Annotated in this window: 105 protein-coding genes, 2 tRNA genes, 3 rRNA genes and 1 pseudogene (1 of these 111 only partly in view); 76 read left to right on the top strand and 35 right to left on the bottom strand. The window is 33.2% G+C overall.

Going from position 1 to position 115343, the window contains the following annotated elements; genetic code table 11:
• From cshA to rrf, 19 genes are all read left to right on the top strand, one after another.
• On the top strand, positions 1-1382 hold the 3' portion of the coding sequence (cshA, locus tag MHI13_RS18040; RefSeq protein ID WP_002435499.1) for a degradosome RNA helicase CshA. 154 nt of this gene lie to the left of the window's left edge; 1382 of the gene's 1536 nt are visible here — the last part of the coding sequence; the start codon falls outside the window, past its left edge; it ends in the stop codon at positions 1380-1382.
• A gap of 122 nt (positions 1383-1504) precedes the next feature.
• Positions 1505-1984: a PH domain-containing protein gene (locus tag MHI13_RS18035; protein ID WP_064210641.1), complete on the top strand. Its 480-nt coding sequence runs from the start codon at positions 1505-1507 to the stop codon at positions 1982-1984.
• Positions 1977-3476 (top strand): PH domain-containing protein, encoded by a 1500-nt coding sequence (locus MHI13_RS18030; RefSeq protein WP_340761737.1) that lies wholly within the window; start codon positions 1977-1979, stop codon positions 3474-3476. Before MHI13_RS18035 ends, MHI13_RS18030 begins: the two co-directional genes overlap by 8 nt.
• Positions 3469-3969: a PH domain-containing protein gene (locus MHI13_RS18025; RefSeq protein ID WP_064210639.1), complete on the top strand. Its 501-nt coding sequence runs from the start codon at positions 3469-3471 to the stop codon at positions 3967-3969. The genes MHI13_RS18030 and MHI13_RS18025 overlap by 8 nt, the downstream gene beginning before the upstream one ends.
• 48 nt (positions 3970-4017) lie before the next feature.
• Positions 4018-4374: a holo-ACP synthase gene (gene acpS / locus MHI13_RS18020; RefSeq protein ID WP_002435510.1), complete on the top strand. Its 357-nt coding sequence runs from the start codon at positions 4018-4020 to the stop codon at positions 4372-4374.
• A 66-nt stretch (positions 4375-4440) separates the two neighbouring features.
• On the top strand, positions 4441-5589 hold the full coding sequence (gene alr / locus MHI13_RS18015; protein WP_340761735.1) for an alanine racemase: 1149 nt from the start codon (positions 4441-4443) through the stop codon (positions 5587-5589).
• 88 nt (positions 5590-5677) lie between these two features.
• On the top strand, positions 5678-5848 hold the full coding sequence (gene mazE / locus MHI13_RS18010; RefSeq protein WP_002435513.1) for a type II toxin-antitoxin system antitoxin MazE: 171 nt from the start codon (positions 5678-5680) through the stop codon (positions 5846-5848).
• Complete coding sequence (locus MHI13_RS18005; RefSeq protein ID WP_002435799.1) at positions 5845-6201, top strand: type II toxin-antitoxin system PemK/MazF family toxin; 357 nt, start codon at positions 5845-5847, stop codon at positions 6199-6201. Before mazE ends, MHI13_RS18005 begins: the two co-directional genes overlap by 4 nt.
• Positions 6202-6603: 402 nt before the next feature.
• Positions 6604-7581 carry a SpoIIE family protein phosphatase gene (locus MHI13_RS18000; protein ID WP_211181889.1) on the top strand — a complete coding sequence of 326 codons (978 nt, stop codon included), beginning with the start codon at positions 6604-6606 and terminating at the stop codon, positions 7579-7581.
• A gap of 101 nt (positions 7582-7682) precedes the next feature.
• Positions 7683-8009 carry an anti-sigma factor antagonist gene (locus MHI13_RS17995; RefSeq protein ID WP_002435753.1) on the top strand — a complete coding sequence of 109 codons (327 nt, stop codon included), beginning with the start codon at positions 7683-7685 and terminating at the stop codon, positions 8007-8009.
• Position 8010: 1 nt separating this feature from the next.
• Entirely contained in the window at positions 8011-8490 is a 480-nt protein-coding gene (gene rsbW / locus MHI13_RS17990; protein ID WP_002435518.1) for an anti-sigma B factor RsbW, read from the top strand.
• Positions 8465-9235 (top strand): RNA polymerase sigma factor SigB, encoded by a 771-nt coding sequence (sigB, locus tag MHI13_RS17985; protein WP_064210637.1) that lies wholly within the window; start codon positions 8465-8467, stop codon positions 9233-9235. Before rsbW ends, sigB begins: the two co-directional genes overlap by 26 nt.
• A gap of 165 nt (positions 9236-9400) precedes the next feature.
• Positions 9401-11551 (top strand): Tex family protein, encoded by a 2151-nt coding sequence (locus tag MHI13_RS17980; protein WP_064210636.1) that lies wholly within the window; start codon positions 9401-9403, stop codon positions 11549-11551.
• Positions 11544-12002, top strand: coding sequence for a SprT family protein (locus tag MHI13_RS17975; RefSeq protein ID WP_037551231.1), 459 nt, complete (start codon positions 11544-11546; stop codon positions 12000-12002). The genes MHI13_RS17980 and MHI13_RS17975 overlap by 8 nt, the downstream gene beginning before the upstream one ends.
• A 275-nt stretch (positions 12003-12277) precedes the next feature.
• A tRNA-Leu gene (locus tag MHI13_RS17970) sits at positions 12278-12364 on the top strand.
• 22 nt (positions 12365-12386) lie between these two features.
• Positions 12387-12460 (top strand) — tRNA-Gly (locus tag MHI13_RS17965).
• 116 nt (positions 12461-12576) lie between these two features.
• Positions 12577-14127: ribosomal RNA gene (locus MHI13_RS17960) — 16S ribosomal RNA — on the top strand.
• A 243-nt stretch (positions 14128-14370) separates the two neighbouring features.
• A 23S ribosomal RNA gene (locus MHI13_RS17955) occupies positions 14371-17292 on the top strand.
• 69 nt (positions 17293-17361) lie between these two features.
• Positions 17362-17476, top strand: a 5S ribosomal RNA gene (rrf, locus tag MHI13_RS17950).
• Together the 16S, 23S and 5S rRNA genes with 2 tRNA genes alongside form the textbook arrangement of a ribosomal RNA operon.
• 450 nt (positions 17477-17926) lie before the next feature.
• On the opposite strand, the gene ilvA is transcribed toward rrf, so the two are convergent.
• The 9 genes from ilvA to ilvD form a co-directional block, all read right to left on the bottom strand.
• Complete coding sequence (gene ilvA / locus MHI13_RS17945) at positions 17927-19195, bottom strand: threonine ammonia-lyase IlvA (protein WP_064210764.1); 1269 nt, start codon at positions 19193-19195, stop codon at positions 17927-17929.
• A 14-nt stretch (positions 19196-19209) separates the two neighbouring features.
• Positions 19210-19779 carry a 3-isopropylmalate dehydratase small subunit gene (gene leuD, locus MHI13_RS17940; protein WP_002436916.1) on the bottom strand — a complete coding sequence of 190 codons (570 nt, stop codon included), beginning with the start codon at positions 19777-19779 and terminating at the stop codon, positions 19210-19212.
• Positions 19780-21150: a 3-isopropylmalate dehydratase large subunit gene (leuC, locus tag MHI13_RS17935; RefSeq protein ID WP_002436896.1), complete on the bottom strand. Its 1371-nt coding sequence runs from the start codon at positions 21148-21150 to the stop codon at positions 19780-19782.
• Positions 21151-21167: 17 nt separating this feature from the next.
• Complete coding sequence (gene leuB / locus MHI13_RS17930; protein ID WP_064210765.1) at positions 21168-22211, bottom strand: 3-isopropylmalate dehydrogenase; 1044 nt, start codon at positions 22209-22211, stop codon at positions 21168-21170.
• The gene (locus tag MHI13_RS17925) at positions 22208-23743 is read right to left on the bottom strand and encodes a 2-isopropylmalate synthase (protein ID WP_064210766.1); all 1536 of its coding nucleotides are present in this window, start codon (positions 23741-23743) and stop codon (positions 22208-22210) included. The genes leuB and MHI13_RS17925 overlap by 4 nt, the downstream gene beginning before the upstream one ends.
• A gap of 16 nt (positions 23744-23759) precedes the next feature.
• The gene (gene ilvC / locus MHI13_RS17920; RefSeq protein WP_064210767.1) at positions 23760-24764 is read right to left on the bottom strand and encodes a ketol-acid reductoisomerase; all 1005 of its coding nucleotides are present in this window, start codon (positions 24762-24764) and stop codon (positions 23760-23762) included.
• Positions 24765-24893: 129 nt separating this feature from the next.
• Positions 24894-25127 carry an ACT domain-containing protein gene (locus MHI13_RS17915; protein ID WP_002436904.1) on the bottom strand — a complete coding sequence of 78 codons (234 nt, stop codon included), beginning with the start codon at positions 25125-25127 and terminating at the stop codon, positions 24894-24896.
• A complete protein-coding gene (gene ilvB / locus MHI13_RS17910; protein ID WP_422785088.1) occupies positions 25127-26800 on the bottom strand; it encodes a biosynthetic-type acetolactate synthase large subunit in 1674 nt (557 codons plus the stop codon). Before ilvB ends, MHI13_RS17915 begins: the two co-directional genes overlap by 1 nt.
• 142 nt (positions 26801-26942) lie before the next feature.
• Positions 26943-28631, bottom strand: a complete 1689-nt coding sequence (gene ilvD, locus MHI13_RS17905) for a dihydroxy-acid dehydratase (RefSeq protein ID WP_064210769.1) — start codon at positions 28629-28631, stop codon at positions 26943-26945.
• Between the two features lie 443 nt (positions 28632-29074).
• On the opposite strand from ilvD, the gene tsaE reads away from it, so the two are divergent.
• The 4 genes from tsaE to tsaD are packed head-to-tail and all read left to right on the top strand — an operon-like array spanning position 29075 to position 31638.
• Complete coding sequence (gene tsaE / locus MHI13_RS17900) at positions 29075-29536, top strand: tRNA (adenosine(37)-N6)-threonylcarbamoyltransferase complex ATPase subunit type 1 TsaE (RefSeq protein ID WP_168992761.1); 462 nt, start codon at positions 29075-29077, stop codon at positions 29534-29536.
• A complete protein-coding gene (tsaB, locus tag MHI13_RS17895) occupies positions 29517-30179 on the top strand; it encodes a tRNA (adenosine(37)-N6)-threonylcarbamoyltransferase complex dimerization subunit type 1 TsaB (protein ID WP_002436924.1) in 663 nt (220 codons plus the stop codon). Before tsaE ends, tsaB begins: the two co-directional genes overlap by 20 nt.
• Complete coding sequence (rimI, locus tag MHI13_RS17890) at positions 30152-30613, top strand: ribosomal protein S18-alanine N-acetyltransferase (RefSeq protein WP_002436921.1); 462 nt, start codon at positions 30152-30154, stop codon at positions 30611-30613. Before tsaB ends, rimI begins: the two co-directional genes overlap by 28 nt.
• Positions 30610-31638, top strand: coding sequence for a tRNA (adenosine(37)-N6)-threonylcarbamoyltransferase complex transferase subunit TsaD (tsaD, locus tag MHI13_RS17885; RefSeq protein ID WP_064210783.1), 1029 nt, complete (start codon positions 30610-30612; stop codon positions 31636-31638). Before rimI ends, tsaD begins: the two co-directional genes overlap by 4 nt.
• Before the next feature lie 106 nt (positions 31639-31744).
• On the opposite strand, the gene MHI13_RS17880 is transcribed toward tsaD, so the two are convergent.
• Both MHI13_RS17880 and MHI13_RS17875 read right to left on the bottom strand, forming a co-directional pair.
• Complete coding sequence (locus tag MHI13_RS17880; RefSeq protein ID WP_064210770.1) at positions 31745-33361, bottom strand: MutS-related protein; 1617 nt, start codon at positions 33359-33361, stop codon at positions 31745-31747.
• A 341-nt stretch (positions 33362-33702) separates the two neighbouring features.
• Positions 33703-35640: an ABC-F family ATP-binding cassette domain-containing protein gene (locus MHI13_RS17875; RefSeq protein ID WP_064210771.1), complete on the bottom strand. Its 1938-nt coding sequence runs from the start codon at positions 35638-35640 to the stop codon at positions 33703-33705.
• 356 nt (positions 35641-35996) lie between these two features.
• On the opposite strand from MHI13_RS17875, the gene MHI13_RS17870 reads away from it, so the two are divergent.
• The 8 genes from MHI13_RS17870 to MHI13_RS17835 all read left to right on the top strand — a co-directional run bounded on the left by MHI13_RS17870 (position 35997) and on the right by MHI13_RS17835 (position 43632).
• Positions 35997-36638, top strand: a complete 642-nt coding sequence (locus MHI13_RS17870) for a redox-sensing transcriptional repressor Rex (protein ID WP_064210772.1) — start codon at positions 35997-35999, stop codon at positions 36636-36638.
• Positions 36639-36726: 88 nt separating this feature from the next.
• Complete coding sequence (locus MHI13_RS17865) at positions 36727-37014, top strand: hypothetical protein (RefSeq protein ID WP_002436909.1); 288 nt, start codon at positions 36727-36729, stop codon at positions 37012-37014.
• A gap of 81 nt (positions 37015-37095) precedes the next feature.
• Entirely contained in the window at positions 37096-38190 is a 1095-nt protein-coding gene (locus MHI13_RS17860; RefSeq protein ID WP_064210773.1) for a YeeE/YedE family protein, read from the top strand.
• A gap of 18 nt (positions 38191-38208) precedes the next feature.
• On the top strand, positions 38209-38433 hold the full coding sequence (locus tag MHI13_RS17855; protein WP_002469616.1) for a sulfurtransferase TusA family protein: 225 nt from the start codon (positions 38209-38211) through the stop codon (positions 38431-38433).
• Between the two features lie 177 nt (positions 38434-38610).
• Entirely contained in the window at positions 38611-39861 is a 1251-nt protein-coding gene (locus MHI13_RS17850) for an ammonium transporter (protein WP_064210774.1), read from the top strand.
• Between the two features lie 144 nt (positions 39862-40005).
• The gene (locus MHI13_RS17845) at positions 40006-40956 is read left to right on the top strand and encodes a LacI family DNA-binding transcriptional regulator (RefSeq protein WP_064210775.1); all 951 of its coding nucleotides are present in this window, start codon (positions 40006-40008) and stop codon (positions 40954-40956) included.
• 234 nt (positions 40957-41190) lie between these two features.
• Positions 41191-42666, top strand: a complete 1476-nt coding sequence (locus MHI13_RS17840) for a sucrose-6-phosphate hydrolase (protein WP_064210776.1) — start codon at positions 41191-41193, stop codon at positions 42664-42666.
• 6 nt (positions 42667-42672) lie between these two features.
• Complete coding sequence (locus MHI13_RS17835) at positions 42673-43632, top strand: carbohydrate kinase family protein (protein WP_064210777.1); 960 nt, start codon at positions 42673-42675, stop codon at positions 43630-43632.
• Between the two features lie 64 nt (positions 43633-43696).
• On the opposite strand, the gene agrA is transcribed toward MHI13_RS17835, so the two are convergent.
• Genes agrA through MHI13_RS17815 form a run of 4 tightly spaced genes read right to left on the bottom strand, consistent with a single transcriptional unit; the run spans position 43697 to position 46470 of the window.
• The gene (agrA, locus tag MHI13_RS17830) at positions 43697-44413 is read right to left on the bottom strand and encodes a quorum-sensing response regulator AgrA (protein ID WP_002436958.1); all 717 of its coding nucleotides are present in this window, start codon (positions 44411-44413) and stop codon (positions 43697-43699) included.
• Between the two features lie 15 nt (positions 44414-44428).
• Entirely contained in the window at positions 44429-45718 is a 1290-nt protein-coding gene (agrC, locus tag MHI13_RS17825; protein WP_064210778.1) for a quorum-sensing sensor histidine kinase AgrC, read from the bottom strand.
• 40 nt (positions 45719-45758) lie between these two features.
• Positions 45759-45902, bottom strand: a complete 144-nt coding sequence (gene agrD, locus MHI13_RS17820) for a cyclic lactone autoinducer peptide AgrD (protein ID WP_064210779.1) — start codon at positions 45900-45902, stop codon at positions 45759-45761.
• A 1-nt stretch (position 45903) separates the two neighbouring features.
• The gene (locus MHI13_RS17815) at positions 45904-46470 is read right to left on the bottom strand and encodes an accessory gene regulator AgrB (protein WP_064210780.1); all 567 of its coding nucleotides are present in this window, start codon (positions 46468-46470) and stop codon (positions 45904-45906) included.
• A gap of 316 nt (positions 46471-46786) precedes the next feature.
• Between MHI13_RS17815 and MHI13_RS23505 the strand changes: the two genes are divergently transcribed.
• Positions 46787-46864 (top strand): delta-lysin family phenol-soluble modulin, encoded by a 78-nt coding sequence (locus MHI13_RS23505; protein ID WP_049307263.1) that lies wholly within the window; start codon positions 46787-46789, stop codon positions 46862-46864.
• Positions 46865-47231: 367 nt separating this feature from the next.
• Here MHI13_RS23505 and MHI13_RS17810 read toward each other — a convergent pair whose 3' ends face one another.
• Together MHI13_RS17810 and MHI13_RS17805 are read right to left on the bottom strand one after the other, a co-directional pair.
• Positions 47232-48017, bottom strand: a complete 786-nt coding sequence (locus MHI13_RS17810; RefSeq protein ID WP_064210781.1) for a carbon-nitrogen family hydrolase — start codon at positions 48015-48017, stop codon at positions 47232-47234.
• Positions 48018-48118: 101 nt separating this feature from the next.
• A complete protein-coding gene (locus MHI13_RS17805) occupies positions 48119-48745 on the bottom strand; it encodes a nitroreductase family protein (RefSeq protein ID WP_064210782.1) in 627 nt (208 codons plus the stop codon).
• Between the two features lie 457 nt (positions 48746-49202).
• Here MHI13_RS17805 and MHI13_RS17800 point away from each other — a divergent pair, with 457 nt between their 5' ends.
• Positions 49203-50864, top strand: coding sequence for an SdrH family protein (locus tag MHI13_RS17800; protein WP_445684214.1), 1662 nt, complete (start codon positions 49203-49205; stop codon positions 50862-50864).
• Between the two features lie 57 nt (positions 50865-50921).
• On the opposite strand, the gene mroQ is transcribed toward MHI13_RS17800, so the two are convergent.
• Positions 50922-51665: an intramembrane glutamic endopeptidase MroQ gene (gene mroQ / locus MHI13_RS17795; RefSeq protein ID WP_064210806.1), complete on the bottom strand. Its 744-nt coding sequence runs from the start codon at positions 51663-51665 to the stop codon at positions 50922-50924.
• 177 nt (positions 51666-51842) lie between these two features.
• Between mroQ and groES the strand changes: the two genes are divergently transcribed.
• From groES to MHI13_RS17775, 4 genes are all read left to right on the top strand, one after another.
• Positions 51843-52127, top strand: coding sequence for a co-chaperone GroES (gene groES / locus MHI13_RS17790; RefSeq protein WP_002435917.1), 285 nt, complete (start codon positions 51843-51845; stop codon positions 52125-52127).
• A gap of 69 nt (positions 52128-52196) precedes the next feature.
• Positions 52197-53816, top strand: a complete 1620-nt coding sequence (groL, locus tag MHI13_RS17785) for a chaperonin GroEL (RefSeq protein ID WP_002435951.1) — start codon at positions 52197-52199, stop codon at positions 53814-53816.
• 253 nt (positions 53817-54069) lie between these two features.
• Positions 54070-55515 carry a cell wall anchor protein gene (locus MHI13_RS17780; protein ID WP_340761709.1) on the top strand — a complete coding sequence of 482 codons (1446 nt, stop codon included), beginning with the start codon at positions 54070-54072 and terminating at the stop codon, positions 55513-55515.
• A gap of 194 nt (positions 55516-55709) precedes the next feature.
• Positions 55710-61919: a SasC/FmtB family protein gene (locus tag MHI13_RS17775; protein ID WP_422785086.1), complete on the top strand. Its 6210-nt coding sequence runs from the start codon at positions 55710-55712 to the stop codon at positions 61917-61919.
• Positions 61920-61966: 47 nt separating this feature from the next.
• Here the strand turns inward: MHI13_RS17775 and MHI13_RS17770 are convergent, their stop codons facing one another.
• Positions 61967-63256 (bottom strand): aminotransferase class I/II-fold pyridoxal phosphate-dependent enzyme, encoded by a 1290-nt coding sequence (locus tag MHI13_RS17770; protein WP_064210709.1) that lies wholly within the window; start codon positions 63254-63256, stop codon positions 61967-61969.
• Positions 63257-63449: 193 nt separating this feature from the next.
• On the opposite strand from MHI13_RS17770, the gene MHI13_RS17765 reads away from it, so the two are divergent.
• The 7 genes from MHI13_RS17765 to pmtD all read left to right on the top strand — a co-directional run bounded on the left by MHI13_RS17765 (position 63450) and on the right by pmtD (position 67682).
• Positions 63450-63545, top strand: a complete 96-nt coding sequence (locus tag MHI13_RS17765) for a Trp-rich small protein (protein ID WP_016898690.1) — start codon at positions 63450-63452, stop codon at positions 63543-63545.
• A gap of 233 nt (positions 63546-63778) precedes the next feature.
• Positions 63779-63949, top strand: a complete 171-nt coding sequence (locus tag MHI13_RS17760) for an SE1626 family protein (RefSeq protein ID WP_023350009.1) — start codon at positions 63779-63781, stop codon at positions 63947-63949.
• A 177-nt stretch (positions 63950-64126) separates the two neighbouring features.
• Positions 64127-64504: a PSM export ABC transporter transcriptional regulator PmtR gene (pmtR, locus tag MHI13_RS17755; protein ID WP_002453644.1), complete on the top strand. Its 378-nt coding sequence runs from the start codon at positions 64127-64129 to the stop codon at positions 64502-64504.
• Positions 64504-65403: a phenol-soluble modulin export ABC transporter ATP-binding protein PmtA gene (gene pmtA / locus MHI13_RS17750; RefSeq protein ID WP_064210708.1), complete on the top strand. Its 900-nt coding sequence runs from the start codon at positions 64504-64506 to the stop codon at positions 65401-65403. Before pmtR ends, pmtA begins: the two co-directional genes overlap by 1 nt.
• Positions 65400-66059, top strand: coding sequence for a phenol-soluble modulin export ABC transporter permease subunit PmtB (gene pmtB, locus MHI13_RS17745; protein WP_047796476.1), 660 nt, complete (start codon positions 65400-65402; stop codon positions 66057-66059). Before pmtA ends, pmtB begins: the two co-directional genes overlap by 4 nt.
• A gap of 19 nt (positions 66060-66078) precedes the next feature.
• Positions 66079-66951 (top strand): phenol-soluble modulin export ABC transporter ATP-binding protein PmtC, encoded by an 873-nt coding sequence (gene pmtC, locus MHI13_RS17740; protein ID WP_002435900.1) that lies wholly within the window; start codon positions 66079-66081, stop codon positions 66949-66951.
• Complete coding sequence (gene pmtD / locus MHI13_RS17735) at positions 66951-67682, top strand: phenol-soluble modulin export ABC transporter permease subunit PmtD (protein ID WP_002435946.1); 732 nt, start codon at positions 66951-66953, stop codon at positions 67680-67682. The genes pmtC and pmtD overlap by 1 nt, the downstream gene beginning before the upstream one ends.
• 32 nt (positions 67683-67714) lie before the next feature.
• On the opposite strand, the pseudogene MHI13_RS17730 reads toward pmtD, so the two are convergent.
• A pseudogene (locus MHI13_RS17730) lies at positions 67715-68277 on the bottom strand (thioredoxin family protein).
• A gap of 166 nt (positions 68278-68443) precedes the next feature.
• On the opposite strand from MHI13_RS17730, the gene MHI13_RS17725 reads away from it, so the two are divergent.
• The 3 genes from MHI13_RS17725 to MHI13_RS17715 are packed head-to-tail and all read left to right on the top strand — an operon-like array spanning position 68444 to position 70370.
• Positions 68444-68929: a hypothetical protein gene (locus MHI13_RS17725; protein WP_064210711.1), complete on the top strand. Its 486-nt coding sequence runs from the start codon at positions 68444-68446 to the stop codon at positions 68927-68929.
• A gap of 50 nt (positions 68930-68979) precedes the next feature.
• Positions 68980-69537, top strand: coding sequence for an HAAS signaling domain-containing protein (locus MHI13_RS17720; RefSeq protein ID WP_064210706.1), 558 nt, complete (start codon positions 68980-68982; stop codon positions 69535-69537).
• On the top strand, positions 69534-70370 hold the full coding sequence (locus tag MHI13_RS17715; protein ID WP_064210705.1) for a DUF4097 family beta strand repeat-containing protein: 837 nt from the start codon (positions 69534-69536) through the stop codon (positions 70368-70370). Before MHI13_RS17720 ends, MHI13_RS17715 begins: the two co-directional genes overlap by 4 nt.
• 98 nt (positions 70371-70468) lie before the next feature.
• On the opposite strand, the gene MHI13_RS17710 is transcribed toward MHI13_RS17715, so the two are convergent.
• A complete protein-coding gene (locus tag MHI13_RS17710; RefSeq protein WP_047796473.1) occupies positions 70469-71509 on the bottom strand; it encodes a C45 family autoproteolytic acyltransferase/hydolase in 1041 nt (346 codons plus the stop codon).
• A 410-nt stretch (positions 71510-71919) separates the two neighbouring features.
• Here MHI13_RS17710 and MHI13_RS17705 point away from each other — a divergent pair, with 410 nt between their 5' ends.
• Entirely contained in the window at positions 71920-72090 is a 171-nt protein-coding gene (locus MHI13_RS17705; protein WP_002435939.1) for a hypothetical protein, read from the top strand.
• Between the two features lie 73 nt (positions 72091-72163).
• Here MHI13_RS17705 and MHI13_RS17700 read toward each other — a convergent pair whose 3' ends face one another.
• The gene (locus MHI13_RS17700; protein ID WP_002435923.1) at positions 72164-72562 is read right to left on the bottom strand and encodes a YolD-like family protein; all 399 of its coding nucleotides are present in this window, start codon (positions 72560-72562) and stop codon (positions 72164-72166) included.
• 117 nt (positions 72563-72679) lie between these two features.
• Positions 72680-73969, bottom strand: coding sequence for an arsenite efflux transporter membrane subunit ArsB (gene arsB / locus MHI13_RS17695; protein WP_064210704.1), 1290 nt, complete (start codon positions 73967-73969; stop codon positions 72680-72682).
• Between the two features lie 183 nt (positions 73970-74152).
• Between arsB and pglS the strand changes: the two genes are divergently transcribed.
• On the top strand, positions 74153-75181 hold the full coding sequence (pglS, locus tag MHI13_RS17690; protein WP_064210703.1) for a 6-phosphogluconolactonase: 1029 nt from the start codon (positions 74153-74155) through the stop codon (positions 75179-75181).
• Between the two features lie 119 nt (positions 75182-75300).
• Here pglS and MHI13_RS17685 read toward each other — a convergent pair whose 3' ends face one another.
• The 3 genes from MHI13_RS17685 to MHI13_RS17675 all read right to left on the bottom strand — a co-directional run bounded on the left by MHI13_RS17685 (position 75301) and on the right by MHI13_RS17675 (position 78410).
• Positions 75301-76680 carry an aldehyde dehydrogenase gene (locus MHI13_RS17685; RefSeq protein ID WP_002435896.1) on the bottom strand — a complete coding sequence of 460 codons (1380 nt, stop codon included), beginning with the start codon at positions 76678-76680 and terminating at the stop codon, positions 75301-75303.
• A gap of 194 nt (positions 76681-76874) precedes the next feature.
• Entirely contained in the window at positions 76875-77801 is a 927-nt protein-coding gene (locus MHI13_RS17680) for a manganese-dependent inorganic pyrophosphatase (RefSeq protein ID WP_064210702.1), read from the bottom strand.
• A 54-nt stretch (positions 77802-77855) separates the two neighbouring features.
• A complete protein-coding gene (locus MHI13_RS17675) occupies positions 77856-78410 on the bottom strand; it encodes a cysteine hydrolase family protein (RefSeq protein WP_047796469.1) in 555 nt (184 codons plus the stop codon).
• Between the two features lie 196 nt (positions 78411-78606).
• On the opposite strand from MHI13_RS17675, the gene MHI13_RS17670 reads away from it, so the two are divergent.
• Positions 78607-79692 (top strand): glycosyl hydrolase family 28-related protein, encoded by a 1086-nt coding sequence (locus tag MHI13_RS17670; protein ID WP_064210701.1) that lies wholly within the window; start codon positions 78607-78609, stop codon positions 79690-79692.
• Positions 79693-79800: 108 nt separating this feature from the next.
• Here MHI13_RS17670 and MHI13_RS17665 read toward each other — a convergent pair whose 3' ends face one another.
• Complete coding sequence (locus MHI13_RS17665; protein WP_064210700.1) at positions 79801-80604, bottom strand: prephenate dehydratase; 804 nt, start codon at positions 80602-80604, stop codon at positions 79801-79803.
• A gap of 17 nt (positions 80605-80621) precedes the next feature.
• Positions 80622-81689, bottom strand: coding sequence for a nitric oxide synthase oxygenase (locus MHI13_RS17660; protein WP_064210699.1), 1068 nt, complete (start codon positions 81687-81689; stop codon positions 80622-80624).
• Positions 81690-81896: 207 nt separating this feature from the next.
• On the opposite strand from MHI13_RS17660, the gene MHI13_RS17655 reads away from it, so the two are divergent.
• The 10 genes from MHI13_RS17655 (at position 81897) to MHI13_RS17610 (ending at position 93480) form a co-directional block, all read left to right on the top strand.
• The gene (locus tag MHI13_RS17655) at positions 81897-83366 is read left to right on the top strand and encodes a nicotinate phosphoribosyltransferase (RefSeq protein ID WP_064210698.1); all 1470 of its coding nucleotides are present in this window, start codon (positions 81897-81899) and stop codon (positions 83364-83366) included.
• Positions 83359-84180 carry an ammonia-dependent NAD(+) synthetase gene (gene nadE, locus MHI13_RS17650; RefSeq protein ID WP_064210697.1) on the top strand — a complete coding sequence of 274 codons (822 nt, stop codon included), beginning with the start codon at positions 83359-83361 and terminating at the stop codon, positions 84178-84180. The genes MHI13_RS17655 and nadE overlap by 8 nt, the downstream gene beginning before the upstream one ends.
• A gap of 85 nt (positions 84181-84265) precedes the next feature.
• Positions 84266-84892 carry a DUF2179 domain-containing protein gene (locus MHI13_RS17645; RefSeq protein ID WP_002453623.1) on the top strand — a complete coding sequence of 209 codons (627 nt, stop codon included), beginning with the start codon at positions 84266-84268 and terminating at the stop codon, positions 84890-84892.
• A complete protein-coding gene (locus MHI13_RS17640) occupies positions 84876-85055 on the top strand; it encodes an NETI motif-containing protein (protein WP_002469715.1) in 180 nt (59 codons plus the stop codon). The genes MHI13_RS17645 and MHI13_RS17640 overlap by 17 nt, the downstream gene beginning before the upstream one ends.
• Positions 85056-85336: 281 nt before the next feature.
• A complete protein-coding gene (gene purB, locus MHI13_RS17635; protein WP_002435899.1) occupies positions 85337-86632 on the top strand; it encodes an adenylosuccinate lyase in 1296 nt (431 codons plus the stop codon).
• Positions 86633-86755: 123 nt separating this feature from the next.
• Positions 86756-87058, top strand: a complete 303-nt coding sequence (locus tag MHI13_RS17630) for a YerC/YecD family TrpR-related protein (protein WP_002435940.1) — start codon at positions 86756-86758, stop codon at positions 87056-87058.
• Between the two features lie 305 nt (positions 87059-87363).
• Entirely contained in the window at positions 87364-88053 is a 690-nt protein-coding gene (locus MHI13_RS17625) for a heptaprenylglyceryl phosphate synthase (protein ID WP_002435967.1), read from the top strand.
• Positions 88053-90248 (top strand): DNA helicase PcrA, encoded by a 2196-nt coding sequence (gene pcrA, locus MHI13_RS17620; protein ID WP_064210696.1) that lies wholly within the window; start codon positions 88053-88055, stop codon positions 90246-90248. Before MHI13_RS17625 ends, pcrA begins: the two co-directional genes overlap by 1 nt.
• Positions 90249-90255: 7 nt before the next feature.
• Positions 90256-92259, top strand: a complete 2004-nt coding sequence (gene ligA, locus MHI13_RS17615) for an NAD-dependent DNA ligase LigA (RefSeq protein ID WP_064210695.1) — start codon at positions 90256-90258, stop codon at positions 92257-92259.
• Between the two features lie 12 nt (positions 92260-92271).
• Entirely contained in the window at positions 92272-93480 is a 1209-nt protein-coding gene (locus MHI13_RS17610; RefSeq protein ID WP_064210694.1) for a CamS family sex pheromone protein, read from the top strand.
• Between the two features lie 73 nt (positions 93481-93553).
• On the opposite strand, the gene putP is transcribed toward MHI13_RS17610, so the two are convergent.
• Positions 93554-95089 carry a sodium/proline symporter PutP gene (gene putP / locus MHI13_RS17605; protein WP_064210693.1) on the bottom strand — a complete coding sequence of 512 codons (1536 nt, stop codon included), beginning with the start codon at positions 95087-95089 and terminating at the stop codon, positions 93554-93556.
• 379 nt (positions 95090-95468) lie between these two features.
• Between putP and gatC the strand changes: the two genes are divergently transcribed.
• From gatC to dinB, 7 genes are all read left to right on the top strand, one after another.
• A complete protein-coding gene (gene gatC, locus MHI13_RS17600) occupies positions 95469-95771 on the top strand; it encodes an Asp-tRNA(Asn)/Glu-tRNA(Gln) amidotransferase subunit GatC (protein WP_002435888.1) in 303 nt (100 codons plus the stop codon).
• Between the two features lies 1 nt (position 95772).
• Entirely contained in the window at positions 95773-97230 is a 1458-nt protein-coding gene (gene gatA, locus MHI13_RS17595) for an Asp-tRNA(Asn)/Glu-tRNA(Gln) amidotransferase subunit GatA (protein WP_064210692.1), read from the top strand.
• 12 nt (positions 97231-97242) lie between these two features.
• Positions 97243-98670, top strand: a complete 1428-nt coding sequence (gene gatB / locus MHI13_RS17590) for an Asp-tRNA(Asn)/Glu-tRNA(Gln) amidotransferase subunit GatB (RefSeq protein WP_002435944.1) — start codon at positions 97243-97245, stop codon at positions 98668-98670.
• A gap of 240 nt (positions 98671-98910) precedes the next feature.
• Complete coding sequence (locus tag MHI13_RS17585; protein WP_002435922.1) at positions 98911-99861, top strand: diacylglycerol kinase; 951 nt, start codon at positions 98911-98913, stop codon at positions 99859-99861.
• A gap of 87 nt (positions 99862-99948) precedes the next feature.
• Positions 99949-101316: a 23S rRNA (uracil(1939)-C(5))-methyltransferase RlmD gene (gene rlmD, locus MHI13_RS17580; protein ID WP_064210691.1), complete on the top strand. Its 1368-nt coding sequence runs from the start codon at positions 99949-99951 to the stop codon at positions 101314-101316.
• A gap of 151 nt (positions 101317-101467) precedes the next feature.
• On the top strand, positions 101468-102010 hold the full coding sequence (locus tag MHI13_RS17575) for a DUF3267 domain-containing protein (protein ID WP_064210690.1): 543 nt from the start codon (positions 101468-101470) through the stop codon (positions 102008-102010).
• Between the two features lie 158 nt (positions 102011-102168).
• Positions 102169-103239 (top strand): DNA polymerase IV, encoded by a 1071-nt coding sequence (dinB, locus tag MHI13_RS17570; RefSeq protein WP_047796455.1) that lies wholly within the window; start codon positions 102169-102171, stop codon positions 103237-103239.
• Positions 103240-103274: 35 nt separating this feature from the next.
• Here the strand turns inward: dinB and MHI13_RS17565 are convergent, their stop codons facing one another.
• Positions 103275-103829, bottom strand: coding sequence for a 3'-5' exonuclease (locus tag MHI13_RS17565; RefSeq protein ID WP_002453608.1), 555 nt, complete (start codon positions 103827-103829; stop codon positions 103275-103277).
• 309 nt (positions 103830-104138) lie between these two features.
• On the bottom strand, positions 104139-104639 hold the full coding sequence (ftnA, locus tag MHI13_RS17560) for an H-type ferritin FtnA (protein ID WP_023350029.1): 501 nt from the start codon (positions 104637-104639) through the stop codon (positions 104139-104141).
• Between the two features lie 227 nt (positions 104640-104866).
• On the opposite strand from ftnA, the gene MHI13_RS17555 reads away from it, so the two are divergent.
• The 3 genes from MHI13_RS17555 (at position 104867) to isaB (ending at position 107677) form a co-directional block, all read left to right on the top strand.
• A complete protein-coding gene (locus MHI13_RS17555; RefSeq protein ID WP_064210689.1) occupies positions 104867-106180 on the top strand; it encodes a Mur ligase family protein in 1314 nt (437 codons plus the stop codon).
• A complete protein-coding gene (locus tag MHI13_RS17550; RefSeq protein ID WP_002469718.1) occupies positions 106181-106906 on the top strand; it encodes a type 1 glutamine amidotransferase in 726 nt (241 codons plus the stop codon).
• Between the two features lie 228 nt (positions 106907-107134).
• A complete protein-coding gene (gene isaB / locus MHI13_RS17545; protein ID WP_064210688.1) occupies positions 107135-107677 on the top strand; it encodes an immunodominant staphylococcal antigen IsaB family protein in 543 nt (180 codons plus the stop codon).
• Between the two features lie 77 nt (positions 107678-107754).
• Here the strand turns inward: isaB and MHI13_RS17540 are convergent, their stop codons facing one another.
• Entirely contained in the window at positions 107755-108744 is a 990-nt protein-coding gene (locus tag MHI13_RS17540; RefSeq protein WP_002435886.1) for an FUSC family protein, read from the bottom strand.
• Positions 108745-108917: 173 nt separating this feature from the next.
• Here MHI13_RS17540 and map point away from each other — a divergent pair, with 173 nt between their 5' ends.
• From map to vraR, 5 genes are all read left to right on the top strand, one after another.
• Positions 108918-109673 carry a type I methionyl aminopeptidase gene (gene map / locus MHI13_RS17535; RefSeq protein WP_002435911.1) on the top strand — a complete coding sequence of 252 codons (756 nt, stop codon included), beginning with the start codon at positions 108918-108920 and terminating at the stop codon, positions 109671-109673.
• 144 nt (positions 109674-109817) lie between these two features.
• Positions 109818-110204, top strand: coding sequence for a hypothetical protein (locus tag MHI13_RS17530; RefSeq protein WP_064210687.1), 387 nt, complete (start codon positions 109818-109820; stop codon positions 110202-110204).
• Between the two features lie 14 nt (positions 110205-110218).
• Positions 110219-110920 (top strand): cell wall-active antibiotics response protein VraT, encoded by a 702-nt coding sequence (vraT, locus tag MHI13_RS17525; RefSeq protein WP_047796452.1) that lies wholly within the window; start codon positions 110219-110221, stop codon positions 110918-110920.
• A complete protein-coding gene (vraS, locus tag MHI13_RS17520) occupies positions 110917-111963 on the top strand; it encodes a sensor histidine kinase VraS (RefSeq protein ID WP_064210686.1) in 1047 nt (348 codons plus the stop codon). The genes vraT and vraS overlap by 4 nt, the downstream gene beginning before the upstream one ends.
• Positions 111953-112582, top strand: coding sequence for a response regulator transcription factor VraR (gene vraR / locus MHI13_RS17515; protein WP_002469716.1), 630 nt, complete (start codon positions 111953-111955; stop codon positions 112580-112582). The genes vraS and vraR overlap by 11 nt, the downstream gene beginning before the upstream one ends.
• Before the next feature lie 64 nt (positions 112583-112646).
• Here vraR and MHI13_RS17510 read toward each other — a convergent pair whose 3' ends face one another.
• The 3 genes from MHI13_RS17510 to MHI13_RS17500 all read right to left on the bottom strand — a co-directional run bounded on the left by MHI13_RS17510 (position 112647) and on the right by MHI13_RS17500 (position 114991).
• Positions 112647-113900 (bottom strand): YihY/virulence factor BrkB family protein, encoded by a 1254-nt coding sequence (locus MHI13_RS17510; protein ID WP_002435884.1) that lies wholly within the window; start codon positions 113898-113900, stop codon positions 112647-112649.
• Between the two features lie 335 nt (positions 113901-114235).
• Positions 114236-114520, bottom strand: coding sequence for a hypothetical protein (locus tag MHI13_RS17505; protein ID WP_002435890.1), 285 nt, complete (start codon positions 114518-114520; stop codon positions 114236-114238).
• Positions 114521-114526: 6 nt separating this feature from the next.
• On the bottom strand, positions 114527-114991 hold the full coding sequence (locus MHI13_RS17500; protein WP_002435947.1) for a low molecular weight protein-tyrosine-phosphatase: 465 nt from the start codon (positions 114989-114991) through the stop codon (positions 114527-114529).
• Between the two features lie 140 nt (positions 114992-115131).
• On the opposite strand from MHI13_RS17500, the gene MHI13_RS17495 reads away from it, so the two are divergent.
• A complete protein-coding gene (locus MHI13_RS17495) occupies positions 115132-115338 on the top strand; it encodes a DUF1128 domain-containing protein (RefSeq protein ID WP_002435959.1) in 207 nt (68 codons plus the stop codon).
• Positions 115339-115343 lie beyond the last annotated feature (5 nt).

Raw genomic sequence — 115343 nt, 5'->3', positions numbered from 1 at the left:
AAACAGGGGCTTTTGGTATTCCTTTAATTGAAAAAGTTGTAGGCCAACAAGGCGTACAATCACTCATTTTAGCGCCAACAAGAGAACTGGCTATGCAAGTTGCGGAACAATTAAGAGAGTTCAGTAAAGGCCAAAATGTTCAAGTCGTTACGGTCTTCGGTGGAATGCCGATTGAACGACAAATAAAAGCACTTAAAAGAGGACCACAAATCGTAGTAGGAACTCCAGGACGTGTAATTGATCACCTAAATCGTCGTACTTTAAAAACTAATGGTATTCATACATTAATTTTAGATGAAGCTGACGAAATGATGAATATGGGATTCATCGACGATATGAGATTTATTATGGACAAAATTCCATCTGACCAGCGTCAAACAATGTTATTCTCAGCGACTATGCCTAAAGCAATTCAAGACTTAGTTCAACAATTTATGAAGACGCCTAAAATCATTAAAACAATGAATAATGAAATGTCAGATCCACAAATAGATGAATACTATACTATTGTTAAAGAATTAGAGAAATTTGATACATTTACAAATTTCCTTGATGTGCATCAACCAGATTTAGCGATTGTATTTGGACGTACGAAACGTCGTGTTGATGAATTAACTAGTGCGCTATTATCTAAAGGCTATAAAGCAGAAGGCTTGCATGGTGATATTACTCAAGCTAAACGTTTAGAAGTCTTGAAGAAATTCAAAAATGACCAAATTGACATTTTAGTTGCCACTGACGTAGCAGCTAGAGGTTTGGATATTTCAGGTGTAAGTCACGTTTATAACTTTGATATCCCTCAAGATACAGAAAGCTATACTCATCGTATAGGTCGAACAGGACGTGCAGGTAAAGAAGGTATCGCGGTAACATTTGTAAATCCAATTGAAATGGATTATATACGTCAAATTGAAGATGTCAATGGACGTCGCATGAACGCTTTAAGACCACCACATCGTAAAGAAGTACTCAAAGCTCGTGAAGACGATATTAAAGAAAAAGTTCAAAACTGGATGTCTAAAGACAGTGAACCTCGTTTACAACGCATTTCAAGTGAATTACTTGAAGAATATGACAGCACTGAGTTAGTTGCATCATTGCTACAAGAATTAGTAGAAGCAAACGATGAAGTTGAAGTACAGTTAACGTTCGAGAAACCATTAGCACGTAAGAATCGCAATAGTAGAGGTGGCGGTTCAAGAAGAGGTAACAATAACAAACGTGGCAATGGCAAATTTGATAATAAAAATAGACGTTCAAAAGGGTCTAAAGGTCATTCAAATAAAAAGAAAAATAATAAAAAATTCGAACGTCGTGATAAACAAAATAAAGGTTCAAACCAATCAATGAGAGGCCGTACATTTGCCGATCATCAAAAATAATCGATGATGTTATTAACCAGTTAAGTCTATTGACTTAGCTGGTTTTTTTAGATTTAAAGCTTTATTTAGACCTATCACACTCTATGCTATAATGTGAGTAAATTAATTAAAGGAGCTTTAATATGAATCTTGATAGTACGTTTCATCGCAGTCCTAAAAATGCATTAAAGTACTATTACATCACTAGTTTTATTGGTTTAATTGTAGTACTAGTGATTTTGAGCATATTATATTATTGTTGGTTTACTTATAATTGGTGGAACTTTATTCTATACATACTTATTACAGTTGCGGTGATTTCAGTTATAAACTTTATTGTTGGGCCATTTCTGAGATATAAATACCATTTTTATAAATTTGAAGGCGATTCAATTATTTTGAAGCAAGCTTTTTTCTTTAAAAAGGAAGAACTAAGTAAGATAGAGAGGTTGCAATATATTACAGTCAGTACAAATCCGCTAGCAAAAATATTTAAAATAAATACAATTGAATTGGTTACAGCAGGTCATGAAATTTCACTGCCGATGGTTTCAGAAAAAGAGGCAGACGTAATAGAGCATCAAGCATTAAATAGATTGAGAGGTGTAGATGACGATGTATAATCCACAAAAGCTACATCCGGTCTCATATGTAACAAGTCTAATTAATGTTATTAAAAATAATTTTATTGTAATTATTATTTTCCTGTTTAATATTAAAGATTTTAAATATGATGATTTCTATTCATACTTATGGCCAGGTATCATGACATTAATATTTTTAATAACTTTCTTTTATAATATTTTCAAAGTTTATAATACTAGATATTGGATTGAAAATAATCATTTCATTCTTACAACAGGTGTATTAAATAAAGAGCGAAAAGAACTCAATATTAGTAGAATTCAATCAGTTGATTCCACTGAAGGTTTTGTGAATCAAATAGTAGGTGGCGTAGAACTTATTATTAAAACTCCAAGTGACGGTATTGAACTAAGTACAATATCAAAAAAGCAAAGTAAATTGATTGAAAGTGAGATTAAAAACATACAACAACAATTGAATGCAACGCATCAAGCTGAAGTGAATGTTGATTCTGAAAAGGATGAAGACGAGGATAATGAATCCTTGAAAAATGCACCTACTAAATCAATTTTTAAAATGTCATTTAAACAATTATTATTTATGGCAATGACTAGTGGTGCGATTGGTATTACATTAATAACATTGTCTCCAATTGTGGGAAGTTTCTCGGACATTATACCTTGGGAAAAATTAGGTGGGGAACTCTCATATGTCTTAAAATCTACTTTCTTCATAATTATTGCTATAGTGGTTGTCGTTTTAATAATGAGTTATATCATCGGTACGTGTCTCGCATTCATAAGATACTATGGATATAAAGTAACGCAACAAGGTCATCAACTTAAAATTCAATATGGCTTATTTACAAAAAAGAATGTCACTGTACCAACAAATCGACTTCAAGGTGTACTTGAACATCAATCATATCTAAGAAGATTATTTGGTTATACTTCTATTCATTTTTATATTACTAGTGACATTGTTACTTCTGCTGAGACGAGTGATGTTAATGGACGTATAATGATTTTACCTTTTATTAAACGGCAACAAGCTTATGAAGTGATTCAATCTCTGGTACCAGAAATGCGTTTTAATACAGCTCATACTGGCATGCCACTTAGAGGTTTTCATCGACATTTTCTTATACCATCACTTATCCTTATTATTGCTAGTTTTATTGGATGGTATTTCTGGTCTACGTGGTCGTTTGCTATTGCGGGGTTATTAATCATTTTATTAATAATGAGGGCCGTATTATATGTGCGATATAGTGGTTATTACCTTGAAAATGAAGAAATTGTTATCCAAAAAGCATCATTACTTAATATGAAAAGATTCTACTTCAAACTCAATAAAGTCATAGGTATGGAAATTAGACAGCATCCTTTATTAGAAAGAAAGCATTTGGCCAATTTTAAATTTATAATCGCCAAAGGTTTTGAAAATAAAAAAATAGGTCTTAAATACACAGATGTTTCTAAAGTTAATGAATTTAAAGAGTGGTACATGAGAGGTGATACTCATGAGTAATTATAACTATATGAATAAAAAGGGTTTAAAAGCAATGCGAATGAATGCTTTGCTATGGATAACAATCTTTACTATTGCATTAATCGTATTTACCATCTTTAATGTGTTGAAATTTCATTGGATAGATAATCGTACACTCATCATTGCTGAAATAGTTGGAGTCGTTATTTTAGGAGTCTTTTTTATATTTGTAATGCCCATATTTCGATATAAAAATTTTAGATACGCAATTGAAGAAGATGAAGTACATGTTAGAAGAGGCATTATTTTCATAAAGACAAATATCATTCCCTACTTTAGAATTCAGAACATCGATATTAATGAGGGCTTTATAATGAGAAAATATCAACTAGCTACTCTCACGCTATCAACAGCTGGTGGTAATAGTGAAATTGAATTGATAGATAAAAATGAAGCTCAAAAATTAAAGTTATTAATTAAACAAAATAAAACTAGAGATGCGCATGATATGTTAAACGGCGATGATGCATAAGATACTATGAATAGAAACTATAATGAAAGTGATTAAAGAGGCGAAGTTATGATACATGGAATAGGTATAGATTTGATAGAAATTGAGCGTATTAGAAAGGTGTTATATAAACAACCTAAATTAGTTGACCGAGTATTAACTGAAAATGAAAAGCTAAAGTTTGAAAAATTCACTCATGAAAAGCGTAAGATTGAATTTTTAGCAGGTCGTTTTGCTGTTAAAGAAGCTTTTAGTAAAGCATTGGGTACAGGGTTAGGTCAGACGATATCTTTTAAAGATATCAATTGCTATAACGATGAATTAGGTAAGCCATGTATCGACTATGATGGATTTAGAGCTCATGTAAGCATTACTCATACAGATAATTATGCAATGAGTCAAGTTACCTTAGAAAAATTAGAATAAAGGCGTTATATAATAAATGTATTAATATTTTAGTATTAAGCGAGTAGTTTCAAGGAGGACCTTTTCATGTCGGAAAAATTCTATAGATCAACCTATTTAAATGTTAATTTAGATGCAATATTAAACAATTATCAAACATTCAATCAGTTACATCATAACAAGACTGTTATATCAGTCATTAAAGCTAATAGTTATGGATTAGGTAGTGTAAAAGTAGCACATCACCTAATGGAACACGGGGCTTCGTTTTTCGCAGTTGCAACACTTGATGAAGCAATTGAATTAAGAATGCATGGAATTGATGCAAAACTACTAGTCTTAGGTGTCATTCCAACTAAAGACATAAGTAAAGCTATTCAACATCGCGTAGCTCTTACTGTACCTTCAAAAGCTTGGCTTAAAGAAGCTATTAGAAATATACCTGAAAAAAATGAGAAAAAACTTTGGTTACATGTCAAAATAGATTCTGGTATGGGTCGATTAGGTATGAAAGATGTTGAAGAGTATAAAGATGTTGTTGATTTAATTAATAAAAAAGATGATCTTGTTTTTGAAGGCGTGTTTACACATTTCGCTAGCGCAGATGAACCAGGTGATTCTATGAATGAACAGTATGAATTTTTTAAAGATATTGTTAATCAAGTTGAAAAACCAAATTACATTCATTCACAAAACTCTGCAGCTTCTTTATTAATGGATGGACAATTTTGTAATGCGATAAGATTAGGTATCTCATTATATGGGTATTATCCTTCACAATATGTTAGGGATAATGTCAAAGTACTTCTTCGACCAAGTGCTCAACTCGTTACTGAAATAGTACAAGTGAAATCTCTTAAAGTTGGCGAAACTGTGAGCTATGGACGAACTTTTACAGCTGAAAAAGAAATGAAAATTGCTATACTACCAGTTGGATATGCCGATGGTTATTTAAGAGCTATGCAAGGTGCTTATGTGAATGTTAATGGCCATCAATGTGAAGTGGTAGGTCGGGTTTGTATGGATCAGACTATAGTGAGCGTGCCTGATGATGTGAAGATGGGAGACAAAGTGATATTGGTGGATAATCATATAGATTCACCACAGTCCGTTGAGTCTCTAGCTGAAAAGCAACATACAATCAATTATGAAGTATTGTGTAACTTATCAAAACGTTTACCAAGAATCTATCACCATAATGAAGAACAAGTGGTTACGAACGATTTGTTAAAATAGTATAGTCACTGCGTTAAAAATTTGTTATTATAAACATAAATTAAAGGTTAAATAACAACTTTTTTGGAATCAGATGGAGGTTCTTCATATGTTATCTTTTAATCAATCTAGGAGTCACAGTCTTGAACAATCATTAAAAGAAGGCTATGCACAAATGGCCGATTTAAACCTCTCCCTAGCAACGGAAGCTTTTCCCATCGAATGTGAAGCTTGCGATTGTAATGAAACATATCTTACTTCTAACTCTAAGAATGAATGATTAGAAGAGGCGATGTTTACTTAGCTGATTTATCACCAGTTCAAGGGTCTGAACAAGGGGGAGTAAGACCTGTTGTAATTATACAAAATGATACTGGTAATAAATATAGTCCAACTGTCATAGTTGCTGCTATTACAGGTAGGATTAATAAAGCGAAGATACCAACCCATGTAGAAATTGAAAAGAAAAAATATAAGTTAGATAAAGACTCTGTTATCTTACTTGAACAAATTAGAACACTAGATAAAAAACGTTTAAAAGAGAAGTTGACCTATTTGTCTGAAAGTAAGATGAAGGAAGTTGACAACGCCCTAGATATCAGTCTAGGATTACATAATTTTGACCATCAATGATTATAGCGTTTTATATGTAGTTAACATAAATAAAATAATGAATTTAAAGACAATAACTTTATAATAATTATAACTCTTAATTAACTAGGTAACTTTAGACCGATTGCTTACATCAAGAATTTTTGCAAATCAAGACTAGTGCTACCTCTCATTAGTTAAATAGCATATAATTATAGTTATTATGTAAATACATTTATTATAAAAGAATGTCTTGAGTTTTTCGGCTTTAGGTATTCCAATCCTAAAGTCTTTTTTAGATATTAAGAAACTGTGGCTTTTTAGTTATTTGCTATTCATTTTATAAAGAAAAAAGAATTCCAAAAAGTACCAGATTAAAAGCATATGGAATTGTGAATTGGAAGTAAGGAGGCACATCTTGTGGAAGAATTTAAGAAAGATTATATGGAACTTGTAAAAGAAAGTTTAACTACTGAAAACCGAACGCAACTTATAAAAAAGTGCGAAGAATTTACAAATGAAGTAATTAAAAAGGATTTACTGCCAGAAGATATTGTAGAAATTCACAAATCATATATTAACCAATTAGATTTAGAAGAAAAAGAAATACTCGGTACATTAGATGTCCTTCAAGAGGTAGTAAAAGGATTCGGTTATAGTTATAGAGATTATCAAAGATTAGTTAATAAATTACAAGTTCACGACAAAGAAATTGATTTGGCTTCTAGACTTCAGCAAACTATGCTTAAAACAGATATACCTCAATTCGATAGTATACAAATCGGTGTAATTTCCGTTGCGGCTCAAAAGGTAAGTGGCGATTATTTTAATTTAATTGATCATAAAGACGGGACTATGAGTTTCGCTGTTGCGGACGTTATCGGTAAAGGTATACCTGCTGCTTTAGCTATGAGTATGATTAAATTTGGAATGGATTCATATGGTCACTCTCAATTGCCTAGTGATGGTTTAAAGCGTCTTAACCGAGTTGTCGAAAAAAACGTCAATCAAAATATGTTTGTAACGATGTTTTATGGCTTGTATGAAGAAATGAATCATCTTTTATATTGTAGTTCTGCAGGGCATGAGCCTGGTTATATTTATCGAGCTGAAACAGAACAATTTGAAGAGATTGACGTTCGTGGGCGTGTGCTTGGAGTAAGTCAGAAGACTCGATATAATCAACAAGAGATACCTATTTATCTCGAAGATTTAATAATTATCTTTACTGATGGTGTAACTGAGGCACGAAATAGAGAAGGTGAATTTATCGATAAAGATAAATTGTTAAATTTAATACAAAAATATAAACATATGCATCCACAAGATATAGTTCAAATTATTTATGAAGGAATTTTAAAAGTTCAAAATCCTAGTAGAAAAGACGATATGACAATTTTAATTATAAAAAGAGTAAATTAATTTAACTAATTTAGATTAAAGTTTCAAGTCGTAGGGTATACATATTTTTGAACACAAATGTAGAAATGAAGCAGATTTGATAAAGACTAGGAGTGTATCGAATGAATCTTAATATAGAAACTGTAACTCATGACGATTATTATGAAGTTAAAGTTGGCGGAGAATTAGATGTATATACAGTGCCTGAATTAGAAGAGGTACTTGTACCAATGCGACAAGAAGGGACTCATGACATTCATGTTAATTTAGCTAACGTAAGTTACATGGACTCTACAGGATTAGGTTTATTTGTAGGAACGTTAAAAGCATTAAACCAAAATGATAAAGATTTATATATATTAGGTGTTTCTGATCGAATCAGTAGATTATTTGATATTACCGGTTTGAAAGATTTAATGCATGTTAATGAAGGAACGGAGGTTGAATAACATGCAATCAAGACAAGATTACATTGAAATGCGGTTACCAGCCTCTGCGGAATACGTCAGTTTAATACGTTTAACATTATCTGGTGTATTCTCAAGAGCTGGAGCATCTTATGACGATATTGAAGATTCTAAAATAGCTGTAAGTGAGGCAGTGACTAACGCTGTAAAACATGCTTATAAACAAAATACTGAAACCGGTATGATTAATTTATGTTTTGAGATATTTGATGATAAAATAAAAATAGTTATTTCAGATCAAGGTGAAAGCTTTGATTATGAAACAACAAAATCAAAATTAGGTCCTTACGACGATAACGAAAACATTGATTTTCTTCGCGAAGGCGGCTTAGGATTATTCCTTATTGAATCATTAATGGACGAAGTGAAGGTCTATAAAGAATCTGGTGTTACAATCAGTATGATTAAGTATATTAAAAAAGAGCAGGTGCGAAATAATGGCGAAAGAGTCGAAATCAGCTAATGATGTATCACCTGAACAAATTAACCAATGGATTAAAGAGCACCAAGAAAATGAAAATAGCCAAGCTCAAGGTAAATTAGTTACGCATTACCGCAAACTAATAGAATCTTTAGCATATAAATATTCAAAAGGGCAATCACATCATGAAGATTTAGTTCAAGTTGGTATGGTTGGTTTAATAGGGGCCATCAATAGATTTGATTTGTCATTTGATCGAAAATTTGAAGCATTCCTAGTTCCAACCGTAATTGGTGAAATAAAAAGGTATTTAAGAGATAAAACATGGAGTGTTCATGTACCAAGACGTATTAAAGAAATTGGTCCAAGAATTAAAAAGATAAGTGACGAACTTACAAATGAGCTTGAGCGTTCACCATCCATCAGTGAAATTGCTCAACGACTTGAAGTTTCGGATGAAGAAGTCTTGGAAGCGATGGAGATGGGTCAAAGTTATAATGCGCTCAGTGTTGATCATTCTATTGAAGCAGATAAAGACGGATCAACTGTCACTCTATTAGATATTATGGGTCAACAAGATGATAATTATGATTTAACTGAAAAGAGAATGATTCTAGAACGTATTTTACCTATATTATCTGATAGAGAAAGACAAATTATTCAATGTACATTTATAGAAGGTTTAAGCCAAAAGGAAACAGGCGAACGTATTGGCTTAAGTCAAATGCATGTCTCTCGCTTGCAACGTACTGCAATCAAAAAGTTGCAAGAAGCAGCTAAACAATAAATATAAAAAGAAGTTCATTGACTGAGTTAATGAACTTCTTTTTATATGTTAGAATTTTTAACTTTAAAAAAGATTAAAGCATTCTAAATTATATCTAGGAAGAATCTAGTTAAAAAATTATGTTAAACTAGTGAAGGAATTTTTAAAGAAAAGCGTGGTAGAAAAATGGACAAAAATTTAATTCAAACAATCGTTGAAAAGTATTCTTTTTCAGAGAAACAAATTAAATCAGTTCTTGAACTCTTAGAAGATAACAACACTGTGCCATTTATTGCAAGATATCGTAAAGAGGCAACTGGTGGTCTAGATGAAGTTGAAATTAAGCAAATTGATGATGAATATAGATATATGGAAAATCTTCAAAAAAGAAAAGATGAAGTGATACATAGTATTGAACAACAAGGCATGCTAACTGAAGACTTAAAAAAAGATATTATTAAACAGACAAAACTACAAAGAGTTGAAGATTTATACCGTCCTTATAAACAGAAAAAGAAAACACGTGCTACTGAAGCTAAAAGAAAAGGGTTGGAGCCTTTAGCAAAATGGTTACTTCAGAAGAATTTAGATAAGAATGTTGATGAAAAAGCACAAGAATTCATAAATGAAGAAGTTTCTACAGTAGAAGATGCTATTAAAGGGGCACAGGATATTATTGCTGAACAAGTTTCAGATGACCCTAAATATCGTTCGAGACTTTTAAAAGATGTATACCATCAAGGTCTAATCGTGTCTGCTAAGAAGAAAAAAGCAGAAGATGAAAAAGAAATCTTCTCAATGTATTATGATTATTCTGAACCAGTAAAGCGTGTTGCAAATCATAGAATTTTAGCTATGAATCGAGGGGAGAAAGAAAAAGTATTAAACGTTAAAATAGAATTTGACACATCAAAAATTAAAAAAGACATTGAACGACAATTAATTCAAGTAAATAATGAAGCAAGTCCTTATATTGCAGAGGCTATTGAAGATAGTCTTAAACGATTAATTATGCCTTCGATTGAAAGAGAAGTTCGAGGAGATTTAACTCAGAAAGCAGAAACACATGCCATCGATGTTTTTAGTGAGAACTTAAGAAACTTACTTTTACAACCACCAATGAAAGGAAAACAAATTCTCGGCGTGGACCCGGCATTTAGAACGGGATGTAAGTTAGCAGTTATTAATCCTTTTGGAACGTTTATTGCTAAAAGCGTCATTTATCCTCATCCTCCGAAGTCTAAAATTGAAGCTTCTGAAAAAGAACTGGTCAACATGATTAAAGATTATCAAATTGAATTACTAGCGATTGGAAATGGAACAGCTAGCCGTGAAACTGAACAATTTGTAGCAAATGTAATTAAAAAATATAAATTAGATGCTCAATTCATCATTGTCAATGAAGCGGGAGCCTCTGTGTATTCTGCTTCAGAAATTGCCAGACAAGAGTTTCCAGATTTTCAAGTTGAAGAACGAAGCGCTGTATCTATAGGTAGAAGAGTACAAGATCCATTAAGCGAATTAGTTAAAATAGATCCAAAATCTATTGGGGTAGGTCAATATCAACATGATGTAAATCAGAAAGAATTAAGCAATGCGCTTACTTTCGTAGTTGAAACTGCAGTTAACCAAGTAGGCGTAGATGTAAATACAGCTTCAAAATCTTTACTTCAATATGTTTCAGGACTATCTTCAACTATTGCGCAAAATATTATTGATTATAGAGAAGAAAATGGACCTATTAAACATAATAAAGAAATTAGTAAAATTAAACGGTTGGGTTCTAAAACTTTTGAACAAAGTATAGGCTTTTTACGTATCGTTGATGGCTCAGAACCATTAGATAATACTGCGATTCACCCTGAGAGTTATGAAGTGACTTATGAAATATTAGAGCAACTAGGTTTAGGCGCTGATGATATAGGTACGGATCAATTAAAATCAACATTAAGTGATGTGAATATTGAAGGGCTTGCGAAACAATTGAATATTGGTGAACCCACTCTAGAAGATATTATCAAATCACTTATTGCGCCTAATAGAGATCCAAGAGATGAATTTGAGACACCAATCCTTAAATCTGATGTATTATCCATTGAAGATTTAAATGAAGGCATGAAATTAAATGGTACTGTTAGAAATGTAGTAGATTTTGGTGCATTTATTGATATAGGTGTTAAACAAGATGGATTAGTCCATGTTTCTAAACTTTCTAAGAAATTTGTAAAGAATCCTATGGATATTGTAAGTGTGGGAGATATTGTGGATGTTTGGATTCTGAATATCGATGAAAATAAAGGTAAAGTATCTTTAACGATGATTGATCCAAATGAATAATATTGAACTTCAAAGATTAACTGAAAACTTGGCCATCAAATACTTTGGAGTACCTTTCAAACATAAGGCTTATTTTAATCAACGATTACGTACTACAGGTGGAAGATATTTGTTAAAAAGCCACAATATAGAAATAAACCCTAAACAATTAAAGCATTTTGGAGAAGATGCAATAGTTCAAATAGTTAAACATGAACTTTGTCATTATTTTCTTCATCTTGCTGGTAAAGGGTATCAACACAGAGATACAGATTTCAAAGCTTTAAGCGCTAAAGTAGGTGCACCAAGGTTTTGCAACCCGACTGAAACATATGAAAGTCGAGCTAATTACAAATATCAATGTGTTAGTTGTAAAGCTAATTATTTACGTATTAAAAGAGTGAACACTCAAATAATGAGATGCGGGCATTGCGGTGGCAAACTTAAATTAGTTAAAGTTTTTGAGAAATAGAAAAAATATAAATATATATTTAGTAAAAGGGTTGTTTAAAGCAGATGCTGTTTTCTAACAACCTTTTTTATAATTGATATAAATTTTGTTGTGAAAAACATTGACAATAATTATTACATGATATATTATAGATATCGTTGTCTTAACAAGGAAAGCAAAACAAACCTTAATTAACAATATTAATTTTAAGTTAATTTTGTGTTGACAAAATGTAACCGACAATTTACAATGGTTATTGTTCTCGATAATTAAAAGTTTAATTATGCGTTTTGCCAGCGGTCGTGGCGGAATGGCAGACGCGCTAGGTTGAGGGCCTAGTGGGAGTTAATCCCGTGGAGGTTCAAGTCCTCTCGGCCGCACCAAATCATATATTTAATACTACATGCGGGTGTAGTTTAATGGCAAAACCTCAGCCTTCCAAGCTGATGTTGTGGGTTCGATTCCCATCACCCGCTCCATTTAATATTTATGAACATTGAAAACTGAATGACAATATGTCAACGTTAATTCCAATAAACGTAACGAAACGTTACAAACTATTTAGTATTTATGAGCTAATCAAACATCATAATTTTTTATGGAGAGTTTGATCCTGGCTCAGGATGAACGCTGGCGGCGTGCCTAATACATGCAAGTCGAGCGAACAGACGAGGAGCTTGCTCCTCTGACGTTAGCGGCGGACGGGTGAGTAACACGTGGATAACCTACCTATAAGACTGGGATAACTTCGGGAAACCGGAGCTAATACCGGATAACATGTTGAACCGCATGGTTCAACAGTGAAAGACGGTCTTGCTGTCACTTATAGATGGATCCGCGCCGCATTAGCTAGTTGGTAAGGTAACGGCTTACCAAGGCAACGATGCGTAGCCGACCTGAGAGGGTGATCGGCCACACTGGAACTGAGACACGGTCCAGACTCCTACGGGAGGCAGCAGTAGGGAATCTTCCGCAATGGGCGAAAGCCTGACGGAGCAACGCCGCGTGAGTGATGAAGGTCTTCGGATCGTAAAACTCTGTTATTAGGGAAGAACAAACGTGTAAGTAACTGTGCACGTCTTGACGGTACCTAATCAGAAAGCCACGGCTAACTACGTGCCAGCAGCCGCGGTAATACGTAGGTGGCAAGCGTTATCCGGAATTATTGGGCGTAAAGCGCGCGTAGGCGGTTTTTTAAGTCTGATGTGAAAGCCCACGGCTCAACCGTGGAGGGTCATTGGAAACTGGAAAACTTGAGTGCAGAAGAGGAAAGTGGAATTCCATGTGTAGCGGTGAAATGCGCAGAGATATGGAGGAACACCAGTGGCGAAGGCGACTTTCTGGTCTGTAACTGACGCTGATGTGCGAAAGCGTGGGGATCAAACAGGATTAGATACCCTGGTAGTCCACGCCGTAAACGATGAGTGCTAAGTGTTAGGGGGTTTCCGCCCCTTAGTGCTGCAGCTAACGCATTAAGCACTCCGCCTGGGGAGTACGACCGCAAGGTTGAAACTCAAAGGAATTGACGGGGACCCGCACAAGCGGTGGAGCATGTGGTTTAATTCGAAGCAACGCGAAGAACCTTACCAAATCTTGACATCCTTTGACCCTTCTAGAGATAGAAGTTTCCCCTTCGGGGGACAAAGTGACAGGTGGTGCATGGTTGTCGTCAGCTCGTGTCGTGAGATGTTGGGTTAAGTCCCGCAACGAGCGCAACCCTTAAGCTTAGTTGCCATCATTAAGTTGGGCACTCTAAGTTGACTGCCGGTGACAAACCGGAGGAAGGTGGGGATGACGTCAAATCATCATGCCCCTTATGATTTGGGCTACACACGTGCTACAATGGACAATACAAAGGGCAGCGAAACCGCGAGGTCAAGCAAATCCCATAAAGTTGTTCTCAGTTCGGATTGTAGTCTGCAACTCGACTACATGAAGCTGGAATCGCTAGTAATCGTAGATCAGCATGCTACGGTGAATACGTTCCCGGGTCTTGTACACACCGCCCGTCACACCACGAGAGTTTGTAACACCCGAAGCCGGTGGAGTAACCATTTGGAGCTAGCCGTCGAAGGTGGGACAAATGATTGGGGTGAAGTCGTAACAAGGTAGCCGTATCGGAAGGTGCGGCTGGATCACCTCCTTTCTAAGGATATATTCGGAACATCTTCTTCGAAGATGAAAGGGATAACGTGACATATTGTATTCAGTTTTGAATGTTTATTAACATTCAAATTTGTACATTGAAAACTAGATAAGTAAGTAAATAGATTTTACCAAGCAAAACCGAGTGAATAGAGTTTTAAACAAGCTTGAATTCATAAAAATAATCGCTAGTGTTCGAAAGAACACTCACAAGATTAATAACGCGTTTCCTGGTGGAAACACAGATTAAGTTATTAAGGGCGCACGGTGGATGCCTTGGCACTAGAAGCCGAAGAAGGACGTTACTAACGACGATATGCTTTGGGTAGCTGTAAGTAAGCGTTGATCCAGAGATTTCCGAATGGGGGAACCCAACATGAGTTATGTCATGTTATCGACATGTGAATTCATAGCATGTCAGAAGGCAGACCCGGAGAACTGAAACATCTTAGTACCCGGAGGAAGAGAAAGAAAAATCGATTCCCTGAGTAGCGGCGAGCGAAACGGGAAGAGCCCAAACCAACAAGCTTGCTTGTTGGGGTTGTAGGACACTCTATACGGAGTTACAAAAGAACATGTTAGACGAATCATCTGGAAAGATGAATCAAAGAAGGTAATAATCCTGTAGTCGAAAACATATTCTCTCTTGAGTGGATCCTGAGTACGACGGAGCACGTGAAATTCCGTCGGAATCTAGGAGGACCATCTCCTAAGGCTAAATACTCTCTAGTGACCGATAGTGAACCAGTACCGTGAGGGAAAGGTGAAAAGTACCCCGGAAGGGGAGTGAAAGAGAACTTGAAACCGTGTGCTTACAAGTAGTCAGAGCCCGTTTATGGGTGATGGCGTGCCTTTTGTAGAATGAACCGGCGAGTTACGATCTGATGCAAGGTTAAGCAGCGAATGTGGAGCCGTAGCGAAAGCGAGTCTGAATAGGGCGTTGAGTATTTGGTCGTAGACCCGAAACCAGGTGATCTACCCTTGGTCAGGTTGAAGTTCAGGTAACACTGAATGGAGGACCGAACCGACTTACGTTGAAAAGTGAGCGGATGAACTGAGGGTAGCGGAGAAATTCCAATCGAACTTGGAGATAGCTGGTTCTCTCCGAAATAGCTTTAGGGCTAGCCTCAAGTGATGATTATTGGAGGTAGAGCACTGTTTGGACGAGGGGCCCCTCTCGGGTTACCGAATTCAGACAAACTCCGAATGCCAATTAATTTAACTTGGGAGTCAGAACATGGGTGATAAGGTCCGTGTTCGAAAGGGAAACAGCCCAGACCACCAGCTAAGGTCCCAAAATATATGTTAAGTGGAAAAGGATGTGGCGTTGCCCAGACAACTAGGATGTTGGCTTAGAAGCAGCCATCATTTAAAGAGTGCGTAATAGCTCACTAGTCGAGTGACACTGCGCCGAAAATGTACCGGGGCTAAACATATTACCGAAGCTGTGGATTGTCCTTTGGACAATGGTAGGAGAGCGTTCTAAGGGCGTTGAAGCATGATCGCAAGGACATGTGGAGCGCTTAGAAGTGAGAATGCCGGTGTGAGTAGCGAAAGACGGGTGAGAATCCCGTCCACCGATTGACTAAGGTTTCCAGAGGAAGGCTCGTCCGCTCTGGGTTAGTCGGGTCCTAAGCTGAGGCCGACAGGCGTAGGCGATGGATAACAGGTTGATATTCCTGTACCACCTAATATCGTTTTAATCGATGGGGGGACGCAGTAGGATAGGCGAAGCGTGCTGTTGGAGTGCACGTCCAAGCAGTAAGGCTGAGTGTTAGGCAAATCCGGCACTCGTTAGGCTGAGCTGTGATGGGGAGAGGAAATTGTTTCCTCGAGTCGTTGATTTCACACTGCCGAGAAAAGCCTCTAGATAGATAACAGGTGCCCGTACCGCAAACCGACACAGGTAGTCAAGATGAGAATTCTAAGGTGAGCGAGCGAACTCTCGTTAAGGAACTCGGCAAAATGACCCCGTAACTTCGGGAGAAGGGGTGCTCTTTAGGGTGCAAGCCCAGAAGAGCCGCAGTGAATAGGCCCAAGCGACTGTTTATCAAAAACACAGGTCTCTGCTAAACCGTAAGGTGATGTATAGGGGCTGACGCCTGCCCGGTGCTGGAAGGTTAAGAGGAGTGGTTAGCTTCTGCGAAGCTACGAATCGAAGCCCCAGTAAACGGCGGCCGTAACTATAACGGTCCTAAGGTAGCGAAATTCCTTGTCGGGTAAGTTCCGACCCGCACGAAAGGCGTAACGATTTGGGCACTGTCTCAACGAGAGACTCGGTGAAATCATAGTACCTGTGAAGATGCAGGTTACCCGCGACAGGACGGAAAGACCCCGTGGAGCTTTACTGTAGCCTGATATTGAAATTCGGCACAGCTTGTACAGGATAGGTAGGAGCCTTTGAAACGTGAGCGCTAGCTTACGTGGAGGCGTTGGTGGGATACTACCCTAGCTGTGTTGGCTTTCTAACCCGCACCACTTATCGTGGTGGGAGACAGTGTCAGGCGGGCAGTTTGACTGGGGCGGTCGCCTCCTAAAAGGTAACGGAGGCGCTCAAAGGTTCCCTCAGAATGGTTGGAAATCATTCATAGAGTGTAAAGGCATAAGGGAGCTTGACTGCGAGACCTACAAGTCGAGCAGGGTCGAAAGACGGACTTAGTGATCCGGTGGTTCCGCATGGAAGGGCCATCGCTCAACGGATAAAAGCTACCCCGGGGATAACAGGCTTATCTCCCCCAAGAGTTCACATCGACGGGGAGGTTTGGCACCTCGATGTCGGCTCATCGCATCCTGGGGCTGTAGTCGGTCCCAAGGGTTGGGCTGTTCGCCCATTAAAGCGGTACGCGAGCTGGGTTCAGAACGTCGTGAGACAGTTCGGTCCCTATCCGTCGTGGGCGTAGGAAATTTGAGAGGAGCTGTCCTTAGTACGAGAGGACCGGGATGGACATACCTCTGGTGTACCAGTTGTCGTGCCAACGGCATAGCTGGGTAGCTATGTATGGACGGGATAAGTGCTGAAAGCATCTAAGCATGAAGCCCCCCTCAAGATGAGATTTCCCAACTTCGGTTATAAGATCCCTCGAAGATGACGAGGTTAATAGGTTCGAGGTGGAAGCGTGGCGACACGTGGAGCTGACGAATACTAATCGATCGAAGACTTAATCAATATTAAAATGTTTTGCGACGCAAAATCATTACTTACTATCTAGTTTTGAATGTATAACACATTCATTTGTCTGGTGACAATGGCAAGGAGGTCACACCTGTTCCCATGCCGAACACAGAAGTTAAGCTCCTTAGCGCCGATGGTAGTCGGGCTTACGTCCCGCTAGAGTAGGACGTTGCCAGGCAAAACGAGAGACCGTAAGGTCTCTTTTTTTATGCGAAAAATAAAGATGAGAAATTACCAAGAGCCATAGCTATAGAGGAGAACTATTCTCTGCGAAGAGAAAGCGTTTGAAGCTGATGAATTAAGGAAAGAACGCCACGAGTTTAGTCGAGCTAAACGAGTCAGAGAGAGACGCAAATGAAGAAAGATGCGAGCGCTTGTCTCGAAGCAGAGGAAGGACCTTAGCGCCGAAGGTAGCCGACTTACGTTCTAAAGTAAAATAAGTATTTTTAATACTTAATTTTACTTACTTAATGGCCAAAGCCATTAAGAACCAATTGCCAGATAGTAATATACCGCAAGCTTTTTTTATTTAAGAACTAATAGAAAACAGATGAAATTGGGTCATACGAAAAAGCTTGAAAATAATACTTACAATAGTAAGATTATTTTCAAGCTTTCATTGTAGCTTTTAAATTAATAAAGAATATAACATTTTATTTTCATTAATATAGATATTTGATGGATCAAATTGATTTACACGTTCTTTTAATTGAATGAGATCATTGTGATGTTTAAGTTGAATACCAATGATAACAGTACCTGTTGTTTGAGAGGACTTTTTAAGATATTCAAATTTAGTAATATCATCTTGAGGACCTAGTACATCATTAACAAACTCTCTTAAAGCCCCTGGTCTTTGAGGAAAATTAAGGATGAAGTAATGTTTCATCTCTTCAAATAATAATGAACGCTCTTCAATTTCTTTCATTCTATTAATATCATTATTACCACCGCTTACAACACATACAACAGTTTTACCTTTAATTTTTGCTCTATAGTTTTCAAGAGCAGCTACACTTAAAGCGCCTGCGGGTTCAGCTACTATAGCTTGTTTAGAGTACATATCTAGTATAGTAGAACATACTGCTCCTTCATCTACTTGTACATAATCATCTACATTATGCTTAGCTATATCAAATGTAATATCTCCAACTCTGGCTACTGAAGCACCATCAACAAATTTATCAATGTGATCTAAAGTGATGACCCGTTTGTTTACGACTACAGATTCATACATACTGCAGGCGCCTGCAGGTTCAACACCAATAATTTGTGTGTTTGGGGAATAAGCCTTGAAATATGTGCTAATACCAGATATTAAACCTCCACCGCCTATAGCAGAAAATAAATAATCAAATTTTACTCCATCTGCTTCGGATTGTTCAATAATTTCTTTGGCAAGTGTTCCTTGGCCTGAAATTGTATATACATTATTAAATGGATCAATAAAATTCATTTCATTTTCTTTAGTATAAGCTAAAGCTTCTTCTAAGCAATGATCAAATGTATCACCAGTTAGCACGACTTCAACATTATCGCTACCAAAAAATTGAACTTGGTTTATTTTCTGAAGAGGTGTAGTAACTGGCATAAAAATTACAGCTCTAAGATTTAATTTCTTAGCAGTGTATGCCACGCCTTGAGCATGGTTACCAGCACTAGCACAAGTGATACCTCGATTTTTAGCTTCTTCAGATAATACTGAAATAGCATTATATGCGCCTCTTAATTTGAAAGAACGAACCCACTGTAAGTCTTCTCTTTTTAAATATACTTTACAATCATATTTTTGAGAAAGATAGTGGTCAAGCTGTAATGGCGTTTCTTTCACGATATCTTTGAGGCGTAAAAAAGCTTCATCTATATCTTGTGTCGAAACGGTTGTTTTAACTGTCATAATATTCCACACCCTTAAAATGTTTTTTCATATTTTTCTATTAGATCTTCATATTGTAAAGTAATGGCAATATCATCAAGTCCATTTACTAATTTATTCTTCCATGTTTCATCTATTTTAAATTCAAAAGTTTGTTCTGAAGATGATACGGTTTGCGAAGGTAGATCTACCGTAATTTCTTCAAATTGAGCCAGATGTTCTCGTGCTTCCTTATCAAGTGTAATAGGGAGCATTGCATTCTTCGTACAATTCATATAGAAGATATCACTAAAACTACCTGCGATAATAATATTAAAACCATAGTCTTTTAAAGCCCAAGCAGCATGTTCACGACTTGAACCACACCCAAAGTTGTCTCCCGTTATTAAAATAGAAGCATCTTTATATTCTGGCTTATTAGGGTTAAATTCTGGATTATCAGAACCATCAGGTAAATAACGCCATTCATCAAAGGCGAAGGGACCAAAGCCGGTTTTTGAAATACGTTTGAGATGAACTTTGGGTATAATTTGATCTGTATCTATATTGTCGTAGAAAAGGGGAACAACTTTACCTGTGTATGTTGTAATAGGTTGAATTTCCATCTATACGACCACCTTTCTTACGTCTACAAATTTACCGTTAATAGCAGCAGCTGCTGCCATAGCAGGAGATACAAGATGGGTTCGTGCACCTTTACCTTGACGTCCTTCGAAATTACGATTACTTGTGGAAGCACAGTGCACACCTTCAGGAACTTGATCGGGATTCATACCTAAACACATTGAACAACCTGGTTCTCTCCATTCAAAACCTGCTTCTTTAAAAATGACATCTAGACCTAGTGCTTCAGCTTCCTTCTTAACTGTTCTGGAGCCAGGCACTACAATAGCTGTGATATTAGGATGAACTTTATTACCTTTAACAATATGACTTGCTTCTACTAAATCAGAGAGTCTTGCATTCGTACATGAACCTAAGAATACATAGCCTAATTCAATATCTTCGGCTTTTTGACCTGGTTTGAGTCCCATGTAGTTATAGGCACGTTCATCATTAGAATCTTTAATTTCTGGGAAAGGAGAGCTAAAATTAACTCCCATTTCTGGATTTGTTCCCCATGTCACCTGAGGTTCTAAGTTTGAAACATCTAATTCAATAACTTTATCGAAGTACGCATCCTCATCGGAATATAAAGTTTGCCACCAATCAATAGATTGATCAAAATTAGTAGCGTAAGGACGACCTTTAACATATTCAAAAGTCGTCTTATCAGGTTGCATCATACCGTATTTTGCGCCTGCTTCAATTGCCATATTACAAATTGTCATTCGAGCTTCCATAGACAAACTCTTAATCGTTTCTCCTGTAAATTCAAGGGCATATCCTGTACCAAAATCAACGCCATATTGGTTAATTAAATAGAGTATTATATCCTTGGCATAAACGCCGGTAGGTAATTTACCATTTATATCAATTTTTAAATTCTTAGGTTTAGTTTGCCAAAGTGTTTGAGTAGCAAAGACATGTTCAACTTCACTTGTACCAATTCCAAATGCGATTGCACCAAAAGCACCATGTGTCGCGGTGTGAGAATCGCCACAAACAATTGTCTTTCCTGGTTGAGTTAAACCTGTTTCAGGTCCTACCATATGAACGATACCTTGTTCATCAGATCCCATATCAAAGATATGGACGCCAAAGTCTTTGGCATTCTTTTGTAGGGTAGTAATCTGTTTATTTGCTATTTCATCTTTTATGTTAAAAATGTCGATAGTCGGTACATTATGGTCTAAAGTAGCAAACGTGAGATCAGGTCTTCTTAATGAACGATTCTGAATTCTGAGTCCCTCAAAAGCTTGAGGAGAAGTAACTTCATGTATGAGATGTAGGTCTATATATAATAATTGTGGTTCACCTTCATTCCCATGTAGAACATGTTTATTCCATACTTTATCGAATAGTGTTCGTCCCATAATACTTCTCCTCCCTTTTATAAATAATTATTCTTTAGTAGTTTAAATATTTCAGAAGTTTTGTGACTTCCACCTAAATCTGCTGTAGTATGGCCAGACTTAATGAGTTTAAATACATGTTTTTCAAGTTCTATTGCGGCTTGTTCTTGATTTAGACTTTCTTTTAAACAAAGTGCCAAAGATAACACCATACCAAATGGATTAGCTTTATCTTGGTTAGCGATATCAGGTGCCGAGCCATGAATAGGCTCATATAATCGTGTCCCTTGTTCCCCAAAACTTGCGGAAGGGGATAAACCAAGTGAGCCTGGTATTACTGATGCTTCATCACTCAAAATGTCTCCAAATAAATTTTCGGTAACAATAACATCAAATTGAGTAGGGTGTGTGATTAAATGCATGCTACAGGCATCTACTAACAAGTGGTTGACTTCAACATCTGGATAATCCGCTTTAACTTCATTCACCACTTGACGCCAAAGTTTACTTGAAGATAATACATTTTCTTTATCAACGGATGTTAGTTTTTTTCTTCTATTTTGAGCTAAATTAAATGCAACTCTAACGATTCTCTCTATTTCTTCACGAGTATAAGTAAGTGAATCTAGAGCTGAATGATTATTATAGTGACTTGGTTCACCAAAATAAATACCGCTAGTTAGTTCTCTGACAATCACTAAATCAGTACCTTCAACTCGCTCTTGTCTTAACGGAGATAAATGACTGGTACCCTCACTTACAATGGTTGGACGTATATTTGCATATAAATTTAAAGCTTTTCTAAGTTTTAATAGCCCATGTTCTGGACGATTTTTAGGATTTGACCATTTGGGACCACCAATTGCACCAAGTAAAATGGCATTTGAAGATTTACATGCTTCTAATGTTTCATCAGTAAGAGGTGTACCATAGTTATCGATTGCCGCACCTCCAAAATGATGATGTTCTATTTGATACTGGAAGTCATATTTATGACTGATTAGTTCGAGAAGCTCTAATGTACCATTTATAATTTCTGGTCCTATACCATCGCCAGGTAAAGCTACGATTTTGTAACTCATGAATGAATACCTTCTTTCTTTTGTGTTTCAGAAATATATTTCGCATGAGCTTCTATATAGGCTTTACAAGAAGCCTGTAAAATATCATGATCAATTCCTATACCGTTGACTGGTGTACCTTCGATGATTAAACTAACGTGAACTTCTGCTTGCGCATCTGCACCTTCAGTGATTGAGTCAATCCTATAATCGATAAGTTCTGTCTTTCTTTGGAAAATACGATCAACAGCATTATATATAGATACGATTGAACCTGTTCCAATACTTGAATCTTGATAAGTTTTTCCATTTTTATCTTTAATCACGACCACAGCACTTTGTAGCCCTTTAGATACATATTGCAGTTGTAAATTTTCTAATTGATAAATCGCTCGTTGCTCATGCTCAGATCCTTGAATGATTGCATGGATGTCGCGATCAGAAACTGATTTTTTCTTATCAGCAACTTCTTTAAATTGTTTAAATAAGTTGATTTGATCCTCAGTGCTAATGTCATAGCCTAATGATTTTAGTTTCTCAGCAAAAGCATGCTTTCCAGACAATTTACCAAGAGGTAATTCAGTTGTACTTACTCCGACTAATTGAGGCGTCATAATTTCATATGTTTCACGATGTTTGAGTACACCATCTTGATGTATCCCCGATTCATGACTAAACGCATTTTGACCGACGATTGCTTTGTTTCTTGGAACTCGAATTCCTGCGTATCGTGATATGAGGTCTGATGTTTTCTTAGTTTCATCAAGTTTAATTTGGGATTCAATACCATAATGATCACGTCGAACATAAAGTGCTAATGCAACTTCTTCAAGCGCAGCATTACCCGCACGTTCACCAATTCCATTCACAGTACCTTCGATGCGTCGTGCACCACCTTCAATGGCTGCGAGACTATTAGATACAGCCATACCCAGGTCATCATGACAATGGGCACTGAAAACGATTGGTTGTTCAGAATGGATGGATTTGGTTAATGTTTTGAAAATTTGTTCATATTCTGTAGGATAACTGAATCCTACAGTATCTGGGATGTTAATAATGGTAGCGCCAGCATCAATAGCAGTTTGCACACAATCAATTAAGAACGGAATTTCGGTTCTAGTCGCATCTTCAGGGGAAAATTGTACTACTTCAAAAAATTGTTTAGCGTATGATACATGTTCTTTGATAGATGCTAATACTTCCTCTTGAGACATTTTTAATTTATGCTCTAAATGAATAGGGGATGTTGCAATAAACACATGTACTTGCGGTTTAGCAGCTAACTTAGTTGATTCATATACAGCGTCTATATCTGACTTTTTACATCTAGCTAAGCCACAAACTGCTGTAGTAGTTAATGCCTTTGCAATTGATTCAACTGATTTAAAACTTCCAGAGCTTGAAGCGGGGAAACCAGCTTCTATGACATCGACTCCCCATTTTTCTAATTGCTTAGCAATTTTCAATCTTTCGTCAAAGGTAAAGTTGACTCCCGGTGTTTGTTCTCCGTCTCTTAGTGTTGTATCAAAAAATTGAATATGGCTTTCCATTTTTAACATCTCCTTATTATTTTTGAATACTTTTAGCTTTAATAAATGGCATCATTTTTCTTAATTCACGACCAACCGCTTCGATTTCATGACCATGTTGTTGTTCACGTAATTGGTAAAATTCTTTAAAGCCATTTTCATTATCTTTAACAAAACGATTAGCAAAGTTACCGTTTTGAATATCTTCTAATACAGTTTTCATGTTGTTTTTAACTTCTGGAGTGATAACACGTGGTCCAGATACATAATCACCAAATTCAGCTGTATTTGAAATAGAGTAGCGAACGTTTTCCATACCGCCTTCGTACATTAAATCAACGATTAATTTCATTTCGTGTAATACTTCGAAGTATGCTAATTCTTTTTGATATCCAGCTTCTACTAGAGTTTCAAAACCACTTTGAATTAATTTATGGATACCCCCGCAAAGTACAGCTTGTTCACCGAATAAATCAGTTTCAGTTTCTTCTTTGAATGTAGTTTCAATAACACCAGCACGTGTTGCACCAATACCTTTGGCATAACTTAGTGCGATATCACGTGCGTGACCTGAAGCATCTTGTTGTACACCGAATAATGCTGGTACAGCAGTACCTTCTACAAAGGTACGTCTTACTAAATGACCAGGACCTTTAGGTGCTACTAAGAATACATCTACATCAGCAGGGGGTTGAATAACTCCAAAGTAAATGTTAAATCCGTGCGCAAAAGCTAATGCATTGCCTGCTTCTAAGTTAGGTTCAATTTCATTTTTATATACATTACCTTGGATTTCATCAGGTAATAAAATCATTACTACATCTGCTTGTTTAGTAGCCTCATTCACTGGATAAACATCAAATCCATCTTCTTTAGCTCTATCGAAAGAATGACCAGGTCGAATACCAACGACTACATCATAACCATTGTCTTTTAAATTTTGAGCGTGTGCATGTCCTTGTGAACCGTAACCAATTACTGCAATTTTTTTACCTTGTAAAGCATCTTTTTCAACTGATTGATCATAATAAACTTTTGTCATAGTGAATTCCTCCAATTACTTCCTAAAAATTCTTAATTTTCAAAATATTTATGTTATAAAAATATGTAAGATGATAGTTATGTCTCAATCATCAATTTTTTTTACATCGCTAGCGCATCAAACAATTTTTTAAACACTCGTAACACTTAATACATTGATTTGTTGTTCTAACTTTTTTAATACAATATTGAAAGCAGCTTCGTCTTCAATATGTACTTTCAGTTCTAGATTAGAAATACCTTCATTATCTGACCTCTTAACATGCAGCTCATCAATGTTACATTGTAATCGAACAAATGCACTTGTAATACGATGTAATGTACTCACTTGGTCGGCGACCACAAATTGAATTGTACGTTTCATTATAATCCCTCCATCTCGTGATTAGATTTACCACTAGGTACCATAGGATTGACAGGTTCTACAGGAGAGATGCGAACTTCAATTAATGCTGGACCATTATGATTGAAAGCTGCATCGATTTGTGATTCAAGTTTGTCCGGTGAATCAATTAGATATCCATTGATACCATATGCTTCAGCCATTTTAATAAAATCAGGTTGATCATTAAATACTGAATGAGAGAAGCGCTGGTTAAAGAATTTGTCTTGCCATTGTTTAACCATACCTAACGTACCATTATTGATTAACACTATTTTCACGTTCAGGTTGTATTCAGGCAATAGCGCCATTTCTTGATTAGTCATTTGGAAACCACCATCTCCGACGAAGCATACGACAGTTTTATCAAGGGAAGCGAGTTGTGCACCAATCGCAGAAGGAATACCAAATCCCATCGTACCTAATCCGCCACTAGTTACCCATTGACCATGGTCTTTGAAAGGGTAGAACTGAGCAGCCCACATTTGATGTTGACCTACATCAGTAGTGACGATTGCATCGCCATTTGTAATTTTTCCGATGTATTCAATTGCCTTTTGAGGTTTACTAAATGTATCATCTTCATTTTTATCGTATTTAAATGGATGTTTTTGCTTATTCTGTTTACAATAATGAATCCATTCTTCATGATGAGCTGTTGTGACATTTTCAGAAGATAAAGCTTCTAAAACGAGTTTACAATCGGCAACAATACCTAAATCTGTTTGAATGACTTTATTGATTTCTGAAGGATCGATGTCTACGTGAACTATCTTAGCGTTTGGTGCAAATGCATCAGGTTTGCTAGCTAGTCGGTCATCAAAACGACTACCTAAATTAATGAGTAAATCACATTCAGTGAGTGCCATATTACTTGCATATGAACCATGCATGCCTCCCATTCCTAAGAACAGGGGATGTTCGTAAGGTATTGCACCAAGACCTAATAGTGTGGTTACGGTAGGGATTTGATGTTTAGTGACAAATTCTGTTAATAATTGATTTGATTTAGAATGATTGATACCTGAACCTGCGAGAATAATAGGCTTTTTAGATTTACTAATATATGAAACTAATGTCTTAATGTCTATATCTTCTGGTTCACTTTTAACTTGATAATGAGGCAAATTGATTTCATTTGATAAACCAACGTTTGTTGATAAAATTCCCATGTCTTTCGGGAAATCAATGACGACAGGACCTTTTCTTCCTGAATTAGCTACATGAAATGCTTCATGAACTATTTTAGGAATATCTTCAACATTTTTAATTTGATAATTTTGTTTAGTAATTGGTGTTGTCATAGAAAGTAAATCTGCTTCTTGGAAGGCATCTTTTCCAATTCCTGGTGTTGCTACTTGACCTGTAAAAACGACTAAAGGTAAAGAATCACTATGTGCATCTGTGATACCAGTAATTGCATTTGTAGCTCCTGGGCCACTAGTGACAACAACTACACCAGTTTTACCTGAGACACGTGCATATCCTTCTGCGGCATGGGTTGCACCTTGTTCATGTCTTGCTAAGATATGCTTGATTTGTCCATCATAAAATGTGTCATAAAGTGGCAATACAGCACCGCCTGGGTAACCAAAAATAAAATCAACGTCCTCATGTTGTAAAGCTTCAACTAAAAGTTGAGAACCACTACGCATTTGATTAACAGTCTGTTGTTGAAGATATTCTGGTTCTTGTGATTCAGAAACATTTAATGTATCAGTATTTTCTTTACTAATCGCGGTTACCGTTGTAAAAGAGGGGCTTTCTTTTTGATTAGACATCGTAATCATCTCCTAATTAAATAAGGCTTTCTGGAACTTGCATAATACCACCTGTATTAGCACTTGTGACTAAAGAGGTGTATCTAGCCAGATATCCTGTTTTTACTTTTGCTTTAAATGGTTGTAGCTCTTCACGTCTGCGATAAAGTTCTTCTTGTGGCTGGTCAACATCTAACTTTCTATTTGTTAAATCAATTGTAATTTCATCTCCATCTCTAATTAATCCGATAGGGCCACCAGATGCTGCTTCTGGGGAAATGTGTCCCACAGCAATACCTCTTGTAGCACCTGAAAATCTACCGTCAGTAATTAAAGCCACATCTTTTCCTAATCCTCGGCCAACAATAGAGGAAGTAGGAGCTAACATTTCAGGCATTCCCGGACCGCCTTTAGGACCTTCATAGCGAATAACTACAACATGACCTTCACGTACAGTATGATTGTCAATTGCTTCAACAGCTTCATCATGAGAGTTAAAACAAATAGCTTTCCCTTTAAAGACTTTAATAGAGGGATCTACACCACCTACTTTAATCACTGCACCTTTGGGAGCTATATTACCGAAAAGTACTGAAAGTCCACCTTCGTGATCATAGGGACTATCGAGAGGATGTATAACATCAAAGTTTGAAATTTCCTTTCCTTTATTATTTTCTTTTAATGTTTTACCAGTAACTGTAATCCTTTCTGGGTGTAACGTACCATCTTTTTTCATTAACTCATTGATAATAGCGGGGACACCACCAGCTTCATGTACATCGTGCATAGAGTAAGAAGAGCTAGGTGCGATTTTTGAAAGATAGGGTGTTCTTTTCGCAATTTCATTAATACGTTCTAAGTCATAATCAATGCCTGCTTCATTTGCGATTGCTAATGTATGCAATACAGTATTAGTTGAGCCGCCCATTGCCATGTCTAATGCAAAAGCATCATCAATTGCCTCTCGTGTAACGATGTCTCTTGGTTTTATATCATTTTTAATATTATCTACTAATCGAAAAGCAGCTTGACGAATCATTTCACGACGTTGGTCACTAACTGCTAAAGCTGTTCCATTGTAAGGTAAGGCGAGTCCTAAAACCTCCATCAAACAGTTCATAGAATTTGCTGTGAACATACCAGCACATGAACCACAAGTAGGGCAGGCATTTTGCTCCATATCTAAAAATTCTTCTTTAGAAATAGACCCCTCTTTAAAAGCGCCGACTGCTTCAAACATTGAAGATAAAGTAAGTGCTTTACCGTGAGCAGATAGTCCAGCTTTCATTGGGCCACCTGAACAAAAAATTGCAGGGACATTTGTACGTACCGCAGCGAGTATCATGCCCGGAGTGATTTTATCGCAGTTAGGAATATAAAACACACCATCGAACCAATGTGCATTAATTACTGTTTCAGCTGCATCTGCAATAATTTCTCTCGAAGGTAATGAATATCTCATTCCAATGTGTCCCATTGCGATGCCATCATCTACACCAATCGTATTAAATTCGAAAGGGATTGCACCCGCTTCACGAATAGCTTCTTTCGCGATATCAGCAAGTTCTCTTAAGTGAACATGTCCTGGTACGATATCGATATAAGAATTACAAATTGCCACAAAAGGCTTATTCATATCTGTAGGTTTTTGAAGAGCGCCCGTCGCATGTAAAAGACTTCTTGCTGGAGCCTGTTGATCTCCTTTTTTAATCATGTCGCTTCGCATATTTGATCCCCCCGTATGAGTATTAAGAACAATAAAAAACGTCCCAATAATAATTGGGACGTTTGAAAGTCCCATTCAACTAGAAATAGGACTTAAACATTTAGTAGATCAACTAACTAAAGTTCGAGTCCTTACGAGTATAATAAAATGATAATAATGTTTTGAATTGTCGGTAGATAATGTGATGTATTATAAGTCATTTTATTATACTCCTTTCGGTGAATGGATAAGTATTCTTAATAATTTGAATTGTCTTAAAATTTGATAAACTTAATTTACTACATGTGAAATAGCGTGTCAATAAAAATATAGAATTTTCTAACAATTATTTTTAAGGATGTTTCTAGAATTTTCACAAAGAAATTTATAATAAAATTTGTTACAATGAATGAGTTAATAAAGGACGAAATAATAATGTATCTTCGTAAATAGGAGAATGAATGTTGATTACTATACACAATTTAGATGAGATGAAAGAATTTGCTGATGTTTTAGTGAAAAATTTAAAGTCAGGAGATTTAATTTTATTGAACGGCGATTTAGGTGCTGGTAAAACGACTTTAACACAGTTTATAGGAAAAGCTTTAGGTGTGAAACGAACTATTAATTCACCAACATTTAATATTATTAAATCTTATAAAGGGAATGAACTCAAACTTCATCATATGGATTGCTATCGTTTGGAAGACCATGAAGAAGATTTAGGATTTGAGGAATATTTCGAAGACCATGCTGTTACAGTCATTGAATGGAGTCAGTTTATTTCTGATTTATTACCTTATCAACATTTGACAATCAACATTAATGTTATAAATGAAAATGAACGTACAATAATGATTGAAGCACAAGGTGCACATTACGAAATGTTAAGGGAGGTTGTTATCAATGAATTATCTGCTCATTGATACATCTAATCAGCCGTTATCAGTTGCACTCATGCAGGATGAAAAAGTGTTAATTGAACAAACTACAAATATTAAACAAAATCATTCAGTTCAATTGATGCCTGAGATTCAAAAGTTATTTGAACAGTCTCAAGTTGATAAACAAGAAATCACTGACATAGTTGTTGCAGAAGGACCGGGTTCATACACAGGTTTAAGAATCGGTGTGACTGTGGCTAAAACGTTAGCTTACGCTTTACAAACTCGATTATATGGTGTGTCATCACTTAAAGCTCTTGCTGCAACTATTAAAGATGAGCATAGATTATTAGTACCTATCTTTGACGCAAGAAGAGAAGCGGTTTATACAGGTGTTTATCAATACGTTAATGGTGAATTAACTACAATCATTGAGGATGGATATTTATCAATTAATGATTTAAAAGATAAACTTCATGCGCTAAATCAAGAATATGTTTTTATTGGGTTTAATTTAGAAAATATAAAGCATTTATTAGATAGCGAAGTGATTGAAAGTTTACCTAAAGCTTCAGTTATGAAATCCTTAATTCAACAACCTGAAAATATCCATTCATTTACTCCGAAGTATCATAAATTATCAGAGGCGGAAAGAAATTGGTTAGACCAACAGAAGAACAATTAAATATTAGGAAAATGAGTGTTGAAGATGTTCCTCAAGTCTTTGATATAGAGCGCGAAAGCTTCAATGATAGTTCATGGACGATTGATGCCTTTTATCATGAAATAGAACAGAATCAATTTGCAACATATTTTGTAATTGAATATGATGATAAAATTATTGGATATTTAGGTATGTGGATTGTTATAGATCAAGCTCAAATTACAACAGTCGCCATTAAAAAACAGTATAGAGGGTACGGACTAGGTCAATTATTACTTAAATATGTTAAAAATTACGCAAGTCATACCTGTGAAGTAATGAGTTTAGAAGTTCGTTTAGATAATGTAGTGGCGCAACATGTATATCAGAATTTAGGATTTGAATATGGTGGAAAAAGAAAAAATTATTATGGTGAAGGTGAGGATGCACTAGTGATGTGGGTGAATTTAAAATGACACAACAAACTTTAATTCTAGGGATGGAAACCAGTTGTGATGAAACAAGTGTAAGTGTGATTAGAAATGGTCAAGAAATACTTTCTAATACAGTATTAAGTCAAATTGATAGTCATAAACGATTTGGTGGAGTTGTTCCTGAAGTCGCAAGTAGACATCATGTTGAAGGTGTGACAGCTACGATTGAAGAGGCACTTGACTCAGCAAACGTCACTATGCACGAGATTGATGCTATAGCAGTGACGCAAGGTCCAGGATTAATAGGTGCATTACTAATAGGAATAAATGCTGCAAAGGCGCTCGCTTTCGCTTATGATAAACCTATTATTCCTGTTCACCATATTGCTGGCCATATTTATGCAAATCATTTAGAGCAACCACTTACATTTCCATTAATGTCTTTAATCGTTTCCGGTGGTCATACAGAGTTAGTCTATATGAAAGATCACCTGAATTTTGAAGTTATTGGTGAGACGAGAGATGATGCTGTTGGAGAAGCTTATGATAAAGTGGCTCGTACGATTAACTTACCTTATCCTGGAGGACCACAAATCGATCAGCTAGCTACTCAAGGTCAAGATGTATATGATTTCCCAAGGGTTTGGCTTGAAAAGGATAGCTACGATTTTAGCTTCAGTGGATTAAAAAGTGCAGTCATTAATAAATTGCATAATCTAAGACAAAAGAATGAAGAAATTGTAGAAGAAAATGTTGCTACAAGTTTTCAAAACAGCGTTGTTGAAGTATTAACTTATAAAGCTATTCATGCTTGTAAATCTTATGACGTTAAACGACTTATTGTGGCAGGTGGTGTAGCAAGCAATAAAGGATTAAGAACATCACTCAAAGAAGCTTGTGATAATGAAGACATTACTTTAACGATACCAAGTCCATCCTTATGTACAGATAATGCTGCAATGATTGGAGCTGCGGGTCATTATCTTTATCAGGCTGGATTACGAGGTGATTTAGCTTTAAACGGTGAAAATAATATAGACATAGAAGATTTTACGATGAGTAAATAAACAAAAGAGCACTATATAACGTATGAACTTAACTGTTAATATTACGTTATATAGTGCTTTTATTATTGTATAAATATTTCAATAGTTATTACTGTCAAAAGTCAACTTATTCATCTACTTGTGTTTTAGCGCGGTGATAAATATCATCTGGAAAATGAGTAATTCTAAGCAATTCAATTGCATTGCGCGTATTTGCTTTGCCAGGTTTGATTTTATAGTCAAAATAAATTTCATTGTTTTGAATAGACTCATTAAAGTGATAATTATGGTAATCCTTTTCTAATAGGGTGGACAATTCAATATCATGCGTAGCTGCAACAACTTGATAATTTGGCAATTCATTTAAATAGCTGAGTACTGATTCAGAAGCAGCAATACGTTCAGTTGTATTAGTTCCTTTAAAAATCTCATCTATGAAACAGTAAATTTTAGCTTGTGTATGAATATTAAAAAGTCGTCTAATTGACTTTAATTCAGCCATAAAATAGCTGTCCCCTGAGAGTACATCATCTGCGTTAGCCATTGAAGTAAAAACGTAACCTGGTTGGTAGTTAAATGATTCAGCAGTAGCAATATTAAGGGATTGAGCCATAATAACATTCAGTGCTACAGCCTTCATGAAAGTCGATTTACCAGAAGCGTTCGAACCTGTAAGTAGAAGATTGTTATCCAAGTTTAAATCATTAGGAACGGCCACTTCTTCATCTATTAGTGGATGAATTAAACTTTGAAAATGCACACCCTCCATGTATTGATCAGCATGAGGTATACAATAATTAGTTAACGTACGTCTATACATAGCTAAAGAGTAGTGATTATCTAGTGTACTAATATAGTCGTAACATTCTTCGACTTCATTTTGATATTTAAAATAACTATGTTGTATTAGATGAAATAAAACATAATCAACCATAAACATTAATTTGACAAGCATAATCGTACTGCCTACAACATCATTGGATTCTAATTGAGCTAGCAATCCACTAAAACGTCGAGAATTTTTAAAGTGATTAAAATTAATATTTATGTCAGGTGTTCCCTCTATCTTAGACAAAGCCTTACATTGTTTGATTACATTAGCAGTATAAAAGATTGATTTTAAATCCTGTTCATAAGTTTTCTTTAAATTCAAAGAAAGCACAATATTTAAGAAGAAGCTTCCAATAAATAAAAAGACTCCTATTTCTGGTGAAATAAATATAGATAAAAATGCAATTAAAGGTAATAAAGGACAAAACATTAAGAGATTGTTCTTAGGAATTGGTGTTAATTGATCTGGGAATAATGGGTATACAGTTTTGCCTATTTTAGAAAGTATGTAAGATACATTTAAACGAAAAGATTTATCCTCGCTATAACGCTTGATGAGTGATTGATTTTCAATCGAGAACATTCCTCTTAATGTGGCATATAATTTCATTTCTCCAATAGCGGTAAAATTGAAGTTTATTTTATGAAATAGAGCTTCAATGTTTAAATCTGACCAAGTTTTATCATCTATAAGAGGATGTTGATTAGTATAATTATCCTTATACTCTTGATATTGAGCATCAAACCTAGAATTAGGCCTTATAAATGTCTCTAATTTAGCTTTCCTATCCCAAAGCGTATTAATTTTAGCGATTGTTTTTCTCCTTTCGATAAATGAAACGGTGATATTTACAATCGCTATTAAAATAATAAAGATAAGAACGATGAGTCCAAACGTCTGATTATTAGTCATAAATGTCTCCTCAATATAGTTATAGTTAAATTATTTCATAAATAAATTTTAGACTCAAATCTTCATACTAAATATAAGATGTCAATAGGGAACGTGCGTACTTATCAACAAAATGTGAGTAAACTGTGGATAAATACTGTTGAAAAGTGTGGATATTACCGTGTATAACTCGAATAATTTTTAGGAAAAGTGTTAATTTACTTGTGGATAACTAGGATAAGTGTGTGGATAGCTATCAAATTAACAATAAAGCGTGTGAATAAAATTTGTGTAATAACATACTAAAAGACACTAAAAAGTAAGAAATTCTACCTTTAAGTGTCTCAATAATAAATGGATATTTATAATTTTTCTTGTAATTCTTCCCATTCTAACATAACTTGTTCTAATTTTTGTTCGGTATTATTTTTTTCCTCAGCTAATTCTGCAGCTTTCATTGGATCATTAAATACTTCTGGCTGAGTTAATTGTGTTTCAATATAAGAAATATGAGTTTCAAATTCTTCAATCTTAGTTTCACATTGTTCAATCTGACGTTCGATTTTACGTTGATGACTTTTCTGTTGTTTTTGACTTGAATATGCTGAAGAAGAAATAGAAGTGTCATTATTGTTATTGGTTTTTGAAGAAGAATTATTTAATTCTTCTTGAGCTTTTAGTGCAGCAGCTTCTTCAGTTTTCTCAATATAGTATTGATAGTCCCCGAGATATATCTGTCCACCATCATGATTCAAATCAAATACTTTATTTGCAAGCTGATTAATAAAATATCTATCATGAGAAACAAATATTATTGTACCTTCAAAATGTTTTAACGCTTGTTCTAACATTTCTTTTGAGTCGATATCTAAGTGGTTGGTAGGTTCGTCTAAAATTAGCACATTGTCTTTTTGTAACATTAATAAAGCTAATTGCAAACGAGCTTTTTCACCACCAGATAGGTCATTAATTATTTTTTTAACATCTTCTTGTACAAATAAGAAACGACCTAGTACAGCACGTACATCTTTCTCATTCATAGTAGGGTACTGGTCCCAAACGTAATCTAAAATTGTTTTATTTGATTTAAATTCAGCTTGTTTTTGGTCATAGTAGCCTATTTGAAGATTTGCTCCAAAAGTAATTTCTCCACCAAGTTTGTTTTGCTTATCGGCAATTGTTTTGATAAGTGTCGTTTTTCCTACGCCGTTTGGTCCTATCACTGCGATATGATCCCCCTTGAATACTTCGATATTAATGGGTTGAGTGATAGGTGAATCATAACCAATTTTTAGGTCACGAATATGCATGACATCATTGCCTGTATTTCTTTCAAAGCCAAATTGGATATTTGCGCTTCTAGCGTCAATCATTGGCTTATCTATACGTTCCATTTTTTCTAACGTTTTACGTCGACTTTTAGCCATGCCACTTGTTGAAGCGCGTGTAATATTCTTATCAACAAATGTTTCTAATTTCTTAATTTCTTCTTGTTGCTTTTCATACTCTTGCATACGTTTTTCATAGTATTGGTCACGTTGCTCAATAAATTGTTCATAATTACCTACATAACGTTTAACGTCTCCAAGGGCAACATCATAAATTTGAGTAACTATTTTGTCTAGGAAATATCTATCGTGACTAATTATGATAATGGCGCCTTTGAAATATTTTAAATAATCTTCTAACCATTTAGTAGTCTCTAAATCTAAGTGGTTTGTTGGCTCATCTAGCAATAGTAAGTCGGGTTCATTCAATAACATTTGAGCAAGAGAAAGTCGTGTTTTTTGACCACCACTAAAATCATTAATGGGTTTATTAAAATCACTTTCAGTAAAATTAAGCCCGTGAAGAACTGTTTTTATTTTACTTTCATACTGATAACCTTCAAGTTGTTCAAACCGGTTTGTTAATGATTCATAACGTTCCATATGCTCTTGATAAGTTTTGGTTTCATATTCATTTGTATGTTGTGCCAACCAATCTGTTTCCTCTTTAATTAAGTTTTCCATATTTTTTATATGTTCAAATGGTTTTGACATCTCTTCGAAGACAGTAGCCGTGGAGTTAAGTGTCATTTGTTGCGTGAGGTAACCCATTTTTAAATTTTTTATTTTCGATATATGACCACTATCGTAACCTTCTACGCCGGCTATGATTTTCATTAATGTAGATTTACCTGCACCGTTTCGACCAACGACACCAATTCTTTCACCAGTTTTAACTTCAAAGTCTACATCAGTAAAAATATCTTCACCATCGAACGATTTCGAGATGTCATTAAGTTGTAAAAGTATCATTCGATTCTCACCTTTCTAATTCTATTAAATAGTTATAGACTATATGTAATCAATAAGATTTAAAAAATTTTAATTTTATGTGAATTTTAAATAGTTAAGCATTATTTTTTAATAATAGGGTACATCTACCTCATAAGGTATGACGATTAAGCTATTTATTGACTCAATTATCTTTATTTTACAGCATTCGCGCATTACATGAAACTGAGATATTTATTTTTAAAAATCAATAATGTATAATATTTAAGTATTCATTGAAGGCAATTATTTGTTTATTTAAACGCCTTACAACTTGCACGATAAAACGTTTGAATACATAAATATAATTCATTCAAACTTTAAGGGGGACATATTGGATGCCAGAAAATATTAAAATTCCTCGTGCTACATTAAAGCGTTTACCTTTATATTATAGATTTGTGAGTACATTAAAATCTAAGGGTATCGACCGTGTGAATTCTAAAGCAATCAGTGAAGCTTTACAAATAGATTCGGCAACGATTCGTCGTGATTTTTCATATTTTGGTGAATTAGGTAAAAAAGGCTATGGTTATAACATCGATAGTATGCTTGAATTTTTCAAGTCTGAACTAAGTGAAAGTGATGAAATTAAAATTGCGATAGTAGGTGTTGGTAATCTAGGTCGCGCGTTACTTACTTATAATTTTTCAATACACGCTGAGATGACAATTACTGAAGCTTTCGATATTAGAGAAGATCTAATTGGAGAGAAAGTCGGTAAAGTCGTTGTTAAAAATATCAATGAAATTCAATCTACATTAGCAGTAGAAGAAATTGACGTTGTGATATTAACGACTCCTGAAAGTGTAGCACAACAGGTTGCTGATCAACTCGTTGAAGCGGGTGTGAAAGGTATTCTTAACTTTACGCCAAGCAGAGTTAAAACACCACAAGATGTACAAGTTCACCATATTGATTTGGGTATTGAACTACAATCACTATTGTTCTTTATGAAGAACTATAGTAATAATAATTAATAACTTTTAGCATCCTAATTTAGGATGCTACTTTATTATGTAAAAATGATATAGTATACGTAATAAAATAAAGGGGGCACAAGCCATAATGAAATTTGAAGCAAACTGTACATTTAAAGCACATATCCCTCAAATGATAAGGGTTCCTGGAAAATTAGTAATCAATGAGAATACTTTACAATTCAAAGCTTATGGCAAAGAATATACTCCATTTGATATAGAGTTAGATATTAATAAAGTTGTGAGATATAAGTGCTCGAAAGGACTACTGGGAAGTAAATTATTTGTTTACTATAACAATCATGAGTGGTATAAATTTAGTCATTTTTCAAAAGAGGATTTAAAATCATTGAGTAAAGAATTGAAAATACATTAGGTTTCAAAAAATATTGAACTTGCAATTTTTCATTTTTTCTAATATAATACCTTAGTATTTATATCGGAAATAGGTGATTAAATGACATGGATGATAATTAGTGGACTTATTGTCGGAGCGTTATTAGGGTTCGTAATGCAACGAACAAGATTCTGTCTAGCGGGCGGTTTCAGAGACATGTATGTCCAAAAAAGTAATAAAATGTTTTATGCATTGCTCGTAGCTATAACAGTTCAGAGTTTGGGATTACTCATATTAACAAGCTTAGGTATTATTGAAGTGCCTACACATACATTTCCAGTATTAGGGACGATTATAGGATCATTTATATTTGGCGTTGGTATTGTATTAGCTGGTGGTTGTGCCACAGGTACGTGGTATCGTGCTGGCGAAGGTTTAATTGGAAGTTGGGTGGCATTAATTTTATATGCTATAACTTCTGCAATTACTAAAACAGGAGTACTTCTTCCTGTTATGAATATGATTAATAAGCCTACGAACGTGAATGCGAGTGTAAGTCATTCAACAGGGCTTCCTAATTGGGTACTTGTTTTAATTTTAGTAATAATTACAATTACAATGGTTGTGAAAACTTTACGTAAACCGAAAGTGATGGTGCCTAAGTTAAAACAAAAATATACAGGTATTAGACACTATTTATTTGAAAGAAAATACCATCCATTTATAGCTGGTATTGCCGTAGGACTTATTGCTTTACTAGCATGGCCCATGAGTGAATCAACTGGTCGACCTTATGGACTTGGGATTACGACTCCATCTGCTAATTTGATTAACTTTCTAATATCCGGTGACACTAAGTTCATCGATTGGGGCGTTTTATTAGTGCTCGGTATCTTTATTGGTTCATATATAGCTGCTAGAGGGTCTAAAGAATTTAAATGGAGACTTCCAGATAAGAAGACGATTCGTAACAGTGCTATTGGTGGCATATTGATGGGATTTGGTGCTTCAGTAGCTGGTGGATGTTCAATTGGTAATGGGTTAGTAGAAACCGCAACAATGAGCTGGCAAGGATGGTTAGGTTTAGCATCAATGATATTTGGTGTATGGTTCATGAGTTATTTTATTTTTATTAAACCAATGAAAAAGTTTCAACAATCATCTAATGAAAAATCTAAACGTAAACAAGTGAGTCAACAAACTCAGACAACATAAGGTAAGGAGGATAAGAAATTGGTACATGAATTAGGCACTGTTGGAATGGTGTGTCCATTTCCACTTATTGAAGCGCAAAAGAAAATGGAAGAGTTAGAGCAAGGCGATGAATTAAAAATAGACTTTGATTGTACGCAGGCAACAGAAGCCTTACCAAACTGGGCAGCTGAAAATGGATATCCAGTCACTAATTATGAACAATTAGATGATGCTTCTTGGACGATAACTATTCAAAAATCTTAAATTTACTTTAGACGCAAGCTAGTGATATCATACGATGTCACTGGCTTTTTTATTTTAATATATTAAAATACTAAAGTTATGATGTCACTTAATCTTACACTTAGTGTAATTTTATCTTACCAATTTTTGCACTTCTACTAAACACTCTTTATGATGTTGCTAAAGGAAGTGGTAAGAATGAATATGGATGATACAATTTTCTTATTTCTATGTACATTATTAGTTTGGTTAATGACTCCAGGGTTAAGTTTATTTTATGGAGGTCTAGTCCAATCTAAGAATGCATTAAATACAGTAATGCAAAGTATGGCTGCAATAGTTATCGTTACCTTTGCGTGGATGATTATTGGTTTTTCTATTAGTTTTGATCAAGGTAATGATTGGTTAGGTGGCTTAAAATTTCTAGGTCTAAACCATGTAGGCTTTGCTATTTCTAAAACTATTAGCCCTCATGTCCCTCTCGCACTCTTCATGTTATTCCAAATGATGTTCTGTACTATAGCAGTTTCGATTTTATCAGGTTCAATTGCTGAAAAAATGAGATTTATCCCTTATCTTATTTTTGTCGGTTTATGGGTTGTGTTTATCTATAGTCCAGTAGCTCACTGGGTGTGGGGCGGCGGATGGATTAGTAAACTTCGTGCTATTGATTATGCCGGGGGTACAGTTGTGCATATTACCTCAGGGGTGTCTGGTCTTATATTAGGGATAATGATTGGTGTAGGTAAAAAGCAAGAGAAACATACCCCACATAACTTACTAATAACTCTCATCGGAGGTATTTTAGTATGGTTGGGTTGGTATGGCTTTAATGTAGGTAGTGCATTTACTTTCGACCAAATCGCAATGATTTCATTTGTTAACACAGTCATCGCTGCAAGTGCAGGTGCGCTAGGATGGTTAATTTTAGAGTATGCTTTGAAAAAAACGACAAGTCTTTTAGGATTATTATCAGGCGCTTTATCAGGTCTCGTTGCTATTACTCCAGCAGCAGGTTATGTTAACTATTTAAGTGCCATGATCATAGCTATAATTGGTGGTATCGGTTGTTATGTCGTTATTAATTTAATTAAAGTGAAGTTACAGTATAATGATGCTCTAGATGCATTTGGTATTCATGGTGTAGGGGGAGTATTAGGCGCAGTTTTAACAGGTGTGTTCCAGTCTCATCAAGTAAATGACACTATTGAAAATGGACTCATATATACAGGTAACTTTAAAGTGATTTTCATTCAATTAGCAGCAGCAATAGCAACTGTCGTATTTAGTGCAATAGTTACATACATAATAGCTAGAGTAATTAAATCATTCACTCCTTTAGCAACTACTAAAGAGGAGGATAAAACAGGTCTTGATGCAATTGTTCATGGAGAAAAGGCCTACTTCTATGGCGAATTGAACAAATTCAATCGCCGAATGAAATTTTAAAAATTATTTTCAAAAATAAATACACTCACCTTCATATCAATTAAACTTTAGTATTTAAAATGTAATTGATTTAAGTATTTAAAGCGATTACATATGTGATAGAATAAGTTTAAGTTATTGAATATATGATAGGTGAGTTTTTTTATGAAAAATATTTCTGATATCGCCAAGCTAGCGGGTGTATCAAAAAGTACTGTTTCAAGGTTTTTAAACAATGGATCCGTTAGTAATAAAACAAAAGAAAAGCTGACAAAAATTATTAAAGAGTATGATTATCAACCTAATCAATTTGCTCAAAGTTTAAGAGCAAGACGCACCAATCTTATTGGAGCAATTATTCCACGTATGAATTCATTCGCAGTTGATGAAACTATTAAAGGTGTCATCAACCAATGTCATTTACATAACTATCAACTCTTATTAAATTATACTGGACTTGAACTAGAAGCAGAACTTGCAGCATTAGAAACATTATCAAGAAGTAAAGTAGATGGTATTGTTTTAATGGCTACAAACATTACTGAACAACATATCCAAATTATAGAAAAGATTAACGTACCGGTTATTATTGTAGGGCAAGAACATGCACAATTGCATAGTATATATCATGATGATTACCAAGCTGGATTTGAAATAGGTATGAGAATAGGTCAAAAAGGGCTACACCAAGTCACTTTATTTAGCATTAGTGAACGTGATGTTGCTGTTGGTATTAAACGTAAAAAGGGACTAATAGATGCTCTAAAACAAAATAATATTGAACCTAAGATTTATGAAACTACATTTAAATATGAAGAAGCTCTGGTAGATGTTGAGAGATATTTATCCAATATAACGGAAGTTGATGCAATTGTCGGTGCAACGGATTCAATTGCCTTAGCAATTCACAAATTTTGTGCGGATCATAAGAAAAATCTATCTCCTCATGCAATTTTTGGATTTGGTGGTGATCCAATGACACAAGTAGTGTCTCCGATAATTGAAACAATTCACTTAAATTATAAAGAAGCAGGAGAGCAAGCACTTAAAGAAATTAATCAATTATTAAATCATCAAACTACAGAACTTAAAATAAAAATTCCTGTCATTAAGTAAAAGGTGAGGGATTTTTATTTTATAATAATTTGGAACCGATACCACTACGATGATTAAATTTGTTAAGATATATACTTAAGAAAATTTATTTATCATAAAAACGTTAAAGTATTGTGGTTTTCATTTTCATAAATAAGCGTTCTTAACAAAAATTCTACATCGTAGTGTTAAGCTAATATGTTAAAATAATAAAGTTAAGTAAAAGTCAAATCAGTCGAGATTAGGAGTGAAAACATGGCGGAATGGACACGTGAAGCACGTTATCAACGAATAGAGGATGTTGATACAGAGACATTTAAAAATTTAAAACAACGAGTCGATGCTTCTCCTTATAGACAGACATACCATATTCAGCCTGAAACAGGATTGCTCAATGATCCAAATGGTCTCATTTATTATGACGGCTATTATTACATATCACATCAATGGTTCCCTCTAGGGGCGGTTCATGGTTTGAAATATTGGTTTAATTATAAAAGTGATGATTTAGTACATTTCAAAGCACAAGGTCCTATATTAGAGCCTGACACAAAATATGATAGTCATGGTGTTTATAGTGGTAGTGCATTTGAGTTTAATGGTCATCTTTATTACATTTATACCGGTAATCATAGAGACAATCATTGGAAACGTACCTCCAGTCAAATGATTGCTCGCGTTAAAGAAGATGGTTCAGTTGAGAAGTTTCCTAAACCTGTAATTCATGGACAACCTGATGGATACACAAGTCATTTTAGAGATCCTAAAGTGTTTAAAAAAGATGATCAATTATATGCAATTATAGGAGCCCAAAATAATAATGAACAAGGGCGGTTACTACTATATCAAAGTGAGGATGTTATTAACTGGACATTTCTTGGTGAAATTCAAACGAATTTAAATCATTTTGGTTACATGTGGGAATGCCCTGATTATTTCGAATTAGATGGACAGGGTGTTATTTTATTTTGTCCGCAAGGGATTGAAGCGGATGGAAATAAATATCGCAATATTTATCAATCTGGTTACATGATCGGTCATTTAAATATTGAAAATATGACATTTGATCATCAAGAGTTTCAAGAGTTAGATAGAGGCTTTGATTTTTATGCACCGCAAACATTTATAGATAAAGATGGAAAACGCATATTAATTGGTTGGATGGGCTTACCAGAAAGTGATTATCCGACAGATAGTGAAGGTTGGGCACATTGTTTAACGATTCCACGAGAACTTACTCTCGAAAATGGTAAATTAAAGCAACGACCAATAAAAGCTCTAGAAACTTTAAGAACGAACAAAGAGACTGCATTAGGGTATGCAAATAAATTTAACCGCAAATTGCACCCCTATGAAGGCAAACAATATGAAATGATTATTGATATTTTAGAAAATGATGCAACTGAAATTTATTTTGAGCTTAGAAGTTCTAGAAATGAGTCTACATTGATTACCTATAATCAACGTGAGAATTCGCTCACATTAGATCGGTCAGAAAGTGGTTTATTACCTACAAATGTGGATGGCACAACGCGTTCAACTATTTTAGATACACCTTTAAACCAGTTACACATTTTTGTAGATACGTCGAGTATAGAAATATTTTGTAATAATGGTGAACGTGTACTTACATCCCGTATTTTCCCAAGTGAAGCTTCTACGGGTATCAAAGCATCTACTGAGTCAGGACAAGTATATTTACAATTTACGAAATTTGAACTAAAGGGATGATATATAATGAGAAGGTTGTTTGCAATAGGTGAAGCACTTATCGATTTTATACCACATGTCACAAATTCAGAACTTAAAGACGTAGAACAATTTAGTCGTCAGGTAGGTGGGGCACCTTGTAACGTAGCAGCAACAGTGAGTAAACTAGGTGGTCATTCCGAAATGGTCACGCAATTAGGACATGATGCATTTGGTGACATTATTGTTGAAACCATTGAACGCATTGGTGTAGGTGTAGACTATATTCAACGTACCAATGAAGCAAATACAGCACTAGCTTTTGTAAGTTTAAAAGAAGATGGTCAGCGAGATTTCTCGTTTTATCGTAAGCCTTCTGCTGACATGCTTTATGATCCCTCACATATTGAAGATATAGAGGTTACTGATCAAGACATTCTACATTTCTGTTCTGTAGATTTAGTTGAAAGTTTAATGAAACAAGCACATTCAAAAATGATTGAGAAATTTGAGAAGGCTAATGGAACGATAGTATTTGATCCTAATGTACGCTTACCTTTATGGGAAGACCCAGAAGCATGTCGTCAAGCAATTCTTGAATTTATTCCTAAAGCGAATATAGTAAAAGTTTCAGATGAAGAACTAGAATTTATAACAGGAATGAAAGATGATACTAAAGCTATACAGTCACTATTTAAAGGTAACGTAGCTGTAGTGATTTATACAAAAGGTCCGAAAGGGGCACAAGCGTTTACTAAGAACCAATTTACTACAGAACATCAAGGTTTCAAAGTTAAAGCTATAGATACTACAGGTGCCGGTGATGCCTTTATAGGAGCCGTTATTAGTCGTATATTATCTTCAGATATTATTGATGTCGCTCAATTATTTGAAAATGAAGGTAATAGCATTCTCGAATTTGGTAATAAAGTGGCTGCTATAACAACTACAAGATATGGCGCCATTAAAAGTTTACCGACAACAGAAGAAATTGAAAAAGGGTCCTAAACACATAAAGAAACCCAGCTTATTCACTATAGAGTGATAAATAAGCTGGGTATTTTAAAGTGTGTTAGATTTTTTTAACATTACGCACAGACGCGAAGCAATTTTCACCATTTTTGAAATAAACGATACGCTCTTTAGAATCAATCGATTCAATGTTATGTCTATTCACAACAAAGCTGTTATGACATCTAAAGAAACGTTCATCAAGTTGAGCTAACTCTTTAAGATTACCGTAAAATTCAATTTGACGGTTATCTAAGTGTGCGATTAATCTGTGTGACTTAGTTGAAGATTCAAAGAACATAATATCGTCATATTGAACATACACAGAGTTACTACCACGTTTTAACTCAATTGTTTCAACATTACTTTCTTTAGATAGCAACTTAAGACGTGTATGAGCAGTTTCAAGACAGTCAATGATTCTTGTTTTTAGTTCTGAAGGATCATCTTTGAAAATGAAATCCATAGCAGCCACTTTATAAACAAATGTGAGATAAGTAAGTTCGCTGTGACTTGTTACAAAAATAATGTTACCCACAGGGTCATGTTTACGAATTTCACTACCAAGTTTAATACCATTCATATCAGCTTCTAATTGAATATCTAAGAAATAACAACCAATATCATTCATTTCTTTTGATTGCTCAAGCACTTCATAAGGATCATCAGTTGCGAGAGCTAGTTCCATAGGTTTTTCTTCTATCATGATGTAATTTTTGATAATTGAAACCATGTTTTCTCTTTGTCTAGGATCGTCTTCGCAAACGAATATCTTCATCTATATTTCACATCCTTATGCTTCCGTATTAATAATTTCTACTTTTTGAACGAAATATCCATTTTCGATAACAGTATCTAATAGGACGTTCTCATTTTGGTCAGTCAGTTCTTTAAGCGTAGATAGACCTAACCCTCTGTTATCGCCTTTAGTTGAAAAGCCTTCCTCAAATAATTCATGTATTTTAGGGGTATCATCGCTACATTTATTCATCACAATGAATGTAACAGATTCTTCATTATTAATAAAAGCAATTTGAATAAGTGGATCATCAAGAACTTCTGAAGCTTCAATGGCATTATCCAAAATAATTCCTGAAATACGGCTGAACTCTATAGTGTTCATTTCGATTTTATCAATTTCATCAGGAACCTCTATACTAATCGGTATTGCTTTCTCTTGAGCTTGAAGAATTTTAGTAGTAATTAACCCTTTAATTTCTCTAACTTTAAGATTTTCAATACCATTTATTTTTATAGAGCGCGTTTTCATATTATCCTTCATAGGAACAATTTGTTCATTGAAATATTTTTTAAGACCTTGCATATCATCTTCACGAATAAAATCTGAAAGCGTAGAAAGAATATTGACGTAATCATGTCGGAACTTACGCATCTCATTATTGATACTTTCGATACGTAGCGTATACTCATAGTACGTTTCAATTTCTTCAAGATTACGCTTGTACTTCATTTCACGTAATATGGTAAAAGATAGTATGATTAATATTATAAGTATGATTAAGACGATGGCAACGTAGAGGTATGTATAAAGTCTAAACGTTTGAAAATCTAAGTCTTCATTGCGGGTAAAAATAAATAATATGAAAAAAGTAATAACTAGGAAAATAGATATAGTTGATATATATAACTTATTTGAATATAAATAAGATTTCTTAATTAAATTTATTAAAAATTTAGTAGCATTAGATAATATTAACCCACATACTAGAAAACTAACTATGTATATTGCATACTTATATTCAATTTTATCGGAGATTTCATCAAAAAATGCAATTAACAAAACAGTTATAAAATTGCATAAGTATAAAATGATGCTTGATCCAAATATAGCTAAAATGGAATAATACTTCATTTTTTTATAGAAAAATATTATTGAAAGTATCATTACAAGAATAAGAGTATTTGTACCTATAAACGAATATATTAAATTAGAAGGGATTATAATCCCTGTCATAAAGATATAATCCCTAACATTGTATTTTACTCCCATTAAAACTTTAACTACATAAAACATAAGTGCTAACTGAAAACTAGCAGTAATCCAATTATTTAATGAATCCATTTGCTACACACTTTCTGTAAGAACTTAATTTGGGTAGTATTTATTTTTGGTATGTTTCAAATAATTCTTTTGGTACTTCAGGTTCATCAAAATAAGTGTTACAAGTACTGTAACCTGCTATAAATCCAATTTTTTCAAAAATAAAACTAATAACTTTAAATAATACATCAAAAATTTGCATCATTTTAAACATCCTCCTTAGGAAAAAATATCGGTAGTAGAGTAAGTGATTCTAAAAACACACCCCAAACTACAAATGGTATAAGTGACTTTTTAATAATTAAACAAACTACTAATAATAAAATACTTACAAAAATGGATCCTAACCATTTTCTTTTAATAAGATGGTTAGGTATAGGCTGCTTTTTAGTAGCAGCAGGAGAGAATTTAATAATAATTAATATACTTATTAATCCAACTCCAAGTAACACTAATTTATTTACATGAAAAAGAGTTAATAACCAAGGCACTAGTAAAAAAACTAATAAATTTTGTATATGACATAATAAAGTTGATTTGGCGTGTGCTCCATGTGCATAACTTCTAACTAAAAAATAACTAATATGAGTTAAAAGTGTGTAAAAGAACGTTTTAAATAGTAATGCTAAACCATAGACAACTATTGTTTTTTCAATATTTGAAGCTACGACCTGCATACCTAAACGAACTTTCAAAAATTGTATACGATCTAGATTATTCTTACGCTGTAAATAGTTAGCAAATTCATCAATTTTTTTATCTATTATTTTCACTCGCCTACTACTCTCCTCATAATATATTATACAATTTTGCGCAACTCATTTTAAATATTATGCCTAACTGTTTAAAAAATATACCTAAGTGTTATTTTTAATTCCTAAGTGATATTTTAACATAAAAAGAAATACACTTAAGTACATTTTTTGACGAGTTAAGGAATTATCGAACTTTAATGTAAAAACCATGTTTTAATAGACTCATATCACAGAGATGTGATAGGAAGATAGTTGAAAAATTTGCTTAATCTTAATTGAATGATTCTTCCCAAATCGTTCAAATCCATTATTTAGTTGGAAGGAGTGAAGTGTAATGGCTGCAGATATCGTATCTACAATCAGTGATTTCATTAAATGGATCATTGATACAATTAAAAAATTCAAAAAATAAGTTTTGAATTCTTTCATTGTAACTTTGTTTTCTTCGTATAGTATGACTAAGTAATGGGTTGTTAAGCCATCCCAACTTAATAACCCAAAGTTAATAGCAAGTGAGCAACATTTGCTATAAAGCTGTAGTTTCCTTGGACTCAGTGTTACGTATTATTCTTAGCTACCTTTAATTAGGTAATTATTTCTAGCATGTAAGCTATCGTAAACAACATTCAATTTATCATTAATAAAATAGATAAATTCACTAAAATTTTTTCATAATTAATAACATCCCCAAAAAATAGATTGAAAAAATAACTGTAAAAACATTCCCTTAATAATAAGTTATCAAAGCCGTGAGTCCCTCCCAAGCTCACGGCTTAATTTTATTTATATAGGTTAGGTTTTAAATTTTTAAATACAGGTATAGACTCTCTTTGTTGATCAACCAATTCTAAATCTACATTAGTGGTGAGGACACCTTCATCACTGCCCAATTCTTGAACAATCTCACCATTTGGATTAATAACTGTCGAATATCCAGCGTAATCTGTGTTTCCATCATCACCACAACCATTAGCTGCAACTACATACATATCATTTTCAATAGCTCTTGCTTTAAGCAATGCCAACCAATGATTAAGTCTAGCACTAGGCCATTGTGCAACGTAAAATGCAATTTTAGCCCCATTTTTAGCTGGATATCTTAGCAATTCAGGAAACCTTAAATCATAGCATATGATTTGTGTAGCTAGGGTACCATCTGACAATTGAAAAGGTTCAGGGACTTTATTGCCATCAGTCAGAAACTCAGGTTCTCTAAGCATTGGTACAAGATGGACTTTATCGTACTCATTTATTAACTCACCATCTTTATTCACTGAAAATGCCGTATTATACACGTTATTGTCTCTAATATTTGATACAGAACCTGCAATAATATCAACATTGAATTGTTTAGCCAGTTGAGCTATAAATGAAAAACTTCGTTTTAAATTAGTATCTGCTTTAACCTTTAAATCCTCTAAAGCGTATCCGTTGTTCCACATTTCAGGTAAAACAACGACCTCAGTATCATCGTTCAAGTATTCTTTAAACCATTTTTTTATTTTGGATTCATTTTCATTAGCGTTTCCATAAGTTACATGAAATTGAAAAAGTTGAATTTTCATCTTCTTCACTCCCTATTACGAGTTATTTATAAGATACTAAAGTTACGTATTAAACGCAAAAAAGCGTCTGTGTAATACCTACACAGACGCAGTTTATTTAATTATTTTTTAATAATAAAACGATCTTCTACAGGTTTAATTTCTTTTTCATTCGCATTCTCACGTACATCACCGAAAGGCATTTGAGCAATTAATTTCCATGTATTAGGGATATCAAATTGGCTTGCAGTAGATTCGTCTACAATTGGATTATAGTGTTGTAAAGATGCACCGATGCCTTTAGTAGCTAAAGCAGTCCAAATAGCATACTGATGCATCGCGTTAGCTTGGTTTGACCAAATTTCAAAGTTTTCATAGAAATTAGGCATTTTATCTTGCAATGCATTAATAACACTTTGATCTTCATAATAAAGAATTGTGCCATGAGAATGTTTGAAATTATCAATTTTTTGGCGAGTAGGTTCAAAATCTCTGTCAGGACCCATTGTTTCTTTTAAAATAGATTTTGTGTTTTCCCAGAATTGTTCATTTTTGTCATTCAAAAGTAAAACTATTCTTGTTGATTGAGAGTTGAATGCAGAAGGTACATGCTTTACAGCATGTGCGATTAATTCTTCTAGTTCTTCATCACTAATAGATATTGTTTTTTCTAAATTATAAATAGTTCTTCTAGTTTCAATTGCTTCGTTAAATGATTGTTCATTTTCAGTATTATTAAAAATCCCCATTTTTAAAATACTCCTTTGCTTTTGATTTATACATACTATAATAATTATACTTTTCATAATGTACAAATAATTACTATGAAATTTCAACAAGATTAATATTCATTTTCAAAAGTCTTATTTGAATGCAAAAATCTAATATTTTCTATATACTAAAGATGATAAAAGAATTTAAAGAGGAGGTGATTGACTTATGAATAACAATAAAATCAAGCATTCGTTTGTATTAACAGGTTTTGCATTTATGTTGAGTACACCCTTATTTGATAATCATGCACATGCAGCAGAGGAGAATATACAGCCCATTTCTTCGAATAATGATATCAATAAAGCAGAATCTGAAAATCAGACTTTTAGTGACGACAATTCAATAAGTCATCAGCCTCAATCTAATGAAAATAACATAAATCCACTTGCAACTTCTGAAAATGATGAGAACGGAGAGTCTGATTCGGATGCAATAAATGATTTAAATTCAGACTCAGACAACGACACGGATTTAGATAGCGATTCAGCCTCAGACAGTGACTCAGATTCAGATAGTGCTTCCGACTCAGATAGCGACTCAGACTCAGATAGTGATTCAGATTCAGATAGCGACTCAGACTCAGACAGCGATTCCGACTCAGATAGTGACTCAGATTCAGATAGTGACTCAGATAGTGATTCAGATTCAGACAGTGCTTCTGACTCAGATAGTGATTCGGACTCAGATAGTGATTCAGATTCAGATAGCGACTCAGACTCAGATAGTGACTCAGACTCTGACAGCGATTCAGATTCAGACAGTGCTTCTGACTCAGGCAGTGATTCAGATTCAGACAGTGCTTCTGACTCAGATAGTGATTCAGATTCAGATAGCGACTCAGACTCAGATAGTGACTCAGACTCTGACAGCGATTCAGATTCAGACAGTGCTTCTGACTCAGGCAGTGATTCAGATTCAGACAGTGCTTCCGACTCAGATAGTGACTCAGCGTCTGATAGCGATTCAGATTCAGACAGTGACTCAGGTTCTGGACATGATCATACATCTGATCATGGTCACGATAACCCTTCTGGTGGGGGTAGTGATGATAATTCGCATCCGGGTGGAGGACACTCTGGCTCACATCATAATAATCCCGGTAGTTCAAATGGACACGGTTCAGGAGATAATCATCCTTCTGAAGGAAATGATAATAGTAGTTCAAGTGGTCATAATAATGGCAGTGGTGATGATAATTCAAATCAAAGTGGCGAACATCATCCATCTAATTCAAATAATAACGAGCAACCTTCAAGTAATCATACGGGAGGTAACTCATCAAATACAAATCATCATGCTAGCAATAGCAATAATTCTTCCACAATACATCCTGAGGATAGTAATGGTGGATTGTTAAATCCTGATAAAGGTAATGAGGATAATGAAAATAGTAGCAATGGTGGTGCCCCATTAAAAAGAAACTTTAATGACAAAGATGATTTAAATTACTCACAATCTAATCATCAAACGCCTAATTATGATAGAAATCAATTTATTTGGAATAGATCAGGATCAGTTATAAATCATAGAAGTAATTCTCAGAATTTTAATAAAGATGAGCAAAGTAAAGATTCTGAAGAAAATTCTTTATTAGATAGATTTAGAAGCTTAGCAAGTGGTGCATACAAATATAATCCATTTTTAATTAATCAAGTTAGAAATTTAGATACAGAAAATGGAGAAATTACCGATAGTGACATCTATAGTTTATTTAAAAAGCAAAACTTTAGTGGAAATGAATATTTAAATTCTTTACAAAAAGGTTCAAACTATTTCAGATTTCAATATTTTAATCCACTAAATGCAAGTAAGTATTATGAAAACTTAGATGAACAAGTATTAGCTTTAATTACCGGTGAAATTGGTTCCATGCCTGATTTAAAGAAACCTAACGATAAAGACAAAGGGAGTCGTAGTGCTTTTAAAAATCACAGCGCAGATGAAATCACTACAAACGACAACGAGCAATCCGATGATTACAACAAAAACAAAAAATTAGATCGTGTGCTTATCACTTTAGGCAGTGCGATTGTAGCAATTTTTGCCGGTGTAGTAGGTATGTTTATTTATAATAGAAGAAAAAATCAACAGTAACAAAGAAAGCATCTAATCATGTACGTTTCGCAACATTTTACATGATTAGATGCTTTTTTAGTTTAATATGAAATGTAGAATAAAGTTGGCATGTTCTTGAGCTTTCTTTAAAGCTTCGCCACCAAAAACTTGCATAAAAACGACTGTACCATTTTGTAACATATGAATACCAATTGGAACAGCGATTCTTTTAGTATAAACATAGGCAAGTGAAAAGATCATGCCCATACCAAAATACATAGGTATAAATTTCATATCATTATGTGCAAGGGCAAATACAAGTGAACTTACTATAGAAGCAATCAAAAAGCTAACAACACGATTGGCTTTAATTGCATTATATAATTCGCCAAAGAAAACCTTTCTAAAGACAAACTCTTCTAAAATAGGGCCAACGATAGAAATTAAAATGATAAAAATAGGCATCTTTTTAGCAATTGCCATTAAACGTTCAGTGTTTGGACTTGTCTGCTGACTACCCATGATTGTAAAGTATATCAAGCTTATAATAACTTGATATACCATAACCAGACAGAAACCTAATAGTGCCCAAGGAATGATGTATCTCTTAGGTTCCTTTCTACCAGCTTCAAGAGTAGTAGGATTTTTTACCTTTAAATTTATTAAAATTATGATAATAGCAGCTAATATAAAAAGAGAAACTTGCGTGAATATCATGAATTTAGCAGTTTCAATTTGAGACATATGACCAAGTAAATGACTTCTAAGTATAAAACCAGGTAACATTTGAGCCAAGCCATACGCGAGTACCGTTAGTAAGGACACCCAAAGTCTTCTCATAACTTACCTCCATCTATTTCTAAGTATAGTTTATTTTATCGTAAATAATATAGATGTACAAAATTTATTCGCTAACCTTTTTGCTTGAATTATTGACCAAATTTGATTAATATAAAAATAGCTTAGCACTCTAATAATTAAAGTGCTAAATCACATGTGAATGAAGGAGGAACAATCATGCTTAAACCATTAGGAAATCGTGTGATTATTGAAAAGAAAGAGCAAGAACAAACAACTAAAAGCGGTATTGTATTAACAGATAGCGCTAAAGAAAAATCAAATGAAGGTGTAATCATCGCTGTAGGTCCAGGACGCCTACTAGACAATGGTTCACGAGTTGCTCCTGAAGTAAGTGAAGGTGACACTATTGTGTTCCAACAATATGCTGGAACAGAAGTTAAACGTGGTGACGATACTTACTTAATTTTAAATGAAGAAGATATTTTAGCAGTAATTCAATAATTATAAATTTATATTAAACAGATAAAACATCTATGTAAGAAATCTTAATAAATGGAGGTCATTTAGAGTATGGCAAAAGATTTAAAATTCTCAGAAGATGCACGTCAAGCAATGCTAAGAGGTGTAGATAAATTAGCAAATGCTGTTAAAGTAACAATTGGTCCTAAAGGTCGTAATGTTGTCTTAGATAAAGAATATACAACTCCATTAATCACAAATGATGGGGTTACGATTGCTAAAGAAATTGAGTTAGAAGATCCTTATGAAAATATGGGCGCAAAACTTGTTCAAGAAGTTGCAAATAAAACAAATGAGATTGCTGGTGACGGTACTACAACTGCAACAGTTTTAGCTCAATCAATGATTCAAGAAGGCCTTAAGAACGTAACAAGTGGTGCGAACCCAGTTGGTTTGAGACAAGGTATTGATAAAGCCGTTAAAGTAGCTGTAGAAGCATTACATGACATTTCTCAAAAAGTTGAAAACAAAAATGAAATTGCACAAGTAGGTGCTATTTCAGCTGCTGATGAGGAAATCGGTCAATACATTTCTGAGGCGATGGATAAAGTTGGCAACGACGGGGTCATTACTATTGAAGAATCAAATGGTTTCAACACTGAACTTGAAGTCGTTGAAGGTATGCAGTTCGATCGCGGTTATCAATCTCCATATATGGTAACTGATTCAGATAAAATGATTGCCGAACTTGAACGTCCATATATTCTTGTTACAGATAAAAAAATCTCTTCATTCCAAGATATTCTACCTTTATTAGAACAAGTCGTTCAATCTAGTCGACCAATTTTAATTGTGGCTGATGAAGTAGAAGGTGACGCTTTAACTAATATTGTTTTAAACCGTATGCGTGGTACATTTACTGCTGTTGCTGTTAAAGCTCCTGGTTTTGGTGATCGTCGTAAAGCAATGTTAGAAGACTTAGCTATCCTTACAGGTGCTCAAGTAATTACAGATGATTTAGGTCTAGAATTAAAAGATGCATCAATCGATATGCTAGGTACAGCTAATAAAGTAGAAGTTACTAAAGATAATACAACTATTGTAGATGGTGACGGTGATGAAAATAGCATCGACGCGCGTGTAAGTCAAATTAAAGCACAAATTGAAGAAACTGATTCTGATTTCGATAGAGAAAAATTACAAGAACGATTAGCTAAATTAGCTGGTGGTGTAGCAGTTATCAAAGTAGGTGCTGCAAGTGAAACTGAATTAAAAGAGCGTAAACTTCGAATCGAAGATGCTTTAAACTCAACACGTGCCGCAGTTGAAGAAGGTATTGTTGCTGGTGGTGGTACAGCCTTAGTTAATATCTATAAAAAGGTAAGCGAAATTGAAGCAGAAGGCGATGTTGAAACAGGAGTAAATATTGTTCTTAAAGCATTACAAGCTCCAGTACGTCAAATTGCAGAAAATGCAGGTTTAGAAGGTTCAATTATAGTTGAACGATTAAAAAATGCAGATGCTGGTGTAGGATTCAACGCAGCGACGAATGAATGGGTAAATATGCTTGAAGAAGGTATTGTAGATCCAACTAAAGTAACTCGTTCAGCACTTCAACACGCAGCAAGTGTAGCAGCAATGTTCTTAACAACTGAAGCAGTAGTAGCTACGATTCCTGAAAAAGAAAATAACGAACAACCAGGTATGGGCGGTATGCCAGGAATGATGTAATTAAATCATTATGGTCGTCATTATTACTCCTTTTAGAGATTATTTTCTCTGAAAGGAGTTTTTTTATCTATTATTTTTTGTAATTATTGTAATTAGAGTATTTTAGTTCGTAAAAATATATTATAATAAAATTAACGATAATGCGAAGGAGAATTAATGTATTTATGTAATGTTTTATAAGCTTTTATTATAAGTACTCATAATAAGTTAGATAAACGCTATCGTTTAAAAATTTTGGGAGGATATTACAACTATGAAAAACAACAAGCCTAGAGATTTAAAACAATTTCCATCTTTACCAAGCAAAAAATATTTTAGCTACGGCACAGCGAGTGCTTTAACTTTAGCTTTATATCTTTTTGCGGGCAATGGTTCCGCTCAAGCTGAAGAAATTAACAAGACTAATAGCACTACATCACCTAAAACTATTCAAACTGAAAGCAATAAAACTAATACATCAACTTCCAATAATGAGACTCATCATAAATCATCTAAAAATTTAAATGATTATATTGATGGAACTCCAAATGAAGATCCTGACGAAGATGAGGACAGTGGAACATATGAAGTTCCTATCTTATACGTTACTGTATGGTTGGATGATCAAGGTAATATCATTAAAGATGCAGTAGAAGATAATAAAACGCCTGCCTCTGAAAGAGTGCCGGTAAAAATTCCTGGGTACCAACATTTTAGAACATCAATTTCTGATGGTATAACTAAATTTATTTATAGAAAAGTAAATTCAACTCAAACATCAAGCACTGCCACGAGCAGTTCAACAAAAAAGGATGACACTAAACCATCAGAAGTAAATTCTGAAAAACCAACGACTCAAAAAGATTCAGAACAACCGACACAACCAGAACCGACAAAACCAACGACACAGAAAGAGCCAGAAACACCGACACAACCAGAACCATCAAAACCAACGACACAGAAAGAGCCCGAGAAACCAACTCAATCAGAACCGACAAAACCAACGACACAGAAAGAGCCCGAGAAACCAACTCAATCAGAACCGACAAAACCAACGACACAGAAAGAGCCCGAGAAACCAACTCAATCAGAACCGACAAAACCAACGACACAGAAAGAGCCAGAAACACCTACACAATCAGAACCGGTAAAACCAACGACACAGAAAGAGCCAGAGCAACCAACACAACCAGAACCGACAAAACCAACTACTCAGAAAGAGCCAGAGCAACCTACACGTCCAGAACCTGTAAAACCAACGACACAGAAAGAGCCAGTTATTCCAACTAAACAGCAGGAGAACAATCAAAATAATGTAAATGATAAACCTAAATTACACGTTACAGCATGGTTAGATGATCAAGGGAATATTATTAAAGATGCGGTAGAAGACGATAAAACACCTTTAAATCAAAGAGGTGTTATACAAATAGAAGGTTATAAATATATTAGAACAGAAACCGAAGATGGTATTACTAAATATATCTATAAAAAAGTTAAATTAAAACAACATAAGCAAACATTAGAAGTAATTAAACCTACTAAAAAAATATCAAAACGTAATGAAGATAAAGATGATAAAACATCTCATAATCATAAAACTTCTAAGAAAGAATTACCTGAAACAGGAGTTAAAGAACAAGAATTTAATCCAGCATTATTAATGTTACTAGCAGGTTTAGGATTAATTGGTATTTTTAGAAATAAAATCAAAGAATAGAATTATAGAGAGTGTGGAGCTAAACCCACACTCTTTTTTATGTACAAAAAGTAAAATTCCCAAAATAAACAATTGCACAAAATATAGCATGGTGGTATATTTTAAGGAACACAATGAAATATATTTTATCAATAATAAAATATATGTTGAATATTGTTGGGTTAATTTAAATTCTTTATATTTGAGGAGAAAAAATGATGGAAAACAAAAGAATCAACAACTTAGATAAAAAAATCACACGTTTTTCTATTAGAAAATATCAAGGTTTTGGAGCAGCTAGTGTAGCGATAATAGGTATTTTTATGATGTCTAACATTAATTTTGCAAAAGCTGACAGTATTGAAGAAAATAATACGACCATCAATCAAAAAGTTAGTGATAGTACCAGTCATCAAATTAATATTGAAAATGGAAAATCTTTAAATGATAATCTAACTAATAATCAAGATATTGAAAATAAACTTTCAACTACTAAAACTAATACTCAACACGTTATTAATACTAGTCAACTTGAAAAAATTTTAAATCAATACAAATCTTTAGATTTAAGTAACAAGACAGAAGATTCGGTTGAATTATTTCGCGCTGATTTACAAGAAGCTGAATCTATTTTAAATAATCCTCAAAGCCAACAACAGGTTGATGATTATTATCATAAATTTTTAAATAGTGCAGGTAAATTACATAATAAAGAATCTTTACTTCCAAATCGTCAGTCAAACGGTGTTCAATCACAACATTTAACTAAGAATAATAACATTTCAAACTATTCGTATATTAGACATAAAAGAGATACATCATCATTTAGAAGTGCTCCTGAAAATAACGTATCTAATGATCCATTGAAAGCAAACGAAGTTAATCCAGAAATTCAGAATGGAAACTTTAGTCAGGTATCTGGTGGTATATTACCATCAAGGTCAAAGAGATTAACTGTAGTTACGAATGTAGATAATTGGCATAGTTACTCAACTGATCCTAATCCTGAGTATCCTATGTTTTATACACCAAGCGCAGTAGATTATTCAAGTTTTATGAGCAATGGTGGTGCTCCGTACGGGGTTGTACTTGCAAGAACGAATAATGGTCGTGATAGAAGTGTCAATGATCCTAAAGTAGCAGGTATTTATCAAGATATAGATGTGGTACCTGGTTCGGAATTAAACGTTAACTTTATATCTACAAGTCCAGTATTTTCAGATGGTGCATCAGGTGCTAAATTAAAAATTAGTAATATAGAGCAGGATCGTGTCTTATTTGATAATCGTCTAAATGGTATGGGACCATACCCTACCGGTAAATTATCTGCAATGGTTAACATACCAAGCGATATGAATAGAGTAAGAATTTCTTTTTTACCTATATCCAACACTGGTCGAATTAGTGTACAACGGTCTTCGAAAGAACATGGATTTGGTGATAATTCATCTTATTATCATGGGGGTTCCGTTAGTGATGTAAGAATAAATAGTGGATCCTATATCACTTCTAATGTGGCACAGGTAGAATATATAACTCAGCCTAATAGTCCTAATGATAATTTTGCACGTGCAACAGTTAATTTATCTGTTGAAAATAAAGGGCATAATCAATCAAGAGATACATATTATGAAGTTATATTACCAGCAAATTCAAAACTCATTTCTAGTAGTGGAGGAACCGGTAATTTAGATGTAAATACTAATAAATTAAGAATGTCAATTAGTAACTTAAATCCAGGAGAGAGGAAAGATCTCTCCTATACAGTAGAATTTAAAGCAACAATACCTAAAATAGTTAATTTAAATGGACATGTTAGTTATAGAACTAATGCAACATTTAGAGGAAGAGATACTCAAAGAACCGGAGATAATACCGTTAATTTACAAACTGTGACAATTCAAATGAATAAAACAGAATTACAAAGTAAAGTAAATGAAGTTGATAACTACTTACACGATTTAAATGAGGCTGATTTTACCACAGATTCATGGCGTGCACTTCAAGACAAATTAACCGAAGCTAGAAATATTATCAATGAACAACAGAATAATGTTGCTATAGAAAATCAAGCATCCCAAGAAACTATCAATAATGTTACTAATACGTTAGATACATTGAAAAATAGTCTAAAATATAATGCACCATCCAAACCAATTATTGAAATAAATTACCTGATTCCAAATTTAACTATAACACCAGCTAATAAAGCAGATAAGTTAAATATTATATATCAAAATACTGCTAATGAGCGTACATCAATTATTGCTACTAAAACTAATGATAATTGGTCACTTAATAATAGTGTTCCTGGTATAAATATCGAACCACAATCCGGTTTAGTAACAATTAATTATCTAGCTGTTTATCCAGAAAGTGTAGTTGTAGCGAACGATATAATTCGAAACAGTGACACAAGTGAGGAAAGTAGAGAAAATATGCCACGTAAAGAGGCAACGCCGGAAGCGCCTGGTATTGAAGCAAGTGAGGAGCATGTCATTGTCGAAGTAACACCTAAAGGTGAAGCGTCAAAAATAGAGATAATTTATATAAATCCCGAAGGAGAACCAGCTTCAATAAATGCTATAAAAAATGGAGAAACTTGGAAATTAGATAAGCAAGTGTCACAAATTAATATTGACGATCAGACTGGTAAAGTTACGGTTGGTTATCAAGCAGTACAAGCAGAAAGTGAAATAGTAGCAACCGAAACAAAAGGAAACAGTGACTCAAGTTCAGAAAGTAAATTAAAAATGCCACGTAAAGAGACAAAGCCAGAAGCACCAGATATTGAATCTAACGTAGAGTATGTCAATGTTGAAGTTACACCAAAAGGTGAATCAACAAAATTAGAAGTAAAATATACAGATGCAAATGGCCAAAAAAGTTCGATTATCGCAAATAAAAATGGAGGAGTTTGGGCACTAAACAAAGAGGTTCCACATATTGAATTAGACGAAACTACCGGAAAAGTAACGGTTAGTTATCAAGCAGTACAAGCAGAAAGTGAAGTAGTAGCAAATGAAACAAAAGGAAATAGTGATTCAAGTACGGAAAGTAAAGTGACTATGCCACGTAAAGAGGCAGCACCAGAAGCGCCTGATATTGTAGCAAGTGTAGAGCACGCCAATGTCGAGGTAACACCAAAGGGTGAAGTGACTAAATTACTCATCAATTATACTAATCCAGAGGATCAACGTGTTACCATTATCGCAAGTAATAATGGAGGAATTTGGTCATTAAATAAAAATGTTTCGCACATAGAGGTAGATGAAGCAACCGGAAAAGTAACAATAGGCTATCAAGCGGTACAAGCAGAAAGTGAAATTATAGCAACAGAAATAAAAGGAAATAGTGATTCAAGTCCTGAGAGCAAAGTGACTATGCCACGTAAAGAGGCAACACCGGATTCTCCGACTATCGAAGCAAGTGAAGAGTACGTCAATGTAGAGGTAACACCGAAAGATGAATCAACGAAATTAGTGATCAATTACACAAATCGAGAAGGCCATTCTGATTCAATCATCGCAAACAAAAATGGAGGAGCTTGGTTATTAAACAAACAAGTACCGCATATTGTGATAGACGATAGAACCGGAAAAGTAACTATAGGTCATCAAGTGGTACAAGCAGAAAGTGAAATTATAGCAACAGAAATAAAAGGAAATAGTGATTCAAGTCCTGAGAGCAAAGTGACTATGCCACGTAAAGAGACAACACCGCATTCTCCAACAATCGAAGAGCAAGTCAATGTAGAGGTAACACCGAAAGATGAATCAACAAAATTAGTGATTAATTATACTAATACAGAGGGGCAAAGTGATACCATTATCGTAAGTAAAAATGGAGAAGTTTGGTCATTAAATAAAAATGTTCCGCACATAGAGGTAGATGAAGCAACCGGAAAAGTAACAATAGGCTATCAAGCAGTACAAGCAGAAAGTGAAGTTATAACAACTGAAACAAAAGGAAATAGCGACTCGAGTCCAGAAAGTAAAGTGACAATGCCACGTAAAGATGTCGCTCCAGAAGGGCCTGTACTAAAATCAGATCATAACAATGCGAGTGTAAGTATTATTCCTTCAATTAATTCAGACAAAATAACTATCAAATATCTAGATGTCAATGACCAAATCGCTACAGCAATAGCCACTAAGAAAAATCAAAGCTGGTCATTGAATAATAACATTTCAGGTATTTCAATTAATTCTCAAACAGGAACTGTGACAATTAGTTATGTGGCTGTGCAACCGGAAAGTGATATTACTGCTACTGCGTCAAATGGTAACAGTGATAATAGTATTGTCAAACATACAATTATGCCTGCTAAAGAAGTTAAACCTCAACCACCAGTGGTAAGATCTAACATAGAAGAAGCAAATGTCGAAATTATACCACATAATGATGTTACTAGATTAGATGTTCACTATGTTGATTTGAAAGGGCAACCGGCTACTATTACAGCAACTAAAGTTGGCAATGGATGGACTATTAATAAAAATATTTCTAATATAAAACTTGATGAAAGCACCGGTAAACTTACAATGGGACACCAAGCGGTGTTAGCAGAAAGCGAAGTTGTAGCTACTGAAACAAAAGGTAATAGTGACGAAAGCGCTGAAAGTAAAATTAATATGCCACGAAAAGAAGTAACACCAGAGTCGCCAGCTATCGAAGCGAATGAAGAACACGTCAATGTTGAAGTGACACCAAAAGGTGAGTCAACAAAATTAGTGATCAATTATACAAATTCAGACGGCCAACCTGATTCAATCATCGCAAGCAAAATTGGCGAGACTTGGTCATTAAACAAAGAAGTGCCATATATTCAATTAAATGAAACTATTGGAAAAGTCACACTAGGGCACCAAGCGGTGTTAGCAGAAAGTGAAATAGTAGCAACCGAAACAAAAGGTAACAGTGACACAAGTGTAGAAAGTAAAGTGACTATGCCAAGAAAAGAAGTAACACCAGAGTCGCCAGCTATCGAAGCAAATGAAGAACACGTCAATGTTGAAGTTACACCAAAAGGTAAATCAACGAAATTAGTAATCAATTATACAAATCCAGAAGGCCAACCTGATTCAATCATCGCAAGCAAAAAAGAGGGAACGTGGTCACTCAACAAAGAAACACCACATATTGAGCTCGATGACCATACTGGTAAAGTCACAATTGTTCACCAAGTGGTGTTAGCAGAAAGTGAAATAGTAGCAACTGAAACAATAGGTAATAGTGACACAAGTGCAGAAAGTAAAGTGACTATGCCACGAAAAGAGTCAACACCGGATTCACCAACAATTGAAGCAAGTGAAGAGCGTGCGAGTGTCGAAGTAATACCAAAAGGTGAATCAACGAAATTAATTATCAATTATACAAATTCAGAAGGTCAACCTGATTCAATTATCGCAATCAAAAAAGAGGAAATATGGTCACTCAATAAAGAAGCGCCACATATACAATTAGATGAATATACTGGAAAAGTCACACTAGGCCACCCAGCTGTACAAGCAGAAAGCGAAATAGTAGCAATCGAAACAAAAGGTAACAGTGACGTAAGTGCTGAAAGTAAAATAAATATGCCACGAAAAGAAGCAACACCAGATGCACCAATAGTTGAGAAAGATGAAAGTAAAGTAAATGTGAGTATAATACCAAGCGGTCTATCTACAAAAATGGAAATCGATTATACAAATCCAGAAGGGAAATCTGATACAATTATCGCAAGGAAAGATGGGCTTACTTGGAGCTTGAGTAAAGAAATAACGGGCATCAATATAGAACCGGCTACTGGTAAGGTAACTATAGACTATTACGTTGTTTATCCTGAAAGTGAAATTACTGCAAGTGAAGTACATGGTAATAGCGACCATAGTAAATTAAATAGTGTGATTATGCCACGTAAAGAAAATGCACCTGAACCCCCAATTGTAACTGTAAATGAAAAAGAAGCTAAAGTTATTATAAAGCCTAGAATTGAAGCAACTAAAGTTGAAATTAATTTTAAAAATAAAAAAGGTAAGGCGACATATATAAATGTTTATAAAAACGGTTCAGAGTGGTCTGTAGACCAAGTTATGGAAGGTATTATTTTAAACGCTCACACAGGAGAAATAAAAATAACTCATCTAGCTTTTAAAGATGGTAGTGAAATAATCGCTAGAGAGTATAAAGGCAATAGTGACGCAAGTATAGCTATTAGTATAAAAGCACCTACTAAAGTTACAAGTAAAGAAAGCTATAAAATTAAATCTTCAAAAGTGAAATTGAATGATAGAAGTAATGAAAAGATGTATACCAAAAAGGATAAACTCATAGAATTGCCACATACTGGTGAAAGTGAAAAAGCGAATAAAACATTACTATCCAGTATTCTAATTCTTGGTTTAATGTTATTACGTAAATCACGTAAAAAAGAGATTTAAAAAAAGAAGAGTTGCTCTAAATATTTAAGAGAGCAACTCTTCTTTTTCTATTTTAGATCATCAATAGCTTTAGCGATAGACTCAAACACGTGAGGAATATCGTCTTTTTCAACACAACTAAAGGCAATTCGTATATCCGTATCATTTAAGGCAATAATACCTATCGAATATTTATCAATTAAATGTTTGCGTAATATTTCTGGATCAACATGCTTAACTTTTAATGCCATGAAGTAACCTGAATTAAAATCATATGCTTTCCAATAGTCTGCATATTTCTCATCATAAACAACTTCCTTAGTAACTTCGTATCGATCTTTTAATGTTTGAATATTCTCCTCAATTTCTTTATCAAATTGTTTATTATTTTTTAGAACATGCTTGATAGCACTTTGGGATGGTAATGGTCCGCTTGAAATATTACTTCTAATTAAACCTTTAACTTTTGCTTCAAGTACATTTTGAGTTATTTCATTTTTAGTACCAAAAGTCATGAAGCCTACACGGAATCCCCAAGCAAAAAATTCTTTAGTAGCACCATCTAAGCGTACAGGTAAAATATTATGAGAATTCACCTGTGATAAAGCCGTAAAAATAGATTGTGTGTATACATCTTCATAGAATAAACCATAGTAAGCATCATCAACTACTGCAATCACTTTTGTTCCTTTATTAGCAAGTGTTTCAATAGCATTAACGATAGTTTTAACTTCTTCAGCTTTCGGTGTATAACCTGTTGGATTATTTGGATAATTTAGAATCATGATTACTTTATCTTTATTAAAGTTTTCTAAAGTTTCCACTAGTGAATCAGTTGTATAATGTCCTTCTTCATTGAAAATAGGATATGTTTCAATATTGGCTTTATGGCGAGTGTTGAACACTAGTTTATAGTTGCCCCAATTGTGCGTTGGTAATAAAATAGTATCATTTTCATCTACGAATAAGTCTGCAACTAAAGATAATCCATGAGTTAAAGCATTAGTCACGATGGGTCTACTTATCGCTTCTTTTGATAAATCAGGATTTTCATTTAGCATTTTAATTTGCCATAAGTCGCGTAAGTCTTCAATACCTTGTGGAGGTGCATATGGAAAAACTTCATCTGGAGTTAATTCATTAAATATATTATTCAATGAATCAGCATACATTTTACCTTCATCATTTGTTGCCATACCAATCGTAGCATTATATTTAGTACTTTTGGCATCAGCAGATTGAGATAGAATACCTTTAGGATAGAACATTTCTTTACCTAAGTCAGATAACATGTCATATACTTTTGGATTGGATTGTTGTAATTCGTTATTTAAATTTTCGGCTAAAGGGCTTGTCATTTTCTAACCTCTCTTTAATAAAGTGTTTATATATATATTATCTTTAATTTGAATAAAGATAAAGCATTGATGATAGGGAATTAGGAAAATAAATTTTATTACTAATAGCGAACATATGTTCTATAATTTGTGTTAGAATATGCTTAGGTCATCAAATTATATGACACTAATCAATTCTGGGAGGTGTAGTATAATGACGTGGTGGCAAGATGGTTTAATAACATTGATTACAGGTGGCGTACTTGTCGTCTTTCGTATTTGGTTAGAAATTAAATGGAAAGACAAGTAGATGACCGAACACAAAAAACCCCAAGTCTGCTGGTACCAGACCTGGGGTTGTGTAGTATAATTCGTGGATACAAGTTTATTGTAACATTGTACTAAATTGACCGCAATCAATATTTAATTGTGGTAACTCCTAAATTTGATATCGTCTTCTAAATTATTGGAAAAGTTAAACTCATATACCGTTTTTATACCTGGTATTATTTGATATACTTTTTATGTGTTGAGGTGAATAAAATGAAGCACTTAACAAAAATATTCGTTGGATTAGCAATTGTGCTATTTGTAGTAGGCTATTATCTTCAAGCTACAGGTCATGAAGAGCAAGGAATTAAATTGCTACTTGCTGCAATTATGTTTATGATTTGTGCTTTTATCGATAGAAGTAATAAACGGAGAAAAAAATAGTGTACATTATTTAAGACTTAAGGGAAGTGTATCGTTCTCTTAAGTCTTTTTGTATATATTGTTTATACTCAATATTCTCTTGATATATAGGATTTTTCACAGAATTTAGTATATACACTTTACAAATCTGTATATATTGTATATATTATGTATATACAGAAGAAAAGGGGGACATCAATGAAATTAATTTTGAAAAACAACAGTGAATATCCCATTTATGAACAAATCAAGCAACAGATTAAAGAAAATATTTTGAAAGGTTATGTTGCTCCTGGCGAACACCTTCCATCAATGCGTGAGTTAGCTAAAGATTTACAAGTGAGTTTAATTACTACAAAACGAGCTTATGAAGATTTAGAAAAGGATGGATTTGTGACAACTATAAGAGGTAAAGGTACCTTTGTGAAGGAACAAGATAACTCAATTCTTAAAGAAAAGCAGTTCTTTGTAATTGAAAATTTGGCTAAAACAATGTCAAAAGAAGCAAAAACAATTGGGATGCCTTTAGAAGAATTGACTGAAATATTGTCTTTGATTTATGAGGAGGAAGACTGATGAATGCGATTGAGCTTAAGAATGTAAGTTATCAAACAAAAGATTTTCAGTTGAAAGATATCTCCTTTGAAGTTCCTAAAGGCTTTGTTACTGGTTTTATAAGTGGGAATGGTGCTGGTAAAACTACAGTTATTCGTTTAATTATGGATTTAATTCAATCTAAAAATGGTCAAATTTCTGTATTTAATGAACAAATGAAGGATAGTGCAGTAGAAATAAAAAATAAAATAGGCTTCGTTTATTCCGAAACGTATTTTAATGACAAATGGACCATTAAAAAGTTAGAGAATATCGTCGCCCCGTTTTATAACAATTGGGATCATAAAATTTTTATGAGTTATCTTCAATTTTTTCAATTACCTTATAAGAAGAAAATCAAAACTTTTTCAACAGGTATGAAAATGAAATTGTCATTAGCTATTGCATTTAGTCACCATGCTGAATTATTCATCTTAGATGAGCCCACATCTGGACTAGATCCTTTAGTTAGAAATGAACTACTTGAGATTATTCAACAAGAATTAATTGATGAAGATAAAACAGTCTTCATATCGACACATATCATATCTGATTTAGAAAAAATTGCGGACTATATAGTTTATTTACGTGATGGACAAATTATTTTTAATGAATCACGAGACACTTTATTTGAAAAATATAAAATTATTAGTGGTTCCAATGAAGACTTAGATGTGGAGTTGGAGGAATTGTTAATTTATAAAGAAGTTAGAAAAACTGGCTACATAGGCCTCACTGAACACTACCAAACATTTAAAGAATTATTTGGAAATAGAGTAGAAATTAAAAATCCATCAATTGAAGAACTAATGATATATTTAGAAAAAAATAAAAATCAACTAAATTTTAAATATCACCAACGAAATGAGAAACTAATATGAAACAATTATTAATTAGAAATCTTAAACTTCGAAGATGGACACTTTTGATTTATGGTTTATTACTCATATTCTTTCCGTTTTATCACTTAATCGATAGGCAACATTTACCGTATCTTGTTATTTCAGGACCTATAGGTATTATATTAACTATTATATGCTTAGTTGATGCTGGACATTTATTTAGAATCAATCGTAGATTAGGTGGATCTCAGTCTTACTTATTCTTTGGTAGTCTGCCAGTTTCAAGGAAAGATTTATTAAATGCAAATTACATCAGTTGCATAGTTTTAACAATTATTGGTGCAATAATCATAAGTTTATATGGCTATGAAACAAGTTCAATAAAGACAGATTCGATAACTTTTTCTACAACCTATTCTTTTATAATAGCGAATTTCTTTTCAATCCCTATCGCTTTTAATAAAAGTACAGAACAGAAACATAAAGACGTGCCTTATTTAGCATATGTATTTGGAGTTATCATTGTATTACCATTTGTCTTATCTGCTTTATTTATCTTAATAAACGTTTTAGTTCACAAAGATAGTCATATTCCAGTTGTATATTCGTACTTCTTAAATTATGGCCTATTGATAATTAGCATCATAAGTTTAGTAGTGAATTATTTAATTCAAATTAGAAAAATAAAACATTAACCACTTAAGGGGGTCTACTATGAAATTAGAACAAATCACTAAAAAATATGGTCAAAATACAGTTATTGACGATATAAACTTTGATTTTGGAAATAGCCAAATAGTTGGTCTTATTGGTAAAAACGGTGTTGGTAAAACAACATTAATGAAAGTCATGAATGGTAATATTATTAATTACCAAGGGAAAGTTGATTTATCTAAAGATGAAAACGTAGGTTACTTAATCGAACATCCTAAACTTTATGACAACAAGTCAGGTTTATATAATTTAAAATTGTTCGCTCAAGTTTTAGGCAAAGGCTTTGATAAAGAGTATTCTGATCACATTATTGATGCTTTTGGTATGAGACCTTATATTAAGAAAAAAGTGAAAAAATATTCAATGGGTATGAAACAGAAATTAGCCATTGCGGTCTCTCTTATGAATAAACCAAAATATTTAATTTTAGATGAGCCTACAAATGGTATGGATCCAGATGGATCAATTGATGTTTTAAAAACTATCCAATCATTAGTCAAACAGTTAGATATGAAAATATTAATTTCAAGTCATAAATTAGAAGATATTGAACTTATTTGTGATAGAGCTGTCTTCCTTAGAGATGGTAACTTTGTTCAAGATGTGAACATGAAAGATGGGGGACCAGAAGATAGTACAATCATTACTATTGAACATGATGATTTTAATAAAACTTTAGAATATCTAACTGAACATTATAAAGTGCAACAATCACAAAAAGATGCTGGTGAGATTATCATTAAAGCTCAAAGAGACTATAAACCACTATTAAAATCATTGTCTGAACAAGGTGTTTATCCTAAGTATATTGAAACGCGTAAAAGTTCTCTACGTGATACTTACTTTAATATTAATCAAAGAGGTGATAAATAATGAGAAGTTTACAGCTAGTCAAGTTCGATTTAATTAGTATTTTAAAAAGTCCTTTAACATATCTTGCATTAATACTAGTTATAGGAATGACAGTCTTCCAAGCAAGTATGCAAGCAGCATATAGCAAGTCTCATGAAGTAAATAACGAAATGGTCTTCGTACTGGCCAACTGGTTATTCTTATTCGCGGGATTATTATTTATCATTAAAACTATCACTAGAGATTATTCTCAAGGTACAATTCAATTATATATGAGTAAGGTAAGTAGTCGTATTGGTTATATTATTGCGAAAACAATTTCAATGATATTAATTTCGTTCTTATTTACTTTACTTCAATATCTTGTAATTATTGTTATTCAAGCATCTACAAAAGGATCAAATGTTGACGGAGATAAATTCTTAAATAATATATGGTTTTACCTTATATTTTTCTTATTCTTTGGCTTATTCTTATTATTACTTACGTTAATTATTGAAAAGCCGGCAGTAATCTTTACTTTAGGTATTTTCTTATTACTTATCGTTCCATTTGTGCAACCTTTAATAGGTTTAATTCCAAATATCGGTGACGATATTCAAAAATCATTTAAATATATTCCATTTACTTATCTCACTGAGAAAATGACTGAGGAGATTAAATTCTCACATTGGCAATGGTTTATTTCAATTGCTTCAATAGTAGTATTATTTGTAGCTAACATCTTATATGCTGCTAAACGAGATATTTAAGTTCAAAAATACTGAGGCTTTAGCCTCAGTATTTATTTATATAAAAGCTGATTAATTATGGAGTTATAAACATTTTTCCAAAATGATGAATCTGTTTTAAATCTATTTGAAATAAGTAAGTGTGTTTCTTTAACTTTATCATCATATTGTGGATGATCTTTATCTGGTAATTTATCGTTTCTCAAATCCACAACAAATTTTTCGACTTCCTTAGCTCTAGGTCCCCATACAGTTATTTGTTCATATGCTCTGTTCATAAAAACAAAAATAGGAATCGATCTAGACTTACCATTTGTAAGATATTGATCAATTAAACGTGTGTCGTCATCTCTATGAAATACTCTAACTTCTAAATCTAATTCTTCACTAACACGTTTAAGTATTGGAAGGTTCATCATTGCATCACCACACCAATCTTCAGTGATGACTAATACCTTTGAGTAATTTGCATCTTTAAGCTTTGTAATACGGTCATCTTCTTCTGGTAATTTAAAGGATTTGTATATTGATAATAAATTATTTCTATTATCTTTCATTTGGTCAATGTACTCTTCTAGTGGCTGACTTTTTTTAAATAAGTTTCTAAATTAGTCATAGAAATAACCTCCTTAATTATTTAGAATATTATAACAATTTTTTAACTTTAAAGATATTAAATTAACTCAATCATAATTTAATTATGAATGTGACTAAGTTGTTAGATGAAACTCCAAATTTCATATGCTATATTTAATAGAACAAGAGTGAAAGTGGTGACTCAAGTGCGTATACAAAACAGATGGGTGATTTCAACCCTTTTTTTAATTGGAGCAATTATTCTACTTTTCGGAATTATGTACTATAGAAGTATTAAAACAGTAGATTTATCCAATTATACTGTGAATGATATAGGTTTAAATGATCGTTTTAATCAGAAAGGGTATGTCATTAATAAAAAAATTAAACTAGATCGATTTAAATTTTATAATGACGAAAAGCATAAAGATTTAACGGTTAAAGTGAAAAATAAAAAGCACATTGTTAAAGGAATTGTTTTAATCAAGGACAAAAGTGTTAAAACGAATTTCGGAGTTAGAATAGGTGACTCAATTGATGATGTTATTAACGAGTTAGGTGATAGTTATAAAAGACATATGGTCGGTAAGCATTATAAATCTATTACATATACTGATCGCGAAAATAAAATGAAACTGAATATATTATATAAAGATGATATCGTAAAAAGAATAGAGTTTTTCAGTAAATGATAAATCTTTATAACTATTCTTTAATTCAAATTCAGGAAGAGTGACGATACATGGATAAAATTACTTTTTTAAATGAATTAGAATTAGCTTTAGATGATCTTCCTAGACGAGAAAAAGATAATAAAATGTACGAATATGAAAATTTATTCTATGAAGAAGAGTTAAAAGGTAGAAGTGAAGAACAAATAGTAAATAAATTGAAAGATCCGTATGATATAGCAAAAGAGATAAAAGCTAAAAGTGCTATCAGTTATGCTAAATCAAAACCAACAATCCAAAACATAACTAGAGCTATTATAGCCTCCTTAAGTCTAGGTATACTTTCATTATTTATTATATTAGTTCCAGTAGCGATTATTGCATTTCTGATTTTACTTTTGATTTTTACAGCAGTCTGTTTACTATTCTCCCCATTGATTCTTATTAGTTATTCGATAATTAATGGGTTTTATAATTCACTGAGTAATATACTATTCTCTATCTCTTTAACAGGTTTAGGAATTATTTTTATTGTTTTAACATTAAAAATTATTGGATTAGTACATAATTTAATATTGAAATATTTATCATGGTACATTAAAACAGTTAAAGGAAGCGTTAGGAAATGAGGAAGCTTTTCATTAGCGGTTTAATTATATTTGCAATTTTCTTTATCAGTGGAACAGTTACTTGGTTTGCTTTTGATAAAGCTAAATATGAAAAGCAAAACTATAATAAGACTTTTAATAATCATTTCAGTCAGTTGTCAGTAAGTACAATTGGTTCTGAAATAAACATTGTTAAAGGTAATAAATTCAAAGTGGATTATCAAGGTGATAACGATGTATATGTATCTAAAAAAGGTAAAATGCTCAAAGTTACTGAGAAACGTGCTACTAATAGAGGATACGGATTAAACTTTAATCCTTTTCATTATAATAAGAAAAAACTCACCATTACAGTACCAGATAAACAATTGAAAGATCTTAGCGCTAAATCCGTAATAGGTGATGTACATTTGAGGAATTTTAATGCATCAAGTGCCACAATTATAAATAGTCGTCACTTTTATATGGAACATTCAAATTTAAAATATTTAAATGTGGATGGTTCAAATAGCTTAGCTTATATTTGTGATTCATCAGTCAAAAAAGGAAACTTAAAAATCGATACAGGTAAGTTGACACTTAGCCGTAGCGAATTCCAAGATTCAATCTTCCTATTGAATGAGGGAGATATTAATATGAATAAAATGAAATCTTCGAATGATATTAAAGCTTCAACAAAAAAAGGAGATATAAATTATAACTTTGAAGCTAAGCCTAAAAACACACTACTTAAGTTACATCCTGGACGTGGTGAAAAAGTAGTCAATAATAATAATTTTAAAGATGGTAAAGTAGGTAAGAGTAAAAACATTTTGGAGTTTTATACGGTTGATGGTGATATTGTCATCAATTAAGTAACGCATTTTTTATTTAAATATTTGATTATTAACCCATAAATGAGTGTTGTACAATCACTCATTTATGGGTTTTATGCTATTTTTGAAAAATTATTTTAATATGTGGCAAATGTTAAATCGGTATCAATTTTTCCGTTTAGTTGATTTATTGTTAGAGTATTATTTTTAAGCCATTGATAGAAGTCTATTTTAGTCGGAGAACTATTTTCTCCAAGTCCTATCCACGTTGTTAAAGTTTGAGGTTCGTATAACGATGTGTGAATTGTTCCAGACCAACTCTTAAATAATTTACTATAAATATTATATTGAGGGTCATTAAATAATTTAAAAGCATTTTCTTTTCTTAAATCACTTCTTGTGGTGTTAATCACTCTCTCCAACCGTTCTTTAGATTCTTTAGTGTAGTTACGATTTTCATGTGTTAATAATTCAAAGTGATTTGTACATATAGGTTCATATCTAATATCTATAGAACGAGGTGTTACTTCGACAATGGCATAATTAGATTCTTTATCCATTAAAATATAACTAAAAGAGCTTCTATGAGGTAATTCTTTTAAAAGTTGTATAGCTTCATTAACGTTTTTACAATATTCAAGTATAAGTCTACCTATCATGTAGCATACAAAGCCATTTGCTGGTTTCTTGCGATGCATAAAATTATAAGCCATTGATAAACCATACTCATTCATTCCATCCATCCTGCCAGTTACTCTAGAAGTAGGTCCTATTTGAGCTAAACCACTATCATTTGGTTTGTATAGTAAATATCGACCATCATAAGTAGAGGGATGATAATCATAATTACGTAGTAAATAGTCTTTCCCTTTAAAAACTGTACAACCACTATCTTTTAAATCAGTAAAACGATAGTGGCCAAAATTTAATATAATTTGTTTAGTAGGTAGATTCAAAACGTCTTGCATACCTATTAGCTCGTCCCAAATTTTAGGAGCATAAATTTGAAAAATATTATATGTTTCTCTGACATCGATATCAAATCTTGGATTTCTTTTTTTCCATTCTTTTTCACGATTTTTTAATAAAGGAGTTCTTTGTAACCATTTCGCTGTTTCGACTCCTAAGTCATAATGAGAACCACGAAAAGTCATGATGTCGGATTGAACATTTTGCATGTTAGTCATCCTTTCATTTCAAATATTTACTTTAATGTAATCGTAAATTAACTTAATGTTAATTGAATTACTATGGATGAAATATTACAATCGAATTGTATTTTAGTGAGGGAATTTTTTAATCTATGGGAGTGATATCTATGATTTCAGATAGTTGTAGAGCGATTGCTGATTCTGTTAAGTCATGGTGGTTAAGTTAATATTTATTTATAAGAGTAACAATTGGTTTGGAATCTCGTTATTAATTTCAGTTTGATTATTTAAATTAATCTTTAATTGACATATTACCATAAATATATATTTAGTTGAGAATGATTAATTTTTGAAACGGGTATTTATTTATTGATTAAGATAAGTATGCTATCATAGTGAATTGTAGATATGCATACTAATTTTAGAGGTGAAAAGTAATGTGGAACTTTATTAAAGGTTTATTTAAATTTGTATTTAGCTTATTAGCTATCACTACAGTTGTAGTAGGCGTAGGTGTAGTTGCCTTTGCTTATATCTTCAAAAAAGATTTCGAAGATATTGAAAGAAAAACTAAAGAAATTGTTTCAGATATTGAAAATAATAATTAATTAGTTCTAATAGTTTAGTACTAATTTGAGATAATTGTTGGCAATGGCTTTAATAAGCTATTGCCAACTTTTTTTATGAGAAAGTAATATCAACAATATCTAAAATAGGGACTTTCTGATGATAGGTAGTACCTGGCTTTATCCCTTCAATTTCAAGATTTAATGAATCAATGCGATGTATATTAAGATTAACAAAATTAATATAACCTTCTTCATAATATTTTATATTAACAGGTTGAGATTTTTGTAATGCTTCGTGCAAGCGGATATTTAATTGAGCTAATTGATCGTCTGAAAGTACTGGTCTATCTATTTTATTTTGATCAATCATGTATTGATGGATAGTTTCGAATTGTTCGGGTAGCGTAGCAAACGGCGCCCATTTGACCATGCCACGACCAGCCGGAATATTCCTATCTAACATTTCACGTGGAATATTTCGATAATCCGTTTCATTCTTTATATCCGTCATCTTTAAATCACCTCGTTCGATATAATTCTATTATACGAACGTTTGTTCTATTTTGCAATACAAAATTGCTGGCTATATTTTTGAGATTTTAAGCCAGCTTGAGAGTGTATTCAATTTTTAAAAAATAATTAGAGTAAAATAGAGTCCTAGTAACGTTATAAATAGTACAGGAATAGTAATCACTATACCTGTTTTAAAATATGTTCCCCATGATATTTTAACACCTTTTTGAGTTAATACATGAAGCCACAATAAAGTTGCTAAAGAGCCAATTGGAGTGATTTTTGGACCTAAATCAGAGCCAATAACATTTGCATAGACCATACCATCTTTAATTAAACCATCGGAATTAGATTGTGCAATAGCAATTGCATCTATTAAAACAGTGGGCAAATTATTCATAATAGAAGAGAGGAAGGCTGCAATGAATCCCATACCCATAATACTACTGAATAGCCCATGGTTTGAAATAGAATTCAAAATATTCCCTAGTACTAATGTTATACCTACATTTTTCAATCCATATACTACAAGATACATACCAATTGAAAATATAACTATATTCCAAGGAGCTTCTATTAAAACTTCTTTAGTATTAACTGCTTTAGAACGACTCGCTAAGAGTAGGAATACAAAAGCAATAATTAATGCTATGAAAGCCACGGGAACATGAATAAACTCACTTGTTAAATAACCTATTAATAAAATAATAAGAATAATCCAAGACGTTTTAAAAAGTTTCTTATCTCTTATAACTGATTGAGGTGTGGCTAAATCTTCAATATTTGTACTTTTAGGAAGAGATTTTTTAAAATAAAGCCAAAGCACAAATATGCTTGCTAAAAATGAAAATAAGTTTGGAATTATCATTTTTAAAGCATATTGAATAAATGTAATGTTAAAGTAGTCAGCTGAAACGATATTGACTAAATTACTGACAGTGAGTGGTAGGGAAGTGGTATCGGCTATAAATCCACTTGCTATAATAAATGGGAATATTGTTTTTTTATCGAAACCTAAGCTCCTTACCATAGCTAACACTATTGGTGTAAGAATAAGCGCGGCACCATCATTGGCAAATAGAGCAGCTACTACAGCACCTAAAGTCATTATAAAAATAAACATTCTAAAGCCATAGCCTTTTGAAGCAATAATCATATGCAATGCAGCCCATTCAAAGAAGCCAATACGGTCTAAAATGAGTGATATTAAAATTATAGCAACAAAAGTTAATGTTGCATTCCATACTATGTTTGTAACTGTAACTATATCAGTTAGAGATACAACGCCTGTAATAATAGCTAAAAGTGCACCAGCTACAGCAGTAATTCCTATATTTAATCCTTTTGGTTGCCAAATAACAAAAATTAAAGTTATAACGAAAATAACAATAGCTATAAAGGTCATAAATGATTCACTCGACTTTCTCTATGCAAGAGTAAATAGATTATAAATTTAATGAACATACTATAGAATATCAATTTCCATATATTTTTTCTATAGTGGAAAGGTCAAAAGTTTTAATTGTAAATCGCTGACACTTATAGTTAAAATTAAACCAATAATGATTAATTTTACGGAGGGATAAATATGACTATTGGATATATTGGTTCTTATACTAAGCAAAATGGCAAGGGAATTTACCGTTTCGAATTAGAAGATTTAAAAGGGACAATAAAAGAAGTTCAAACAGGTTATGAAATAGAGGCGTCTACATATTTAACTAGAAATGAAAACTATTTATACGCAATTACTAAAGAAAATGAAAATTGTGGTGTAGCAAGCTTCAAAATAACGCAAAATGGTGATTTAGAACTAATTAATAAATGTTTAGCATCTAAAAATGGAACAGGATGTTATATACAAATTTCAAGTGATAACAATTATTTATTTGAAGCTGTTTATGGTGCTGGAATTGCACGAATTTATAAGTTAAATAAAGATACTGGAGAAATTGAAAAACTTATTGAAGAAATTGAACATGAATATCCAACAGGTCCACATGAAAGGCAGGAATCCCCGCATGTCCATTTTTTAAATGAAACGCCAGATAATAAATATGTAGTAGCAACCGATTTAGGCTCAGATAGAATTGTTGCTTATACATATGGTGACCAAGGTTTAAAAGAATATGCTGTTTCACAATTTAAAGAAGCGGATGGCACAAGGCACATTACTTTTAGTAAAGATGGTAAATACGCATATGTAGTTCACGAATTATCTAATTATGTAAGTGTAACTGAATATAATGATGGTGAATTTAAAGAAATTGAGAGACATCTTACAATACCTCAAGATTTTAAAGAAGAATCGAAATTAGCTGCGGTAAGATTATCTCATGATCAGAAACATTTATATGTAAGTAATAGAGGTCATGATAGCATAGCTATTTACGAAGTTGTTAAAAATGGAAAATCATTAAAAATGGTGGATATTCAACCGACTAAAGATGAATTTCCTAGAGATTTTAATATTACGCCGGATGATAACTTTGTAGTATGTGCTCATCAAGAAGGTGAGTCTAAAGTAACTGTGTTTAAAAGAGATAGTGTCACAGGAAAACTTGAATTTATTGATGACCACGAAAGTGCACCTGAAGGTGTTTGCGTCTTATTCTAAATGATTAAGCTCCATATGTAATTAGTAAGCGATGCCATTCTATAAGGTACACCAAAATTTTACCTTTCAGAAATGCATTCACACCAAATTACATATGGAGCGTTATTATAGTTAATTATTTAATTTTTAAAGAAGGCTTTAATATATTTAAATTTGCCTTTATAAGGCGGGAAATAGATACTTGATTCTAAACGTGTAGATTTAAATGTATATGATTTCATATGACTAAAGGTATCAAAAGAATATTTGCCATGATATTGACCGATACCTGAAGCCCCAATGCCACCAAATGGTAAATTAGGATTTGCTAAATGCATAAGTGTATCATTTATAGCTCCACCACCGAATGATAATTCCTCTAATACGCGGTGTGTAGAATTTTCATCCTCACTAAAAAGATATAAACTTAAAGGTTTAGATTTACTCTGAATAATTTGAATTGCCTCATCGAAATCATCATAAGTAATAATTGGTAGAATAGGACCAAAAATCTCTTCCTGCATAACTTTATCTTGTAGATTAACATTGTCTATTAATGTAGGTTCAATATATAAATCTTCTTCAAAGCTTTTACCACCGAAAATAGTTTTACTCTCATGAGTTTCTAATAATTCATTTAAGCGGTTGAAATGTTTTTGATTAACAATTCTTCCAAAATCAGGACTTTCTTTGATGTTTTCCCCATAAAATTCTGTAATTGTTTGTTTTAGTGCTTTAATAAAATCATTTTTAACTTTTCGATCAATTAGTATATAATCAGGTGCTACGCATGTTTGTCCTGCATTCGTAAATTTTCCGAAACTAATTCTTTCACTAGCGACTTTTAAATTTGCAGTTTGGTCAATAATGACTGGAGATTTACCACCTAACTCTAAAGTAACAGGTACCAGATTTTTAGCAGCCGATTCATAGATGATTTGTCCAACTTTTTCGCTACCAGTGAAAAACATATAGTCGAACGGTAAATGAATTAATGTTTGAGTTTCCTCAATGCCACCTTTAACAACTGAAATATAATTCTCTTCAAAAGTTTCTTGAATTATATCTTGAATTACTTCTGCTACGTTAGGGGTAAGTTCAGAGGGTTTAACAATGGCAGTATTACCTGCAGCGATGGCTCCAATTAAAGGTTCGAATACTAGCTGTACAGGATAATTAAAGGGACCAATAATTAAAACAGTACCGTAGGGTTCATTTTTGATATAACTTTTAGTTGGAAATAAATAAAGCGGTGTTTCAACTTGTTTAGTTTTAGCCCAATTTTTTAGTTCTTTTCTGGCAAGTTTAATGCTTTTTAGTAATATACCAATTTCTGTAGCATAAGCTTCTACTTTGCTTTTTCCTAAATCTTTATTAAGTGCTTCTAGTAAAGCTTGTTCATGATTTTTGATACTTTTACTTAAAGCTTTTAATTGGTGCTTCCTAAATTTTAAATCTTTAGTTTTATTTGTTTTGAAAAATTGCTTGCTAATATTAAATTGTTGTTCAATATCGTTCATTTTAAAGTTTTACCTCCCTGAAATTTTTATGGTAGTAAAAGAGGTCTATGTACTCACTTAAATTTTTAATTAGGAAAACAATAAGACACTTAATAAATTTATACCCCAAAAAAGCTCTATTAATGTTATTTTTTATAATAAAAAAAGGAGCATTTTAAAATGCTCCCAAATTCATTTAAAATTAATTCAAATAATTATGATAATACTTCAGTAATTTGAGGTACCACTTGTTTCTTACGAGAAACTACGCCAGATAAGAAGGCCATACCATCATCTAATTGAACATTAAATGCTTCGCCTACTTTATCTTTTTCAGCACCGACAACTAAAATTTTAGAATCACTGTTAATAATATCAGTTACTACAAGTACGAATAAGTCATATTTTTCGTTTGCGCTTATCTCTAACATTACTTTTTCTAATTCATCTTTACGGTTAAGTACTTCGTCGATATCTACAGTGTTAACTTGTGCGATACGAGTGACATAGTCGCCCATAGTAAATGATTTAGCATCCATACCTAATAGGGTTTCTGCAGATTTATCAGTAGTAGAAGCACCAGCTTTTAGCATATCTAAACCATAGCTATCTAAATCAACATTGGCAATTTCTTTTAATGCTTGAGCTGCGTTAACATCTTCTTCAGTACATGTAGGTGATTTAAATAATAAGCTATCTGAAATTATAGCTGAAATCATTAAACCAGCAATTTCAGGTTTAATTTCAAATCCACGTTCTTTATACATTTTGTATAAAATAGTAGCAGTACATCCCACTGGTTCAGCTCTGTAATAAAGTGGGGAAGCTGTTTCAAAATTTGCGATACGGTGGTGATCAATCACGTGTCTTACAGATGCGTCAGCGATTGAATCAGCACTTTGTTGAAATTCGTTATGGTCAACTAAAATAACATCTTCATTATTTAATTCTTCAGATAATAATTCTGGGGCTTCTACTTTAAAGTAATCTAAAGCGTATTGTGTCTCAGCACTAACTTCACCTAATCGGTAAGCTTTTGCTTCAGAGTTACCAGTTTGTTGTTCAAAATCAGCCATGATAATAGCTGAAGAAATTGCATCTGTATCTGGATTTTTGTGCCCAAAAATAAAAGTTTTTGTCATTTTCAATATCTCCTTATTCATTTATATTTAATCACATTTTAGCATGATTTTAGTTTAATCTTCTACCTTAGCACCTAGTGAGTTTTGGAAATGCGCTAGTGCCCAAATATGCCCTTCTTGGTTAAAGGATGCTACACCTCGGCTTGGAATTGTGACGTTATAACCTAAGTTATAGGCTGAAATCGCTGTATGTAACACACATATATCCGTGCAAACACCTACAATTTCTACATTTTTAATATCACGTTCTCTCAACAAACTATCTAATGGTGTACCATAAAATGAATCATATCTTGTTTTATCCAAGTAATGGACTTGTGAATTATGCTTGTTTTTCTCGTATATTTCACCAACTTTTCCATATAAACTACGGCCATTTGTTCCATAAATGTTATGAGGTGGAAAAAGTTGTGTCTCAGGGTGGTACAGGTCATTCTCATAATGGACATCCATTGTAAAAAAGATATCTTCTTGACGGTCAAGATACGTTTCAATTCTACTTAAAATATAATCCTCTATTTCTTGACCAGGCTTCCCACAAGTAAGTTTTCCATCATTCGCAATAAAATCAATAGAATAATCCACTATAATTAGTGCGTTTTTATTCATTAAAACATCCTCCCTCTAATGTGTTTAAAAAGCACTATATTGGTATATTTATATATAAATAAGACTTTTTGATGTGTATTTATACTAAAATTAATTTTTAAAATAAATACAATATCATTAATGAAATATAACTTTAGTATATAGAGTTCACATCAAGCATACAATCATTATTTTTATAAAACGGGGGGATTACCGAATGTTCATTAATGCCAGGGAATTTGGTTTAACTGGAGAAAATAAATATAAAGACACAAGAGCAATTCAAAAAGCATTAAATTATGCCAAAAAAGGTAAACACACTGTTTTTATCCCTAAAGGTACATATCATATTAGAAAAGCTTTGGTCATTTATGATTCTACAACGTTGCTACTCGATGATGAGGCAGTTCTTTTGCGAGTAGGGAAAGATGCATTGCTAAAAAATGGTAAACCTTATATTTTTTACCATAAATATTCTGGAAATAGTCATATTTATATTAAAGGTGGCACGTTTGATATGAATGGGGGCGACTTTCCATACAACAATACTGCTATGAGTATAGGTCATGCTGAAGATATTCAACTTATCGGCGTAACCTTTAAAAATATAGTGGGTGGACATGCATTAGATGCATGTGGTTTAAATGGCTTACATATTACAGATTGTTCATTCGAGGGTTTTCTCGACATAGATGGAGATCGTTCATTTTCAGAAGCAGTTCAATTAGACATTCAAGTGCCAGGTGCATTTCCTAAATTTGGCACAACTGATGGTACAATTACTAAGAATGTTGTTATAGAGAATTGTTATTTTGGTAATTCTGATCATCCGAAAATGAAAGCATGGAATCGTGCAATAGGTTCACACGCAAGTCGCTATAATAGATTTTATGACAATATTCATATTAGAAATAATGTGTTTGATAAATTGAAAGAATTTGCTTTAACACCGCTAAAGTCTAAGAATACATTTATTTCAAAAAATGAATTCAAATCATGTAATGGTGGTATACGATTTCTTGGCGTGAAAGATGGTAAAAATGCAGCAGACCCTCAAACAGGTCAAGTTATGGGTACACAAGCAGGGGAAAATTTCAATGTGATTGGTAATACCTTTACAGGAAAGATGGAAAGAGATGCTGTTCATATAAGGAGTTATAATGATGTGAAACACCACCATGTATTTATAGCAGGTAATCATTTCGATGATTCAACGCAAACTCTACATCTAGAGGATATAAAAGATCTAACTCTTAATCAGGAAGAGGAATTTTTAAAAATCGAAAAAATTAATGTCGAATAGCTATACAAATATATTAATAAATCCTAAGCATCATTAAAAAATAAATAAATTAAACAATAAACCCGCTAAATAACTTTTGTTTAGCGGGTTATTTAAATATTTGAATTTCTAAAATCTTTTATTAAACGAACCTATTAAATTTACTGTAAAATCTAACGTTTTTAAAATAGTAATTACTTTATTAACATCGTTGGTTACAGGTGTGTCTGCTTGTACGAAGAAGCGGTACATTCCCAATTGAGTTTTTAAAGGTCGTGATTCAATCCATGAGAGGTTGATATTAAATAATGCAAAGGTATTTAATACACTCGCTAACAAACCAGGTTTATCATACTGAGGGGTAATTAAGAACATGGTTGTATTAGTATCATCTTCAAAGTGTGTATGATTTTTAACAATTAAAAAGCGTGTGACATTATGCGGATAATCTTGAATATGCAAATCAATAGGTTGATATCCATAAGTTTCTCCACTACCTAAAGGCGCAATAGCACCTATACCTTTGGCTATTTTATCTAAACTTTGAATTGTACTGTCTGTATAATCGTACAGAAATTGATGTTGGTGTATATAATTGGTTGTTTGACTGATAGCAGGCGCGATTGAATAGACTTTTTTAATGTCATGTAAACTATCAGAAGGATAGCCATACAATGCAAAATCAATATCTAAGTGAATTTCACCATGAGCATAAATTTTTTGTTCAGCTAATGCGTCAGCTACGATGTTAATCGTACCTTCGATAGAATTTTCTATGGGAACGATACCGATTGAGTTATCGTCACTTGAGACTGCTTTGATCACTTCGTGAAGGTTTGACTTAGCTAAATATTTGATATCATTTTCTAAAATAAGTTTTTGTGAAGCGAGATAAGAGAAAGTTCCTTTAGGTCCTAAATAATATAATCGCATGTTTCACCCCTATAATTTTAATGAAAAGGGCACTTCATAGGTTCATTCTTTTTATAGTAGAAATTAGTTGATCGCATCGTATTATCATAACCATGATGATAGTTAGATGTTAACGTTGGCGATAAAGGTGGTGCTAACCATGACCATTTACAAGTCACGTGTCTATCATGCTTTAGTTCATTTCGTTCAAACATTTCAAACTGCTTTGAGGCAGTTAAATGGTCGACAATAGAAACGCCCTCAGCTTTAAAGGAATGATATACGGCATAGTTTAATTCTAAAAGTGCTCGATCCTTATTAAATGAATTATTTTTAAGTGTATCAAATTCGAAGGCTTCTGCAACTTTTTCTAAAAGATTATAACGATAACTATCTATGAAATTACGTACACCTATCTCAGTTACCATATACCATCCATTAAACGGCGCAGTAGGATAAATGATTCCGCCAATTTTTAAATCCATATTGGAAATGATTGGCACTGCATACCATTTTAAATTTAAATGTGCTAATTTTGGATACTGGTCATGAAATATTGGTACCTCTTTAATAAGATGTTTTGGATACTCATGAAATTTTAGTGCTTCATTAGGCATTTGATATATCAAAGGTAATATATCGAAATCTGTACCTTCACTGCTCCATCCTAAATGTTGAGCCAATCGTGTCACTTTTTTCTCAGATGGATCTCCTGCTTTGTCATAACCTGCGTAACGAATAAGCTGATTATTATATATTTTAGGGCCATTTTTGGGTGAATAAATTGTAATAAGTGGCTTGATTTTACCATTATTAGTCGCTTTATTTATATGTTGGTGAATTGTATCAATGAATTCTTCTTCATTTTCAACATGACGCGCATCTTCCACATTTAGAGATTCCCAAAATAGTCTCCCAATACAACGATTAGAATTTCTCCATGCCATTTTCGATCCATATACCAATTCTTCATAAGTATGGGTGTAGCTTCCTGTTTCTTTAATTTCTTCTTCAATTTCATTAAGTCTTTGTTGAGTTTCACTTGAGCTATAATTTAATTCATTAAACATGGTTTGAATAAATGATTTAGCCTCATCTAATAACATTTAAAACACCTCATCCGTATTATAATCGAGGTTTTAAAAATACTCAGTTAAAATATTCAATTGTCATGAATTTGTCGTTTAGAGTTTTGTGACAACCAAATTTAAAAACTATTATAACATTCTGACTTCTTAGGTAAGTCGTTTACTTTCACAATGTGAATTATGATAAACTAGTCGTAAATGACTCGGTTGATTGGAGAGATTTGAGTGTACCAATTTAAAGATGACAGCTTAATGCTACAAAATGACTTATATCAAATTAATATGGCGGAAAGCTACTGGAATGACGGCATTCACGAAAGAACTGCTATTTTTGATTTATATTTTAGAAACATGCCTTTCAACAGTGGTTATGCGGTTTTTAATGGTTTAAAACGTGTAATTGACTTTATAGAGAATTTTGGTTTCTCTGATGCTGATATAGACTATTTAAAAACAATAGGCTATAAAGATGATTTTCTAAGTTATCTAAAGAATTTAAAATTTACAGGTAATATTCGCTCTATGCAAGAGGGGGAATTATGTTTCGGTAATGAGCCATTAATAAGAGTTGAGGCTCCATTAATTCAAGCTCAACTTATTGAAACAATTTTATTAAATATAATTAATTTCCACACACTTATAGCGACTAAGGCGAGTAGAATCAGACAAATCGCTATGAAAGATACATTGATGGAATTTGGAACTAGAAGAGGTCAAGAAATTGACGCTGGCTTATGGGGGGCTCGCGCAGCCTTTATTGGTGGATTTGACTCAACTAGTAATGTAAGAGCGGGTAAGCTATTCGATATACCAGTTTCAGGTACGCATGCGCATGCATTAGTTCAAACATATGGTGAGGAGTATACAGCATTTAAAAAATATGCTGAACGACATAAAAATTGCGTCTTTTTGGTAGATACTTTCCATACATTAAAATCGGGCGTGCCTACAGCAATAAAAGTAGCTAAAGAGTTGGGTGACACTATCAACTTTATTGGAATTAGATTAGATTCTGGAGATATTGCTTATTTATCTAAAGAGGCAAGACGTATGTTAGACGAAGCTGGCTTCACAGAAGCTAAAATTATTGCTTCAAATGATTTGGATGAGCAAACAATAACAAGTTTAAAAGCACAAGGAGCTAAAGTGGACGCATGGGGTGTGGGAACTAAATTAATTACTGGTTATGATCAACCTGCACTCGGTGCAGTATACAAACTAGTAGCCATTGAAACTGAGGATGGTACTTTTAGTGATAGAATCAAGCTTTCTAATAATGCCGAAAAAGTAACAACTCCTGGTAAGAAGAATGTCTATCGCATTATTAATAAAAAGACTGGAAAAGCAGAAGGTGACTATATTACGCTTGAAGGAGAAGATCCATCAACTGAAAAACCTCTCAAACTATTCCATCCAGTACATACGTATAAAATGAAATTTATTAAATCATTTGAAGCGAAAGATTTACATCATACCATCTTTGAAGCTGGTAAGCTAGTATATCAACTTCCTAGCGAACGTGAAGCTCAGGCATATTTGACTAAAAGTTTAGATACACTTTGGGAGGAAAATAAGCGTTACTTAAACCCTCAAGAATATCCTGTAGATTTAAGTGCTAAATGTTGGGAAAACAAACATAAACGTATCTTTGAAGTAGCAGAACGTGTTAAAGAGATGGAGGAAGATCATGAGTAAATTACAAGATATTGTTGTTAAAGAAATGAAAGTTAAACAACAGATTGATAGTGAAAAAGAAATAAATGAAATCAAACATTTCATTAAGTCTTATGTTCAATCTCATTCTTTTATTAAATCGCTAGTACTTGGAATTTCTGGAGGACAAGATTCTACATTAACAGGAAAAATTGTACAGTTAGCTGTAAATGAATTACGCTCTGAGGGACGTGAATGTAAGTTTATAGCAGTTAAATTACCGTATGGTGTACAAAAGGATGCTGATGAAGTAGAAGATGCACTGCAATTTATAGAACCTGATGAAACAGTTACAGTTAATATCAAACCTGCAGTAGACCAAAGCGTCCAATCTCTTAAGGAAGCGGGTATCGAATTGACAGATTTTCAAAGAGGAAATGAAAAAGCTCGAGAACGTATGAAAGTTCAATTTTCGATTGCTTCAAACCAAAGTGGAATCGTTGTTGGAACTGATCATTCTGCTGAGAACATTACTGGTTTCTATACTAAATATGGTGATGGTGCGGCTGATATTGCTCCAATTTTTGGATTGGACAAAAGACAAGGTAAGCAGTTATTAAAGTATTTAAATGCACCAAAACATTTATATGAGAAAGTACCAACTGCAGACTTAGAAGATGATAAGCCACAATTACCTGATGAGGAAGCTCTAGGTGTGACTTATGATCAAATAGATGATTATCTCGAAGGTAAAGATATACCCGCTGAAGCGCGAGAAACTATTGAGAAACATTATGTTAGAAATGCACACAAACGTGAACTTGCATATACTAGATATACTTGGCCTAAAAACTAAAATTTGAAATAAAATTATTCTTAGTGACAAAATAATGTGTGACTGGTAAAATGATTTGGATTTATAGTTAGAAAAGAGGAATAATATGTCGGCAATCGCTCATAATCCATGGCTAATGGTATTGGCCATATTTGTAATCAATGTCTGTTATGTCACATTCTTGACGATGAGAACCATTTTAACATTGAAAGGCTATCGTTACATTGCTGCAGTGGTAAGTTTCCTTGAAGTACTTGTATATGTTGTTGGTTTAGGATTAGTTATGTCTAGTTTAGATCAAATCCAAAATATTTTTGCATATGCATTAGGCTTCTCAGTTGGAATCATCGTCGGTATGAAGATAGAAGAAAAACTAGCGTTAGGTTATACCGTAGTCAATGTGACTTCGTCAGAGTATGAATTAGATTTACCTAATGAATTAAGAAATTTAGGTTATGGTGTAACTCACTATGAAGCGTTTGGACGTGATGGTAGTCGAATGGTTATGCAAATTTTAACGCCACGTAAATATGAATTTAAGCTTATGGATACCATAAAAAACCTTGACCCTAAAGCGTTTATCATTGCTTATGAACCTAGAAATATTCATGGTGGATTCTGGGTTAAAGGGGTACGCAGACGTAAACTTAAAGCTTACGAGCCAGAACATCTAGATGTTGTAGTAGAACATGAAGAATTAGAAAGTGCGAAGACAAATGAGCAAAAAGTTTAAAGTTGAAGATAATGAGACCATTGCTGATTGCTTAGCTCGTATGCGCGAAGAAGGTTTTATGCCAACTCGTAGAATGGAAAAACCAGTCTATAAAGAAAATAAAGATGGAAGTATAGAAGTGCTCAAACAGGATATAATTTTTGTGGGTAAACCTATTAATTAAATCCATAATGCAAATTTCAATTGTGGTGCTTTTTAAATTTTTGAGTAGAACGGATATTTGTTTTGAAAGTCAGATATCTATTCTACTCTTTTTTTATAGTTAATTGAGTTTCTAAAGTAATTACAATAAAATATGAATATAAGGAAAAAACATTTATACATTTAGCTATAGTTTTGTTAAACTATAACCAACGAGTTAAATACGAACTTTTTTGAAAAAATCAAGTTTAATGTACAGTTTTTAAAATCTGCAATAATACATACGATTGGAGTTATTAAAGAATGATTGAACGCTATTCAAGAGAAGAAATGTCTAAAATTTGGACAGATCAAAATCGCTATGAGGCATGGTTAGAAGTAGAAATATTAGCATGCGAGGCATGGAGTGAATTAGGATATATCCCTAAAGAAGATGTCAAAAAAATTCGTGAAAATGCTAAAGTTGACGTTGATCGTGCAAAAGAAATTGAACTAGAAACACGTCATGATGTTGTAGCTTTTACAAGACAAGTGTCTGAAACGCTTGGTGAAGAAAGAAAATGGGTTCACTATGGTCTTACTTCAACAGATGTTGTAGATACCGCATTAAGCTTTGTTGTTAAACAAGCAAATGAAATTATTGAGAAAGACTTAGAAAGATTTATTGAAGTATTAGCTAATAAGGCTAAGAATTATAAATATACATTAATGATGGGGCGCACACATGGTGTCCATGCTGAACCGACTACTTTCGGTGTCAAAATGGCACTTTGGTATACAGAAATGAAACGTAACCTTAAACGCTTTAAAGAAGTGCGTAAAGAGATTGAAGTGGGTAAAATGAGTGGTGCAGTAGGTACATTTGCTAATATTCCTCCCGAAATTGAAGCATATGTTTGTAAGCACTTAGGCATTGATACTGCACCAGTTTCTACTCAAACATTACAGAGAGATCGACATGCATACTATATTGCTACTCTAGCGTTAATTGCTACTTCCTTAGAGAAATTTGCAGTGGAAATCCGTAACCTACAAAAAACAGAAACACGTGAAGTAGAAGAAGCTTTCGCTAAAGGACAAAAGGGGTCATCAGCTATGCCGCATAAACGTAACCCTATTGGTTCTGAAAATATTACAGGTATTTCACGAGTAATTCGTGGATATATTACTACAGCATATGAAAATGTACCTCTTTGGCATGAGCGAGATATTTCTCATTCATCTGCAGAAAGAATTATGTTACCAGATGTAACAATTGCTTTAGATTATGCATTAAACCGATTCACAAATATTGTAGATCGCCTTACTGTATTTGAAGATAATATGAGAACTAACATTGATAAAACATTTGGTTTGATTTTCTCACAACGTGTGTTATTAGCTTTAATTAATAAGGGAATGGTTAGGGAAGAAGCCTATGATAAAGTTCAACCAAAAGCAATGGAATCATGGGAAACTAAAACACCATTTAGAGAATTAATTGAACAAGACGATACCATCACAAATGTTCTATCTAAAGAAGAATTGGACGAGTGTTTCAATCCTAAACACCATCTTAATCAAGTTGATACAATTTTCGAGCGTGCTGGATTAGAATAAAAATGATAAACTAAATGTGATAAATGCGACTTAAATCCTATACTTTTTTCATTGAATCTACTACACTTTAACTAATTAGTACGTTAAAATGATAAAATAATAAGTGTATAGGGGTTGTTCGAGATGCAAATTGAAAAATTACGTGGGCAAGCATTGGATGAATTATTTGATGCGATCCTAGCGCTAGAAAATAGAGAAGAATGCTATCAGTTTTTCGATGATTTATGCACTGTGAATGAAATACAGTCGCTATCTCAGAGACTTCAAGTTGCTAAAATGATTAAACAAGGTTATACGTATGCAACGATTGAAGACGAATCGGGTGCATCAACTGCAACGATATCTAGAGTTAAGCGTTCGTTACAATGGGGTAATGATGCATATACTATGATTTTAGATAGACTTAATATAGAAACAAAGTCATAAAAGCATTTGAATGATTTAGTAAATGTTCTAAGAATTAATTTTTATGTTTTATATATTTAGGCTTCAAGAAGTGTTAATCCACTTTTTGAAGTCTTTTTAATATTTGGGGTAATAAGTGGTTAATCAAATATATTATCAAGATGTGCAAGATATAAAGATTTAACTTTGAAAAATCTAAGATTCAGTTATCTTTAAAATCATTAAGTTTTATCAGAAATGATGTATTATTATCTTTTTTACTCTTTAGAACTTAACACTTAAAAATGCTATAATTTAGGGTATGTTAAATAAAGGAGTTTCAGAAAATGTATGACATAACAAAGTGGAAACATATATTTAAACTAGATCCGGCTAAGTCAATATCTGACGATGATTTAGAAGCAATATGCATGTCAAATACAGATGCAATTATGATTGGTGGTACGGATAATGTAACCGAGGATAATGTCATTCATTTAATGAGTAGAGTGAGACGTTATCCATTACCACTTGCATTAGAGGTTTCAAATGTTGAAAGTGTAATGCCTGGATTTGATTTTTATTTTATTCCTACAGTGATGAATAGTAACGATACAACATATCATAATGGTATTTTATTAGAAGCTCTCAAACAATTTGGTCATGTAATAAACTTTGAGGAAGTAATATTTGAAGGGTATTTAATACTGAATTCAGATAGTAAAGTTGCACGCAAAACTGGAGCTCAAACGGAACTAAATATTGAAGATGTTGAAGCATATGCTCAGATGGCTAATGAACTCTATCATTTCCCTGTTATGTATTTAGAATATAGTGGGGCATATGGTGACATAGAAAAAGTAAAGGCCGTATCTCAAATGCTTACTGAAACACAACTCTTCTATGGTGGGGGTATCTCAAATTTAGGTCAAGCTCAAGAAATGGCTGACTTTGCAGATACGATTATCGTAGGAAATATTATATATACTGATATTAAAAAAGCGCTAAAAACTGTAAAAATAAAGGAGTCTAATTAATGAATTCGCTAGTAAAGAATATGAATACAGAACAAAGTGAAGCCGTAAGAACGACTGAAGGGCCATTGCTTATTATGGCTGGCGCGGGGTCAGGGAAAACACGCGTATTAACACATCGTATTGCTTATTTATTAGATGAAAAAGATGTGTCTCCTTACAATATTTTAGCGATTACTTTTACGAATAAAGCAGCTAAAGAAATGAAAGAACGTGTTGAACAATTGGTCGGAGAAGAGGCACAAGTTATTTGGATGTCCACATTTCATTCTATGTGCGTGAGAATCTTAAGAAGGGATGCAGATAGAATTGGAATAGAACGCAATTTCACTATCATTGATCCTACTGACCAAAAATCTGTTATTAAAGATGTTTTGAAAAATGAAAACATAGATAGCAAGCGTTTTGAACCAAGAATGTTCATTGGAGCAATAAGTAATCTTAAAAATGAATTGAAAACACCAGATGATGCTCAAAAAGAAGCAAATGACTTTCACTCACAAATGGTTGCTACTGTATACAAAGGTTATCAAAGACAATTATCACGAAATGAAGCATTAGACTTTGATGATTTAATAATGACTACAATAAACCTCTTTGAACGTGTTCCTGATGCGCTAGAATATTATCAAAATAAGTTTCAATATATTCATGTCGATGAATATCAAGATACAAACAAAGCGCAGTACACTTTAGTGAAATTACTTGCTAATAAATTTAAAAATCTTTGCGTTGTAGGTGACTCAGATCAATCTATCTATGGTTGGCGTGGTGCTGATATACAAAACATTTTATCTTTCGAAGAGGATTATCCTGAAGCGAAGACCATTTTCCTAGAGCAAAATTATCGTTCTACTAAAAATATATTAAATGCAGCTAATGAAGTGATTAAAAACAATTCAGAACGTAAACCTAAGGGATTATGGACTGCAAATACAGGTGGAGACAAAATCCAATATTATGAAGCGATGACAGAACGTGATGAAGCTGAGTATGTTGTGAAAGAAATTATGAAACATCAAAGAAATGGTAAGAAGTATAGCGATATGGCAATACTTTATAGAACTAATGCACAATCACGTGTACTAGAGGAAACATTCATGAAATCTAACATTCCATACACTATGGTTGGAGGTCAAAAGTTCTATGACCGTAAAGAAATCAAAGACTTACTAAGCTATTTACGCGTAATTGCGAATAGTAACGATGATATTAGTTTACAGCGTATTATTAATGTTCCTAAAAGAAGGATAGGGCCTTCTTCAGTTGAGAAGATTCAAACCTATGCAGTTCAAAGCAATATAAGTATGTTCGATGCATTAGGAGAAGTGGACTTTATTGGTCTCTCTAAGAAAGTTACACAGGAATGCATTAACTTTTATGAGACAATAACTCATTTAATAAAGGAACAAGAATTTCTTGAAATAAGTGAAATTGTAGAGGAAATCTTAAAAAAATCAGGTTATCGTGACATGTTAGAGAGAGAACAGACACTTGAATCACGTAGTCGTTTAGAAAACTTAGATGAATTTATGTCTGTACCGAAAGACTATGAGGAAAATACACCATTAGAAGAACAATCTTTAATCAATTTCTTAACTGATTTATCACTTGTCGCTGATATAGATGAAGCAGATACACAAAGTGGTGTAACGATGATGACTATGCACTCTGCGAAAGGTTTAGAGTTTCCAATTGTCTTTATTATGGGTATGGAAGAATCACTATTCCCTCATATTCGAGCTATTAAAGCAGATGATGATCATGAAATGGAAGAAGAACGTCGAATTTGTTATGTGGCAATTACCCGTGCTGAAGAATTATTATATGTCACGAATGCCACTACAAGAATGTTATTTGGACGTTCACAATCCAATATGCCTTCTAGATTTTTAAAGGAAATTCCAGAAGAGTTACTTGAAAGTCATACTGGTAATAAACGTCAAACAATCCAACAACCTAAAGCTAAACCACAACAGAAAAGAGGATTTAGCAAACGAATGACTTCATCTAAGAAACAAGTTTCATCTTCAAAATGGAAAGTAGGAGACAAGGTGACTCACAAAGCTTGGGGTGAAGGAATGGTTAGCAATGTAAATGAGAAAAATGGTTCGGTAGAATTGGATATCATATTTAAATCTGAAGGACCTAAACGTTTACTAGCTCAATTTGCGCCAATAGAGAAGAAGGAGGACTAATAAGGGGATGAAAGATTTACAATCTCGTGTAAATGAACTACATGATTTATTAAACCAATATAGCTATGAATATTATGTACAGGATAATCCATCTGTACCAGATAGTGAATATGATAAATTATTACATGAACTTATAGATATTGAAGAGAAGCATCCCGAATATAAGACTGCTGATTCACCTACTGTACGTGTAGGTGGAGAGGCGCAGTCCTCATTTGAAAAGGTAAATCATGATACACCAATGTTAAGTTTAGGGAATGCATTTAATGAAGAAGATTTAAGAAAGTTCGACCAACGTATTAGAGAAAATATCGGAAACGTCGAGTATATGTGCGAACTTAAAATCGATGGATTAGCTGTTTCTCTCAAGTATCAAAATGGTAGATTCGTTCAAGGATTGACACGAGGTGATGGCACTACTGGAGAGGATATTACTGAGAATTTAAGAACTATCCACGCTATACCATTAAAAATTAAGGAACCACTTAATTTTGAGGTGCGTGGAGAAGCCTATATGCCTAGACAATCATTTATGAATCTAAATGCGGAAAAGGAAGAGAATGGTGAACAACCTTTTGCGAATCCAAGAAATGCAGCAGCAGGATCTTTAAGACAACTTGATTCTAAACTTGCAGCCAAAAGAAAGTTAAGTGTCTTCTTGTATAGCGTAAATGATTTAACTGAGTTTGATGCAACAACTCAAAGTGGGGCTTTACAAGAACTTGATGACTTAGGTTTTAAAACAAACCAAGAAAGAGAACGAGTAGCTGATATTGATGGTGTTCTCGACTATATAGAGAAATGGACTGAGAAAAGAGAGTCTTTATCATATGATATTGACGGTATTGTTATTAAAGTAAATGATTTAGATCAACAAGAGGAAATGGGGTACACACAGAAATCTCCAAGATGGGCAATTGCCTACAAATTTCCTGCTGAAGAAGTCGTTTCAAAACTATTAGATATCGAGTTAAGCATAGGGAGAACTGGTGTAGTAACTCCAACAGCTATTCTTGAACCCGTTAGAGTAGCAGGTACAACTGTTTCTAGAGCGTCTTTACATAATGAGGACCTCATACATGAAAGAGATATTCGTATTGGTGACAGTGTAGTAGTTAAGAAGGCTGGTGACATCATTCCTGAAGTAGTCAAGAGCATATTAGATAGACGACCAAAGGATGCCAAGACATATCATATGCCAACACATTGCCCAAGTTGCGATCATGAGTTGGTTAGAATAGAGGGTGAAGTTGCACTTCGTTGCATCAATCCTAAATGTCAAGCACAACTTATAGAAGGACTAATACATTTCGTCTCTAGACAAGCAATGAACATTGATGGACTTGGAACGAAAATTATTCAACAATTATATGAAAATGAGTTAATCAAAGATGTTGCAGATATCTTTTATCTTAAAGAAGAAGACTTGCTTCCTTTAGAACGTATGGGTAATAAAAAAGTTGAGAATCTATTAGCTGCTATAGAGAGAGCTAAAGATAACTCACTTGAACATTTATTATTTGGTCTAGGTATCAGACATTTAGGTGTTAAAGCAAGCCAAGTACTAGCAGAGAAATATGAAACGATGGATCGTTTATTAAATGTGACTGAGGAAGAACTCGTAGCGATACATGATATAGGTGATAAACTAGCTCAATCTGTTGTCACTTATTTAGAAAATCAAGATATTCGTGCTTTAATTCAAAAATTAAAAGACAAAAATGTTAATATGAATTATAAAGGAATTAAAACTACAGAAATTGAGGGCCATCCTGAATTTAATGGTAAAACTATTGTATTAACTGGTAAACTAGAACAAATGACAAGAAGTGAAGCTACACAATGGTTAGAAATGCAAGGGGCTAAAGTAACAAGTAGTGTTACTAAAAGTACAGATATTGTTATAGCCGGTGCTGACGCAGGTTCTAAACTTGCTAAAGCTGAAAAGTTTGGTACAGAAATTTGGACTGAAGATGAATTTGCTAAAAAACAAAAAGAATTAAATAATTAGAGGAGTACGTCGATGAAGCGAACAATTATTTTACTCATTTCGACAATATTTTTATTAGCTGCATGTAATAACAATCAAAAAGATAACCAATCTGATAAAGAGGAAAGTGGAAGTAAGAATAGTCAAAATACGAACCAAGTAAAACAAATTGCAACAGACAAAAATGTTCAAGGAGATAATTATAGAACAATTTTACCCTTTAAAGAGAGCCAAGCGAGAGGTCTCTTGCAAGATAATATGGCAAATAGCTATAACGGTGAAGATTTTGAAAGTGGCTTATTGACTTTAAGTAAAGAAGTATTCCCGACAAATAAATATCTTTACCAAGATGGACAGTATTTAGATAAGAAGACAATTAATGCCTATTTAAATCCTAAATACACGAAAAAAGAAATTGATAAGATGAGTGAGAACGAGAAGAAAAGTAAGAAAGCGAATGAAAACCTTGGTCTTAATCCTTCGCAGAATGGTGAAACAGACGAAGAAAAAATAGCAAAACAATCACCAGCTTATCTTTCAAATATACTAGAACAAGATTTTTATGGTAATAATGATTCTAAAGCTAAAAATATCAAAGGCATGACGATTGGACTAGCTATGAATAGTGTTTACTATTATCAAAAAGAAAAAGATGGAGAAACATATAGTAAAAAATTAGATGATAAAGAAATTGAAAAACAAGGTAAACAAATGGCAAGTGAAATGTTATCTCGCTTACGTGAAAATAGCGATTTAAAAGATATACCAATTCATTTTGCAATTTATAAACAATCAGGCCAAGATTCTATTACACCAGGTGAATTTATTGCTGGTGCAACTGCAGATGATGGTAAAACGAAAATTAATGAATGGGACGCTATTAAAGAAAAATCAGCCTTGCTTCCTTCTTCAACTGCAGAGGATTATAATGAAACATTAAATAATAATTTCAAACAATTTAATGATAATTTACAATCTTACTTCTCTAACTTTACTCAAGCAGTAGGTAAAGTGAAATTTATTAATAAGAAACCAAAACAATTAACTGTTGATTTACCAATCGATTATTATGGGCAAGCTGAAACTATTGGTATTACTCAATATGTTACAGAGCAAGCTGAAAAATATTTTGATAATATTGATGAGTATGAAATTCGCATCAAAGATGGTAATACACCTCGTGCATTAATTAGCAAATCGAAAGATGATAAAGAACCACAAGTTCATATCTATCATAATTAATATAGTTATAGGCGCCTTCGACTAGAATAAGTGATAAAGTCGAAGGCGCCTATTTTAATGTTAAATTTAGAATTTATTCTCGAACGATTTGCTTCACTTTGTTTAAATCATTTTCAACGAAGGTACCTGGCTTCTTAGTTAATTTACTTACAAAATAAGTAACCATTACGCTGATGATAAAGCCTGGAATAATTTCGTACATTCCAAATAATTCGTTGACCGAAGCAAGTGGTTTAATCCATGCTATCCAAATGATAACGACTAGAGAACCTGCAATCATACCACTCACGGCTCCAGCACGTGTGAGGTCTTTCCAATACAGTGAAAATAGTACAAGTGGGCTAAATGCAGCACCAAAACCTGCCCAAGCATTACCCACAAGGTTAAGAATTGTGTCATTTGGATGCCAAGCGATAGCTATTGCAACAATGGCAACAACTAGTACTGACAAACGGCCTACCATTACAAATTCTTTTTGATGAGCTACTGCTTTATCTTCACCCCGTACAAGTTTATAAAAATCTTCAGTTAAAGAACTAGATGTTACTAATAGTTGGGAAGAAATAGTGCTCATAATTGCAGCTAAAATTGCCGCTAACAAGAAACCACCAACAAGAGGGTGGAATAAAACTTGGCTCATAACAATAAATAGTGTTTCTGAATCTTCTAATTTGATGTGTTTTTCAGAAATAAACGCGATACCTGTTAAACCAACTCCCACTGCACCAAGTAAACCTATTGCCATCCAACTAATTCCTAAACGTCTTGCTTTAGGTAATAACTTATGAGATTTAATAGACATGAATCGTACTATGATATGTGGTTGTCCAAAGTAACCAAGTCCCCAAGAAAATAGAGATATAATACCAATTACAGTTGTCCCTCTAAATAAATCTAAATTTGTTGGTTTCATTTGTGCCACTTCATGAAACGTGTCCCATCCATTTAATTTTAAAAGGGCAACAATAGGTACCATTACCATTGCAATAATCATAATCACGCCTTGGAAAAAGTCAGTAATTGATACAGCTAAATAACCTCCGAAAAAGGTGTATAGGATAACGATGACTGCAACTAATATCAATCCAAAATGGTAATTAAGTCCGAAGGCACTTTCGAATAATTTACCACCTGAAACGAATCCAGAATGAGTATATAAAGTAAAGAAGACAACAATAATTAATCCGGAAATAATTTTAATCACATTTTGGTTATCATTCAATCTATTCTTGAAGAAATCAGGTAAGGTGATGGCATCCCCAGCAATTTCTGTATAGACTCGTAATCTAGGAGCGACGACGAAATAGTTGATATATGCACCAAGTGTTAAACCTATTGTTATCCATATGGCAGAAAGACCTGTGCTATAGACTGAACCTGGAAGTCCCATAATCATCCAGCCACTCATATCAGAAGCACCTGCTGATAGAGCTGTAATATATGGTCCTATATTACGTCTTCCTAGCATAAATTCACTTAAATTGCCCGTAGCTTGTTTGTAACCGTAAAAGCCGATAACGAGCAGAATAATGAAGTAAGCTGCAATCATAATGTATGTTTGCCAATTCGCATCGACTTGGTTACTGAGTGTAGAACCTAATGTCAGCATATGAAACACTCCCTTTACTTTGTTTTTAAATAAGTTATTTGTAATATTATACATGATAATGAAATGTTCAGAAAAGTAAAAATTCAATATTTGTAAAAAAATAGCTTTAATACCAGTATAGAAAGCGCTTACTCGAAAGTTTGAAATTAACTTTCGATTGTATAAAATTGCATATTATTTAAAATTTAAAAGTAGAAGTTGTATGAATGTTATTATGTAAGATTGAATTAACTTAAATATGTAACCTAATTTAAGGAAGTTTATAAAGGCTGATATATCAAGCCTTTATTTTATCTAACATCGTTATAAAAACTTAGATTTTTATAGCGAAATTTGATACAATTTGATGATGAATGAGTATTAAGGAGGCTTTTATTTAATGACTAAAGTTACACGTGAAGAAGTTGAACATATTGCTAATTTAGCTAGACTTCAAATTTCTTCTGAAGAAACAGAAGAAATGGCTAATACCTTAGAAAGTATTTTAGATTTTGCGAAACAAAATGATAGTGCTGATACTGAAGGTGTTGAGCCAACTTATCACGTATTAGATTTACAAAACGTGTTACGTGACGATAAAGCAATCGAGGGCATTCCTCAAGAATTAGCATTGAAAAATGCAAAAGAAACAGAAGATGGACAATTTAAAGTGCCATCCATCATGAATGGGGAGGACGCTTAAGATGAGTATTCGCTATGAATCTGTTGAAAAATTAACAGAAATGATTAAGAACAAAGAAATTAAACCTTCTGAAGTTGTTAAAGATATTTATGCAGCTATTGAAGAAACAGACCCAACTATCAAATCTTTCTTAGCTTTAGATAAAGAGAATGCTATTAAAAAAGCAGAAGAACTAGATGATTTACAAGCGAAAGATCAAATGGACGGTAAATTATTCGGTATTCCTATGGGAATTAAAGATAATATTATTACCAAAGATGTAGAAACTACATGTGCGAGTAAAATGCTTGAAGGATTCGTACCAATATACGAGTCTACTGTAATGAATAAATTACATGGAGAAAATGCCGTACTTATTGGTAAATTAAATATGGATGAGTTTGCAATGGGTGGTTCAACTGAAACATCTTACTTTAAGAAAACGTTAAACCCATTCGATCATACAGCAGTACCTGGAGGTTCTTCTGGTGGTTCAGCAGCAGCTGTTGCAGCAGGTTTAGTACCATTTAGTTTAGGATCTGATACAGGAGGTTCTATCAGACAACCAGCAGCATATTGTGGTGTCGTAGGTATGAAACCTACATATGGACGTGTATCACGTTTTGGTTTAGTGGCTTTTGCTTCTTCTTTAGATCAAATTGGTCCTATTACACGTAACGTTAAAGATAACGCAATTGTACTTGAAACAATTTCAGGTGTAGATGCAAATGATTCAACTAGTGCACCAGTAGAAAATGTTGATTTCACTTCAGATATTGGTAAAGATATCAAAGGTCTTAAAGTAGCTTTACCTAAAGAATACTTAGGAGAAGGTGTAAGTGAAGAAGTCAAAGCATCTGTTAAAGAAGCTGTTGAGACATTAAAATCTTTAGGTGCTGAAGTAGGAGAAGTTTCATTACCTAACACTAAATATGGTATTCCTTCTTATTATGTAATTGCATCATCTGAAGCATCTGCAAACTTAGCTCGTTTTGATGGCATCCGTTATGGCTACCATTCAAAAGAAGCTCAATCGTTAGAAGAGTTATATAAAATGTCAAGATCTGAAGGCTTCGGAGCTGAAGTTAAGCGTCGTATCTTCTTAGGAACATTCGCTTTAAGCTCAGGTTACTACGATGCTTACTATAAAAAGTCTCAAAAAGTGAGAACATTAATTAAAAATGATTTTGATAAAGTATTTGAAGAATATGATGTAGTGGTAGGACCAACTGCGCCAACAACTGCATTTAATTTAGGCGAAGAAATTGATGATCCATTAACTATGTATGCAAATGATTTACTAACAACACCAGTTAACTTAGCTGGTTTACCTGGTATTTCTGTTCCTTGCGGACAATCTAACGGACGACCAATTGGTTTACAATTTATCGGTAAACCTTTCGATGAAAAGACGTTATATCGTGTAGCTTATCAATATGAAACACAATACAACTTACATGACGCATACGAAAAATTATAAGGAGTGGAAACCATGCATTTTGAAACAGTTATAGGACTTGAAGTTCACGTTGAGTTAAAAACAGACTCAAAAATGTTCTCTCCATCACCAGCACATTTTGGAGCTGAACCTAACTCAAATACAAATGTTATCGACTTAGCATATCCAGGTGTATTACCGGTTGTAAATAGACGTGCAGTAGATTGGGCTATGAGAGCTTCAATGGCTTTAAATATGGATATCGCTACAAATTCTAAATTTGACCGTAAAAACTATTTCTATCCTGATAATCCAAAGGCATATCAAATTTCTCAATTTGATGAACCAATTGGTGAAAATGGTTATATTGATATTGAAGTAGATGGAGAAACTAAACGTATTGGTATTACACGTCTTCACATGGAAGAAGATGCGGGTAAATCAACACATAAAGATGGTTATTCTCTAGTTGACTTAAACCGTCAAGGTACGCCTTTAATTGAAATTGTTTCTGAACCTGACATTCGTTCACCTCAAGAAGCTTATGCTTATTTAGAAAAGTTACGTTCAATTATTCAATATACAGGTGTTTCTGATTGTAAGATGGAAGAAGGATCACTACGTTGTGATGCTAATATTTCATTACGCCCTTATGGACAAGAAGAATTTGGTACCAAAACTGAATTGAAAAACCTTAACTCATTTAACTATGTAAGAAAAGGTTTAGAATATGAAGAAAAACGCCAAGAAGAAGAATTACTTAATGGTGGCGAAATTGGGCAAGAAACACGTCGCTTTGATGAATCAACTGGTAAAACTATTTTAATGCGTGTTAAAGAAGGTTCTGATGATTATCGTTATTTCCCAGAGCCAGATATTGTACCTTTATATGTTGATGAAGAATGGAAAGAACGTGTACGCCAAACGATTCCTGAGTTGCCAGATGAGCGTAAAGCTAAATATGTGAATGATTTAGGTTTACCTGAATACGATGCACATGTCTTAACACTTACCAAAGAAATGTCAGATTTCTTTGAAGGTGCCATTGAACATGGTGCTGATGTTAAGTTAACGTCTAACTGGTTAATGGGTGGCGTAAATGAATATTTAAATAAAAATCAAGTCGAATTACAAGATACACAATTAACACCTGAAAATCTTGCAGGAATGATCAAATTGATTGAAGACGGTACTATGAGTAGTAAAATTGCTAAAAAAGTTTTCCCAGAACTTGCAGAAAATGGTGGAGATGCTAAACAAATTATGGAAGATAAAGGTTTAGTACAAATTTCAGATGAAGCGACGTTATTAAAATTCGTTAATGAAGCTTTAGATAATAATCCTCAATCTGTAGAAGACTATAAAAATGGTAAAGGCAAAGCTATGGGCTTCTTAGTTGGACAAATTATGAAAGCTTCAAAAGGCCAAGCTAACCCTCAAAAAGTTAATGGTTTATTAAAACAAGAATTAGATAAACGCTAATCCGTCACATATCATTTTCAAAGCTTCTATTACATGTCAACAAACATGTGATAGAAGCTTTTTTAGATTAAAAGATCCAAATAAACATCTTTGATGTTAAAATTCTTAAAAATAAAATCATTTTGAGCCTCTCTAAAATTAATATTGTCGATAAGTTGAGAGAATTAGTAATAAATACTTTTAACTGATGTTTAAATCATTTAATATAATGTATGAGTATATGAAGTCGAGGGATTAACTATGAGAAAACGTGCAAGAATTATATATAACCCGACATCAGGGAAAGAACTATTTAAACGCGTATTACCAGATGTATTAATTAAATTAGAGAAAGCTGGCTATGAAACAAGTGCGTTTGCTACTGAGAAAGCTGGCGACGCAACAATAGAAGCGGAAAGAGCATTGAGTAGTCATTATGATTTGTTAATTGTAGCAGGTGGTGATGGTACTTTAAATGAAGTTGTTAATGGTATCGCTGAGCAACCCAATCGTCCTAAATTAGGAATCATTCCTATGGGCACTGTCAATGACTTTGGGCGTGCATTACATTTACCAAATGATATTATGGGTGCTGTTGATATTATCATAGAGGGTCATACTACTAAAGTAGATATCGGTAAGATGAATAACCGTTACTTTATTAATTTGGCAGCAGGAGGTAGACTCACTCAAGTCTCTTATGAGACGCCAAGTAAACTTAAATCTATTGTTGGACCTTTTGCATATTACATTAAAGGGTTTGAAATGTTACCTCAAATGAAGGCTGTAGATATTCGTATTGAATATGATAATAAGGTATTCCAAGGGGAAGCATTGCTCTTCTTACTTGGTCTGACGAATTCTATGGCTGGATTTGAAAAGTTAGTACCTGATGCAAAATTAGACGATGGATATTTCACTTTAATTATAGTGGAAAAAGCCAATTTAGCTGAGCTAGGACATATCATGACTTTAGCTTCCCGTGGTGAACATACAAAACATCCTAAAGTAATTTATGAAAAAGCTAAGTCAATTAATATTTCATCATATACCGAAATGCAATTAAATGTTGATGGTGAATATGGTGGTAAATTGCCAGCGAATTTCTTAAATTTAGAACGTCATATTGAAGTATTTACGCCTAAAGATGTCTTTAATGAAGAATTATTAGATAATGGTTCAACACCTGATATTACCACTGAAAAGCAGTAAACTATAACTGAGCAATTAGAATAATAATAAGAAGGTTAGGAGACCCAGAATTGATATCCTAACCTTTTTGTATGTGGGGGAAATACTTTGGAAACATTAAAAAAGAATGAGGTGCATACTGGAAAAGTTATCGATTTAACGCATGAAGGGCATGGCGTTGTAAAAATTGATCGTTATCCAGTGTTTGTGCCTAATGCTCTTATAGAAGAAGAGATAGAATACAAATTGATTAAAGTGAAAAAGAATTTTGCAATTGGTAAACTTCTTGAAGTAAAAAATAAAAGTAAAGATAGAGTTGAGCCTCCTTGTGTATATTATTACAAATGTGGTGGATGTCAGTTGCAACATATGACTTATCAAGCTCAACTAAATATGAAAAAAGAACAAGTTGTTAATCTATTTCATCGTAAAGGTCCTTTCGAAGATACACCGATTCAGCCTACGTTAGGAATGGAACAACCATGGAGATACCGTAATAAATCTCAGATTCCAGTAGGGAATGATAAAGATAATAAAGCTATCATGGGATTCTATAGACAACGAAGTCATGACATTATCGATATGGATAGTTGTCTAATTCAAGATGAACAACATCAAAATATTATGAACTATGTAAAACAATGGTTTAATGAACTTAATATGAGTATCTATGATGAAAAAAATAAAAGAGGTTTAATGAGGCACTTAGTCATTAGAACGGGCTATCATTCTGATGAAATAATGGTCATCTTTGTTACAAATGGTAAGAAATTTAAAAATGCGAATGTATTAGTGCAAAAACTTATCTCAGAATTTCCAAATATAACAAGCATTAAACAAAATATTAATGATACGCATTCAAATGTCATTATGGGACCTCAATCTGTAACGTTGTATGGTAAAGATAAAATTGTTGATGAGTTAAGTGAGGTTACATTTAATATATCAGATCAATCCTTCTATCAAATAAATTCTGCCCAGACTGAGAAACTCTATCAAAAAGCGATTGATTATGCTCAATTAACAGGAGAGGAAATTGTATTAGACACTTATTGCGGTATTGGTACAATAGGTTTGTATATGGCTCCTCAAGCTAAGCATGTTTATGGTGTTGAAGTAGTACCATCTGCTATTAGAGACGCACAGGAGAATGCGACTAAAAACCAATTAAACAATACGACTTTTGAATGTGGGAAAGCTGAAGATGTTATTTTAGAATGGAAAGCACAAGGAATAAAACCTGACGTAGTGATGGTTGATCCACCAAGAAAAGGTTGCGATGAGACGTTTATTAAAACGTTGCTCAAATTAAATCCTAAACGCATTGTATATATTTCCTGTAATCCATCTACTCAACAAAGAGATGCGCAATTATTATCAGATAATTATCATTTATTTGAGATAACTCCAGTGGATATGTTCCCACAAACAACTCACATAGAAACTGTGGCCTTATTTGAACGTAAAGAGAATTAAAAAATCTCAGAGATAGAATACAATTAATTGCAAATGTGTATTGAATGTTAAGGTATTATTACAAGCAACTTACTTTCTTGAAAAGAGTCTTTTTTAACCAAATTAAAAGATGTATACTATGGTTGAAAAATAGCGAATTGGAGGGTTGGTTGTGCATAAAATAGATTTATCAGAGAATAAATTTCAACTTCAGCGATTTATTTTATTGCAAATTGTATTTGGATTATTCGTCGTATTATTTACTTATAAATGGGCTTATAAAGTGACTCATGTGATTGAACAAAATATAGTGATGAACTTGTTCTATGGATTCATAGGTTTTATTATATTATTAATTGTTCATGAGCTTATTCACAGATTACTATTTATACTATTTTCAAAAGGGCAAAAACCTTCAATTAAATACAATAAACGATCCATCATCATGCAATTCTCCAATACATGTTTTAATCGATGGCAATTTACAACAATTATGTTAGCGCCACTTGTGATTATTAGTTTAACATTACTTATACTTATTCAAATGTATTCTTACTCATCACTCATTTTCATGTTTAGTATACATATGAGTTACTGTATGATAGATGTATTTCTAGTAGCACTTGCATTAACTAGTAAATTTAAATACGTTCAAAAATATGATGAAGGATTATACTTATATCAAAGTAAACCAACCCAAGCAAATCATGAATAATAGATTAACCACTTGTTCAAATAGACGAGCAAGTGGTTTTTATTATTGAAACCATTCTAGAGCATACATTTTAAAGTGTGCACAATACATGTAAAATATTTATTTAAAGCGTATAATAATATCAAGCTATTTTAAAAAATGGAAAGTGAGGTGAGACTTTGGCAGAGAGAAGGATTATTCACATTGATATGGATTATTTCTTTGCGCAAGTAGAAATGCGAGATAATCCTCAACTTAAAGGCAAACCAGTCATTGTAGGGGGTAAAGCGAGTCATCGTGGCGTAGTATCAACTGCATCTTATGAAGCAAGGAAATATGGTGTGCATTCAGCAATGCCAATGTCTCAAGCTCATAAACTTTGCCCAAATGGATATTACGTAACTAGTCGTTTTGGTGCATATAGAGAAGTTTCACAACAGATTATGGATATCTTTCGAAGTTACACAGAAATTGTAGAACCTATGTCATTAGATGAAGCATATTTAGATATCACACATCTCGTTCGACCAGATATGCCCGCGTCTAGAATTGCGAACTATATTCGACGTGATATCTACGAACAAACGCAATTAACTGCTTCAGCTGGTGTATCATATAATAAATTTTTAGCTAAATTAGCGAGTGGAATGAATAAACCAAATGGTATGACCGTTATAGACTATCAAAATGTACATGAGATATTAATGAATTTAGACATAGGTGAATTTCCTGGCGTTGGGAAAGCTTCAAAGAAAGTTATGCATGATAATGGCATCTTTACAGGGCAAGATTTGTACGACAAAGATGAATTTGAACTAATTCGTCTATTCGGGAAAAGAGGCCGCGGTTTATATAATAAAGCTAGAGGTATTGATAACAATGAAGTGAAAGCTACCCGAGTGAGAAAATCAGTAGGAACTGAGCGCACCTTTTCAACTGATGTAAATGATGACGATGAAATTTTGAGGAAAGTATGGGAACTTTCTGGTAAAACTGCAGAAAGATTAAACAAATTACAGAAATCCGGTAAAACAGTAACAGTAAAAATTAAAACCTTTAAATATGAGACGTTATCGAAACAAACAAGTTTAAGAGATTCTGTTCAATCAGAAAACGACATTTATAATATAGCTTATACACTCTATAATGATTTAAAAGATCCTGATATACCTATTCGACTTATAGGCGTAACAGTGGGAAATTTAGAGCAATCAAGTTATCGAAATATGACAATATATGATTTTATATAAAAATAGGCTGATGTTCACTTAGTTATAGTGTACAATCAGCCTTTATCTTTAAGATTCTTACCGTAGATTGAAAGCATACTTGGTAAATCATCATAGTGTTTGAGTAACCTAAATGTAATCATTGCACACGCTTTAGCATCATTGAGTGCGTCATGATGACCGTGGAAATCTAATTGGTAATGATTCATCAAATGCTTAAGACCATACCTGTAAGCATCAATTGTTCGTTTGGCTAGCTGATATGAACAAAAATAAGTCATCGAAGGTGTTTCAATATTTAAGCTTTTTAAACTCTGATGTAAGACATTCATATCAAAAGCCGCATTGTGTGCAACAACAGGTAATTCATTTATGAATTGAAGCATATAAGGGTAAACATATTCAAAACTTGGTGCATCTTCAACGTCCTCAGGTCTAATACCATGAACATTTATATTTGTTTCAGTAAAGTAATCAAAGGGGTTTACTAGTGTGTAGAATGATTCAGTAATTTGATTATTGATGACTTTAACCATACCAACTGAACAAATACTCGTACGCTTACCATTTGCGGTTTCAAAGTCTAACGCTACAAAAGCATTATCAGCCATTCATATTTTCCTTCCTGTATCATTTTCAATTAATATAAATTCTTTAATTATATATTTTATAACACTTCTTTTTACTTTCCTAGTAAAGTGGTTTTAATTTGATCTACTTTTATAAACTAACTCTAATTTCATTAGTTAAAATTTGTAAATTCTTGTAAGTTCTATAGATGTTTTCTTAAATAATATATATAAAATTAGCCCAGCCATGCGTTTTAATGAATCACATGATTGGGCTATAAGGATATGTTAATAACTAAGGTTAATGTCATAGTTATCATATCTTGTTGAATTTAAGACAAGAGTTACGAATTATTCTTCGTCAAAAGAGCGATTAGCAAGTTCTTTCTCATATAAGTATAATGTATTGCAATCGTCACCGATACGAGTTAAGTAATCAATGTGTGTTTCGAATGTTGATTCTTCTTCAACTTGTTCATCTAAGAACCAATTTAAGAATGAAATTGTAGCATAGTCTTTATCTTTATGCGCTAAATCAGATAGGTTATAGAAACGTTTAGTAACATCTCTTTCTTGTTCTAAACCATCTTTAAATGTTTCTAAAATAGATGAGAATTCTACTTTAGGAGCTTTAATTGTATCAAAAACTGCATGTTCACCGCGATCGTTAATATAATCATAGATTTTTTTACCGTGGAATCGTTCTTCTTTAGCTTGTTCAATGTAGAAGTTAGCAAAACCTTCATAAGATTCTTTATCGCAATAAGCTGCCATTGCCATATAAGCATGAGCAGAGAAATATTCGTGGTTCATTTGTTCGTTTAATGCTTCAAGTAATTCTTTACTTAACATCTCATTCACCTCTTATAAAAATTGAATTAATTAATTACATATATGAGTATAACAAACCTTTTCTCAATAGTAAATAATAATTATTCTAATCTAGAGATAACCATTCTCATTTGTAGATTAAAATTATTCTAATCTGTAAAACGGCCATTCTTTTCGAATTGAGAATCTTTTTTGTTATACCCTTTACATGTTATAATTATGCGAGTGGAATTAAGAGGAGGAAACGCATGAGACAATGGACTGCAACTCACATGGCTAAGTTAGCTCGTAAGGCAAGCAGAGCTGTTGGTAAGAAGGGAACAGACTTGCCTGGGCAAATTGCAAGACGTGTGGATCAAAATATATTAAGAAAATTGTCTGAACAAGTTGATGATATCGTATTTATTAGTGGTACAAATGGTAAAACAACAACATCTAACTTAATAGGGCATACTTTAAAAGAAAATCAAATTAAAATTATTCATAATAATGAAGGTGCAAATATGGCTGCAGGGATTACATCTGCATTCATTATGCAAATTTCAAAAGACACTAAAATTGCTATCATTGAGATTGATGAGGGCTCAATACCTCGAGTTCTTAAAGAGGTTACGCCATCAATGATGGTATTTACAAACTTTTTCAGAGACCAAATGGATAGATTTGGCGAAATAGATATTATGGTAAATAATATAGCGAAATCGATAAGCAATAAAGGCATTAAATTATTATTAAACGCTGATGATCCATTCGTAAGTCGATTGAAAATCGCAAGTGATTCTCTTGTATATTATGGTATGAAAGCACATGCACATGAATTTGAACAAAGCACCATGAACGAAAGTAAATATTGCCCAAATTGTGGGCGATTATTACAGTATGATTATATTCATTATAATCAAATTGGTCATTATCATTGTGAATGTGGATTTAAACGTGAAGAACCTACATATGAAGTTTCAAATTTTGAAGTTTCACCATTTATCAATATGACGATTAATCATTTTACTTTTAATATGAAAATTGCGGGTGACTTCAATGCATTTAACGCTTTAGCGGCATATTCAGTATTAAGAGAATTGGGACTTAATGACGAATCAATTCAAAAAGGTTTTGAAACATATACTTCTGACAATGGCCGTATGCAATATTTTTCTAAAGGGTATAAAGAAGCAATGATAAATCTTGCTAAGAACCCTGCAGGAATGAATGCTAGCTTATCAGTTGGTGAACAGCTTGAAGGTAAGAAAGTTTATGTAATTAGCTTGAACGATAATGCTGCGGATGGCCGTGATACATCATGGATTTACGATGCTGACTTTGAGAAGTTAAGCAATCAAGATATTGAAGCTATCATTGTCACTGGTACACGTGCTGAAGAACTACAACTACGTTTAAAACTTGCTGAAGTGGATGTTCCTATTATTGTTGAGAATGATATTTATAAAGCTACGGCTAAAACAATGGACTATACATCATTTACGGTAGCTATTCCAAATTATACTTCTTTAGCTCCGATGCTAGAGCAATTAAATCGCTCATTTGAAGGAGGTCAGTCGTAAATGAATGAACTTACGGTATATCATTTTATGTCTGATAAATTAAATTTATACAGTGACATTGGGAATATCATCGCACTAAAACAACGTGCTAAAAAGAGAAATATCAAATTAAATGTTTTAGAAATTAATGAAACAGATGGTGTAACATTCGATAATTGCGACATATTCTTCATTGGTGGCGGCAGTGATCGAGAGCAAGCTCTTGCAACTAAAGAGCTCAGTAAAATTAAAACCTCACTTAAAGAAGCAATTGAAGATGGCATGCCAGGCCTTACAATTTGTGGTGGTTACCAATTCTTAGGAACGAAGTATATTACTCCTGATGGAACAGAACTTGAGGGATTAGGAGTTCTTGATTTCTATACTGAGTCACGAACTGACCGTTTAACAGGTGATATTGTGATTGAAAGTGATACATTTGGAACCATTGTTGGTTTTGAAAATCATGGCGGTAGAACATATCATAACTTTGGTACACTTGGACAAGTGACTCACGGTTATGGTAATAATGATACTGATCGTAAAGAAGGAATCCATTACAAAAATCTTTTAGGTTCTTATTTACACGGTCCAGTATTACCTAAAAATCATGAAATGACAGATTATTTACTTGAAAAAGCGTGTGAACGTAAAGGCATTCCATTTGAACCTAAAGAATTAGACAATACTGAAGAAGAAGCAGCTAAACAAGTATTAATTAACCGAGCTAAGAACAGCAAGAATTAAATCATTGTAATTATAATTTAGAGTTAGAATAATAGCTAAAGCAGCTATTCTCTAGCTCTTTTTTATTTTCAACACTTAGGTTGCTTGAACGTCTTTAAAATTTTATTTTAGGACAGTAAAGTGATAGAAGTGTGAAGATAAGAAATATAGGTTTGATATTATTTTATAGTTGATATACTAAGCGTGTACAAGAAAACTTTACTTTATACAATTTATAGGAGTGAGAAAATGAAAGGTTTTAAAATGATGGGTTTAACTCTTGCAGCATCATCGATTGCTTTTTCACTTTCGCAAGTCGCACACGCTGAACAAATGGTTAATGGGGACAATCACTTATCGAGTTATAATCATCAATCATCATTAAATCAAGATGAATACGTACATAATGGTAATGCTGGTCAAAATGCTTCTTATCTTGCAACTAAAAGTTTTGTTAATGCTTTGGATAATGGGCAGTTAAATTTTAATGGTTATAAGATTGAACAAGATAATGAAGATAATATTGAATACAAGCATGTGTATGATCAAGAAATTAGAACAACAGGTGAGGATACGGCTACAAGTATCAGATTTAAAGTAACAGATCAATCATTGTCTTTAGATCAAATTAAAGATGTTTATCCAAATGATGAATTAAATCATTTACCACAGTCAAGTACAGATTCTAATGATGGTGTATATGTATATCATGGCGATAAAATCAAATTACAATTTAAAGTAGAGAACGGTTATGTTACTTCAGTGACAATTGGTCAAGGTGAAACAGAATAATTTTAAAGTTTAGAATAAAGATACCTCAGAACGGTTATGATTAAGTAACCATTCTGAGGTATTTACTGTTGTATTAATTATTTAGCATAGCGAGAATCTAAAATTTTATAAATTAACAGTATCTCATAAATAAGGTGGCTCTTCATTTGATTTTGGTCAAATTCTTCTAAACGCTTCACAGAGGTTTTTAACGTCGAAGCTGATTTCTTGTGCCGTTTAAAACCTCCATGACTTATTATTTCACTAATACTATTACTAATATTTATTATCGCCATCTTTTCTTCTGGAGCGAAAGCAATATGAGTATTTTTAGGTAGATAAATGATATTGGATAGATGAGAGATAAACAAACGATTATTATACGCGCGATTGGTTATTTTATTTAGTAATTTCCAATCATCTTCTTTATTTTTATGATAATGAAGTTCATCTCTTTGATAACTCGTTAAAGTCTCAATCTTTTGAGCAATAATGTTTAATTTTGAAAGTTGTCTATTACTTTTCTCAGAACTAAACTTTCCTAATAATAACTCTTGGCAACGGTTATAAAATAAGTCGTACATTTTTTTCTCAGACATTGAAAGTTGGTCTTCAAGTTGTTGATAATATTTAGGGGGCAGAATGATAAAGTTAACTAATCCTGCTGTGACAAGTCCAATAAGAGCGGTTAATAATCTTGAAAAGAAATTAAAATAATACGCTTCATGAATACCAGGAATCATTGCTACTGAAGTGAGTACTGCAACAGTAGTACCAACTTGTAAATTGAATTTCGTACAAACTAAAATGGTAAACGTTGCAGCAAGTGCATAACTTAATGGTGATTGATCTCCAAATATATAGGTGAATACTACAGCAAATAAAGCACCTATAACTGTCGCGGGTAAACGTTTATAGCCTTTCTTAATTGATGCCTTAGCTGTAGGTTCAATAGTTACAATTGCTGTTAAAATAGCAAATATTGGAGTGAGATGGAGCAACATACAAAATAATGATGTTAAAAAAGTTGCAAGTCCTGTTTTAAGCGTTCTAGCTCCAATTATATGTCTATACCATTTTACATTCATAGCTATCTGACCCCTTAGTAGGAAAAGGGAATTCGAAAAGCATATACTTTATACAAATTCTCTTTCTCTAAAAATATTTCATATAAATCTAATTATGTACCATTCAAGTTTAGTATATCAAAAAAAATTTGCTATAATAAGATGAAATAAAATTTAAAAAGGAACGGGATAAAATGATTGTTAAAACTGATGAAGAATTACAAGCATTAAAAGAAATAGGATACATTTGTGCTAAGGTCAGAGACACAATGCAAGCAGCAACTAAACCTGGTGTGACTACACGAGAGTTAGATAATATTGCTAAAGATTTGTTTGAGGAGCATGGTGCAATTTCGGCCCCAATTCATGATGAAAACTTTCCTGGGCAAACATGTATTAGTGTAAATGAAGAGGTAGCCCATGGTATTCCCGGTAAACGTATTATTCGTGAGGGAGACTTAGTCAATATCGATGTATCAGCGTTAAAAGATGGTTACTATGCTGATACAGGCATCTCATTTGTAGTGGGAGAAGCAGATAATCCTCTTAAACAAAAAGTATGTGATGTAGCAACAATGGCTTTTGAAAATGCCATGACGAAAGTAAAACCTGGTGCCAAATTAAGTAATATTGGTAAGGCGGTTCACGCTACAGCACGTCAAAATGATTTAACAGTAATTAAAAACTTAACCGGTCATGGTGTAGGTCAATCGTTACATGAAGCACCTAGTCATGTAATGAATTATTATGATCCAAAAGACAAAACATTATTAAAAGAAGGTCTTGTTATTGCAGTAGAACCTTTCATTTCATCACGAGCTACATTTGTCACTGAAGGAAAGAACGAGTGGGCATTTGAAACTAAAGATAAGAGCTTTGTGGCTCAGATTGAGCACACAGTAATTGTTACTAAAGACGGTCCATTATTAACTACTAAAATCGATGACTAGGAATTTAAAATACATTTAATATCTTGCGGAGAGTTCTTTACCACTCGTCGGACTAAAGTATGAATTCAATATGGTTCCGGAGCCTATTACGTTAGGTTTCGGAATTGTTTTATACTTAGGTTTAATTAATGACGAGGTGGTAGTATGAATTATATGGATTTATATTTACAACAATTTCTCAAATCAACAATTAAAAATAGTATTGATGAATACAAATTGATACTGGATAAAAAATTAAAAAGTATCGAGAGTTATATCAATTATTTAAGTGAGAAAAGAGTTCAATTAAAGAAGTTAATTGACAGTCTCACCCTCTCATTGGAAAATAAATATATCGATATCGTCAATAATCATGACATTTATTGTGCAGAGGAAATTCATGATGTAGAAATTGAAAAAATTAAAACAAAGTTAGATGATATTGAAGCTTATTATGCAAGAATTGAAGCAGATTTACATTTACAATCTAAAGAGAAAATCACTACAGAAAATGAGTGTAACTTAATTTATCATATGAGTGCTGTAGCATAGAAAGGTGGCGAAACATGACACACAAATATATATCAACTGAAATGTTGATAATTTTTACAGCTTTAATGATTATCGCCAATTTTTATTATATATTTTTTGAAAAAATTGGCTTTCTTCTCGTCTTATTATTAGGATGTGTGCTCGTGTATGTAGGATATGTCTATTTTCATAAAGTAAGAGGTTTGTTGTCCTTCTGGATAGGGGCATTGCTTATTGCGTTTACTCTATTGTCTAATAAGTACACAATTATTATTCTTTTTATTTTCTTAGTGGTACTTATCATTCGTTACTTAATTTATAAATTTAAGCCATTAAAAGTTATTGCAACTGATGAAGAGGTAACGTCACCTATATTTATTAAACAAAAGTGGTTCGGGGAACAACGTACACCAGTTTATGTTTATAAGTGGGAAGATGTACAAATTCAACATGGCATCGGTGATATTCATATTGATATGACTAAAGCAGCTAACATTAAAGAAACGAATACGATTGTAGTACGTCATATTCTTGGCAAGGTCCAAGTGATTGTTCCACTAAACTATAATATTAATCTACATGCGGCTGCATTCTATGGTACTGCTTATGTAGAACAACAATCATATAAAATTGAAAATAACCATATTCAAGTTGAAGAAAAAACTAAAGAAGACAACTATACTGTCAATGTTTACGTTTCAACGTTCATAGGAGACGTTGAGGTGATTTATAGATGAATCACTACTTGAGAGCAATTGGTTCAATGCTAATACTTGTATATAGCATGCTAACTGCTTTTTTATTCATTGATAAGGTGTTCGTCAATATTATTTATTTTCAAGGGATGTTTTACACCCAAATTTTTGGAATACCAGTATTTTTATTCCTAAATATATTAATCATCTTACTATGTATTATCGTTGGCTCTGTGTTAGCGTATAAAATCAATCAACAAAATGATTGGCTTAAGTCACAAATTGAAAGGTCTATTGAAGGTGAAACAGTAGGCATAAATGATCAAAACCTAGAGTTATACAGTGAAACGTTAGAAATTTACCATACTTTAGTTCCTTTAAATCAAGAATTACACCGATTAAGAATGAAAACGCAGAATATGACCAATGAAAATTATAATATGAATGATGTAAAAGTGAAGAAAATTATTGAAGACGAACGTCAACGTTTAGCAAGAGAACTACATGACTCTGTTAGTCAACAACTATTTGCAGCAAGTATGATGTTGTCAGCGATTAAAGAGTCAAAATTAGAACCACCTTTAGACAAACAAATACCTGTACTAGAGAAGATGGTTCAAGACTCTCAGCTCGAAATGAGAGCATTATTATTACATCTAAGACCTATTGGTTTGAAAGACAAATCATTAGGAGAGGGTATTAAAGATTTAGTCATTGATCTTCAAAAGAAAGTCCCTATGAAAGTTGTTCATGAAATTCAAGATTTCAAAGTACCAAAAGGGATAGAAGATCATTTGTTTAGAATCACTCAAGAGGCTATTTCTAATACATTACGACACTCTAATGGTTCTAAGGTAACAGTTGAATTATTTAATAAAGAAGATTATTTACTACTTAGAATTCAAGATAATGGTAAAGGTTTTAATGTAGATGAAAAATTTGAACAGAGTTATGGATTAAAAAATATGAGAGAACGTGCTTTAGAGATTGGTGCCACATTCCATATAGTATCGTTACCGGATTCAGGTACGAGAATAGAAGTTAAAGCACCATTGAATAAGGAGGATGAAACAAATGGCGATTAAAGTATTGTTTGTTGATGACCATGAAATGGTTAGAATTGGTATTTCAAGCTATCTATCTACACAACAGGATATTGAAGTTGTTGGAGAAGGTGCTTCTGGTAAAGAAGCTATCGAAAAAGCCCATGAGTTGAAACCAGATTTAATTTTAATGGATTTACTTATGGATGATATGGATGGTGTAGAAGCTACTACTGAAATTAAAAAGGATTTACCTCACATAAGAGTAGTAATGTTAACAAGCTTTATCGAGGATAAAGAAGTTTATCGAGCATTAGATGCTGGGGTAGATAGTTATATCTTAAAAACGACTAGTGCGAGTGACATTGCTGACGCGGTACGTAAAACATATCAAGGGGAATCTGTTTTTGAACCAGAAGTACTTGTAAAAATGAGAAACCGCATGAAAAAACGTGCTGAGTTATATGAAATGCTTACAGAGCGTGAAATGGAAATTTTATTATTAATTGCCAAAGGTTACTCTAACCAAGAAATTGCTAGCGCCTCTCATATCACTATTAAAACTGTTAAAACACACGTAAGTAATATATTGAGTAAGTTAGAAGTTCAAGACAGAACTCAAGCTGTTATTTATGCTTTCCAACATAATTTGATTCAATAACTAACAATGAAAAAGGCGAAAGTCACTTAGATAATTGTGACTTTCGCCTTTTTTTAAAAGTTATTTATGAATTTTTACCACTATTGTCGTTATCTTTTTTAAATTTATCAACAATTTTATCTTTAAATGTTTCATGATCTTCAGGTTGTTCATTATTTGGATTTTTATCAACGTCATAATTTTCATCTTTATTCACTGGTGTATTGTTATTATATTCATATGTTGTGTCTTCATTATAATGATTTTGGTTGTTATCATCGTGATGAAGTGCTGCTTCTTCAGGTGTGTGACCTTTGATTACTGTTCTTTGGTGAATAATAGCATTAATTTCTGCACCAATAATGATAATAAAGCTTGTGATATATAACCATAAGAATAAAATAATGATACCAGCTAAACTTCCGTATGTTTTATTATAATTACCGAAGTTTGAGATATACCATCCAAATAAGAATGAACCGACTAACCAAATGATTGATGTAAATAGGGCACCTGGAAGTACAGAGCGTAATTTCGTTTTCACATTTGGTGCCACTGAATATAATACAGTGAATAAAATGATTATTATAATTAGAGGTAAGACGATTCTTACTAAATCAAATACCCATTCTACTTGTTTATCTAAACCTAAAGGTCCAAATAAGAACTTGCTTATTACTGGGCCTAATGTAATGAGCACGATGGCCACTACGAACACAATACCTAATACTAGTGTATATAACACACTTAGAATCTTAAGTACGAAGCCATTTCTAGAATCCTCAACGTCATAAGCGACATTAAATGAATTAATAATCGCAGACATTCCATTAGATGCTGACCAAATAGCTAAGATTAAACCGATGGATAGGACGCCACCATTAGCACTATCAGAAATACCACTAAATATTTTTGTGATTACGTCGGCGGTACTTTGGTCAGGTACATACTGGCTGACCTTTTGATTAATCTGATCAGTGTTAATCGTTATAAACTGTCCCAATAAAGTCAGTAAGAAAATGAGCATTGGGAACATTGCCAACACGAAGTGATAGGTCATTTGCGCTGCTAGTCCTGAAGCATCATCTTTTCCTATTCTATAAATTAAGTAATTGAGGAAATTAGAATCTTTCGTGTATTTGGCAGGTTTATTTAACCTTGATAGAAAGAATACTTGATTCTTTTTCTTAGGTGATTTTGATTGAAACTGTTGAGGTTCAATATATGTACGGTCGACTTTAATCTGTTTATCTTTTTCACCATTTTTTCCTTTCCCATGTTCCTCATGTTCCTTAGCCGAATTTAGGAACTTTGAAGTTGTTTTTTCTTGTTTTGACATAACTATCTCCTTTGCTTAATAAATTCGAGAAATATATGAAAATATATTCCCAATTTACTATAGATATCAAACAATAAATGTAAAATTTCTTTACTTTTATTAAAAGTATTCTTAACATTTATAGCTAAATATTATTGTTATTCAACATTTTCGCTTAAAATTTATCGAATGACAATAGCTATGAAGCAATTTATGCTTTAGCTACATATATAGAATTATTATTTCAAATTGAAGTACTAGTACTTATTATTAAAATTCATAAAAAAACACTGTTAAAAGTAGAGTAAGACTCTAACTTTAACAGTGTTTTAGTTTAAAATTTCATCATTAACCGATTATTTACCTAAACGTTGGTTTTTACGATTAACAAAAGTTTCTTTAGCGTCTTTAATAGAACGCTCTAATTCAGGATTGTTACGACGGATTTCTTCAATCGTATCTTTCCAATACATTACTTCATCTTTAATGCTATTAATTTTAGACGGTTTGCGTGAACGATTACCTTCCTTAACGTCTTTAAATGATTGAGTTAAAGAATTACGTGTTGATTTATCAGCTAATGTTGCAGCACCGCCGATAATAGCACCAATTAGAATACCAGGAATTAATTTATTTTCCATAGTTGATTACCCCTCTTTCAAATTTGCATCTTTGACGATATAGTCAATTAAGTTGTCACAAGATGATTGTACCATTTCAAATACACCTTCAAAATTATTAGTGTAATATGGATCCGGTACATCACTCTCTTCCATGTTACTAAATTCTAGCAATTTGAACAATTGTCCGCGTATATGAGGATTAATTCGTCTTATATTATCCACGTTACTTTGGTCCATTGCTATAATATAGTCAAAATCATCATCTGGTTCGAATAGTTCACTTATCATATTATCGAAGGGGATATGATGTTCTTTCAATATCGCTTGAGTACCTTCGTGAGGTGGTTCACCGAGATTCCATCGACCTGTTCCTCTTGAGTGAACTGTAATACCTGAAATGCCTCTGTCTTGTAGTCTTTGTCTCATGATCGCTTCAGCCATTGGAGAACGACAAATATTACCGAGACATACAAATGCTACGTCTACCATTTATATTCCTCCAAACTATGTAACTATATCCCCATTTTAAAGAGTATTTAAACAATAAGAAAGTACTTAACCTCAAATTCTATTAAAGTTTAATAAAGTGTGGTAATTTGATAGAATATTGAACAAAAGAGGTGAATCACGTGTCATTATCAAATGAAGAAATGATTGCAGAAATCAGAAAGAAATTAAATATTGTAAATCAAGGTTTACTTGATCCAGATAAATTCCAGTCTTCTAATCATGAAGAAATAACAGAAATACATGAATTTGTAATGTCTAAAGATTCATTTTCACCAAGTGAAGTGACAGCAATTGCAGATCATTTAGGACAACTTAGACAAGATTAGGGGAG

It is taken from the genome of Staphylococcus sp. FSL K6-0223 (assembly GCF_038008285.1).
This window is presented reverse-complemented; position numbering and strand designations above follow the sequence as displayed.

Bases quoted from the DNA above. Each gene is read 5' to 3' on its own strand.
- MHI13_RS18035 (WP_064210641.1), top strand. From the start codon at position 1,505: ATGAATCTTGATAGTACGTTTCATCGCAGTCCTAAAAATGCATTAAAG.
- MHI13_RS18030 (WP_340761737.1), top strand. From the start codon at position 1,977: ATGTATAATCCACAAAAGCTACATCCGGTCTCATATGTAACAAGTCTA.
- MHI13_RS18025 (WP_064210639.1), top strand. From the start codon at position 3,469: ATGAGTAATTATAACTATATGAATAAAAAGGGTTTAAAAGCAATGCGA.
- acpS (WP_002435510.1), top strand. From the start codon at position 4,018: ATGATACATGGAATAGGTATAGATTTGATAGAAATTGAGCGTATTAGA.
- alr (WP_340761735.1), top strand. From the start codon at position 4,441: ATGTCGGAAAAATTCTATAGATCAACCTATTTAAATGTTAATTTAGAT.
- mazE (WP_002435513.1), top strand. From the start codon at position 5,678: ATGTTATCTTTTAATCAATCTAGGAGTCACAGTCTTGAACAATCATTA.
- MHI13_RS18005 (WP_002435799.1), top strand. From the start codon at position 5,845: ATGATTAGAAGAGGCGATGTTTACTTAGCTGATTTATCACCAGTTCAA.
- MHI13_RS18000 (WP_211181889.1), top strand. From the start codon at position 6,604: ATGGAACTTGTAAAAGAAAGTTTAACTACTGAAAACCGAACGCAACTT.
- MHI13_RS17995 (WP_002435753.1), top strand. From the start codon at position 7,683: ATGAATCTTAATATAGAAACTGTAACTCATGACGATTATTATGAAGTT.
- rsbW (WP_002435518.1), top strand. From the start codon at position 8,011: ATGCAATCAAGACAAGATTACATTGAAATGCGGTTACCAGCCTCTGCG.
- sigB (WP_064210637.1), top strand. From the start codon at position 8,465: ATGGCGAAAGAGTCGAAATCAGCTAATGATGTATCACCTGAACAAATT.
- MHI13_RS17980 (WP_064210636.1), top strand. From the start codon at position 9,401: ATGGACAAAAATTTAATTCAAACAATCGTTGAAAAGTATTCTTTTTCA.
- MHI13_RS17975 (WP_037551231.1), top strand. From the start codon at position 11,544: ATGAATAATATTGAACTTCAAAGATTAACTGAAAACTTGGCCATCAAA.
- ilvA (WP_064210764.1), bottom strand. From the start codon at position 19,195: ATGACAGTTAAAACAACCGTTTCGACACAAGATATAGATGAAGCTTTT.
- leuD (WP_002436916.1), bottom strand. From the start codon at position 19,779: ATGGAAATTCAACCTATTACAACATACACAGGTAAAGTTGTTCCCCTT.
- leuC (WP_002436896.1), bottom strand. From the start codon at position 21,150: ATGGGACGAACACTATTCGATAAAGTATGGAATAAACATGTTCTACAT.
- leuB (WP_064210765.1), bottom strand. From the start codon at position 22,211: ATGAGTTACAAAATCGTAGCTTTACCTGGCGATGGTATAGGACCAGAA.
- MHI13_RS17925 (WP_064210766.1), bottom strand. From the start codon at position 23,743: ATGGAAAGCCATATTCAATTTTTTGATACAACACTAAGAGACGGAGAA.
- ilvC (WP_064210767.1), bottom strand. From the start codon at position 24,764: ATGACAAAAGTTTATTATGATCAATCAGTTGAAAAAGATGCTTTACAA.
- MHI13_RS17915 (WP_002436904.1), bottom strand. From the start codon at position 25,127: ATGAAACGTACAATTCAATTTGTGGTCGCCGACCAAGTGAGTACATTA.
- ilvB (WP_422785088.1), bottom strand. From the start codon at position 26,800: ATGCGTAGTGGTTCTCAACTTTTAGTTGAAGCTTTACAACATGAGGAC.
- ilvD (WP_064210769.1), bottom strand. From the start codon at position 28,631: ATGCGAAGCGACATGATTAAAAAAGGAGATCAACAGGCTCCAGCAAGA.
- tsaB (WP_002436924.1), top strand. From the start codon at position 29,517: ATGAATTATCTGCTCATTGATACATCTAATCAGCCGTTATCAGTTGCA.
- tsaD (WP_064210783.1), top strand. From the start codon at position 30,610: ATGACACAACAAACTTTAATTCTAGGGATGGAAACCAGTTGTGATGAA.
- MHI13_RS17880 (WP_064210770.1), bottom strand. From the start codon at position 33,361: ATGACTAATAATCAGACGTTTGGACTCATCGTTCTTATCTTTATTATT.
- MHI13_RS17875 (WP_064210771.1), bottom strand. From the start codon at position 35,640: ATGATACTTTTACAACTTAATGACATCTCGAAATCGTTCGATGGTGAA.
- MHI13_RS17870 (WP_064210772.1), top strand. From the start codon at position 35,997: ATGCCAGAAAATATTAAAATTCCTCGTGCTACATTAAAGCGTTTACCT.
- MHI13_RS17865 (WP_002436909.1), top strand. From the start codon at position 36,727: ATGAAATTTGAAGCAAACTGTACATTTAAAGCACATATCCCTCAAATG.
- MHI13_RS17860 (WP_064210773.1), top strand. From the start codon at position 37,096: ATGACATGGATGATAATTAGTGGACTTATTGTCGGAGCGTTATTAGGG.
- MHI13_RS17850 (WP_064210774.1), top strand. From the start codon at position 38,611: ATGAATATGGATGATACAATTTTCTTATTTCTATGTACATTATTAGTT.
- MHI13_RS17845 (WP_064210775.1), top strand. From the start codon at position 40,006: ATGAAAAATATTTCTGATATCGCCAAGCTAGCGGGTGTATCAAAAAGT.
- MHI13_RS17840 (WP_064210776.1), top strand. From the start codon at position 41,191: ATGGCGGAATGGACACGTGAAGCACGTTATCAACGAATAGAGGATGTT.
- MHI13_RS17835 (WP_064210777.1), top strand. From the start codon at position 42,673: ATGAGAAGGTTGTTTGCAATAGGTGAAGCACTTATCGATTTTATACCA.
- agrA (WP_002436958.1), bottom strand. From the start codon at position 44,413: ATGAAGATATTCGTTTGCGAAGACGATCCTAGACAAAGAGAAAACATG.
- agrC (WP_064210778.1), bottom strand. From the start codon at position 45,718: ATGGATTCATTAAATAATTGGATTACTGCTAGTTTTCAGTTAGCACTT.
- agrD (WP_064210779.1), bottom strand. From the start codon at position 45,902: ATGATGCAAATTTTTGATGTATTATTTAAAGTTATTAGTTTTATTTTT.
- MHI13_RS23505 (WP_049307263.1), top strand. From the start codon at position 46,787: ATGGCTGCAGATATCGTATCTACAATCAGTGATTTCATTAAATGGATC.
- MHI13_RS17810 (WP_064210781.1), bottom strand. From the start codon at position 48,017: ATGAAAATTCAACTTTTTCAATTTCATGTAACTTATGGAAACGCTAAT.
- MHI13_RS17805 (WP_064210782.1), bottom strand. From the start codon at position 48,745: ATGGGGATTTTTAATAATACTGAAAATGAACAATCATTTAACGAAGCA.
- mroQ (WP_064210806.1), bottom strand. From the start codon at position 51,665: ATGAGAAGACTTTGGGTGTCCTTACTAACGGTACTCGCGTATGGCTTG.
- groES (WP_002435917.1), top strand. From the start codon at position 51,843: ATGCTTAAACCATTAGGAAATCGTGTGATTATTGAAAAGAAAGAGCAA.
- groL (WP_002435951.1), top strand. From the start codon at position 52,197: ATGGCAAAAGATTTAAAATTCTCAGAAGATGCACGTCAAGCAATGCTA.
- MHI13_RS17780 (WP_340761709.1), top strand. From the start codon at position 54,070: ATGAAAAACAACAAGCCTAGAGATTTAAAACAATTTCCATCTTTACCA.
- MHI13_RS17775 (WP_422785086.1), top strand. From the start codon at position 55,710: ATGATGGAAAACAAAAGAATCAACAACTTAGATAAAAAAATCACACGT.
- MHI13_RS17770 (WP_064210709.1), bottom strand. From the start codon at position 63,256: ATGACAAGCCCTTTAGCCGAAAATTTAAATAACGAATTACAACAATCC.
- MHI13_RS17765 (WP_016898690.1), top strand. From the start codon at position 63,450: ATGACGTGGTGGCAAGATGGTTTAATAACATTGATTACAGGTGGCGTA.
- MHI13_RS17760 (WP_023350009.1), top strand. From the start codon at position 63,779: ATGAAGCACTTAACAAAAATATTCGTTGGATTAGCAATTGTGCTATTT.
- pmtR (WP_002453644.1), top strand. From the start codon at position 64,127: ATGAAATTAATTTTGAAAAACAACAGTGAATATCCCATTTATGAACAA.
- pmtA (WP_064210708.1), top strand. From the start codon at position 64,504: ATGAATGCGATTGAGCTTAAGAATGTAAGTTATCAAACAAAAGATTTT.
- pmtB (WP_047796476.1), top strand. From the start codon at position 65,400: ATGAAACAATTATTAATTAGAAATCTTAAACTTCGAAGATGGACACTT.
- pmtC (WP_002435900.1), top strand. From the start codon at position 66,079: ATGAAATTAGAACAAATCACTAAAAAATATGGTCAAAATACAGTTATT.
- pmtD (WP_002435946.1), top strand. From the start codon at position 66,951: ATGAGAAGTTTACAGCTAGTCAAGTTCGATTTAATTAGTATTTTAAAA.
- MHI13_RS17720 (WP_064210706.1), top strand. From the start codon at position 68,980: ATGGATAAAATTACTTTTTTAAATGAATTAGAATTAGCTTTAGATGAT.
- MHI13_RS17715 (WP_064210705.1), top strand. From the start codon at position 69,534: ATGAGGAAGCTTTTCATTAGCGGTTTAATTATATTTGCAATTTTCTTT.
- MHI13_RS17710 (WP_047796473.1), bottom strand. From the start codon at position 71,509: ATGCAAAATGTTCAATCCGACATCATGACTTTTCGTGGTTCTCATTAT.
- MHI13_RS17705 (WP_002435939.1), top strand. From the start codon at position 71,920: ATGTGGAACTTTATTAAAGGTTTATTTAAATTTGTATTTAGCTTATTA.
- MHI13_RS17700 (WP_002435923.1), bottom strand. From the start codon at position 72,562: ATGACGGATATAAAGAATGAAACGGATTATCGAAATATTCCACGTGAA.
- arsB (WP_064210704.1), bottom strand. From the start codon at position 73,969: ATGACCTTTATAGCTATTGTTATTTTCGTTATAACTTTAATTTTTGTT.
- pglS (WP_064210703.1), top strand. From the start codon at position 74,153: ATGACTATTGGATATATTGGTTCTTATACTAAGCAAAATGGCAAGGGA.
- MHI13_RS17685 (WP_002435896.1), bottom strand. From the start codon at position 76,680: ATGAACGATATTGAACAACAATTTAATATTAGCAAGCAATTTTTCAAA.
- MHI13_RS17680 (WP_064210702.1), bottom strand. From the start codon at position 77,801: ATGACAAAAACTTTTATTTTTGGGCACAAAAATCCAGATACAGATGCA.
- MHI13_RS17675 (WP_047796469.1), bottom strand. From the start codon at position 78,410: ATGAATAAAAACGCACTAATTATAGTGGATTATTCTATTGATTTTATT.
- MHI13_RS17670 (WP_064210701.1), top strand. From the start codon at position 78,607: ATGTTCATTAATGCCAGGGAATTTGGTTTAACTGGAGAAAATAAATAT.
- MHI13_RS17665 (WP_064210700.1), bottom strand. From the start codon at position 80,604: ATGCGATTATATTATTTAGGACCTAAAGGAACTTTCTCTTATCTCGCT.
- MHI13_RS17660 (WP_064210699.1), bottom strand. From the start codon at position 81,689: ATGTTATTAGATGAGGCTAAATCATTTATTCAAACCATGTTTAATGAA.
- nadE (WP_064210697.1), top strand. From the start codon at position 83,359: ATGAGTAAATTACAAGATATTGTTGTTAAAGAAATGAAAGTTAAACAA.
- MHI13_RS17645 (WP_002453623.1), top strand. From the start codon at position 84,266: ATGTCGGCAATCGCTCATAATCCATGGCTAATGGTATTGGCCATATTT.
- MHI13_RS17640 (WP_002469715.1), top strand. From the start codon at position 84,876: ATGAGCAAAAAGTTTAAAGTTGAAGATAATGAGACCATTGCTGATTGC.
- purB (WP_002435899.1), top strand. From the start codon at position 85,337: ATGATTGAACGCTATTCAAGAGAAGAAATGTCTAAAATTTGGACAGAT.
- MHI13_RS17630 (WP_002435940.1), top strand. From the start codon at position 86,756: ATGCAAATTGAAAAATTACGTGGGCAAGCATTGGATGAATTATTTGAT.
- MHI13_RS17625 (WP_002435967.1), top strand. From the start codon at position 87,364: ATGTATGACATAACAAAGTGGAAACATATATTTAAACTAGATCCGGCT.
- pcrA (WP_064210696.1), top strand. From the start codon at position 88,053: ATGAATTCGCTAGTAAAGAATATGAATACAGAACAAAGTGAAGCCGTA.
- ligA (WP_064210695.1), top strand. From the start codon at position 90,256: ATGAAAGATTTACAATCTCGTGTAAATGAACTACATGATTTATTAAAC.
- MHI13_RS17610 (WP_064210694.1), top strand. From the start codon at position 92,272: ATGAAGCGAACAATTATTTTACTCATTTCGACAATATTTTTATTAGCT.
- putP (WP_064210693.1), bottom strand. From the start codon at position 95,089: ATGCTGACATTAGGTTCTACACTCAGTAACCAAGTCGATGCGAATTGG.
- gatC (WP_002435888.1), top strand. From the start codon at position 95,469: ATGACTAAAGTTACACGTGAAGAAGTTGAACATATTGCTAATTTAGCT.
- gatA (WP_064210692.1), top strand. From the start codon at position 95,773: ATGAGTATTCGCTATGAATCTGTTGAAAAATTAACAGAAATGATTAAG.
- gatB (WP_002435944.1), top strand. From the start codon at position 97,243: ATGCATTTTGAAACAGTTATAGGACTTGAAGTTCACGTTGAGTTAAAA.
- MHI13_RS17585 (WP_002435922.1), top strand. From the start codon at position 98,911: ATGAGAAAACGTGCAAGAATTATATATAACCCGACATCAGGGAAAGAA.
- MHI13_RS17565 (WP_002453608.1), bottom strand. From the start codon at position 103,829: ATGGCTGATAATGCTTTTGTAGCGTTAGACTTTGAAACCGCAAATGGT.
- ftnA (WP_023350029.1), bottom strand. From the start codon at position 104,639: ATGTTAAGTAAAGAATTACTTGAAGCATTAAACGAACAAATGAACCAC.
- MHI13_RS17555 (WP_064210689.1), top strand. From the start codon at position 104,867: ATGAGACAATGGACTGCAACTCACATGGCTAAGTTAGCTCGTAAGGCA.
- MHI13_RS17550 (WP_002469718.1), top strand. From the start codon at position 106,181: ATGAATGAACTTACGGTATATCATTTTATGTCTGATAAATTAAATTTA.
- isaB (WP_064210688.1), top strand. From the start codon at position 107,135: ATGAAAGGTTTTAAAATGATGGGTTTAACTCTTGCAGCATCATCGATT.
- MHI13_RS17540 (WP_002435886.1), bottom strand. From the start codon at position 108,744: ATGAATGTAAAATGGTATAGACATATAATTGGAGCTAGAACGCTTAAA.
- map (WP_002435911.1), top strand. From the start codon at position 108,918: ATGATTGTTAAAACTGATGAAGAATTACAAGCATTAAAAGAAATAGGA.
- MHI13_RS17530 (WP_064210687.1), top strand. From the start codon at position 109,818: ATGAATTATATGGATTTATATTTACAACAATTTCTCAAATCAACAATT.
- vraT (WP_047796452.1), top strand. From the start codon at position 110,219: ATGACACACAAATATATATCAACTGAAATGTTGATAATTTTTACAGCT.
- vraS (WP_064210686.1), top strand. From the start codon at position 110,917: ATGAATCACTACTTGAGAGCAATTGGTTCAATGCTAATACTTGTATAT.
- vraR (WP_002469716.1), top strand. From the start codon at position 111,953: ATGGCGATTAAAGTATTGTTTGTTGATGACCATGAAATGGTTAGAATT.
- MHI13_RS17510 (WP_002435884.1), bottom strand. From the start codon at position 113,900: ATGTCAAAACAAGAAAAAACAACTTCAAAGTTCCTAAATTCGGCTAAG.
- MHI13_RS17505 (WP_002435890.1), bottom strand. From the start codon at position 114,520: ATGGAAAATAAATTAATTCCTGGTATTCTAATTGGTGCTATTATCGGC.
- MHI13_RS17500 (WP_002435947.1), bottom strand. From the start codon at position 114,991: ATGGTAGACGTAGCATTTGTATGTCTCGGTAATATTTGTCGTTCTCCA.